Genomic DNA, 89,788 nt, shown 5'->3' on the forward strand with positions numbered 1-89,788 from the left:
CTGATCGGGAAGCCCCAGAGTGCGCGCAATGGTCACCGGTGCCACAACAGGATTCGTGACTGGAGCCAGGTCGATGTACCAAATCCCATCGGAGAACTCCGAGGCTGACTGAGAGCTGAGCTCAATGGCAAGTCGTGTCTTCCCCGCGCCGCCAGCGCCTGTCAGCGTCACCAGCCGGTTGGTTGCGACCAGTTGCCGCAATTCTTCCATCTGCTTTCGGCGCCCGACGAAGCTAGTCAACTGCGCCGGAAGGTTATGCGACACAGCGACTGTGTGCACCCGCAGGGGCGGGAACTCGTTGGCCAGGTCGGGATGGCACAGTTGGACGACCCGTTCCGGGCGCGGCAGATCGCGCAACGGATAGCTGCCCAGGTCGGCCAGCCATACGCCGTCGGGCAGCCGATCCACCACCATCGCTTCGGTCGCGCCCGACAACACCGTCTGCCCTCCGTGCGCGAGGTCGCGTAGCCGCGCCGTCCGGTTGATGGTGGGGCCTGCGTAGTTGGCGTCGTCGCGCAACCGAATCTCGCCGGTGTGGATCCCGATGCGCAGCCTGATGGGCGCCAGCGGGGCGCGCTGCACAGCCAGAGCGCACGCCACCGCGTCCGACGCGCGGGCGAACGCGGCCACGAAGCTGTCGCCCTCGCCCTGCTCGAGCGGGCGCACACCGTCGTGCGCGTCGACGGCGTCGTTCACCGTCTTGTTCAGCCGGGCCAGCGCAGCCGACATCTGCTCAGCCTGGGTCTCCCAGAGCCGCGTGGAGCCCTCGACGTCGGCCAGCAGCAACGTAACCGTGCCCGTCGGCAGCAACTCGCTCACGCCCAACTCGTTCCAGTTCAGCGACGGCATCTCCGCGTGTTGGCTCATGTTAGCCACCATCGCGGGCACGGACCACGCAAACATCGGTCAGAGCGCGTAGATCTTCCCCGAACGCGGCGCCGGAACCTACGCGGTCGACCGCGCACATTTACGCGCTGCGGCGGATGGTCTTCCTCGCCCGCCCCTCGATAGTCGACTCAACGCCGACCGAGGAGGCCGCAATGACAACCGTCCAGACCAGTGAATGCCCGAGCGTGTTCGACGCCGGGGTGCCCTTCTTCTCCTACGACCACCTCACCGATCCCGACGAGGCGCACCGCGCCATCGCCGCCGCCCGCGAGCAGTCCCCGATCGCCATGGGGCCGCGCGGGCCAGAGGCGCTGAGCTACGAACTAGTCCACCAGGTGCTGCGGGACCCTCGCTTCGTCACGGCCCACGGCCTCGGACTCGACCTGCAAGGCGTGACCTCCGGCCCATTGTGGGACAGGGCGACCGCCAACATCCTCGGACTCGACGGTGCCCAGCACCACCGGCTGCGCCGGCTGGTGTCCAAGGCGTTCGCGCCGCGTGCTGCCGAGCGGCTGCGTTCGCTGATCGTCGAGGTGATCAATGGATTGGTCGATCCGCTGACCGAGGCCGGGCACTGCGACGTCGTCCGCGACATCTCCCGCCGCTACCCCACCCCGATCATCTGCGCGCTGCTGGGTGCGCCGCCCGAGGACTGGCAGCTGTTCTCCGACTGGACCGACGACATCAAGAAGATCTTCGACTGGAACGTCGCCGAGGACGGCCCGGCGATCTTGGCGGCCTGGGACCAGCTCGACGCCTACCTCGAAGACCTGATCGCCCGCCGACGCGCATCACTGACCGACGACCTCGTCTCGGACCTCATTCGGGCCGAGGACCCGGCTTTTCCGGGCGACCGGCTCACCCACGACGAGCTACTCATGCTGTGCGGCACGCTGCTGGGAGCCGGCACCGACACCACCCGCAACCAGCTCGCGGCGGCGGTGCAGGCGCTCTGCGCGCACCCGGACCAATGGGCGTTGCTCGCCCGGCGTCCCGAGTTGGCGGCCAGCGCGGTTCACGAGCTGATGCGCTACTGGCCAATCATTTTCGGCACCATCCGGCGGGCCGCTGAAGACGTCGAGCTGGCCGGGGTCCGCGTCCCCGCGGGCACGCTCGTGCTAGCCAACACCGCCGCGGCCAACCGCGACCCGAGCGCCTACGACCGCCCGGACCACCTCGATATCACCCGCGAGGGCGCCGCGCCCATGCTCACCTTCGGCGGTGGCGTGCACTACTGTCTCGGCGCGCACCTGGCGCGCCTGGAACTGACAGAGGCGCTTCGGGTCATCACCCAACGCATGCCCAACCCCCGCGCAGCCGGCCCCGCGCAGTGGAGGGCCATCACCGGCATCACCGGGCCCACCACCGTGCCGCTGGAGTTCGACACCGGGCACTGAGCGAGCCCTATTAGGCTCACCATCCATGACCAACTGGACCGCCGCAGACCTGCCGTCGTTCGCCGGGCGCACCGTCATCGTGACCGGCGCCAACAGCGGCCTGGGCGCGGTGACGGCCCGCGAGCTGGCGCGGTGCGGTGCCACCCTGATCATGGCGGTCCGCGACGTCCGCAAGGGCGAGAAGGCCGCGCTGCAGATCCGGGGCTCGCACACCGGGCCGGTCGACGTGCGCCCGCTCGACCTGCAGAATCTGTCGTCGGTGCGCGAGTTCGCCGACGGGGTCGACGAGGTCGACGTGCTGGTCAACAACGCGGGCATCATGGCCGCCCCGTACGCGAAGACGATCGACGGCTTCGAGAGCCAGATCGGCACCAACCACCTCGGGCACTTCGCGCTCACCAACCTGTTGCTGCCCAAGCTCACCGACCGGGTGGTCACCGTGTCGTCGATGGCGCACTGGGCGGGCCGGATCAGCCTCGACGACCTGAACTGGGAGCGGCGGCGCTACTCGCCGTGGCTGGCCTACAGCCAGTCGAAGCTTGCCAACCTGCTGTTCACCAGCGAGCTGCAACGACGCCTGGATGCGGCCGGCTCCCCCCTGCGCGCCCTGGCCGCCCACCCCGGCTACTCGCACACCAACCTGCAGGGCGCCTCCGGCCGTAAGCTGGGCGACGCGATGATGTCGGCGGTCACCCGGGTGGTGGCCACCGACGCCGACTTCGGTGCCCGGCAAACGCTGTACGCGGCGTCGCGGGACCTGCCGGGCGACTCGTTCGTCGGGCCGCGGTTCGGGCAGACCGGCCGCAGCCAACCCGTGAGGCGCAGCCGGCGGGCGCGCGACCCGCAGATGGCCGCCGCGCTGTGGGAGCTGTCCGAGCGGCTCACCGGCACCAAATTTCCCCTCTGAGGTGCGCATGCAGCCGCCGGTGCTGCACCCAACGCCCGCCGGGCCGGGCACCCGCCGCCGAGCGCCCGGCCAGGCGGGCACGCGGGCACCGGGGGGCACCAAATTTCCCCTCTGAGGTGCGCATGCGCTAACCTGACGGGCGTCACGGCGAGGGTGGCTGGCCAGCCAGCACCGTTATCGACGGAGACCGACGAACTGTCGCGATCCTTGCCGTGCCCCACACTCAGGCACTGAGCACACAGGAGCGACACGATGGCCAAGTCCGCAGGCAACCAACTCACCGCCACGGTGCGAACCGAGACCGGCAAGGGCGCGTCGCGCCGGGCCCGTCGCGAGGGCAAGATTCCCGCGGTCCTCTACGGCCACGGCGCCGACCCCCAGCACCTGGAGCTGCCCGGCCACGACTTCGCGGCCGTGCTGCGCCACGCGGGCACCAACGCGGTGCTGACCCTGGACATCGACGGCAAGGAGCAGCTGGCGCTGACCAAGGCGCTCGACATCCACCCGATCCGTCGCACCATCCAGCACGCCGACCTGCTGGTCGTGCGCCGCGGCGAGAAGGTCGTCGTCGAGGTCCGGGTGGTCATCGAGGGCGACGCCGTCCCCGGCACCCTGGTCACCCAGGACACCAACACCATCGAGATCGAGGCCGACGCGATGTCGATCCCCGAACAGCTGACGGTGTCCATCGAGGACGCCGAGCCGGGCACCCAGTTCACCGCCGGGCAGATCCCCCTGCCGAAGGGCGTCAACCTCATCTCCGACCCGGAGATGCTGGTGGTGAACGTGGTCACCGCGCCGACGGCCGAGGACCTCGAGGAAGAGGGCGCCGGCGAGGGCGCCGAGGCCGCAGCGGCCCCCGCGGAAGAGGAAGCCGGCGAGGCCGAGGCCGCCGCGGACGAGTCCGAGTAGGCGGACTCCCGACGTGGCCGAGCCGCTGCTGGTCGTCGGCCTGGGCAACCCCGGAGACAACTACGCCCGCACCCGGCACAACCTCGGCTTCATGGTCGCCGACCTGCTCGCCGACCGGCTGGGCTCGAAGTTCAAGGTGCACAAGCGTTCCGGGGCCGAGGTGGTCAGCGGCCGGCTGGCCGGACATTCGGTGCTGGTGGCCAAGCCGCGTTGCTACATGAACGAGTCCGGCCGCCAGGTCGGGCCGTTGGCGAAGTTCTACTCGGTCCCCCCCACCGACATCGTCGTCGTCCACGACGACCTCGACCTCGACTTCGGCCGCATCCGGCTCAAGATCGGCGGCGGCGAGGGCGGCCACAACGGCCTGCGCTCGGTGGCATCCGCGCTGGGCACCAAGGAGTTTCAGCGGGTCCGCATCGGCATCGGCCGTCCGCCGGGACGCAAAGACCCGGCGGCGTTCGTGCTGGAGAACTTCTCCGCCGCCGAACGCGGCGAAGTCCCCACCATTTGCGAGCAGGCCGCGGACGCCACCGAGTTGCTCGTCGAGCTGGGGCTGGAGCCGGCGCAGAATCGCGTGCACGCCTGGTAGGCGCGGGCCGCTGAGGCGCGGCCTAGGTGACCCGCGCGCCGTGAGGCGCGGCCTTAAGTGACCAGGGTGGCGGAGTGCGACCGGCGCAGCTTGCCCGACGGGGTCTTCGGGATGGTGCCCGGGCCGAGCACGACCACGTTGCGCGGCCGCATGTCGACCTCGGCGACCACCTCGCGGGCGACCTGATGCTCGATGCGGCGCACCTCGGCCGGGTCCTGCCACGCGTTGGACTCCACGGCGACGGCGAACGTCTCGCGGGAGTGGCCGGCGTCGAGGCGCACCGCCACGGCGCAACCGGGCCGCACCCCCTCGACGCGACAGGCGGCGCGCTCGATGTCGGTGGGATAGATGTTGCGGCCCGCCATGATGATGACGTCCTTGACGCGTCCGCAGACCACGACGTGGCCCTCCTCGGTGAGATAGCCGAGGTCTCCGGTGTCATACCAGCCGTTCTCGTCCTGCGCCGGGATGAATCCGCCCATGGTCAGGTAGCCGGGTGTCAGCGACTCGCCGCGCAACTCGATGACGCCGACGCCGCGCGGCGGCATCATGTCGCCGTTCTCGTCGATGATGCGGGCCTCGAGGTCCCGCAGCAGCGGGCCCAGGGTGGCCAGCCTGCGGGTGTTGCCCTTGGTGGCGGGCACGGCGCGGCGCAGGGCGGCGAGCAGGTCGGCGTCGACCTCGTCGACGACCAGGCCGGCGTTGCACTCGGAGAACGACACGGCCAGCGTGGTCTCGGCCATGCCGTAGGCGGGCAAAATCGCCGAGGGCCGCAGGCCGAACGGCTTGCCGGCGTCGAGCAGGTCCTCCACGTCGGCGGGTTCGACGGGCTCGGCACCCGACAGCGCGAACCGCAGCGTGGACAGGTCGAAGTCGCCGGGCTTGGCGTTGCGGCGCAGCCGCTTCGCCAGCAGCGCGTAGGCGAAGTTGGGCGCCGCGGTCATGGTGCCCTTGTACTTGTCGATCAGCTTGGCCCACAGCAGGGTGTCGCGCAGGAAGTCCATCGGCGTGACCTTGACCAGCTCCGCGCCGAAGTACATCGGGATGGTCAGGAAGCCCACCATGCCCATGTCGTGGAAGCAGGGCAGCCAGCTCACCATGACGTCCTTGTCGACGTCGTACTGGGCGCCGATGAACATCGCCTCTGCGTTGGAGTAGATGTTGCGGTGGGTGATCTGGACGGCTTTGGGAGATCCGGTCGAGCCGCTCGTCAATTGCATCAGCGCCAGGTCGTCCTCGCCGACCTCGACGGGGTCGATCGGGTCCGACGCCAACAGGTCGGCAACGGTGAGGACCTTGATGCCCTTTTCCTCGAGGACGGGGATGGCGACGAGGAACGGCTCGGAGACGATGACCGCCTTCGCCTCGATCATGCCGATGACGTTCATGGTGTCCTCGGCCCACACGGCCAGGTCGGTGCGCGGCGTGGGCTGGTGCAGCATCGTCAGGCTGGCGCCGCGCATCCACAGGCCCTGGGCCGTCGGGGCGATCTCGACCGGGAAACCGGCGAGCACACCGACCGCGTCGCCGAGGCCTATGCCCGCGGCGGCCAGGCCGCCCGCGATGCGGCGGGCGCGCTCGTGGACCTCGCCCCACGTGTGCCGCACCGGTTCATGGGGTTCACCGGTGACCATGCCCGTTTTCGCGTTGCGGGCATTGCGGTACATCTTCTCGGTAAACCTGCTCACACATACCTCCTCGGTTCCGGCGCTTGCCCCAACGCCCGCGATCTCATATTCCGCCCACCGGGTAACACTTGGGAGCAGGCGCGCAAACACAGTCGGGCAGCGGTTAGGTCTCGAATCGGCGATGAGTCGACGACCTCGTGTCCGACCGCCCGATGAGCCGGGATCGGGGCCGCAGAACGCTGGTGGGCCCGAAGTATCAGTCGTCCGCCGGAAGCACCGGCGGACGACGATATCGAGTGGTCTTGCTCAGTGGTATCCGTCACCGCGGATTATCTTAAACTCCTCTTAGGGAACAGCCCAAACGATTGCGCAATTTGGGGTGATTTTCACACTTCGGTCGGGGCCGGAACCACCCGCGCCCCGGCCACGGGCCCGCTGGCGACCCGCACCGTCCGGCAGACGCCCGCGCCCGACACCTCGGTGCCCACGTCGACCGCCGCGCCCGCCGAGCCGCACAGGAAGGCGCACGTCGGCCCCGAGCCGGACACGATGCCGGCCAGCGCGCCGGCCTCCACGCCGGCGCGCAGGGTCCGGCGCAGCTTCGGGTTGAGACTCACCGCGGCCGCCTGCATCTCGTTGCCCAGCAGGGACGCCAGCTGTTCCGCGTCGCCCGCGGCCAGCGCGCCCAGCACCGGCCCCGGCCCGCCGAGCCGCGGCGGATCCCCCGCCGCCCGGAGCCGGTCCAACTCGCCGAACACGGCCGGAGTGAGCAGCTCGCCGTCGGCGAAGGCCAGCACCCAATGGAAGGTGTTGCGGGACAGAACGGTGGCCAGCTCCTCCCCGCGGCCGGTGCCCAGCGCGGTGCCACCGTGCAACGCGAAGGGCACGTCGCTACCCAGCCGCGCGGCCAGCATGCGCAGGTCGCGGCGGGGCACGTTGAGCTCCCACAGCGAGTTCATGGCGACCAGCACGGCCGCCGCGTCGGCGCTGCCACCGGCCATCCCGCCGGCCACCGGGATGGATTTGTCGATCATGATCGAGACGTCCGGCGCCCGGCCGACGTGTTCGGCCATCAACTCGGCGGCCTGCCAGGCCAGGTTGCGTTCGTCGGTGGGCAGCTTGTCGGCGCCCTCGCCGACCAGCTCGAGCGACAGCACGTCGGCGTTGCGGACCGTCACCTCGTCGAGCAGGGAGACGGCCTGGAACACGGTCGTCAGCTCGTGGTAGCCGTCCTCGCGGCGATCGCCGACCGCCAGATAGAGGTTGACCTTCCCGGGCACCCGGACGGTGACCGACCCGGTGGGCACCCACTGGGCGGCGGTATTGCCGTCAGACATTGTCACCCACCGCAGCAGACTATCGCTGCCCCCGGCCGACTACACGCAGCGGCGCCCCGAAGAAACCGCAGTCAGCTCGGGGAAGGCTGCTGTTCGGTCGTGGGCGGGCCGACCGGGGCCGCGGTGTCGGCCGGTTCGGTCGAACGCCGCAACAGGCGCACGAAGTCCTCGATGGACAGGGTCTCACCACGGCGGGCGGGGTCGATGCTGGCGGCCAACAGCCGGTTCGCCGACTCGTTGCCCGAGCCGGCCCACTCCACGAAGGCGTTGCGGGCCGTCTTGCGGCGCTGCGCGAACGCGATGTCGACCAACCGGAACACCTGACGGCGGAACGCGTCGTCGGTGGGCCACGGGGCGGTGGGGTAGCGATCGATGCGGACCAACCCGGAATAGACCCGGGGAATCGGCCAGAAGACCGTCGGAGACACCGTGCCACACCGCCGGACCGTCCCGAAGAATCGGACCTTGACGCTGGGCACCCCGTACTCCTTGCCGCCGGGCTCGGCGGCCAGCCGCTCGGCGACTTCCGCCTGCACCATGACGGTCACGGTTTGGATGGACGGGAAGCCGGCGAGCAGATGCAGCAGCGCGGGCACGGCCACGTTGTACGGCAGGTTGGCGACGACCGCGTTGGGTTCGGCGGCGAGCTCGTCCGGTCCAAGGGTCAAGACGTCGCGGTTCAGGACGGTGAGCCGGTGGATCTCGCTGTGCGAGTGCTCGGCGACGGTCCGCGGCAGCCGCTCGGCCAGGACGGGGTCGATCTCGACGGCGGTGACGGCCGCACCGCGGTCGAGCAGGGCCAGGGTCAGTGAGCCCAGCCCGGGACCGACCTCCAGGACGTGGTCGGAACGGCCCACCCCGGCGGTCGAAACGATCCGGCGGACCGTGTTGGCATCGTGGACGAAGTTTTGACCGAGGGATTTCCGTGGCCGAAAGTCAAGTTCTTTGGCGAGCCGCCTGATCTCGGTGCGACCGAGCAGCCGGATGGTCAGCTCGCACCAGCTCTTCCGCTGCAGACCGGCCACGCGCCCCAACCCTGACGCTCCCGGGTCACCTCGGCGACGGCGATCTGCTCTTCCCGCGTTGCCAGGTCGGCGCGCGCGGCGAACCGCAGCCCGCCGTTGCGTTCCCAGGTGCCCTGGTCGAACTGCACGCCGCCGTAGTAGCCGTTGCCGGTGTTGATCGCCCAGTTCCCGCCGGCCTCGCAGCCCGCGATGGCGTCCCAGATGGCTCCGTTGCTGACCGGTGGCACGTCGGTGCCGGGCTTGGTGCCGACCCGCACCACCGCATCCCGGGCCGGGGTGATCACCGTGTTGGCGATCGGCAACCGGCCGGTCTCGACGCCGTTTACGGTGGCGACCGCGAACGTGACGTCCTGGGTGCCCGGGCTGCCGGGGTCTTCGACCACCTGGCGGCTCATGTTCATGTCCGGGTCCTCGACCCGACGGGCGTTCGGCGGCAGGGGCATCCGCTCGGTGACACGCTGGATCCGGTTGCGGGTCACCTGGATCTCCATGCCGTCGACGACGGGCGACGCCGCGTTGGGCGTCGCCTGGTCGCCATCAAGCAGCGGCGCACCGGCGGCGCTCAGCAAGCCGGCGACGTTGGGTGCCGGCAGGTGGACCGTGCGGGTCGCGCCGCCGTCGTTGATGCGGACCGTCTTCGCGCTGACGACCGGCAGCGCCATCCCCGCCAGCGGGACCCGGCTGCCGCGGGAGGCCGCGGCCGGGGCGGTGTCGGTCATGGCGAGCTGGGCCAGCGCCTCGTCGACGGTCGACGCCGTCGTCCACACCTGCTTGGTGTCGTGGCCGTCCAGCGAGATCTGCAGCGGACGGCTGCGACGCAACACGATGTTGGTGGCGTCGTGCACCTTGACGTCTCCGGCGGGGTACAGGTCGTCACGCTCGTCGACGGCGAAGCCGTTCTCCTGAACGATGTCGATCACCCGCGACTTCATGGTCGTCACCCGCATCGCGATTCCGTCGACGGTCAGCGTCACCGTCTTGCACGCAGAAACCGCGAATCCGCCGGCGAACGCGAGAACTACCAGCAGCCCTCCGACGACAAACCGCAACATCGGGGACGGGGTCTGATGAAGTTTTGTTAATACGGTCAACGCGCGTCTATCCCGGCCACAGCAAGCACCCCAACGACCTAATCAGCACCAAGCGACAAATAAGGGCCCGGAGGCCCCACCCTTTCGATCACAAGACGGTAACGAACCGGCCAATGTTGAGCAACTCCGGCGCGAGCTTGTCGACGGAATCGACCCGTGTCCCGAGTCAACCGCGAGGCAGCCCGTAGACCCGCCGAGCGTTGCTCGTGGTGGCCTGCGCCAGCTCCTCGGCCGGGCGGCCCACCAGTTCGGCGACCGCCCGCACAGTATAAGGAAGGCAGTACGGCTCGTTGGGCGCCCCGCGGTAGGGATGCGGCGTCAAGAAGGGCGCATCGGTTTCCACGAGTAGCTGCCCGAGCGGTACCAACGGGACGGCCTCCTGCAGGTCGCGGGCATTACGGAAGCTCGCCGTTCCCGACAGGCTGAGCAACCACCCGGCGTCCACGCAGCGGCGGGCCATCGCGGCATCCGACGAGAAGCAATGGAAGATCACGGCGTCGGGAGCGCCCTCGGCCGCCAGGACGTCGAGCACCTCGGCGTCGGCCTCGCGGTTGTGGATCATCAGCGGCTTTCCGCACCGCTTGGCCAGGTCGATGTGCCAGGCGAAGGCGTCCCGCTGGGTGTCCGGCCGCGCGCAGCCGTCCAGGCGCCCGGGCCAATACAGGTCCAGGCCGGTCTCGCCGACGGCCACCACCCTGGGGTGCGCCACCAACCGCTCGATCTCGGCGCGGGCGTCGTCGTCGAGCGCGTCGGCACGGGTCGGATGCAGTGCCACCGCCGCATACACCCGGGAATCCCATTCGGCGGCCCGCGTCACCCAGCGCGCCGATTCCAGGTCGTCGGCGATGGTGACCACCGCCTCCACCCCGACGGCCGCGGCGCGGTCCACGATGGCGCGCACACCTTCGGCGTCCCGCGCTCCGCAGGCGTCGAGGTGGGTGTGGGCGTCGACCAGGGGGGCCAGCGGTTCGGGCGCGGGCGGCGCTTCTCGTTGTCGTCGGTTGGAGCTCACGCGCACACAATAAGGTGGACTCTCGATGAGGCCCTTCTACGTCACCACCGCGATCACGTATCCCAACGGCAATCCGCACGTCGGGCATGCCTATGAGTACGTCGCCACCGACGCGATCGCCCGGTTCAAGCGGCTCGACGGCTTCGACGTGCGCTTCCTGACCGGCACCGACGAGCACGGCCTGAAGATGATGGAGACGGCGGCGGCGGAAGGCATCCCGACCGCCGAGCTGGCGCGGCGCAACTCCGATGTCTTCCAACGCCTGCAGGAGAAGCTCAACATCTCCTTCGACCGGTTCATCCGGACGACTGACCCCGACCACCACGAGGCGTCCAAGGAGATCTGGCGGCGGATGGAGGCGGCGGGCGACATCTACCTGGACAGCTACTCCGGTTGGTACTCGGTGCGCGACGAGAGGTTCTTCGTCGAGTCCGAAACCGCCGTGGTCGAGGGGACCCGGGTCGCGGTCGAGACCGGCACGCCGGTGACCTGGACCGAGGAGCAGACCTATTTCTTCCGGCTGTCGGCGTATGCGGACAGACTGTTGGCCCACTACGACGCGAACCCGGAATTCATCGCCCCGGAGGTGCGGCGCAACGAGGTGGTCAGCTTCGTCTCCGGCGGATTGCGCGACCTGTCGATCTCGCGCACGTCGTTCGACTGGGGTGTGCAGGTCCCCGGCCACCCCGACCACGTCATGTACGTCTGGGTGGACGCGCTGACCAACTACCTGACCGGGGTCGGCTACCCCGACACCGATTCCGAGCTGTTCCGCCGCTACTGGCCGGCCGATCTGCACATGATCGGCAAGGACATCATCCGGTTCCACACCGTCTACTGGCCGGCATTTCTGATGTCGGCGGGGATCGACCTGCCGCGAAGGGTTTTCGCGCACGGATTCCTGCTGAACCGCGGCGAGAAGATGAGCAAGTCGGTGGGCAACATCGTCGACCCGGATGCCCTGGCCGACACGTTCGGGGTGGATCAGCTGCGCTATTTCTTGCTGCGCGAGGTGCCGTTCGGGCAGGACGGCAGCTACAGCGAAGACGCGATCATCACCCGCACGAACACCGATCTGGCCAACGAGCTGGGCAACCTGGCCCAACGGTCGTTGTCCATGGTGGCCAAGAACCTCGACGGAATCGTCCCGGCGCCCGCGGAATTCACCCCCGAGGACACCGAACTGCTCGGCATCGCTGACGGTCTGCTCGACCGCGTTCGCACCGAGTTCGACAACCAGGCAATGCATCTGGCGCTGGAAGCGATCTGGCTGATGCTGGGCGCGGCCAACAGGTATTTCTCGGCTCAGCAGCCGTGGGTGTTGCGCAAGAGCGAATCCGAGGCGGACCAGCAGCGATTCGCGACGGTGCTTTACACGACGTGCGAAGCGGTTCGCATCGCGGCGCTGTTGATCCAGCCGGTGATGCCCGAGTCGGCGGGCAGGCTGCTGGACCTGCTCGGCCAGGCGCCCGGGCAGCGCGGCTTCGACGCCGTGGCGACGCGGCTGGCGCCGGGCACGGCGCTGCCCGCGCCGACCGGCGTCTTTCCGCGCTACCAGGTCGACTAGCCGCTCGCGAGGCGCACGCGAACGGTAACGCGCCCGTCGGCGCCTCGGTGCGCGACGGCATGCCCGGCTCGCTCGACGCCGTCCAGCGTCACCGACATCGGCGCACCGTCGCCGGCGAAGTTGCGCCACCACGTCTTGGCCTCGGGCATATTCGCGGCGATCTCGATCTCGTCGCCGCGGCGACGGTAGGCCACCGGAATCGAAAACGTCCGTCCCGACCGCCGGCCCGTGTACGTGACGAGCGTGATGCTGCGCCTCATTCGCGCGCCGAGGCGCGGCGAGGCCGCTACCGCCGCGACCGGCGCGTTGAGGAGCGGTGCCGCGCGCATCAGCAGGCGCCCGATGTTCTTGCCCACGCTCATTGTCCCGTCGTCCTTTCCAGTTCAGATCAGCAGCGCCAGGCACAACGCCGCGACGGCCAGGCCCTGCAGGGTGGCCCTGATGGTGATCACCCTGTCCCAGTCGCGTTGCAGCCCACGAGCATTGATTGGCTGCCCGGGGTGGTCGGTGCCGGCTGTGAGTTGGCGGTTGATCGGCGCGCTCACGCGCAGGTAGATCAGCAGCCACACCAGCAGCAGGCCGACGGCGGCGCCGGCCGCCCCGGCTTGCGCCCAGCGGCCGGACGCCGCGGCGAGCACCGCGCTGATCGCCGCCGCCGCCAGGCCGAGCACCCCGGGTACCGGCATCCTGCGGTCTCCGTAGCGATGGATGTTCCCCGTCGCCGCGAGCAGGGCTCGATCGTCGACGCGGGCCAGTGCCGGGCGCAGCACCATCGCGCAGAACACGTCGGTGCCGTAGACGACGCCGACGCCCAGCACCGCGAGCGCCGCGAACAACGTTGCGACCATGCCGCACCTCCCGCCTCGGTAAGTGCTAGCAACGCTAACCTCTGGCCTTTCGGGTGTCAATAGCGGTGCTATATTTCGTATCGGCGCTAGAATGGCTCGGTGGCAATCGAAGATCGCCGGGCGCGCGAACGGGCGGCGCGTCGTCGGCTCATCACCGCGACGGCGCGCAAGCTGGCCGAGGACGAGGGCTGGGACGCCGTCACCACCCGCCGGCTGTCCGCCGAGATCGAATACAGCCAGCCGGTCCTCTACAAACATTTCTCGGGAATGGAAGACATCGCCGCGTCGGTCGCCGTCGAGGGATTCGCCGAGCTCGCAGAGGCGCTCGCCGCCGCGCGCGGCGGCGCCACCGACGGCCGGGACGCCTTGGCCCGGGTCGCCCACGCGTTCATCGGTTTCGCCCGCGACAATCCCGCGCTGTTCGATGCGATGTTCACCCGCGCGACCACGCTCGAATTCGCCGCCGCCGACACCCCGGCCGAGCTGACGGCGGCCTTCGCCGAACTGCGGGCGGCGGTGGGCATGGTCGCGGGCCCGCGGGACCCCGACACGCTGACCGAAGTGGTGTGGGCCGCCCTGCACGGCCTGGTCACCCTCGACCGCAGCGCCCGGTTGCGCCCGGACCATCACGCCGCCCGCCTCGACATCCTGATCGACGGATTCTGCGGCGCCACCACACCGCCGGCGTGAGGCCGTCCGCGGCGAGCAAACACCGTGCCGGCGCCGGAACGGAGGAGAAAAACAAGACGATCCGTCACTCCGGGCGGGCGCATCTGCGCGAAGATGTCGTGTATAGCCTATGTTATGCGCCATAATCGGCCGGTGGAGCGACGACGCAACCGGCAGCACGGGGACTCACCGATGACGACCTTGAAGCAACTGCCGGCGTTGGTGGTGCTGGAGCGGATCCCGATCCCGGTGCTGGCGATCGAAAAGGACGGCCGCATCCTGTTTTCCAACGCCGCGTTCGCCGAGATGATGGGTTACGAACCGGAAGAGGTCTTGTCGCTGCGGTTCGATCAGATCTTCCATCAGGCGCCCACCTCCTCCGACTCGTTGTTATCGGTGGTTCATTCCCTGGCGAACATGGTCGTCGAACTGGCGCACAAGGACGGTTCGGTGGTGCGGGCCCTGATGAGCAAGTCGGCGGCGAGGCGGGCCGACGATCAGTTCGTCCTCGCGGTCTTCCAGGACCTGACCGAGCAGTTGTGGCAGGACGACCGCTAGCCGCGGCGAAAGAGGCCCAGGCGCGGCATGCCGCCGGACACCAGTAACCGGAAGCGGCCCAAGGACGCATCGCCGGCGACCGCCAGCCGCGGCAACGCCAGCGGGTCGCTGCGCCGGTCGGCGAAGCCCGCCGACGTGGATAACGCCCAGCGGATGCCGTGGGCGCGCAGCACATCCTTGGCGCGGGCGTCGAAATCCTGTGGTCGCCCGTTGGGATAGGCGAAAATCGTTGGTGTACAGCCGATCTCACGTTCGACCGCGGCACAGGACTCGGCGATCTCCCGCTCGACCTTGCCGTCCTCGCAACGGGCAAGGACGGCGTGGGTCACCGAGTGCGGGTGCAGCGTCACCAAGCCATCGGCGGCCATTCCCCGCGCTTCGTCCCAGGAGAGCATCCGGAATGGACCGCCGTCGCCGTCGTCGCGGTAGCCCAGTGCGCCGAGGACCTTGTCCAGCAGCGTGATCCGCTCCGCGTCGGCCAGGTCTTTCATTGCCTCTACCGCCACCGCGTAGGCCTTGCCGCGGTTGGCGGCGCCGTCGAGCGGGCGAGTGCCCAGCCCCAACGCGGTCAGGTCGACCCCGGCCGCGGTGGTGCGGGCGATCGCGAGCCAGAGCCGGTCGGGCCACAAGGTCTCGCCGGTGCCCATCGGGCCGGTCGCCAGGAAGACCGCCGCGGGTAACCCCAACTCGCGCAGCACCGGGACCGCGTGCGTGGCCAGGTTGCGGGTGCCGTCGTCGAACGTGATCGCCATGGCGCGCGGCGGCAGCGTCCCCCGGGCGAGTCGATCGAGGGCCTCCTCGAGCGGAAGAACGTTGAAATGCCTACGGAGGTATTCCATTTGGCGGCGATACAGCGCCAGGGGGAGCACGTGCCGGCAGGCCGGCGACGGCGGCCGGTCTTGCACTCCGTGAAACATCAGGATGGCGAGCGCGTCGCGGTGTCGCCGCCGGGCGATCGCCGGGAGCCCGGCGGCGCAGAGCAGTGCGGCCGCGACGTTCTTGACGGCCGTGCGCGTCACCGGACCGCTGCCCCGTGGCATCCAGCGCCGAACGCTAGCGGCGCCGCCATGATTCGCGCCTGGTGCGCCACACGATCACCCCGGCGCCTACGACGGCCACGGCGACCCAGCCCGCGCCGAACCACCACAGCCAACCGAGATCCGAGTGGCCCGGCGATCCCGCCGCCGGGCCGGCCGCCGCCGGGTGCTCGACGGTCACCGGCTCCTGTCCTCCCGGTGCGGACACCAAAGCGACGCCTTTGAGGCGTTGCCAGCGCTTGTTGTCGCTGTTGAGCCATCGAAGCAGTTCGTCGAGCTGTCCGGGTGCCCCGTTGGACGTCGCCACCAACAACGACCGCCCGCGATTGAAAACCGTTTGCAGAGAAGCGAACCGGAGTCCCGGGTCCAACGTCAGCCTGGCCGGCTTGCCGTCGGATTCGACGGCGTTGACGGTGATCGGCCCGCTGGGCCCCGCTGACACCGGGAGCGCGACATTCGAGTGGTTCCAGCCGTCGGCGGCGATCAATATCGCGGGGTCCGACGAGTCGATCGCCTGCTGCACGCTGGTGACCGTGGTGAACAGCGGCACGGAACTGATCCGCTGCAGGCCCACCACCAGATTGATCGCCCGCACCGTGTCGCTCAGCGAGTGCGGCTCGATGCCCACCTGCACCCGGGGCATCAACGACTGGGGCACCGATTGAAAGCCGTCCGGTAGCGGCGGCAGGGCGGGGCTGCTCTGAATCGTGCTGTCGCCGTTGATGTTCAACGTGAGGAGCTGGTTTCCCGGGCCCACGGTGTAGAAGTCGCCGCAATGTCCGACGTTGGCCGCGACGTCCATGACCAGATCGAGGCTGGTGTATCGCTGCAGGAGGCGATCCGGCACGTCGACCCACCGGTCGACCGTGCCATGCCCGTCCGTCGGCCAGTGGTCGATGGTCTCCGGGCCGACGTTCACGGTGATCTGACCCCCGATGTTCCCCGGCGTCGGGGTGTAGGACCCCTGCAGGTGCACGCGGAGGTCGTGCACGGGTCTACCGAACTTGGTCTGGTCCAGTCCGATCGACACGCGCGGCTGCAGCGACGTGGCGTTGACGACGGGCTGGCCCAATTCGCGCAACGTGGCGGTGTCGCCGAGTTGTTGCGGTTTGGGTTTGAGCTGTTCCACCGCCGCCTTGGACGACAAAGCCAGCTGTGACACGTCGTTGAAGAGGACGGCCGTGTTCGATTCGTCGGACTGCCCGAGCGGGCCCGACATGAGTAGCCAGGGCACGCCGGCGGCTCCCTGCAGGGAAAGCCCGTTGTCGGGACCCTCTTTGACGACGATCTGGCGTTCCAGCGACTGCGGCGGTGTCGGGGGCGCGTTCTGCCCTTCGGGCAACGGGATAACGGCTATCTCGGGCGACTGCCTGCCGTAGTGCGAGGCCGCGGAGGCGGCCAGCTGGATCGCCGTGTCGGACTCGTTCGGAGACGGCGACTGCGGCAGGAAGATGGACAGCTTTCGCAGCACCGGGGGCAGGAAGTGTGCGACCGTCGTCGGCGGCAGTTCGACCCCGGTGTAGGTGATCGACCCGTTGGTCAGACGCAGCGGGCTCTCCGGGTAGAGGCAGAATCCGTCCAACGGCACGAGGTAGGAACGCAACGTCACCGACAGCCAGTTGTCGTTGACCTCCGCGCCGGCCAGCGGAATGACGATCGGCGACTGGTCGGCGGTGGGCAGGGTCAATCGCGCGATGGTGCGCTCGCCCTGCGTCACGGTGAGCAAGCCGGACCGCAGATTGATGGGCAGTTCGACGGTGGCGTTCAGTGCCGTCGGGGTCAGCCCGTGCAGTACCGGCACCGTCAATTGCTGGCTGCTCGTCAGGCCCCAGAACTCCAGCATGGGAGCCGACCCGATGTCGGTCAGCGACAGGGTCGGCGAGTCCGCCGCCGTAGCCGGCTCGCCGGGCGCGGCCCACGATGGCGGGGCACTCATCACCAAAAATCCGGCCGCAGCGGCCAGCGCCACCACTTTGCCCAGACGTTTCGGGTACATCACCGGAACAGTATGCATTGTCGAATGCGAGTCAAGCCCCACTTACCGAATCACCGTCTCGACGACGGCGAAAAAGGGTGTGGCACATCCGGCCCGGACTTCGCCCGCGTGGAACCCCGGCCGATCAGCGCCCCACGCCGCTGTCCGCCTGGGGGGCGGCGGCCGGGGCGTGTCGCATTACCTCGCGACCGAGGAATTGGCGGAAGTACGGGAGCGACGCCTCCGTGACGGTGCCGGGCAGCAGGAGTTCCAAGATCTGGCGCAGCCGTCCGGTGATGTCCACGGGGTCGCCGGCACTCGGACCGTGGCGTGCTATCGCATTGGATACCAACCGCGTTCCGAACATCGCTCCGACCAGGAACTCGGACAACCCTTCGGGGTCCACGTCGTTGCGGATGTCCCCCTCACGGATCGCTCGCCGGGCCTGGTCGGCGATCATCGCCGCCAGGTCCGCATAAAACCGCGCGGCGGCCTCGTTCAATCCGCTTAAGGCAGAGGCCAATTGCTCGGCGGTGCGAACCATCCGGTCGGAATTGAGCACTTCGACGATGGTGAAGGCGCCGTGCAGCATGTTCTCCAGCCCCGGCGACGACGACCCGCAGACGTTGCGGAAGGCGGTGAGAAGCGCGTCGGAGCCCTCCTGGAGAATGTCGGACGCCAGCGATTCCTTCGAATCAAAGTGGTGATAGAGCGCGCCCTTGGTCATCCCGGTCCGCTCGATGATCGCGCCCCACCCGGCGGCGGCATACCCGACTTCGCCGAACACCTCGATCGCGGCGTCGAGGATCTTCCGCCGAGTGGCTTCGGATCGGACCTGGCGCGGCATTGTCCCTGCACCTCCGAAGTCACGACGGATGCGCCGAGTCGTTTCTCTGCCTCACATCGACCGCCAAGACGTCAAAGATAGCAGCCGGCGTGACGGCGAGCGGACCGTCCGCTCGGCACCGCTTTCGTTACGGCGGACCCTCGTCGGCCGCGCTGGCGTTGACGGCGAGCGCCGCACGCCGCCTTAGGAATTGACGAAAGTACTCGGTCCGGTCCGGTTGCAGGATCCCACCGAGGATGAGCAGCCAGCATTTCTCCAGGTCGAGCAGGAAGCGTTCCGGATCGTCCAGATTGCTGGTCTTGCGCAGCCCCATATGCAGGGACACCATCAGGCGTCCCACGTCGGCGGGATCGCAGCGCTCGTCGATGTCGCCCTGGGCGATGGCCTGCTCGACGACCCCCGACAAGGCCTCCACCCACCCGCACAGCAGCGTGTCCTGCAGGCCCGCCGGCTGCCCGACCGACTCGATCAGATTCAGGCCGGCCCGCACCAGGTCCGTCTTGATGTCTTGGACGGCGATCAGGTACGAGAAGTCGATCAGGGTCTCCAGGCCCGAAAGCCCTCTGGTCAGCAGGTCGCCGACGGCGACGGTCGCGGCGCCGATCTGCTTGTCGATCAACTCCACCGCCAGGGCGTGCTTCGACTTGAAGTGGAAATACATCGCGCCTTTGGTCAGCTGAGCCTCGGCGAGAATGTCATCGAGACCGACGTCGTGGTAGGGCCGGCGCGCGAATTGATGCGAGGCGGCCCGCAGGATCTGTCGCCGCGTCGCATCGGCGCGTCCGTCGGTCGAATGGCTCGTCATCGGACTCGCCAGCTCAGCTCTCGTCGGCCTGGGCGCAGCCCGTGTGCGTGAACCCGTCGGGGACGTTGAGCCCTCCGACGTCGGCGTGGATAGCACGAGCGATCTCCTCGGGGTTCGCGACCCGGACCTGGTCGATCGCCGTCGGGTTGATGAGCACGGAATCCACCTCGGTTCTGCGGTCTAGAGCAACACCGACCGGCCACCCCCGGGCAGTACTTGGGCCACACCTGAGATTAGCAGCCGCGGGCGCCCGAGTTGACGCTCCTGTAAATACCTGTCGTCCAGATCACAGTGTCGTTGCAAACTATTAGTATGTTTTATACGCTATTATCACATTGTCAGTTTGTCGTTTCGGGGCGGCCCGGGCGCCGGGTTCGGGCAGTTGAACAGCCAATACGTCGAATTTCGGGCCACTTGCAGGGCGTTAGGAGAACCACATGCCGGTCGTGACCACGGGGCCACGCGCACTGGCAGCGCCAGCAGGTAGATCGCCCGGCCAGGGACCAAGTGCCCTCCCGAACGTAGGCGAAATACTCTTCGGCAGCGGGCCCGCCTCATTTCATACTTTAAGTATGTTCAGTCGCGGATTGCCGGCGTGTCGGTACGCCGCGTACGGCCTCCAGGGCTTGACGTGATCGATTTTGGCGCGTTCCCCCCGGAGTTCAACTCCGCGCGGATGTATGCCGGTCCAGGTCCGATCTCGCTGGTGGCCGCCGCGGTGGCCTGGGACAGTCTGGCCGCCGAATTGCATACCGCGGCAGCCTGTTACCGGTCGGTGGTCGCGGGGCTGACGAGCGGCCGCTGGCTGGGGCCTTCGTCGTTGACCATGGCGTCCGCGTTCGCGCCCTACATGGCCTGGACCGCCGGCGCGGCCGCACGGGCCGCCGAGGCGGCCGGCCAGGCCCGGCTCGCCGTCGAGATCTACGAGGCCGCCTTCGCGATGACCGTTCCCCCGCCGGCCGTCGCCGCGAACCGGGTCCAGCTCGCGACGCTGATCGCCACCAACTTCTTCGGCCAGAATTCGGCGGCCATCGCCGCGACCGAGGCCGAATACGGCGAGATGTGGGCGCAGGACGCCGGGGCGATGTACCAATACGCCGCCGGTTCGGCGGCCGCCTGCGAGGTGACCCCGTTCAGCCCCCCGCCGAACGTCACCGACCCGGCCGGTGTGGCCAGCCAGAGCAGCGCGGTCGCGCAGGCCGAGACCTTGACGGCGACGCATACGTCGCTGTCGAACGTGGTGTCCACGGTGCCCAACGCCCTGCACGGGCTTTCGTCGCCGATGACCGCCGGGACCGCCACCCTGACCGACGTCGCGGGAGGTGCGGGCAGCGCGGCCGGCACCGTGACCGATTCCGCCACTTCGTCGCTGATGTCGAGCCTCGTGTCCAGCGTGCCGAGCTCCATCCCCACCTACTTCATGGCCGCGGCGACGCCGCTGTACGGCATGTCCTCCATCCTCGGCATGGCTCAAACCGGGCAGGGCCTGGCGAACGGCGCGATGGCGGCCGCGAACGCCGCGGGCGCCGCCGCCTCGGGGGCCGCGAACGCGGCCGCGGGTGCGGCGAGCGCGGGCGCGGGCGCACTCGGCTCACTGGGATCCGGTGTGATCGGCAGCCTCGGCAGCGCGGCCTCCCTCGGCCCGCTTGCGGTGCCGGCCAGCTGGACCAGCGTGATCCCGGCGGCGCACAGCGCGGCCTCCGCATTGCCCACCATCAGCCTGGCCGGCGCCAACACGCCGCCCAGCATCATGGGCTCGCTGCCCCGCCTGGCCGCCGCGTCGGGCAAGAACCTCGGGCCCCGCTACGGGGTCATCCCGACCGTGATGACGCGCCCGCCGTCGGGCGGATACGCGTAGGCGAGCAGATGAACCCACACGAATCGATGGGCGCGCCCGGCGCGGAAAGGAGCGGTAGGTGAAGTACATGCCCACCCAGGTCGCCGGCGTGACGATCATCGACCTCGAACCGCAGTGCGACCACCGCGGCTTCTCTTCCCGGTCCTTCTGCGCCGACGAATTCGCCAGTCGCGGACTGGATTTCGACGTCACCCAGACGAACATCTTCTTCAACTACACCCGGGGCACGGTGCGGGGCCTGCATCACCGGGTGCCGCCCTACGGTCAGACCCAGCTGGTCCGCTGCACCCGCGGCGCCATCGCCGCCGTGGCCGTGGACATCCGCCCCGGCTCGCAGACCTACGGCGACCACGTGATGGTGGAGTTGAGCGCGGACAACCACCGGGCGCTGTTCCTGCCACCGTTCGTCGCGCACGGCTTCCAAACCCTGGTCGACAACACCGAAGTCAGCTACCAGGTCGGCGGCGCATCCGCGCCGTCCGATGAGCAGGGATTCCACTGGAACGACCCGGAATTCGGCATCGTGTGGCCGCTGCCGGTCACCGTGATCTCCGAACAGGACGCCAGTTGGCCCTCGCGAACGCCGAGCTTCACGCCGATCGAGAGGGCAGCGTCATGTCTAACCCCTTGACCACCCGGCAATTGGTGGATGTCGTGCACGCCGAACCAGGGCCGCGGAAGCGCAAGCCGGCCGCCGTGGCGTCGTTGCCGCAACACCGGCCCAGCGTTTTGCCGGTGACGCCCGTCCCTGCGCCCGCCGCCACCGGAAACGCCGGCAGGCGCTGGCAGCACCGGTATTCGCAGCACCTGCGCATCAGCGACTCGGTGATCGTGTGCGCGTCGATCGTGCTCGCGCAGTACGTCCGGTTCGGGGAAATCTCGAATACCTCGGGTTACCCGGACGTCGTGATGACCCTGTTCTCCTTCCTGTTCGCGGCGCTGTGGCTCTCGGCGCTGGCGGTCTTTCAAACGCGCTCACCGCGAGTCATCGGCGCCGGCATCGACGAGTACCGGCGGATCGGCAGCGCGTCGTTCTGGACGTTCGGCATCATCGCGATGGTGACCCTGCTGGCCAAGGTGGACCTGGCCCGTGGTTATCTCGCGATCGCCCTCCCCGTCGGGACGATGGGCCTGCTGGCGAGCCGCAGCCTGTGGCGCAAGCACATCGGCCGGCTGCGAGCGCAGGGCCAGTGCCAGACGTCGGTGTTGGCGATCGGAGACCGGCAGGCGGTTTCCCACCTCGCCCACGAGCTGGCCCGCAACCCGCTGGACGGTTACGTCGTGGTGGGCGTGTGCATCCCGGGCTACGGGCCGCCGCGGGGCAATGCCCTCACCATCGGCGGCCGCGCGGTGCCGATCCTCGGTGACGTCACCGACGCGGTAACCGCGATTCAGCGCTGCGGTGCGGACACCGTGGCGGTAACTCAGACCGATCACTTCGGGATGCATGGGATCCGAGAGCTGATGTGGCAGTTGGAGACGATGGACGTCGACGTCGTGGTGTCGCCGGGGGTGATGGACGTCGCGGAAGCCCGCCTGACTTTGCGGCCCACCGCGGGCATGCCCCTGTTGCACGTGGAGAAACCGCAATACGAAGGCACGCAACGCTTTCAGAAGCAGGTATTCGATTTCCTGTTCTCGCTGGCAGCCCTGATCGGCACGGCGCCCATCCTGATCGCGGCCGCCGTCGCCATCAAACTCACCAGCAAGGGGCCGGTGTTCTACCCGTCCGAACGGATCGGCATCGACGGCAAGCCGTTTCGGATGCTGAAGTTCCGGACCATGGTCGACGGCGCCGACACCCAGATCGACCACCTGCTGGCGCGCAACGAGGGCGCCGGCGGCGTGCTGTTCAAGATGCGCGAAGACCCGCGGGTCACTCCCGTCGGCAAGATCCTGCGCAGGTTCAGCATCGACGAACTCCCCCAGTTCATCAACGTGCTCAAGGGCGATATGAGCGTGGTGGGGCCCCGACCCCCGTTGCGCCGGGAAGTCGAAACCTACGACGGCGACGTCAAGCGGCGGCTGCTGGTGAAACCGGGCGTCAGCGGGCTGTGGCAGGTGAGCGGCCGATCAGACCTCTCGTGGGAAGAGTCGGTGCGGTTGGACCTGTCCTACGTCGACAACTGGTCGATGTCGGGCGACCTCATGATCGTCGCCAAGACGGTTAAGGCCGTTCTCACCAGTCACGGCGCATACTAGGGAGTCATGACCGAGCCGACGACGCCCGAGGCGATCGTCGGCTCGGTGCCGCTCTCCCGGATGGCGCACGCCTTCTCGATCCAACTGATCTGCCGCGCACTGGGAATGCTGGCCTCGGTGGTCTCGGTGGCGATGACCGCGCGCTACCTGGGTCCGGGGCGCTACGGCCAACTCTCCATCGCGGTGCTGTTCATCGCCATGTGGACCAGCCTCGCCGATCTCGGGATCGCCACCGTGATCGTGCGCCGCGTGACCTCGGGCCAGGGCGACCTCGAGCGCCTGGTGCGTGTGAACAGCGGCATGGCGCTGATCTACTGCGTTCCGCTCGCCCTGTTGGCGGCCGGGTCGGGCTTGCTCGTCTATCGCGACACCGACGTGCGGGTGATGCTCGTGGTGCTGTCGGGCGCGCTGCTGATGCAGACCATGACGACCCGCTTCGAGCCGGTGTTCCTTGCCACCGTGCGGTTCTCCGCGGTGGCCATCTCCGACGTCGCCGGGCGGCTGGGCGCGCTGGGCATGGTCGCCTTCCTGGTCGCCACGCGGGCGGACGTCATCTGGTTCGCTGTTGCCCAACTCATTCCGCCCGCCCTGCAGTTGCTGATCCAGGGCGCCGCGGCGATGCGGCACATCTCGGTACGCCCGGTCTTCGCACCACGCGAGGCCGCCGACCTGTTGCGGGAAAGCCTGCCGCTGATGGGGTTTCTGGTCGTCGGCCTGCTGTACTGCCGCGCCGACGGGGTGATCCTGTCCCTGCTGAGCACGCACGCCGAGGTGGGCGTCTACGGCCTGGCCTTCACGGTCGCGTTCAACACCATCGTGGTGTCACTGGTCTTCCTCAAATCGACGCTGTCGACGGCCACCGAGCTCTTCGCGCGTGACGTCGCCGCCTTCGCCGGGTTCCTGCGCCGCAGCGTGGAGTTGATGTACTTCGTGGCGGTCCCGGTCGCGGTCGTCGGTGCGCTGCTGGCCGGGCCGTTGATCGGATTGTTCGGCGACGAGGCCTTCGTGGCCCGCGGGACGCCGACGCTGGCGTTGCTGTTCGTCGCCGCCGCCCTGCGCTTCGTCAGCGGCACCCTGGGCCAGGGCTTGGTCGCCAGCCATCACCAGCGGATCCTGCTCTGGTTGACCGTGGCCACCCTGGTGCTCAACATCGCGCTCAATCTCGCCCTCGCCGGGCGCCTGGGCGCCGTCGGCCCCGGCATCGCGCTGGTGTGCACGGAGTTCTTCAACATGGTCTTCAGCAGCTGGTGGCTGCGCCGGCACTGCGGTTACCGTACGCCGGTGATGTTTGTGCTGCGGGTGCTGATACCGACCGCGGCCAGTGTTGCGGTGACGCTGCTGCTTTGGGGTCAGCACGTGGTCCTCGTTCTGGGGGTGGCCGCGGTCGCCTACCTGGCCACGAGCGCCGCGGCGGGTCCGCTGCGCTGGTCGGACCTGGCCGCCTTGCGCCGAAATCGGTTGGCGGCATGAAGCGTGAGTTGGACCGGCAATACCTGAAGGGCCCGGCCGGCGAGGCGACCGAACTGCCCTCGAGCCGACCGCTCGCGGTGCTGATCGTCTCCGACGACGGCCGCGACACGCTCGAGGTGTGCCTGGCCGGCGTCGCCGACCAGCTGCCCGGGCTGGCGGTCTACGTGTACGTCCACGACGACCATCCGAAGGTCCCCGCCGGGCACCCGGGGGTCCGGTGGGTCTGCGGAACGGCGAAAATGGGCTTCGCCGAGGCCCTTAACGCGCTGGTGGAGCACGCCCCGAGCGATGCCGACCTGCTGCTCCTCGACGTCAGGGCGCGGGTGCTGGGGCCGTTGACCCGTACCAGGGAGTTGCTGCGCCGGCCCCGCGTGGCCGCGGTCGCGCCGATGGCGCGGGACGACACGGCGCCCGGCTGGGCGCCGTGGGACACCGCGACCCGCCGCCGGACCCTGCTGCGCGAGCTGGCCACGGGTACGCCGTGCGGGCGGCGCGGCTCGCCGATCGCGCACCGCTACGCCCGCCGGCCCGCCGAATCGCGGGGCATCGACGGCGATCTGGACCCCGCCTGCCTGGCGATCAACCGCGCCGCGTGGAACGCCGTCGGGGGCCTCGACGAAGAATTCCTCCGTTTCGGCGCGGCGGCCGACTGGCAGGCGCGGGCCCGCGCGGCGGGTTGGCGGTTGCTCCTGGCCGACGAATTGGGCGTCGACCGCACCGGGCTCGACGACCGGGGCGCCACACCCGTCCGGCGCCGCCGCGAGCGCGACCTAAAGCGCGCCAATACCGCGCTGCTGCTGGAACACCAACACAGCGTGCACCATGCGGACGCCTATCTGGCCGCCACCACGCTGTTGCGCCGCGATAGGCGCGCCGGCCGGCGCGCAGACCTGCCCGCCATCGTGATCACCACCAACCGTCTGGTCTACGGCGGCGCCGAGCGGCAGAAGGCGCTGCTGGCAACGGAATTGGCTCGGCGTGGCTATCCGGTGACCGTCGTGTGCGTGCAGCGCTTCGGCCCGATGATCACCGAGATTTCGGACGATGTGCGGGTGGTGCGCCAGCCCTGGTGGGCGCCGGTCGTCGACATCCCCGACGGACCCGCGGTGCTCATCACCGCCGACACCAACACCGAGGCCGGATTCGCCACGCTGTGGCGGGCCAACGGTGCCGGCCGGCGCTGGTTGGTCGCTCCGCATGTCCCGCCCGAGGAGGACCGGCCCATCTACTCGCGGGCGCTGACCGCCGCCATGCGCCGCGCCGACGGGATCGTCGTTCTGGCGCAGCGACATTGGGACATGCTGGTCGCCCAGCACCGGCTCCGGGGGCGGCGATTCCTCGCGCCCAACGGCGTCGCGGTGGGCGGTGACCCGCCCGCCCGGGCCCGGCCACCTGGCGAGCCGGTGCATCTGGTCATGCTTTCGCGCATCGTGGAGCACAAGAACCCGCACCTGCTGATCGAGGCGCTCGGCGGCCTGCCCGATATGTCCTGGCGCTTATCGATCTTCGGCGACGGGCCGGATCGCGCGGCGCTGCAGGCGCGGACGCCCGCCGGCCTGCGCGATCGGGTGCACTGGCGGGGATGGTCGGCCGGCCCGGGACCCGCGCTGGCGGACGCGGACCTGCTCTGCGTTCCGAGCCGCTCCGAGGCCTTCCCGCTGGTGATCCTCGAGGCGATGGCCCGCGCGGTTCCCGTTGCGGCGTCGGCGATTTGCGCCGTGCCGGAGATGCTCGACTTCGGCAGGGCGGGATTTTTGGTCGAGCCCGTTTCGGTGGCGGGATGGCGGGACAGCCTGGCCGGGATCCTGGCCGACCCCGACGCACTGCCGTCGGTCGGGCGGCGCGGGTACGAGCGAATGCGCGAGCACTACACGGTGGAGGCGATGACCGACGCCTACCTCGACGCGATCAACGCGGTCTTGTGAACACGCCCCGGCGGCGGCTCTCGCGGCCGACCTACTCCGCGGAGCGCCGCAGGATCGTCGCCACCGTGCGGGGGGACGTCCTGTGCTGACCGAATCCGCCGTAGAGGAAGTACCTGGGCTCCACATAGATCCGGTCGATGTCGGTCGGCACGTCCGCGAAGTGCTCCGACAGCGCGGCGTCGATGAAGAACGCGTCGGAGCCGGAGTGGGAGTTGCAGCACACCAGGCGGTAGCCGAAGCGGTCGAACAGCGCGGCGTAACTGCTCAGCGACGCACCGAAGTAGTCGTCGGATTGCCACACATGGTCGGGGTCATAAGCGATCTGGAATTTCACCGGCGGAGGGAACTTACCGTTGTACTCGACGATGAACAGCGCGGGCCGGATGCCGTCGGACAGGAGTTTGTCCACCAGGTAGATGTCGTTGCCGTCCAGATCGAGGGAGATCACGTCGACCGTGATGGCATCGATCCGCTGCAGGCAGGACCGGCTCAGCGCAAGGACGTTCTCCGCGGTGACCCACGCCTTCTCGTACGTGAACCGCGGGTGGTCCTCGACGGCGACGGCCAGGTCCTGCCCCCCGACCCAGAAGCCCTTCCAACCCAGCGCGGCGAGGATCAGCGTGTTGTTCTCCGTGCCGTCGCCGACACCGAACTCCCCGAAAACGCCGTCGTCGAGCCGCCCGATGCGGCGCAGGATCTCCAGCGTTATCCCGTCCTCGTCGGTCGCCGAAAAGCATTTCTTGCCGGCGCGGTTGAGCGGGTTGGGATGGTTGGCCTTCAATGACTGGGAATGATCGAAAAGGACAAGATCTTTGAGTTGGTCCCGCGTGTCACTGCCGAGGATGCGCCGGATCTTCTGCCGGAGCGATTCTTTCGGCGGCGGTGTAGCGCTTCTGGGCATTGGAGCCTCAAACTATCACGGTAAGGGCCGCTCATCCCCCGCGTTGGTGAATAGCGGTGGTGCACAACGGCGGTCCGTGCCGAAATTGGGCACCGATTCGCTTGCCCGCCGCATCGGGCGTGCCGTAGGTTCTCCATTGTCCCGGTGTCTGCCTTGAGGGCGCGGGACACGCCCGGGAGGATTTGATAGGCGTGCTGTGCCGCATCTGCAGTTCCGCCACCAGTCTGGCGTTCACCCACCAGGTTCTCGCCAAATACGACTGCAAATACTACTTCTGCGACAACTGCGGCGGGCTGCAGACCGAGGAGCCGTACTGGCTGGACGAGGCGTATGCCAGCCCGATCGCGGCCGCGGACACCACCATGCTGTGGCGCAATCAGTATCTGGCGCGAGCGATGTCGGTGCTGCTGTACTTCCTCTTCGATCACCGCGGCCGGTTCCTCGACGCCGCCGGGGGCTACGGCGTCTTCACCCGGCTGATGCGGGACATCGGCTTCGACTACTACTGGACCGACAAGCACTCCCCCAACCTGACCGCGCAGGGATTCGAGGCCGACGCGGGTCCCGGACCGCCCTACACGGCCGTCACCGCCTTCGAGGTGATGGAGCATCTCACCGACCCGGTCGGGTTCGTCGCCGAGTTACTCGAGACGACGGGCAGCGACACCATCGTCTTCACGACCGAACTCTTCGACGGCGCGCCCCCTGCTCCGGGGGAATGGATGTACTACGCGTTCGCCACCGGGCAGCACATCACCTTCTATCAGAGATCGACGTTGGAGCTGGTCGGAAAGCGACTCGGCCTGGCGTTCCACACCTCCAAAACGCGGTGGTGGCAGCTCGGGGGCATGGGGCTGCACATCTGGACGCGGGCGAAGATCAATCCGCTGGTGTGGCGGTTGCTCGCCTCCCCCCGCATCACCGGACTCCTCGAGGGCGTGCCACGACGCGCGCTCGAGACCCGGATGTGGACGGACGCCGACGTCTTCCTGCAAGCCGGCAACGAACCATGAGATCGCCTCGGGTGCTGTGGCTTTCACCCTGGACGCGACCGGCGGTGCGGGTGCAGGCCGAGGGACTGCTGCGGCGCGGCGCCGACGTGTTGCTGGTGACCTCCGACCGGCACCCGGAGTCGGACGCCGCCCGTGATTACGAGTTGGTGCTCGACCCGCGGTTCAAGACCGCCGCGAGCTGGCCGCCCACCTGGAAAGCCTGGCGCCGCATCCGCCGATACCGACCCGACGTCGTGATCGCCGAGATCGTCCGTGACCCGCGCTGGATCGCACTCGCCGGGCGGGTTCCCCGCATCCAGGTGGTGCACGACGACCGGCCGCACGACCCCGGCGAACAGGTGCCCCCCTACGAACGCGCGGTCTTCGACCGGTGGGGCGCCCGGTCCGCGGCCACCATCACCTACAGCCGGTACGTCGCCGCGGCCGTCGCGAACCGCCGCGACGTCGCAGGCACGCCCGTGCATGTCGTGCCGCTTGCCAGTGACATTGACCCACAACGGGTCCCACCGTTCGTCGGTCCCGGCGGGCGCCACGACTTCGTGATGTTCGGCCGGCTCAACCCCTACAAGAACGTCGAGGTCGTCCTCGAGGCGTGGCAGCGCCACATCGTGGGCGGCGGCTGGCGCGGCGACAACCTGGTCCTCATCGGCGACGGGCCGCTGGACGCGGCCGCCCTGCCCAAACACACCCGCTGGCGCACCGGCAGCTACCGCTACGCCGACGTCATCCCGACCTTGGCCGCGGCGAAAGGCTCGATCTCCCACTACCGGCGGGCGTCCCAAAGCGGCGTTCAGGTGCTCTCGATGCAGCTGGGGGTGATGCCGATCGTGTCCACCGCGGGCGGCCTGCCCGAGTACCAGCCACCGGGTTGCCCCCCGATCGGCGTCGACGACGTCGCCGGGCTCGCCGCCGCCTTCGACGTGCTGGCGGACCCGTCCGTCGCGGCGCGGCGCGGCGCCGAGGCCGCACGCCACTACGCGCAGCACTGCGATGTCGACATCGTCGCGCAGCGCTTCCTGGAAGTGATCGCCGAGGTGCTGGCCGGCCGGCGCTGATCCGGTCACGCGATCCTGGAATCGCCCTGGCCGCAAGGCTTTCGGGCCCGCGCCAGGCGTTCGGCGAGCCGGACGCCGAGCGCGATGCCCACCAGGGTCGGGTTGGCCTGGCTCGACGTCGGCAGCACCGACGTGCTGGCGACGTACAGTGCGCGCACGCCGTGGACCTGTAGGTCCGCGTCCACGACACCGCCGTCCGGCGTGCGCGACATGCGCGTCGTTCCGGCCTGGTGATAGCCCGCGTGGCCGGCCAGGAACTCGCGTACCGCGCCCTCGACGTCGTCGGTCAGCCATTCCACGCTGCCCGCACCGTGGCGGCGGAGGTGCTCGTCGATCGCGGCGATGGCCGTCCGCACGCTCTCGTAGTCGGCGTCGGAGAAGTGGATGTGGGTGCGGATCCGGCGCATGCCCAGGGCGTCGCGGTCGTCGGCGAGCTCCACCCGGCTTTCCCAGTGCGGGAGGTGCTCGCCGTGGTAGTGCAGCAGGTACCGATTGTCGGCGCTGCGCACGAAAAAGCCCGGCGCCTTGCGGCCCCTGCGGAAGAACCGGGCATAGGAGAAGGTGAGCGCGAACCGCAGCGACGGAAACAGGTCCCGCACGATGTTGCGCAGGTGCGCAAGGATTTGCGGCCGGCCGTCCGTCTGGGTGTGCTTCAAGCGGATGGCCTCGGCGAGCAGGAAGCGGCCGACCGGGGAGATCAGCGTCAGGTAGACGCCGGACAGGATCCCGCTGCCGTGGCGCGGGTCGCTGATCGGCGGATTGACCAGCCACACAGCGGCATTCGGCATTCCCGCCGCGCGCTGCAGGCGCGGGTCGAAGGTGAATCGCCGCCGTACGTACACCCCGTCGTCGTCGCGCTCGTAGCCGTAGATGACCTGATCGGTGCCGAACCGCACCCGCGCGACCCGGCCTTCGACGTGGGACATGTACCAGCGTCCGAGGTGACCGCCCGCGTTTCCCAGGCCCGCCGGATGGTGGCGGTCGGACGCGAGCAGCAGGCGGGTCGCCTCCAAACCTCCGGTCGCGACGACGTAGTCCGTCGCGACCACGCTGCCCCCGCGGCCGTCGAGTGTCTTGACGACCAGGCGGTCGACGGCGTCACCGGCGGGCGTCGTCACGATTTCGGTGCAGGTGAGGCCGGTCCACAGGGTGAGCGAGGGGGCGTCGCGCAGCGCGGCCCGATACTCGCTCCCGAAGCGAGTCGGCAGGGCCCAGCGCTCGAGATCGGTTGTGCGCACGTCGCCGTCGGGGAGCCCGGCCACCATCTCTCCGTGAGCAAGCTCCGGGATGTCGCCGGCGTTGAACGCCGCCCGCCCGCACGCCGCCCATGCGCAGGCCCGTTGCAGGTACGGCTCGACGTCCGCGTAGCCGATCGGCCAGGGCGCCTGCGCGGTGAGCGGGCGGTCCTCGAAGTCGATCGGGTCGAATGGGACGCAGCGGCCGCCCCAGAGCGCCGTGGTCCCGCCCACCTGGCGGCGGATCATCAGCTCACCGCTCGCATGGAGATCGTCGTCCTGCCGTGCGCTCAGCGTCGACAGCCGCTGGGCCGCGAGGTCTTCGCGCTGCGAGCCGCTTTCGATCAGCGCCACCCGGACGCCGGATCGGGCGAGTTCGAGCGCCGTCGCGATGCCGATCGCGCCGGCCCCGACGACCGCGACGTCGGTCCGGATCGTCGCGTTGGGGGCGAAGTCGCGCGGCCCGCGGATCACGCGGCGGCACCCCCGCGCAGCTCCGCCGCCAGGGCCAGGAACCGCGCCAGGGTCCCCGGCTCGGGCGGCGCCGACACGGCGGCGGCGGCTTCGGCGACCCGCCGCGGGTCGGTGCTGCTGTAAAGGATTGCGCGGCAGCCGGTTGCGGCGGCGGAAGCCGAGAGGATCAGCCTGGGCAGCAGCCCGGGCGCGAGCGGATCACACTGCAGTGCCTCGCGCCAGCGATCCGCCAAGCCCGCGTCCGCCCGCAGCGCCGCGGTGAGTATGGCGCAGGGTCGTTGCAGCACGCCGAACGCGAGGTCCGCGGGGCGCGGGGCAGGGCTGAGCAGGTCGGCGCGCACCTGGCTCACGCCCTCGGGGGCGAACGCCGCGGCGAAATCCACTTCGAGCCCCTCGTCCTGCGATACGCCCCAGGCGCGAATCTTGCCCTGCCGGCGGGCGCTTTCGAAGAATTGGCGCAGTTCACCGCTCGCCACGGTGTCCCCCGGGCGCGGGCCGTGCACGAACAGGATGTCGACGTAGTCGACGCCCAGCGCCGTGAGGCTCTCGTCGAGGCTGCGGGCCGCACCCGCCGCGTCGTACACGCGGGCGGCCTCGGGTGCCGCCTGCCGACGCTTGACGGTGCGCCGCAACGCCGGCGCCCTGCGCAGCAGGGCCCGCGCCGGGGCCTGAAACCGGCCGAGGCGCCGGGCCACGCCGCCGACGTCGATGCCGAACTTGGTTGCGACGGTGACGGTGTCGCGCGGGACGGTCCGCAGGAACGCGCCCAGCTCCGCCTCCGCCATGCCGAGGCCGTACATCCGTGCGGTGTCGAAGTGCGTGATGCCGTTGTCCACGGCCGCGCCCAGCACGGCCATCCGTTCCCGGCGGGACGGCGACTGCATCAGGCCGCCGCATCCGAAGCCGACCGCGCTCACCCGCAGCCGCGGTCCCGCGAGCTCAACGCGCTCCAACACCGCAGCCCTCGTAGATCCGGCGCAGCTCGGCGTCGATGACGTGCGGGCTGCGCGTCGCCGCGATGTGTTCCTGACCCCGCCGCCCGTCGCGCTCGGCGAGGTCGGCGTCGCGCAGGTAGCGCCCGATCGCCGCCGCCAGCGCGGGCGCGTCACCGACGGGGACGAGCATGCCGGGGCCCGAAGCGATCTCGGCCGTTCCTCCGACCGGGGTCGCCACGAACGGTCGCCCGCCGGCGAGGGCCTCGGTCAGGATCATCGGCATTCCCTCGGCGAACGACGGCAGCGTCACCACCCGGACCGAGCGCAGCAGGTCACGGACCGCGTCCGGATGGACCGGCGGCTCGACGGTCATCCGCTCCGTCGGCGGCGGGGTGTAGTCGTCGACGACACCGACTATGCGGCAACGCCCTTCGATCCCCTCGGCGAGGAGCAGCCGCCACGCCGCGACGAGCGTGTCGACGCCCTTGCGGCGACCGATGGTGCCCGCGAACAGCACGACCGGCGGTGTCGAGCCGGCTCCCGGCGCGTCCCGGTCGATGGCGACCGGGTTGGCCACCACCGACGCCGGCACCGCCGGCGCCACCCACTTCACGGCGGCGCGGGCCTCCTCGGACAGGACGATGACGTGGTCCGCCTGCGCCAGGATTTCGCCGACGAAACGGGGGTGCGACCGGGAGAACTTGGGAAAGTCGGAGCCGTGGATGGTGACGACGACCCGGAAGCCGCGCGCCCGCGCGAACCGGATCAGCGGTCCTTCCCGCAACCAGGCGCCGCCGTTCGACATGTGGAAGTGCACGATGTTCGTGCGCGGGGCACGGGCCAGCGCCGCCGCCGCGCGCGCCGTGAGCCAGAGGTTCTTGGCGTGGTGACGCCCGTTCCACGTCGACAGGACGCGGACCTCGTCGGCGCCGATGCGGTTGTCGCGGATCACCCGGATGACCGTTTGCGTTCCGCCGAAGCTGTACATGTCGGGCCCGACGTGAATGACCGAGATCATCCGCCGGCCACGGCGGCCGGTGCCCGCGCACCGTCGGCGCCCGCGTGGCCCGCTTCGGAGTTCCTGCGCCGCAGGCCGGCGAAGCCCATCGCCGTTCCGAGCGCCAACCCCAACGCCAGTGCGTCCATGGGCATTTCGGGCAGCGGCCAGACGGCGGAGATCGCCAGCAGGCCGGCGCAGACCGCGGCGCTGATCTTCGCGGGCGCCGTGGCGCAGCGCAGCGCCGCGACGATCGGCGTCAGCGCGATCCACGCGAACGCCGCCATGCCCACGGCCCCGGCCTTGGCCAGCCACCATTGGTAGAACAGGTGAGAGTAGGTGGGGCCCAGCGTCCAGGCGAAGGCCTTCGGATCGTTGCCGGAGGGCAGCTGATAGGCGTAGCCCAGGCCGTGGCCGAACACCGGTGCCTGCTCGATCGCGGCGTTGAGTCGGGCGACTTCCCGCAGCCTGTCCAGGGTCGATTCGTCGGTCTCGAGCGCGCTCACCGAGACCCCACCGAACACCCGCCGGTTGAAGGCGGTGAACTGATCGCTGAGCCACGATCCCGCCTCCGAATGCTGCAGCAGGAACAGCGATGCCGGCAGGATCAGCACGGCCACGCCCGCGCTGACCGCGGCGACCATGGCCGAACGGCGCAGCGCGCGCCAGCTGACGTTGGCGAAGAAGGCGACGGTCGCGCCCACCGCAACGGCGATCAGGGTGTTGCGGGAGAAGGCCAGCAGCGAGATGACCAATGCGGGCGGGCCGAACGCGAGATACGTCGCGGGCCGGACCCGGCCGATGATCGAGGCGGCGACCAGTGCGGTCAACGCGGCGGTGGCCGGCGTCTGGGTGGACAGCACGATCCGCAGGGCCTGACCGGCGCCGGTCGCCCCTCGCAGGCTCTCGGCCCGGCCGGCCAGCCGGATGGCATGCAACGAACTGAAAATCGCCATGCCCGCCGAAAACCACAGCGTCACGACCATCACGCGCATGCAGAACTTCAGGTAGCCGCCGTACACGATCAGCAACGCCAGCACGAACCCGACGACCATCTCGATCAAGGTCGTCGCTTCATGCAGGATCATCGTCGCGTCGTGGCCCATCTGGAACCCGACGACGGTGAAGTACAGGACCGTGAGCGCGAACATGGCCGGCAGCAGGAAGTCCTTCGACCGCGGCCGCACGATCGGGATCAGGTAACAGATCGCCAGCACGGCGACCACCTGGTACGCGTAGATCGCCACCGGCCCAATCACTTTGCCGACGTGCAGACCTGCGGGGAGCGCGGCGAACGCCAGGAACAGCGTTACCCCCGCCAACCCCTCGCGCTTCACCCAGTAGACAACCAGGCAGAAGGTCGCGGCGATCAGCAACGCCCCCTCGGTGGTCCGCCGCACCGCCAGCACGCCAAAGATGAAGCAGCCGAACAGGAATAGCGCCAGCAGGACACCATCCACCGCCAGGCGGGGGCGACCGGGCAGGTAGGGAATCACGCCGGGCCGCCGACCTTTGCCCGGTAGGTCTTGGCGGCGGCCCTGATGTGCAGCGACGGCCGGGCGTCGGTCAGGACGGTGCCGACGACGTCAGCGCCGGCCGAGCGCAGGGCGGCCAGCGCGTCGTTGAGCTCGTCGACGGTGGTCCGGCGCGCCCGCACCACCAACACCGTGGCCGACACCGCGCCGGCCAGCAGGCCGCTGTCGGCCGTTGCCAGAACCGGCGGCCCGTCCACCACGATCCGATCGAAACGGGACGACAGGTCCAGCATCACCCTGTCGATCACCTCGGGCAGAAACGCGCTGCAGGGCGGGGTTTCGCGGCGCGCGGACCGCGACGCCAGGACGAACAGCTTGGCGATCGGGGTGGGCTTGACGGCTTCCGCGGCGATGTCGGGGTTGGCCAGCGCGTTGGCCAGTCCCTCCCCCGACTCGACCCGCAGCAGGCCGGCGATCACGTGCCGGCGCGTATCGCCCTCGACCAGGAGCACGTCCTCACCGATTTCGGCCAGCGCCAACGACAGGTTCAGCGCCGTGGTCGTGGTCCCCTCCCCGCCGAACGGCGCCGTCACCAGCACCCGGCGCGCCTCGGGGCCCACCGCCCTGAGCAGCCGGGCGCGCAAGCCCCGCACGGCGTCGTCGAGGGCGGAGTCGACGCCGAACCTCGGGGTGTTGCCGCGCCTGCCGGGCAACTCCGCCAAAGTGGGCAGGCCCGAAAGCTGTTCCAGCTTCTCCCGGGAGCGCACCGTGCGGTCGTTGGCCTCGCGGGCCACCGCCACCGCGATGGCCAGCAGGATCCCGGCGATGAAGCCCATCGCCATGTTGCGCACGGGCACCGGGGTCACGGCGTGATCGGGCACCCGCGGGGCCTCCACCACCCTCGCCCTGGCCACCGGCATGGGTTTGGCCGCCGGCTGGCCGGGCGTCTCCGAGGGTTGGGGGCCGGGCGGATTCGGCTCGCCGGTGTCGGGCCGCACGCCGGGCGTCACCGGCACGGGCCGGCCGTTCGGGCCCGTCGTCGCGCCGAGGGTCGGCACCAGCGCGGCGAACTGATCGGCCATCGCGCCCGCCAGCGCCGCGGCGCGGTTCGGGTCGGTGTCCTTGACGGAGATCGTGAAAAGCTGGGATTTGGCCGTGTATTTCACCTGGGTCTGGGTCACCAGCGCGTCGGCGCTCATCGGGACCTGCAGCTGATTGACCGCGCGCTCCGCCACCGTCCGGCCGCCGGCTATCTGCGCGTAGGAGGACAACCGTTCCTGCGCGGTCAGCGTGCCGTTGTACAACTCGGTGAGGTCGGTGGCACCGGGGAAGGAGATCAGGATGGTCGCCGACGATTGGTAGTGCTTGGTCTGCAATGCCGTGACCGCCGCGGCACCGATCGTGCACGCCAGCAACGCCCCCAGGGCCAGTTTCCAATGCGTGAGCAGAGTCCGGACGAAGGTGCGGAAATCCATCCACTAACCTCTCTGGGCCGACGCCATGCCAATGGCGCCGAATTGATTTGCTTTGCACCGGCCGCGCAAAGCTCGGTGCAGCACATTATGCAGCATCTCCGTGCAGCACAGTCCCAATCGCAATGAGTTGCCGGGTGCCCGATCAAGGCGTTTGCTGGCGCGCACGATCACTGGCCGGGTGCGGTGGTCAGCGCGTCGCGCCCGATGTCGAGCGCGGCCAGCGGGTACCCCCCCGATTCGTCGCGTCCGGAGCGGGCCAGCCGCATGGGGGGATAGTCCACCACGTGCGAGGCGGTCGGCTTGTGCTGCTGCCACTCGACGCGGGCGCGCAGCGTGTAGTGCCCCGGCGCCAGCCCCGCCAGGTCGACGGCCACGGATTCGGTGAACGACGCCGGGGCCGGCTGGTTACCGGAGCTGTCGGGGGACGGCACGAGCTTGTCGAGGGCCACGGCCGTCGGCAAGGTCCGGACCACCGCGCCCGAGAAATCCACCAGTTGATAGCCGGGCGCCCACTTCTCGATTGCGGCGGCGGCGCCGTAGTTGGTCCAGACCACCGATAGTGTCGCCACGCGATCGCGAAACGATGGCGACCCCGGCCGCGCTTCCACGGAGTAGCGGTAGCCGGCCGCGACGTTGGCCTGCGCCCACACCAGGTATAGGGCCGGGTCCATCGGGGTGGCCGAATCCACGGCGGGGAAGTTGAAACTCGACGTCATCGACACGTGATATTTGACGACGTCGCGCAGGCCCTTTTCGTAGTAGGACCGCGGGCTGGTTCCCTCCGGCAACTGGCACCATTCGGTGATCACCAGGGCCGAGGCCAGCCGCTCTTTCAGCTGGGCCACCAGCGGGTCTTTGGTGTGCACGTAGTACGAGCCGTCCGATTCCGCCCAGACGGGCAGCGGCGCGTAGACGCCGAGGCAGTCCGAACGGATGCCCACGGGCGCGGACAGCTTCTTGGTGACGTCGTCGGCGAGCAGCTCGCGCACGATTTCCGGGTTCAGCGCGGTGGTCACCAGCCGGGTGTGGCCGAAGGCACTCACGTTCGCCGCGACGAGCTGACCGATGGAGGCTTTCGTGATGCTCTGATCGCGAAACTGACTGTAGTAACCCAGCTTTGCGATGCTCTGCTCGGGTGAGGGGCCCGGGGCGCCCAACGTGTCCCGGAGATAGGCGATGTGGTTCTCGCTGAAGTCCCCGTAGCCGGAGAACTCGAAAACGCTGAGCCGCTCGTCGCCGTCGTAGCGGCGGCCCAGCGCGGCGAGCAGCTGCCCGAAGGCGCTCAGGTAGGCGGGGTCGTTCCAGTTCGGCACCACGTGCGTCAGCCCGGGCGTCCACCAGTATCGTTGCGGCCCCGTGTAGCTGGTGGACGCGAAGCGCATCCAGTCGGGAATGGCGATGTTCGTGTTGTTCGCATAGGTGGTGTCGCAGCAGGAGTTGTAGGCGAACACGCGAAGCGTGAGCCGCATGTTGCGACCGGCCAGCTTGGCCAGCGCGTCGTCGATGACGCTGAAGTCGAATCTGCGGTCGTCGGGGGCGTCGGGGGGCAGGGTGGTCGGATCGGTGGGCTGCAGTTGCCGCCACGACACGCGCAAGCTGGCGTCGTAGGACCCCGGCCACGCCGGGTACCGCCGCTGGGCCGGATTGCCTTGCGGGAAAAGCGGCATCATCAGGTCTTCGTATTGGCCGCGCAGCGGATTCGCGATCTCCTGCACGTTCGGCGGTATGGCGGGGCTGGCCACGGTGGACAACGGATCGGGGCCGCCGGGCCCGCCGCATCCGCTCACCACCAACGCCGCGCACGCGACGATCACCGCCACGCTTGTGCTCAATGTTCGGGCCATCGGTGCGATGCTAGATGGAGCCCGTCGGCAGCGCCTTGCGGTCGGCCAAAAACGGCATCGGCAGCCAGCGCGTGGACAGCAAGGCTTCCATGGCATCGGCGGGGACGGGGCGCGACAACAGGAAGCCCTGCGCCCGGCGACACCCGTGCTGGATCAAAGTCATTGCGGCGTCAGGCGTTTCGACACCCTCGGCGACGACTTCCAGGCCGAATGCCTCGGCCAGCCCGATGATGGCGCGCACGATCGCCAAATCACCGGCGTTGTTGCCCAAGTCGCGGACGAACCCGGTGTCGATCTTGAGCATGTCGACCGGCAGGGATTTCAGGTGCGACAACACCGCATACCCGGTGCCGAAGTCGTCGATGGCCAGTTGAACGCCGACTTCCTTGAGCTCCGCCAAGGTCTTTCGGGTGGTGTCGATGTCATGCACCACGGCGCGCTCGGTGATCTCCAGGCACACCGAACCGGCGTCGAGGCCGAACTCCTCGATGGTGCCGGCGACGTCGCGCACGAACCCCCGCGTGATGAGCTGGATGGGCGACACGTTGATCCGCATGACCGCTCCCCGCCCGACGCCGTCGGCCTGCCAGCGACTGAAATCGGCGCACGCGCTGCGCATCACCCACCGGCCCAACTCCATCGCCAGGTTGGTCGATTCGGCGATCCCGATGAACGAGTCGGGCAGCAGCAGCCCCCAGATCGGGTGTCGCCAACGCACCAGTGCCTCGGCGCCCACGATGGCGCCGGTCGAGAGGTCGACCTCGGGCAGGTAGTGCAGCATCAAGGCTTCGCTGTCGATGTCGCCTTGCAGGTGCAGTTCGATGTCGTTGCGGAACGCGCGTTTGAGGGACATGTCGTCGGTGGACACCGCGATCTGGTTACCGCCGGAACGTTTCGCCGTCAGCACCGCCTCGTCGGCGCGACGGAGCAGGTCGGTGCAGTTGTCCCGCCCCGGGACACCCACCGCCAGCCCGATGCTGACGGTGCGGCTGATCACGTGGCCGCCGATGGCCAGCCGCTCGCACAGCATCGCGGAGAGGCGGCGGGCGAGCGACTCCGCCGCCTCCGGCGACATCGGCTGGTCGGGGACGACGACGAACTCGTCACCGCCCAGCCGGGCGATCGTGCAGTTGGGTGCGCAGATCCGGATGCGTTGTGCGAAGACGCGGATGAACCAGTCGCCGGCGGTGTGGCCGAGGTAGTCGTTGATCGGCTTGAGCCGGTCGAGGTCGAGGTACATCACGGCGACCGGACCGGGTTGCCCGGTCACGAGCCGTTCGGTCAGGTGCGCGACCAGGGCGCGACGGTTGTAGAGGCCGGTCAGATCGTCGTGCTCGGCCAGGTAGCGCAGCTTCTCCTCGGCCGCGATGCGGGCCTGCACCTGCGCGAACAGCGCGGCGACCGCCTCGAGCGTGTTGATCTCGTCTTGCTCCCACTTGCGGGCGCCGAACTTGACGAAGCCGAGGAGCCCGGTGGTGGTCTCGCCCGAGACCAGCGGGGCGGCGGCCACCGAGGGGGAGGCGGCCCCTTTGGTTGCGCCCACCCTGCGCCGGAAATAGCGTTTGGACTGCGCGGGCCGGATCACCACGGGTTTCCGGCCGTGCCCGCACTGCGCGAGGACCGACTCGGCGATGTCCAGCTGGGCGAACGCGGTCGGATCCGGGTCCGCGGCGTCCGTCCGGGCCGGCCACTCGGCGACCAGCGCGGAAGCGCGGGTGTGCGGGTCGAGGTGCCGCAGGAAGCTGGCGTCCACGTCGAACTGCTCGACGAGCTGCGCCAGCACCTTTTCACTGACCCGGCCGGCCGAGGCCGCCGTCGCCTCCATCAGCTGTGTCGCAACGGAGGTGACGACCAGGTCCAGACTGCGCGGCACGGTCTCCTCCGACAAGGGCATCCGTCTCATCCGGACGGTCAGCGCGCTGACGGCTGGCCGCTCGGGCGACGGTCTGGATGGCGAATCGCGGGTTCATGCGGACCCGGGCAGGTCACGGTGGGTATGGCCAGCAAAAGGTATCACGCACGACCCGTCCGATCAGGGCGAACGAACAACATCTGGCGCCGGCCGGCCGCTCCTCATCGGGGCGTCACTGACCGTTGGCCGACGCCGCGTCGCTCGCGATGTCGAGGGTGGCTATCGGATACAGCCCCGAGCCGTCGCGACCGTCGCGGGCCAGTGCCATCGGCGCGTAGTTCACCACATGGGAGGCGCCCGGCTTGTGTTGCTGCCAGTCCACCGACGCGCGCAGCGTGTAGTGCCCCGGCGCCAGGCCCGTCACGTCGACGTGCACCGACTCGGTGGACGACTCCGGGACCGCCTCCTCGCGCGACTGGCTGGAGTCGTCGTGCACCAGCGTCTTGAGATTGACCGTAGCCGGGATGGTCCGGACCACCGCGCCCGAGAAGTCGACCAGCTTGTAGCCGGGCGCCCAGTGCTCGGAGGCCGCCGCGGAACCGTAGTTCGTCCAGACGACGGAGATGGAAGCCACCTTGCCCTGAATGGACTGCGAGCCGGGCTTGGCCTCGACCGAATACCGATAGCCCGCGGAGGTGTTCGCCTTCGCCCAGACGAGGTACAGCTTGTGATCCATCGCCGACGTCGAGTCCCGGTCGGGGAAGTTGGCGCTCGACGTCATCGACACGTGGTACCTCACGACGTCGTGCAGGGCCTTCTCGTAGTAAGACCGCGGGTCCGTCCCGTTCGGCAACCGGCACCACTGGCTGATCACCAGCGCCGAGGTGAACCGCTGCTTGACCGTGTTGACGACGGCGTCGTTGAACCGCACGTAATGCGAGTCGCCGGACTCGGCCCATTCCGGCATGGGCGACTGCACGCCAAGGCAATCCGCCCGGATGCCGACCGGCGCGGGCAGCTTCTTCGTCACGTCGTCGGCGAACAACTCGCGGACGATTTCCGGGTTGTCGGCGGTGACCACCAATTGCGTGTGGCCGAACGCGGCGACGTTGGCGGCGACCAGCTGCCCGATGGACCCTTTGGTGATGCTCTGGTCGCGGAACTGGCTGTAGTACCCCAACTTCGCGACGCTGTCGTCCGGCGTGGGTCCCGGCGCACCGAGTGCGTCGCGCACGTAGGCGAGGCTGGTCTTGCCGAAATCGCCGTAGCCGGAGAACTCGAAAACGCTGAGGCGCTCGTCCCCGTCGTAGCGGCGCCCGAGCGCGGCGAGCAGCTGCCCGAAGGCGTTCAGGTACGCGGGGTCGTTCCAGTTCGGCACCACCTGCGAGGCCCCCGGCGCCGATCCGTTCGGCGCCGCGGGATAACCGGTGGCCGCGGGCCGGACCCAGTCCGGGATCGCGATGTTGGTGTTGTCCGGGTAGGAATCGCCGCAACAGGACTTGTAGGCGTACACGCCGAGGACCAGCCGCATGTTGCGGCTGCCGACCTTCGCCAGCGCGTCGTCGATCACGCCGAAGTCGAACTTGCGGTCGTCGGGAGCGTCGGGCGGCAGCGTGCGCGGGTCGACGGGCTGCAACTGCCGCCACGAGACCCGCAGGCTGGCGTCGTAGGACGCGGGCCAGGCGGCGTACCGCTGTTGTGCGGGATTGCCTTGCGGGAAAAGCGGGTTCAAGCCTTCCTCGTACTGGCCGCGCAGCGGGTTTCCGATCTCCTGGGCGGTGGGCGGGATGGCCGGGCTGACCATCGCGGACAGCGGCCCCGGGTCGCCGTTGCCGCCGCATCCACTCAGCACGAGCGCCGTGCACAAGACAGCGGCCAGCGCGCTCTTCTTCGTCCTCACGGTTGCTTCTCCCAACACACACCGATGAACACTGAAGTGGCCCCATACTGCCTGGGTTGTCTGGTGCGTGTATCCGACGCGGGGCAGATCACGAATTGGCGTAGCGCAGCCTAGCACGCACGGCGCGGCCGGCCCCCGGCTCGACGACGTGCGCTCATCGGGGCGGGCGGCAGCCTTGGTGAGACGGGTCACAATGTGGGCGGGCCTGTCACGCGCGACGAGTCCGCGGTGTCTCGAGGGCATCAGGCCCGTGAGAACAGGAGACAGCAATGACCGAGGTGGCCCCGCAGAAAACTCATGTCGTCGTCGTCGGAGGCGGATACGCCGGCACCCTGGCCGCCAACCGCCTACGGCAGCGTCCGGACATCGACATCACCCTGGTGAACCCTCGCCCCGTGTTCGTCGAGCGGATCCGCCTGCACCAGTTGGTCGCCGACACCGGCGCCGCGACCGCCGACTACGCGACGCTGCTCGGCGACGGTATCCGGTTGGTCGTCGACGCCGTCGACCGCATCGAGGCCACCGCCCGGCGCGTGCTGCTGTCCTCGGGCGCAGAGCTCGACTACGACTACCTGATCTATGCGGTGGGCAGCACCGGCGCCACACCGGCGGCCGTGCCCGGGTTCGCGGACTTCGCCTACGCGATAGCCGACCTGGAAAGCGCGCAGCGGTTGCGCTACGCGCTGGCCGACCTGCCGATGACCGCGCCGGTCACCGTCGTCGGCGGCGGGCTGACCGGCATCGAGACGGCTGCCGAACTGGCCGAGCGGGGCCGCCAGGTGACCCTGGTGTGCGGCGCCGCGCTGGGCCCGTCCCTGAGCAGGCGGGGCCGCCGCTCGGTCGCCAAGCGGCTGCGCGGCTTCGGCGTCAACGTGCTGGAGTCCGCGACGGTGACCGAGGTGCGCTGGGACGCGGTGGTGCTGGACGACGGCGCCGTGCTGCCGAGCGCGGCGACCATCTGGACGGCCGGGTTCGCCGTGCCCGACCTGGCCGCGCGCAGCGGCCTGAGCACCGACGCGCTGGGCCGGCTACTCACCGACGAGACGCTGACCAGCGTCGACAACCCCTACGTCGTCGCGGCGGGTGACGCCGCCGCGCCGTCGGGGCAGCCCCTGCGGATGAGCTGCCAGGCCGCCGGGCCGCTGGGTGTGCAAGCCGCCAACACCGTGCTGAGCCGCATCGCCGGGACCGCCCCGGCCCTGCTCGACCAGGCCTTCGTCGGTCAATGCATCAGCCTGGGCCGCACCTACGGCACGGTCCAGCTGTCGCGCACCGACGACACCCCGGTGAACCTGGCGCTGGGCGGCCGGACCGGCGCGTCCATCAAGGAGGCCATCTGCAAGGGAACGGTGTGGGCCATCCGGCGCGAGGCCGCCAAGCCCGGCTCCTACCTCTGGCTCAAGGGCGGCAAGCGGCCCGCGCAGGCGCGGACCGAGGGCGCGCTGCGATGACGCGCCCGCCGGCCGGCGGCGAGCACGCCGAACGGTTCACCGTGCTGCGGCCGCTGCTGTTCACCATCGCCTACGAGATGCTCGGCTCGGCCACCGAGGCCGACGACGTGCTGCAGGACAGCTACCTGCGGTGGGCGGCGGTGGACATGTCGACGGTGCGCGACACCAAGTCGTATCTGGCCCAGCTGGTGACCCGGCAGGCCCTCAACGCGCTGCGCGCCGGCGCGCGCCGGCGCGAGGATTACGTGGGGCCGTGGCTGCCCGAGCCGCTCCTGCTCGACGAGCACGACGCCTCGACGGATGTGGTTCTGGCCGAATCGATTTCGATGGCGATGCTGGTCCTGCTGGAGACGCTGAGCCCCGACGAGCGGGCGGTGTTCGTGTTGCGCGAGGTGTTCGGATTCGACTACGGCGAGATCGCCGAGGCGGTCGGCAAACCGGCGCCGACCGTGCGGCAGGTGGCCCACCGGGCGCGCGAACACGTCCGGGCGCGGCGCAAGAGGTTCGACGCGACCGACCCGCAGCGCAACGCGCGGATCACCGCCCAGTTCCTCGAGACGGCCGCCGGCGGTGACGTGGAGACGCTGGTGACCATGCTCGCCCCCGACGCCACCTGGACGGCGGACAGCGGCGGCAAGGTGTCCGCGGCGCGCCGGCCGGTGGTGGGCGCCGAGCGGGTGGCGCGGGCCATCGTCGGCCTGATCCGCAAGGCGTCGGAGCTCGCCGAGTTCCGCGTCGACCCGGTGACCTGCAACGGCGCCCCCGCCGTGCTGCTCTACCTTGCCGATCACCTCGAGGGGGTGATCACGCTGGAGATCGCCGACGACAAGATCACCAACTTCTACGTGACGCGCAACCCGGACAAGCTGGTGGCCCTGGCGACCTCCCGCGACGTCAGCCGCGGCTAGCCGACCGCGCTTCTGTCAAGCTGGGGCGGTGCGTATCGACCGGATCGGCGACCTCGGCGCCGCCCCCGCGGTGCTGCGTGCCGTCGGTGACGCGACGGCACGCCTCGGCCTGCCCCCGCCGGCCGCGCTGACCGGCGACTGGTTCGGCGCGCTCGCGGTGATCGCCCCGAGCGTGCCGGCGCAACCGGTCGATCCCGGCGCCGCCTTCGCGGTCCCACTGGGCGCGCAACCGGACGACTCGCCGGCGGTGGGCGGCGGCTGGATCGGTTACCTCTCCTACCCGGACGCCGGCGCCGACGGCCGGCCCAACCGGATCCCCGAAGCCGCGGGCGGGTGGACGGACTGCGTCTTGCGCCGCGACCGGGACGGCCACTGGTGGTACGAAAGCCTGTCCGGCGCGCCGATGCCGGGCTGGCTGGCCACCGCGCTGGCCACGGCGCCGCCGGAGCGCGACTGCCGGATCGACTGGGGCACCGCCGACCGGGCGGCGCACCGCGCCGGGGTGCTGGACTGCCTCGAGGCCATCCGCGCCGGCGAGGTCTACCAGGCGTGCGTCTGCACGCACTTCACCGGGGCGGTCACGGGTGCCCCGCTGGATTTCTTCGCCGACGGCATCGCCCGCACCTCCCCGGCGCGCGCGGCCTACCTCGCCGGGCCGTGGGGCGCGGTGGCGTCGCTGTCCCCCGAGCTGTTCCTGCGCCGGCGCGGCACGCTGGTGACGTCCAGCCCGATCAAGGGCACCCTGCCCCTGGACGCGTGGCCGTCGGCGTTGCGGGCGTCGGCCAAAGAAGTGGCCGAGAACATCATGATCGTCGACCTGGTCCGCAACGACCTCGGCCGGGTGGCGACCGTCGGCACCGTCACGGTGCCCGAGCTCCTGGTGGTGCGGCGCGCCCCCGGCGTGTGGCACCTGGTGTCCACCGTGTCGGCGCGGGTTCCCGTCGAACTGCCGACGTCGGCGCTGCTGGACGCCGCCTTCCCGCCCGCGTCCGTCACCGGGACACCCAAACACCGTGCCCGCCAACTGCTTTCGCAGTGGGAGCCGCACCGTCGCGGAATATACTGCGGCACAATCGGTCTGGCTTCCCCCGTGGCGGGATGCGAACTGAACGTCGCCATCCGCACGGTCGAATTCGACGCCGCGGGTGGCGCCGTGCTGGGTGTCGGCGGAGGGATCACGGCCGATTCCGACCCCGACGCCGAATGGGCCGAATGCCTGCACAAGGCGTCTCCCATCGTGGGACAGCCACGCATCGCGGCCGCGTTCTCGGGCCGCTGACCGTCAGCGGCGCGACCGCAGCACCGCGTCGTAGAGCTGACGCGACCGCACCCCCGGATTCGCGTCGGCCACCTCGCCGCAGGCGTCCTTGACGCGCGCACCGTCGGCGACCAGCTCCTCGACCCGCGCCACCAGCGACGGCAGGTCCGCGCGCGGGGTCGCGCCGGCCAGCACGACGGTGATCTCGCCGAGCACCCCGTCGTCCGCCCACGCCGCCAGCTCGTCCAGCGACCCGCGCACCACCTCCTCGTGCACCTTGGTCAGTTCCCGGCAGACCGCCGCCCGGCGGGCGCCGCCGAGCTGGTCGACGGCGTCGTGCAGGCAGGCGGCCAACCGGCGCGGCGACTCGAAGAACACGCAGGTGCGCCGCTCGTCGGCCAGCGAATCCAGCCAGGCCCGCCGCGCCGCCTTCTTGCGCGGGGCGAAACCCTCGAAGCAGAACTTTTCCGCCGGCAGGCCGGCCACCGCCAGCGCGGTCATCACCGCCGACGGGCCGGGCAGGCAGGTCAGCGGGAGGCCGGCCGCCACGCAGGCCGCGACCAGCCGGTAGCCCGGGTCGCTGATCAGGGGCATCCCGGCGTCGCTGACCACCAGCACCGTCGCGCCGGCTTCCAGCGCGGTGATCAGCGGGTCGACCCGGGCCGCCTCCACCCGGTCGAACAGGCTGATCACCCGGCCGGTGATGGCCACGTCCAGCGCCTTCGCCAGCGTCCGTACCCGTCGGGTGTCCTCGGCCGCCACCACGTCGGCGTGGGCGAGGGCGTCGATCAGGCGGGGCGAGGCGTCCGACGGCTGGCCCAACGGAGTCGCGCCCAGCAACAGGCGGCCACTGGTCATGACGGACAGCCTACGATCGACACCGATGTCCGCCCCGCCCCGCGAAGCCCCGGTCGCCGGCCAGGGGCGCGTCGTGCCCGTCGTCAGCCCGGGACCGATGGTTCCGGTGGCCGACTTCGGGCCGACCGACCAGATTCGCGGCTGGGTCGTGACGGGCGTGATCGCGGTGCTGGCGACCATCACCCGATTCCTCAACCTGGGCTCCCCCACCGACGCCGGCACCCCGGTGTTCGACGAGAAGCATTACGCGCCCCAGGCCTGGCAGGCGCTGCACAACCACGGGGTGGAAGACAACCCCGGGTTCGGCCTGGTGGTCCATCCGCCGGTCGGCAAGCAGCTGATCGCGATCGGCGAGGCGATCTTCGGCTACAACGGCGTCGGCTGGCGGTTCACCGGCGCGCTGCTGGGCGTCGTGCTCGTGGTGCTGGTGATGCGGACCGTCCGGCGGATCAGCCGCTCCACCCTGGTCGGCGCCATCGCCGGGGTGCTGGTGATCTGCGACGGCGTCAGCTTCGTCACCGCCCGGACCGCGTTGCTCGACGGCATCCTCACCTTCTTCGTGGTCGCGGCGTTCGGCGCGCTCGTCGTCGACCGGGATCAGGTGCGCCGGCGCATGCACGTCGCACTGCTCGAGGGGCGCGCCGCCGAGACGGTGTGGGGTCCGCGGCTCGGGGTGCGCTGGTGGCGCTTCCTGGCGGGCGTCCTGCTCGGATTGGCTTGCGGGACAAAGTGGTCCGGGCTGTATTTCGTGGTGTTCTTCGGCGTGATGTCGTTGGCCTTCGACGTCGCGGCCCGGCGCCAATACCAGGTGCCCCGGCCCTTTGCCGGGGTCTTCCGGCGTGACCTGATCCCCACCGCCTACGCCCTGGCGCTCATTCCGTGCGCGGTGTACCTGGCCAGTTACGCGCCGTGGTTCGCGTCCGAGACGGCGATCGACCGACACGAGGTCGGCCAGTCGATCGGCCCGCGTTCGGTGGTCCCGCTGCCCGACGCCATTCGCTCGCTGTGGCACTACACCGTGAAGGCTTTCGACTTCCACAAGAGCCTGACGAATGCCGCCGGCAACCACCACCCGTGGGAGTCCAAGCCGTGGAGCTGGCCGATGTCGTTGCGGCCGGTGCTGTACGCGATCGATCAGCAGAACGTCTCCGGGTGCGGCGCGCAGTCGTGCGTCAAGGCCGAGATGCTGGTGGGCACGCCGGCCATGTGGTGGCTTGCGGTGCCGGTGCTGGTCTACGCCTGCTGGCGTGCGTTCGTCCGCCGCGACTGGCGTTACGCGGTGGTGCTGACCGGTTACTGTGCGGGGTGGCTGCCCTGGTTCGCCGACATCGACCGGCAGATGTATTTCTTCTACGCGGCCACGATGGCGCCGTTCTTGGTGATGGGGCTGGCGCTCATCTGCGGGGACATCCTCTACCCGCCGGACCGCGCCCCCGGCCTCGGCCTCGGCGCGGAACGGCGCACCGTGGGGCTGATCGCGGTGTGCTGCTACGTCGCTTTGGTGGTGACCAATTTCGCCTGGCTGTTCCCGGTGCTGACCGGCCTGCCCATCTCGCAGCAGACCTGGGACATGGAGATCTGGTTACCCAGCTGGCGCTAGCCTCGTGTCGCCGAGATTGCCGTGAGGGTCCTGGTTCGCGCGCTGTCCACAGCCCTGGCGGCAATGTGGACGCGCCATCGGTGGTCACGTTCATGATGAGCGCGTGGCGGGGGCCTTTATCGGAAGCGAAGCGGTAGCGGGCGGTTCACTGACGCGCGGTCAATTGCGTTGGCGCTACCGGCGAATCCATCACGACGTGTACGTATCGAAGAACGCGGCCCGGTCGCTTCGTGACAACATCTGGGCGGCCTGGCTGTGGTCGGGCAGGCGGGCGATCATCGCCGGGCGGGCGGCCGCCGCGCTGCACGGGGCGAAATGGGTCGACGAGTTCGCGCCCGTCGAGATCATCGGACCCTTCAACCATCCACCACCCGGGATCATCATTCGCCGCGAGCGCGTCGCCACCGAGGATGTCGTCGAACTCGATGGGCTACCGGTCACCAATTCGGTGCGCACGGCGTTCGATCTGGGGCGCCATTTGCCGCGCGGCCTCGCGGTCACCCACCTTGACGCGCTGTCGGCCGCGACCGGCCTGCGCCCGGCCGACGTGGCACCGCTCTTCGCCCGCGACAAGGGGGTCCGGCACGTCCGGCGATGCCGAACCGCCCTGTCCCTGATGGACGGAGGTGCGCAGTCGCCGAAGGAAAGCTGGCTGCGCCTCGTGCTGATCGACGCCGGTTTGCCGCGACCCACCACACAGATCAGGGTGACCGACGGGCGCCTCGTCGCCTACCTGGACATGGGATGGGAAGAGCCGATGGTGGCGCTGGAGTACGACGGCGAACAGCATCGCACCGATCGCAGGCAGTACGTGAAAGACATTCGCCGGGCCGAGACCGTCGGAGGCCTCGGCTGGATCGTGATCAGGGTCATCAACGAGGACCGCCCCAGCGTCATCGTTCAACGGGCCCGCGACGCGCTGGCCCTCCGTTCGTCGCCGAGATTGCCGTGAGGGTTGTGGTTCGGCCTGCCGCCACGACCATGGCGGCAATCTCGGCGCAACGGCTAGAGGGGATCTCGGGCAACGGCTAGAGGGTGTCGCGGGCGACCGGACACGACATGCAGCGGGGGCCGCCGCGGCCGGTGCCCAGTTCGGATCCCGCGATGGTCAGCACCTCGATGCCCGCGTCCTGCAGGCGGGCGTTGGTCTGGGCGTTGCGCTCGTAGGCGACGACGACGCCGGGCGCCAGCGCCAGCGTGTTGTTGCCGTCGTCCCACTGCTCGCGTTCGGCGATGACGGGGTCCAGCCCGGTATCGATGACGCGCAGCCGGTCGATCTCCATCGCCTTGGCGGCGGCCTCCAAAAACGGCGCCTCGTCGCTGATGGCCACGCCGTCGGGTGTGCGCTCGATCGTGAACGCCGAGAGCGTGTCGACGACGTTGGCGTACATCACCACCGTGTCGGTGTCGACCATCGTGCACACCGTGTCCAGGTGCATCTGCGCGCGCCGCTGGGCGATCGGCACGGCCAGCACCCTGTGCGCGAGGCCGTCGTCAAACAGGCTGCGGGCCAAGGCTTCCGCACCCGCCGGGGTGGTTCGCTCCCCCACCCCGACCGCGACCACGCCGGGGGCGAGCAGCAGCACGTCGCCGCCCTCGACGGGGGCGGTGCGCGACTCGTAGGCGCGCCGCACCCCGGTGAACCGTGGGTGGTGAGCGTAGATGAGATCGGTCAGCGACGCCTCGCGCGCCCGGGCGCGCAGCGCCAGCGTGGGGATGACCACCCGCGGGCCGATCCATATCGACGAGTCCCGGGTGAAGACCAGGTTGGGCAGCGGCTCGATGACGAAGTCGGCCCCGTGGTGCATGCGCAGCACCAGCGACACGTCGGTCCGGATGTCGGCGGGCAGCTCGTTGAACGTCATGCCGGCCATCAGCACCTGGGCCAGCCTGCCCGCGTCCAGCCCGCGCAGGTGGGCCGAAAGCGCCTGCGCCAGCGGCAAACCGAGCCGGCGCGCGTCGACGGCGGCGGCGACGCCCTGCATCCGCGCGGCCCCGCTGTGGGTCAGCGCCTCGGCCAGCAGGTCCGCCAGGAGAAGCACCTCTACGCCGCGGGACCGCAGCAGCTCGGCGAACTGGTCGTGTTCGTCCTGCGCGCGCGCCACCCAGGGCAACCCGTCGAACAGCAATTGGTCCATGTTGCGCGGGTTGAGCCGCCGCAACTCGCCGCCGGGGCGGTGCAGGATCACCACCCGCAGCGTGCCCACCTCGGAATCGGTCCCCAACTCAACCGCAGCCACAGGAAAACGGTAGCCGCTCGCCCGCCCGGCCCCCGCGTCATCGAACGGATGTGCGATAGACTGGCCGCCGTGGAGATGGCGGTACAAGGCTCCCTGTTCGAGCACACCGAGCGCAGGCAACTCGGTGCGGGGGCCTTTATCGAAATCCGGGCGGGCTGGCTCACGGCCGCCGACGACCTGCTCGACGCCCTCCTGTCGGCCGTTCCCTGGCGCGAGGAGCGCCGCCAGATGTATGACCGGGTGGTCGACGTGCCCCGGCTGGTGAGCTTTCACGACCTCACCGTCGACGAGCCGCCCCATCCGCTGCTGGGACGGCTGCGGCGCCGGCTCAACGACATCTACGCGGGCGAGCTCGGCGAGCCGTTCACCACGGTCGGACTGTGCTGTTACCGCGACGGCTCCGACAGCGTCGCCTGGCACGGCGACACCATCGGCCGCAGCAGCTCCGAGGACACCATGGTGGCGATCGTCAGCCTGGGCGCCACCCGTACTTTCGCCATGCGGCGGCGCGGCGGGGGGCCGTCGTTGCGGCTGCCGCAGGCCCACGGCGACCTGCTGGTGATGGGCGGCTCGTGCCAACGCACCTGGGAGCACGCCGTCCCCAAGACGTCGGCACCGGTGGGCCCGCGGGTCAGCATCCAGTTCCGGCCGCGCGGCGTCCGCTAGCTACGGACCGCCTTGACCGCGCTGACGAGCAAGTCGCGGGCGCGCTGCGTATCGACCGGCGCGACCGGCTGCCCGGGAATCACCAGCGGATTGGCGGTGACGATCACCTGGTAATCCCCGAATTGGGCGGAGTAGTCGTAGAGTTCGCCGGTGCGCGGGCCACCCGCGACCAGCGCCTGCAGGACGCGGTGCACCCCCAGCGTGCGGGTACCGTCGATCTGCGGCGCGTCGACCACCTCGATGCCGCCGCGCAACTGCGGTCCGGAGAACGCCACCTTGGCGCAGTCCTTGCCGGGGTCGTTGAACGGCAAGGCTTTTGAGGTCTCCACGGCGATGACGACGAATCGGTTGCCCTTGCCCTCGGCCGAGACGGCGGCCATGTTGCCCCGCAGGTCCGGCGGCATCTCGGGACCCGTCGCCGATTTCGCGCAGTGGGCGGGGTCGAACGTCAGCCCCTCGGGGAGCTTGCGGCCGGAAAGCACCTTCGGGTCGATCCCCCGCTCACCGATGTCGGTGACCTTGAAGTCGGGGCCGAAGCTCGACTTCACCTCGGCGACCTTCTTGATGTCGACCTTCGCGGAGTCGCCCGCCCCCGACGAGCAGCCGGCGAGCACACCGACCGTCGCGACCGTGACCGCCACCTTGAACATCGTGGCCAATCTACCCAAGGCCGATGCGTCAGCCGCGCAACGTGGACACCGTTTTGACCAGCAGGTCGGCGGCGAACTGCGGGGGCAGTGCGGGCACCACCGAACCGGGATCGGTGGTCAGCGTGGTGAACGCGTAGTAATCGCCCAGGTAGGCGACGAAGGTGTATGTGCGGGAATCAATCTCGGTGCCCGACTCGACGGACGACGTGATGTCGGCCACCATGCCGACGGTGGGGGCGCCGTCGATGTGCGGGGCGTCGGTGAGGTGCACGCGCGCGGTGGCGTGTCCGGCGGTCATGGTCCAGTTGCCGCAGGCGGCGACGACGTCGCCGGGCAGGTCCACCGGCCCGGGCAACGCCACCACGACCGCGTCGACGATGCCGCCGCTGCCCGACCCGGACACGCCCTGCGCCGACTGGCCGCGTCCGTTGCCGGGGTCGGCGAGCGTCGCGCATTGCGGCGGCCTGGCCTTGCTGCCCGACGCGTCGGGCCCGAGGCTCCAGATCACCCTCGGCGATGCCGCATCGGGGATGCCGGTGCTCGCCTCGTAACCCGGCGGCAGCTCGCGGACCACCCGCTTGATGTTGGCCGGGTTGATCGCCGTCGGCGGGAGCGCCTTGGTCGTCGCCGGCGCGGGCGCGGGTGCGGGCGCATGCGCGCACCCCGCCACCAGCAGGGCCAGCGCGGTTGCTGTCACGGGACCAATCCGCAACGGCGGCATGCCCGTTCGTGGCACGGCGTGCGGGCTCAGCCGACCACCTCGATCATCTGGCGGGCGACGTGCTCGATCTGGGCGGCGACGTCGCGCCGGAAGCCGTGCTCGCGCCGATGCGGGACGTCGATGACGGTGGTGATGACCCCGACGTCTTCGCGCTGCCAGATCGCCCCGTGGTGGTCCAGGATCGTGCGCATCGGCAGGTTGTCGGAAAGCATTCGCGCCGAGAACCTTTCGATCCCGGCGACCCGGGCGGCGATGGACAGCGCGCTGATCAGGAAGCTGCCGATGCCGCGGCCCTGGTAGGCGTCGGCGACGGTGAACGCGATCTCGGCGACGCTGCGGTCGCCTTCGTCGCGGACGAAGCGCGCGTCAGCCACCGGGTCCCTGCCGTCGATCACCACCCAGACGAAGTGGTCGACGTAGTCGACCTCGGAGAGGTAATGCATCAGCGCCGGGGTGGGAAGGCGCGGTGTCATGAAACGCCGGTAGAGCGTCTCGCTGGAGAATTGGATGTGGCCGTGCACGGTGCGTTCGCTGTCCCCGGGCAGCACCGGCCTCAGCAGGAGGTGCGTTCCGTCGCGAACCCGGATCGGGATGGGGGTGATGAACGCGGCGAGACGCTGGCGCACCGTGCGCAGCAGCCGCTCCATGACCCCGGGGATGTGGACCATGTGGGCGAAGGCGTCGTTGTCGCCGATCCAGCCGGTCAGCGGTCCGGCGGTGGTGACCGTCGCGGTCCGCGGGATGTGCCGCAGCAGGGCGATCTCCCCGATGAGCATGCCCGGGAACGCGTGCTCGACGATGACCACGCCGTCGTCGCCGACGTGGGTGATCTCGACGATGCCCGAGGAGATCAGCAGGAACGACACCGCCTGCTCGCCCTGCCGCATCAGCACCCGGCCGGCCGCGGCGCGCAGCGGTTGCAGCGACGCGGCCAGTGGCGCGAGGTCGGAGGTGGGACATCCCTCGAAGATGTCCATCGTCGCCAGCTCGTCCGCCCGCGCGCCGGTCAAGGCCACTGCGATAGCCCGCCCATCACGCCATCGCGGTGTCGGTCTGCGCGCCGCGGTGACCGCTGTGCCATGACCTGCCCGCCTGCGTTGCCGTCGTCTACCGCGCGGGGCCCGACATTCCCGGTCGCGGTCGGATGTTGCCCAGGTTATGGGCTGGGTTCGCGACGCGGCAAGGAGGGCGCGTCGCCCCCATCGCTCGGCGGCGCCGCGGGGCATGATGATCCGATGAGCGCAGGCCCGCAGAAGGTCCAGGTGGGCGGACTCTGGTTCGATTCCCTGACCGAAGGGCAGGTCGTCGAGGCCGTGCGCGCGGCGTGGTCGGCCGGCCGGGGCGGCTCGATCGTGCCGGTGAACATCGATGTGGCCCGGGCGGCCGCCCGCGCACCCGAACTGGCCGACCTGATCGCCCGGGCATCCCTCGTCGTCGCCGACGGGATGCCGCTGGTCTGGGCGGCGCGGGCCGGGGGCGACCGGCTGCCGGAGCGCGTCGCCGGCTCGTCGTTGATCTTTCCGTTGTGCGCCGCGGCGGCCGCCGATTCCAAGTCGGTGTTCCTCCTCGGCGGCGCCGAGGGGGTCCCCGAGCGGGCGGCCGACGCGCTGGTGGCGCGCTCGGGCGCCTTGAGGATCGCCGGCACCTTGTCGCCGCCGTTCGGCTTCGATCGGACCGAGGAGGGGGCGCGCCGGGCGGTGGCCGCCGTCGCGGCCGCCGCGCCCGACCTGGTGTTCGTGGGGTTGGGCTTCCCCCGGCAGGAACGCCTGATCGAACTGGTGCGCCAAGAACTGCCCGCCGCCTGGTGCCTGGCCTGCGGCGGGGGCATCGCGATGACGGCCGGCGTCGTCCGGCGGGCGTCGCCCGTGCTGCAACGGCTGGGACTGGAGTGGGTGCACCGGCTGGCGCTCGAGCCGCGGCGCCTTGCCCGCAGGTACCTGCGCGACGACCTGCCGTTCGCGCTGGCCTTGGTGATCCGCTCGCTGTGGCAGCGGTTCAGGCGGACCCGGATTCCTTCGCCTTCAGGATGAGCCGCACGGCGGCGGCGAGGTCGTCGGCCACCGCGTCGGCGCCGGCGGCCTCCCCGTCACCGGCGCGCAGCAGGATGGTCGCCGCACCGGCCGCCCGGCCCGCCTGCACGTCGGCATCGCTGTCGCCGATCATCACCGCCTCGGCCAGAGCGAAACCCAGCTCGCGCGCCGCCAGCACCAGCATGCCCGCCCCGGGTTTGCGACAGTCGCAACTCGCCGCCGCGTGCGGGCAGTGGTACGCGGCGTCCAGGCGGGCGCCTTCGCCCGCCAGGAGTTCGGCGAGGCGGTCCTGGACGGCGGCGAACCGCGCCGGGTCCGCGGCCCGCTCGGACAGCCAACGCTGGTTGGTCACCAGCACGGTGCGCAGCCCGGCAGCGTTCAGGGCGGCGATCGCCCGCGCCGCGCCCGGCAGCAGGACCACTTCTTCGGGCGACCTGACGTACTCGCCGTCGGCCGCCTTGACGTTGATGGTCCCGTCGCGGTCCAGGAAGACGGTGCGGACGTTCCGCAACTCGGGCATCGGCGGCGACGGCCTCACGAGGGCCGGGCGAACAGCGCCGCTTCGACCATCTCGCAGACCGAGTGCCCCAGATGCAGGCACGCCTCCTGGACCCGGCCGGTGTTGTCGCTGGGCACCCGGATGCAGAACTCGGCGACGTCGGCCACCTTCCCGCCGCGCGCGCCGGTGAGCGCCACGGTCTTCATCCCGGCACCGGCGGCCGCCTCGAGCGCGCGGACGACGTTCGGTGAGTTGCCCGACGTGGTGAGGCCGACCACGACATCGCCCGCACGACCGGCGGCGAGCACCTGGCGGGCGAACACCTCGTCGTAGGAATAGTCGTTGCCGATCGCCGTCATGGCCGCCGTGGCGTCCGGCAGGCTGATGGCGGCCAGGCCCGGGCGGTCGAAGGCGAAGCGGCCCATCAGCTCCGCGGCCAGATGCCCCGCGTCCTGCGCCGATCCGCCGTTGCCGAAGAAGATCACCTTGCCGCCGGAGCGCAACGACTCGATCATCAGTCGCGCGACCTCGACGGTCTGCTCGGCGATCTCCCCCGACAGCATCTGTTGCTTGACCGCGATGGTGTCCGCCAATCGCTCCCGGACCAGCTCGGCGCTCGGCGCGACGACGTCCGAGGTGCTCATGCCTGCCATGTGGTCAATCCCTTGCTCTCGAAGGCGAATTCGGTGATGGAAGCCCCGGCCGCCTCCAGGCTTTCGATGAGCCGGTGCTTCTTCGCGAAGTCGCAGAACAGCAGGATGTAGCCGCCGCCGCCCGCGCCGGTGATCTTGCCGCCGAGCGCACCGTTTTTCAGGGCCAGGTCGTAGAGCTCGTCGATGCGCTCGTTGGTGATGTAGGGCGACATGCGTTTCTTCTGCGTCCAGGCCTCGCCCAGCAGCGCACCGAAATCGTTGAGCTTGTTGGTCAGCAGGGCGGCCTTCATGGCAACCGCCAGCTCCTTCTGCGCGCGCAGTCCCGCGAGCGTGTCGTCCGCGCCCGTGGTGGCGCGCCGGGTCTGGTCCTCGATCACTCGGGCGGAGTCCCGGGTGATGCCCGTAAAGCACAGCAGCAGGCTCAGTTCCAGTTCGAAGGCGGTCTCGTCGCGGATGCGCAGCGGGTTGACGATCACGCGGTCGGTGAACTCGATGAAGTTGAATCCCCCGAACGTCGCGGCGTAGAGGTCCTGCATGCCACCGGTGATGCCCAGGTCCTCGCGCTCGATGGCGCACGCCAGTTGCGCGGTCTCGTACTCCCCCATCGGCACGCCGTAGTGCTCGGCGAGCAGGCCGGTGAGCGCCACCATCATCGTCGATGACGAGCCCAGCCCCGAGCCCGGAGGTGCGCTCGAACGCAGCACCAGGTCGTAGCCGTCCGTGCCCTCCCTGCCGAAGCGGCGCACGGCGGCCTTGATCAGGTCCAGACTGCCGTCGTAGAGGATCTCGCTGTCCAGCGTCATCTCGTGGGTGGTCTTGAAGTCCACCGACTCGATCGTGACCCTACGATCGGTGCGTGGGGTGAGCGATCCCTGCGCGTAGCGGTCGATGGTCGCGGACAGGACGCAGCCGCCTTCGGTGGCCGGGAACGGAGGTACGTCGGTGCCGCCCCCCGCGAACGAGATCCGCAGCGGCGCGCGTGCACGGATTCGGGGCCGGGGCAGGGAATTCACTGTCGAGACAATCCGCTCAACCGGCCGACGCGCGTCCCGCGATCGTCAGCGAAAGGTGCGCCATGTGCCGACCCCATCCGTTGCCTGCGGGAGGCCCATTGCATCGCCTCGCGCGAAGAGCCCTAGCGTAGCAGCAGGATCGGCGGAAAAATTGCGATTCACCTGCGGATTACGCCCACCCACCCACGCCTCGAGGAAAGCGGTGAGATGAGCCAGGATGCAGTCGAATTGACCCGTGGTCTGCTCACCGAGGACGCCGCGCTGCGGCACGGTTTCCTCGACGTGCTGGGCGAATCGACGGCGTCTCCGGCCCCCACGGTCGCACAGCGCGCCATGAACAGCCCGCTGGTCGCGACGGTCTACGAGCGACTGTGGCGCCCCGCCGCGTTCTACGTCGCCAGCGGTGTCACGACCGGGGCCGAGCAGCGGCGGGCGGCTTCGGCGCTGCGGCTGTGCACGGCGGGTCTATTGCTCGATGTCGCTTGCGGCCCAGGGAATTTCACCGCATCGCTGGCGGAGCAACTACCGGGCGGCGGCCTCGCCGTCGGTTTCGACATCTCCGAGCCGATGCTGACCCGCGCCGTGCTGGACAACCACACCCCGCGCACCGCCTACGTCCGCGGCGACGCCCGCGCGCTGCCGTTCGCCGACGCGACATTCGACGCGGTGTGCTGCTTCGGCGCGTTGTACCTGATGCCCGAGCCGTTCCGCGTGGCACGCGAAATGCTGCGGGTGCTCAAGCCCGGGGGCCGCGTCGCGGTCCTGACCAGCTACGTCCCGGACCTGCCCCCGATCCGCCATGCGATGACCGCCGGTGCCCGCCTCATCGGGCTCACCATGTTCGACCGGCACTCCTTCGTCGACCTGTTCGCGTCGGCCGGCCTGGTGGATATCGAGCAACAGACGCAACGCGCGCTGCAGTTCGTCGCCGCGGCGAAGCCGGGCCGAGGAGCCTAGGAGGCGGCCTTGCAGACGCCGAGGACCCGGACGACCGGCGCGCCCGCCTCACACTCCAGGACCCAGGGCTCGCCACCACCGGACGGCCCCGAGCCTGGCTCGGCCGTGAGCGTGAACATCACCGGCTGACCGCTGCGCTGCGTCATCTGCGTGCACTCGACCCGGAACAGCCGGAAATCACCGCCGTCGTCGATGGCGAGCGAGAACCCGGGCCGCACCGACTCAACCGGCACCCTCTGCAGGTAGTAGTCAACGTTCATCCGTCGACCGTATGGCCGGATTCGCGGCGCGCCGGACGCCGCCACGCGCCTCTTAGCCAATGTTCAGGGGAATTTTGGCGGGGTATTAACCTTCGCCGCGCGCGTGTGCGCCGGGCTGCAGCACGAACTCGACGACGACCGATGCCATGTCGTCGATGGCGCTGCGGGGGATGACTTCGTAGCCGTGGGTGCTCAGCGTGGGCACGCACAGCAGACCCGCACGCGGCGTCAGCCCGGCGGCCTTCGAGTGCGACGCGTCGGATTCGAAGGCGCCCAGCACGGCCGCCTGGGGCGACAGGCCGAGCTTGGTGGCGATGCCCATCAGCCGGTCGGCGACGTCCTTGTCGTAGACGCAGAGGGCGTCGCTGTAGCCGACGATCGGGCCGCCGGCGACGCTGGTGCTGTACTCGCGTTCAGTGGGGCCGACCTCCAGCGCGAGGGTGAGCGTCCCCGGCAGCGACCCGCTGGCGTATGTGCCCCCGACCCCGCCGATCTCCTCGTTCGTGGTGAACACGAAATACACGTCGTCGACTGGTCGTTCGCCACGCTCGCGCAGCATGCGAGCCGCGCGCAGCAGGGCGGTCGCCGCGGCGCGGTCGTCGAGGAAGTAGGAACCCAGGTAGCCGCCGATCTCGACCACCGTCCTCTTGCCGCGTTCCACGCACACGCGCGTGCCGGGCCGAACGCCCGCGACCTCCAGCTCGTCGGTGCTCAAACCGGTGAAGACGTAGACGTGGTGCCAGTCCAGCGCGCGGTCACCCTTGTCGGGCTTGGTCTCCCAGATCCGGTGGCTCTCCAGGGTGGTGTGCTCGGAGCCGAGCGTGAGCACCGCGGTCAGCGTCTCGTGCTCGCCGAGCACCGCGACCGGCCCCAGACCGAAGTTGCCGGGATACATCGTCCCCAGCTGCGTCACATGCAGCGCGCCGTCCGGCTCCACCCGTTTGACCAGCATGGACAGCTCGTCCATGTGCGCCATGACCCGCGTCGCGACGCCCGGTTCGGCCGCCGAGGACACCCGGTGCCGGTGGCTGCGGCCGTCGTCGCCGGCCGGCGGGTTCGCGCCGACGTAGCCGATCAGGTTGCCCGCGTCGTCGGTCCACATATCGTCGACGACGGACCGCAGCTCGCGGGCGCATACCGCCCTGACCTGGTCTTCCTGGCCGCACGGGCCGTATGCCCACAGGAGTTCTTGCAGCAGGTGGGTGGCGTTGTCCTCGCGCGTCGCCATCAGGTCCTTTCGGGGGTCGCGGCTCGTCCGAAGGGATCAGTACCCGCGCCGGGTGGTGGGCAATCGCGCGGTGCGCTCTTTCGCCGATCGTCTCGGTTCGGCGACTACGCGTACGCGAGCCGCAGGCGCTCGAGGCGCCGCACCAGGAGACTGGGGAGCCAGTTCCCGACGTCCGCGGCCGTGATGTCCGAAGTCCGCGCGAGGAGCCGGCCCAGGACGATGTTCGCCTCCAACCGCGCCAGTGCGGCCCCGACGCAGAAGTGGATTCCCTTCCCAAAACTGATGTGGCCCTTCCCCGCAGGCCGGTCGAGCCGAAATTCGTCGGGATTGTCGAAGTGCGACGGATCCCTGTTGGCCGCTCCCCACAACAGAAGTAGCCGCGAACCCGCCGGCAACTCGGCACCGCAGAGTTCGGTGTCGTTGACGACGTGGCGATAGTGACCCCGGAAAGGCGGTTCGTAGCGCAGCACCTCCTCCAGGAACGCGCCGAGCAGCTCGGGCCGATCGCGCACCTGCCGCTGGATATCGGGCCGCGTCGCCAAAACCCAAGCGGCGGAACCGATCAGGGAGGCCGTCGACTCACCGCCCGCGCTGAACAGGGTGATCATCATCGCGAGCGCCGCCAGGTCGTCCAGTTCGCCGGACGCGCAGGCCGCAGCAAGATCACCGAGCAGATTGTCGCGTGGGTTGCTCGCCGCGTTGTGGAACTGTCCGGTGATGTAACCGCTGAGCTCCATCACGGCTACGCCGGCGGCGTCCATCTGATCCTGGGTGACCAGGCCTTCCACGACCTGGGTGGCGGCGTAGCCCCACCGGATGATCTTGTCGATGTCGGCGTCGGGGACGCCGATGATCCTCCCGACGATCATCATGGGTAGCCGGTTGGCCATCGCGCTCATCCATTCGATGCGCCCGCCTTGCGCGTGGGCATCCCAGAGGTGGGCGGCGGTCTCGGCGATGAAGGGCTCGAACGCGCGGATGCGTTTCGCCGCGAGCTGCGGCAGCAGCATCTTTCGATGCGCCGAGTGGACCGGTTCGTCCGCGGTCGCCAACGCTTGAGTGGGCCCGCCGAGTTCTCCGACGGGGAAGGCGGTGACGGCGCCCCCGGGCTGATACATCATCGTCGCCGTCAGGTTGGACGAGAAGTCCGCGCAGCGTGCGACCGCCTCGTTGACGCCCGTCCAGCTGCTCACCGCGTAAAAGCGCGAATCACCGATGCGATGGACATGCCCGGCCCGGTGCATCCGCGCGTAGAGCAACTGCGGGTCCTGGATGAACCGCTCGTCGAACAGCGCGAGCCCGAGGCCGCCGGCATTCGAATCCATGACTCAACGCTGGGTCGCCCGGACATCCGCCGTCAATGGACGTGCCAAAAGTTGCGATCCGGGCCACCAAGGTGGCGCGACGCCTGTCTCACCGGCCTTGAGGTAGCTGCGCCCATGTTGGAACATGTGGCTGGTGTCGTCTCAGTTCTGAGAACGCACCGACCCGACGACTCAAGGGAGTGCACGCCCATGGCCGGTCACGACTGGGTCATTGGTGGCGACCGCCGGTCCGCCGCGGCCGACCGCATCTACGCCGCCGCGACCGACCTCGTGGTCCGCGAGGGACTGGACGCGTTCGACATCGACACCCTGGCGGCGCGGGTGCACTGCTCGAGGGCCACCATCTATCGCTACGCGGGCGGCAAGGCCCAGATCCGCGACGCGGTGCTGATCCGCCTGTCGGCCGGGATCATCGAGACGGTTCGGCGCGCCGTGGCGGGGCGAAGTGGGCCCGACCGCGTCGTCACCGCCGTCACCGTCGCACTCGAACAGATCAGGTCGGACCCGCTGCGGCGGCTGATGCTCACCCCGGGCAGCACCCCGGACCTGGGCGAGCTGCATGCCTCGCCGGTGCTCAGTCACCTTGCCGCCGAGCTCACGGGCATCACCGACGACCCGGACGCGGCGCAGTGGATCGTGCGCGTGGTGTTGTCCCTGGCCTACTGGCCGCTCGCGAACAGTCGCGTCGAACGAACCGTGCTGGAGCGGTTCCTGGCCCCCGGTTTTGCCCGGGGCGAATCGGCCGGCGGAATTCGCTGACGATCGTCATTGACGGCCGTCAGTCATTGGCAGTACCGTGCCCCCATGGAGTCGACGCACGCCCCCGCCACAGCCGGGGGCGTCCGCGAGGCCCGCCGACTGGAAACCCGGGCGCGCCTGTTCGACGCCGCGTTGACCGAAATCGGGCAGCGTGGGCTGGCCGCCGCCGACGTGAGTGCCATCGCCGCCGCGGCGGGCGTGGTGCGCGGGACGTTCTATTTCCACTTCCCCACCAAGGAGCACGTTCTCGCCGAGTTGGAGCGCAACGAGGAGACCCGGATCATCAGCGAACTGGGTGACGCCACGGGCGATCTGGCGACGGTTCTCGCACAGCTCGTCACTCACGTGCTCGACGCCGAACGTCGTTTGGGCGCAGCGGTTTTCCGCGACATGCTCGGGCTGCACTTCTCGTCGTCCCGCCCGGTCGAAGACGAGCTGGCCCAACACCCGCTCGCGGGGTTTCTGGTGGGCGTGATCGGCCGCGCGCAAGCCGCGGGGCAGGTGTCCTCGGGTGCGGACGCCACGGAACTGGCGATGTTCTTTCTCACCGGACTCTTTGCCCTCCTGGCCACCGGAACACACGACCCCGCGCAGTTGAAGCGTTACGTGACAACGATTGTCAAGGGAATGGAGAAACGATGAACGCCAACGGCATCGAGGGATACCGGAAATTCTTGGCCCAGCGCGATGGCGAAGCCGACCTGCTGAACCGGCGATTGGCGAACCGCGAGCGGTTCTTCGACGAGCTCGAAGCGAACCCCGTCCGGTCCGCCCACCCCGCCGACCGAGACGTCTTCCTGCGTAACCTGCGCCGCCGGCGTCCGGAGGCCGGGCTGGATCCGAAGATGCTGTTCCTGCTGGCGACGGCCAAACTCAACCAGGCCGAGAGGTTCGGCGTCGGACTCGGCGAAACCTACGGCCGCAACAGCGATCAGAACCTGCCGCCCGAAAACGTCTACCTCGAACTCGAAGAGCACTACCACACCCGGCTGTTGGCCTACGCGCTCGACATCTTCGACCTGACATTCCAAGTCGTTCCGCCACCGTTCGTGATGCGCCAATTCGTCAAGACCGGCGTCTTCCTGCCGCAGCGACTGAGCTTTGCGTTCGTCGGCGCCGCCGAAATGGCGGGCTGCATCATGTTCGACGAACTTCGCCGGGCCGGCATCAAGTTGTTCGCGGACGAACCGGAAGTCTCCGCGCGAATCGAACTGCTCTACAGCGAGATCCTGACCGACGAGATCGGGCACGTCGGCTACTGCGCATCGCGGTGCACCGCCGGCGAGCGGGTGATCATGCGCCGCATCTACCCCCTCATCGGGCGGATGTTCGCCCGCCAGACCGCCGAGATCAGCCTGCTGATCGACCCGAAGGCGCTGCACGCCCGACTCGACCGGCCGTTCGACGTGGACGAACTCACCGCCGACCTGGACAACGAAACGTATCTCGTCGCCCACCCGTGACGGGGGACCCGTTCAGCCGCTTGAACACGGGATCCCCTCGCGCGGAGTAACGTCATCAGCCGGTCCGGGGAACTGATGGCGAACCTTCTGGCGGTGCGATGCAACTGGTCTGGCTCAACGTTGCCGATCTGATCGCCCAGGCCGGGGGGGATCCGTGGGCGATCGACCGAAGCCTGCAGGCCGGGAACCCGTTCCAGATTTCCCAGCTGGCCGAGGCCTTTCACTCCGCGGGCCGATGCACCGCCGAGGCGGACCACGCGTTCGAGCAGGCCCGCAAGCGTTTCGATGCGGCATGGAACCACCAGAACGGCGACCACCCGATCAACGACTCCGCCGAAGTGCAGCGGACGGTCGAATCGCTTGGGGCGCAGTCCCTGCAGCTGCCCAAGATCGGGGCCGAGCTGGAGAACATCGCCGCCGCCCTGGCCGAGGCGCAGAAGGCGGGCGCCGCGGCGATCGCCGCGTTGGAACGGCAGCTGCAGCTGCTCGACAAGCTCATCGGCGCGGCGATGAAGGATCTCGAAGACCCCCATCTCGACCCGAACAGCCGGTCCCAGCTGCAGTCGCTGATCAGGGACGCCCGGGCCGACGCCGCCGACGAGACCCGGGACGCGCTGCACCAGCTGCAGTCGATCCGCGACGGCTACTCCAACACGCTGCAGAAATCACTGGGCGCCCTGCGCGGCGACGGCTACGACGCGTCGGGCCTCCAGGCGGTCGAGGGCCCGCTGTCGCCGGTGCCGGAACTGCCGGATGACCCCAAGGAATTCACGCAGGTCTGGAACTCGCTGACGCCCGCGCAGAAAGACCGCGAGTACCAGCGAAACCCCATGATCGGCAACCACAATGGCATGCCCACGGTGGACCGGGATCATTACAACCGGCTCAACCTCGCCGACGAGCTGGGCCGCGCCCAGGCTGCCGCCGCGCAGGCCGACGCTTTACGCGCCCAGCACCCCGATTGGGCGGCGGGCAAGAACATTCCGCACCCCAACGAGCCGGGGGCCATCTTCGACGACCGCCTCGCCTACGAGGCGTGGCAACGCCAGTACGACGCCGCCCGGAACGGGGCCAAGTACCTACCCGACCTGCAAGCCGTCGACAAGACCGTCAAGGCGAGCCCGGACCGCAAACTGATGCTGCTCGACACCAAGACCGGCAAGCAGGCCCGCGCCGCGATCGCGGTCGGAGACCCCGACACCGCCACCCACGTGTCGGTGACCGCGCCCGGCCTGAACACCACCGTCCACGGCGCCATCGGCGGCATGGTGTCGGAGGCGACCAACGCCAGGACGGAAGCCCTGCGCCAGCTGGGCCTGACCCCCGGCCATGAGCACGACACCGTCTCGGCGATCGCGTGGATCGGCTACGACCCGCCGCAGGTGCCGGGCTTCGACGACATCGGCAAGTCGCTCACCGGCGGGTGGGACGTCAGCCACGACGCCGTCGCGAGAGCCGGCGCCCACGACCTGGCCGGCTTCTACGACGGCATACAGGCCGCCCACCACGGCGGCCCCGCCGACCTCACGGCGATAGGGCACTCCTACGGGTCGCTGACCACCGGCCTGGCCCTGCAGGAACCCGGCGACCACGGGGTGTCCCGGGCGCTGTTCTACGGCTCCCCCGGCATCGAGGCCTCCACGCCGCAACAACTCCACCTGCAGCCCGGCCACGTGTTCACCATGGAAACGCCCGACGACCCGATCCAGTGGACCTACGACGGCCCCGCCATCGCCCACGACGTGGCCCCGTTCCTCCCGCCGCCCTTCCGCGACCTCGCGGAAAGCGTTCTGGGCGCGGCGGACGCCTCCGGCGCGGGCCACTTCGGCCCGAACCCGGCCACCAACCCCGACTTCACCCACCTGGCCACCGGTGCGGCCTCCGTGCCCGACGGCCACGGAGGCACCCTCAACCTTCAAGACGCGCACGGCCACAGCGACTACCCCCGCTTCCCCGACGGCGGGGGGATGAGAACGACCAACTACAACATCGCCGCCGTCCTCGCCGGACTCGGAGACAAGGCAGTTCCCACGAAGTGAGCACCAACGAGATCAGCCCCCGGAACCTGCAACGCCACGGGATTCTGTGCGCCGCCGTGGCCGCCATCGCACTAGCCGCAGGAGGATGCCACGTGTCCCAGCCCTACGCGCCCACCCCGCCCAACGACGCCGCCAAGGCCCTGCAGGTGCTCAAATCCCTGCCCTCGTTCGAGGACACCCAGACTCAGGTGCAGGCCGCGATGAACGAGATCACCGCCGCGGCAAGCAAAGTGATCCCGTCGGTCACCTGGGAGACCCCGCACGAGGGCTCCGGCGACAACTGCGAGCGGCCGTACGAACAAACCGACGGCAAACGCTACTTCCTCCCCGACGCCGTCGCCGCGAACGTGGCGGTCTCCGAGCAACAGTGGGCGGCGATCCAGGAAGCCGCCAAACAGGCGGCCGCCAAGGTCGGCGCCACCGAGATGCAGGTGATGCAGAACAACCCGGGAAACCACGACGTGGGCTTCTACGGCCCGACCGGGATCTTCATCAAGGTCGGCTACCGCGGGAATCTGGTGGTCTCCGGCTACACCGGGTGCCGGCTGCCGCGCGACACGAAATAGGCTGCGCTACAGCGAGACCTCGACTGCCAGGTGGAGTAGCGTCCAAAACCCCATCCCTATCGGAAGGTCGCGTCTTCTCCGTGGATCGACAACGACGTCATTCGTGGATGGAGGATTGCCGGGCCCAGCCATTGAGCAACGAAGCGGCGCAGTGCGAGTCCTGCGCGTGGCGTCTGCCCAGGGTCGGTCAGGAGGGATTGCACTGTGCGCAGGGTCATTTCGGCAAGCCGCCGCAGCGCGGTGTTGTCGAAGCCGTGAAGTTTCCAGTCGACATCGAGGCGCTGGAAGGCCGACAGGCAAAAAGTGATCGCCGTGTCGGAGGTGAGCGAGGTGGCAGCTTCCCCCCCGGGTGGCTGGGTAAGCAGGCTCTCCAATTGTGGATCGCCGGTGAGGTTCTCGACAGCGAACGAGACGATCTCGACGACCGCCGTGACCGGGTCGTTGAGGCCGCTGACGTGGTCGAGGACTTGGTCGATGAACCCGTTGACCGAACGCATTGCGCTGGCGATCAGGAGCGCGTCGGCGTTGGGAAAGTAGCGGTACACCGTCTGACGAGTGACCCCGAGCCTGCGGGCGACGTCGGCCAGGCGGATTGCCGGTCCGTGCTCAGCGATCACTTCGTCCACCGCGTCCAGAATGCGGACGATTGCCTCTTCGTCCGAGGCGGGCATGGCACCCGCCCAGCCGCGACTACGCATCCGCTCGCACCAGCAATTCGCTGTCGAACTCGATCTCGAGTGCCGTGGGGCCGGTCATTCCCAGCAGGGATTTCCACGGCGCGGGGGCGAGGCGATTGGGTGCGGACAACCGTCGGGTGAGGATCGCGAGTGCCTCCGCCAACTCCCGGCGTGCGAGGTTGGCCCCGAGGCAGTAGTGCGCACCGCCGCCGAAGGTCAGGATGGCGGGCAAGTCCTTACGCGAGATGTCGAAGCGATCAGCATCGTCATAGATCGCTGGATCACGGTTGGCCGCAAAGGTATTCACGACGACGAAGGTCCCCGCCGGGAACGTGTACCCCCCGAATTCGGCATCCTCGGTGGCGGCACGCGGCGCGATGCAGACCGCCGGCGAGTGGCGCATGCTCTCCTCGACCGCCTGCATCGCAAGCTCCGGTTGCTCGCCCAGCTTCGCCCATTGGTCCGGGTGCTCGCAGAGCACCTGCACGGACGCGGCGAGCTGGTGGCGCGTCGTATCGGTGCCCGCCATCAGGAAGCCGGCGACCAGCATGCGGAGTTCGTCGAGATTCAGTCGGTCGCCGTCGCTTTCGGCACGAATGAGCTCCGACAGCAGATCATCGGTCAGATTGTCTCGGCGTGCGGCGACCATGTCGTCGACGTAGGCGTCCAGTTCGCTCCACGACCGCATGATCGCGGCTTCATCGAAGGTGACGTCGGGCTGAAAGTTGAAGGCCTTGAAGATCTCGTCGGTCCACCGGGAGAACTTCTGCCAGTCTTCCCGGGGCGCACCGATCAGCGCGCACATGATGGGGGTGGGATAGGGCCGTGCGATGTCGGCCACGACGTCGCACTGACCTGCTTCCACCACTTGATCGATCAGCCCGTTCACCACCTCATGGATCGTGTCCTGAAGGCCTGACGTCGCGCGGGGAGTGAACGCCCTCGACACGAGCTTGCGCAAGCGAGTATGTGGCGGGCCGTCCAGACCGAGAAGACTGCTCATCATCTTGTCGTACAGCGGACCCGAGGTGATGCCCTGCGCCGCCAGCGTGATGCCGGGCGGCATCCTGAATCTGCTGTCGCGCAGCATCTCTCGCGCCAACTCGTAACTCAGTATTTCCGGACCGAGGGGCCCGATGGCGATGGGCGCACGCGATTGCGCAGCCCGGACATCCTCGAGGACGTCATGGGGGGTGGCGGTCAGGTCGTAGCTGAGCGTGGGGAGTCCAGCGTCGAAGACGCTGGGGGCTGCGCTGTTCACTTTCATCGCTGTCTCGACTTCCGATAGGCCTGCGCGGACATCGTATGGACATCCTCACTGCAAGCGTATGACCATCCTCCCGAGCTAGTCAATTAGCTGCCGCATTAATCCAGTCGAATCGTCGTTGGCCTGCGGTGGTCATACGGTTTCGCGATATATGTCGATCGATGGCTTCCGGCAGCACCGGCGCAGGATCCGCGTCGGAAGCCGAGTGCGACCACTGCCCGCGCCAATGCGGAGCCCGTTTAGCCAATGCCGGGTCACGCGAAGGCGTCGATGAGGGTATGTGGTTTCAGGGGATTCGACCCCCACTTCTCAGCGGAAATGCCGCGGAATGCTGGTCAGGAATCGTTCGGGTGCGGGATGGTTCAGACGGGTCTCACCCCGGCACCTTGATGCTCTTGGGAACCATGCACGCCACGGTCTTGTCGCCGCTGGTCCACCGGCCGATCCGGCAGTCGAGGACCATGGTGGCGAGGTGGTAGGCGTCGTTGCGGGTGATGCCGAGGTTGCTCGACATCTTGTCCAGCGCCGCCCCCGCGGCCGTTTTCATGGCGTCGATCAACTTGGACGCGGTCCCCGTGGAGACCCATTCCGTTGCGGTGTCGTCGAGAGGGAGGTTCGGCGCGGGCGGCGCGTCGGGGTTCTTTCCGACCACGCAGTAGGTGCCGAGGACCTCGTCGACCACTTCGGAGATGCGGCAGTCCCAGGTCTTGAACACCGCGCTCGTCGCGTCGGCCTGGGAGAGGTGTTGCTTGTCCATGATCAGCTTGACCGTCTCGGACTTGTTGATGTCGAGCGCCTTGTCGAGGTCCTCGTCGTAGCCGACCGCGACCCAGCTCGCCGGGGTTTCAACCGTCGGCCAGGCCTGCGACTGGTGCTTGATGACGTTCACGGTGATGTTGAGCTCCGGGTACCACGTCTCGAGTGCGTCGAGGTCGATCTCGCCGTTGCCCTGCTTGGCATGTGAATCGCCGGTCCAGATCAGCCCGCCGTTGACCTGCACGGGAAGGTACGTGGTGGTGCCGGTCTGCATCGCCGGAAGGTCCATGTTGCCGCCGTAGGGCCCGGGCTGCTCGGTGCTGCACTTGCCGTCGGTGCAGGAGGAGCCGGTGGTGTCGGAGCGCCCGACGGCGAGGATGCCGGGGAACGGCTCGAGCGGCACCAGGACATTGGGCGAAAAGCGCATCTGCATCCTGTCGGTGTCCAGGTAATAGCTCGTGACCTGCTCGGGGAACTCGCCGGGGAAAAGCCCCTTGTCCTTGGCGGTGTTGTTCGTCGCGTAGTTGGCCAGCCGGATCCGGTTGATGTGGATCGCCAGGACGTCGCCGGGCTCGGCGCCGTTGACGTAGATCGGTCCGGTGACCGTGTGCGGTCCGCGGTTGGTCACCGCGCCGTTGATCTTCTCGATCTGACCCTCGTTGATGCCGGGAGCGACCTGCCCGCCACCCGCGGGCATCGTCTGGATCGCGACCGTGTCACCGGAGTCGATGTGCAGGACGGGCGGGATTTTGTTGTCGTAGACGCCCCATTGGGTCGTTTGCGGGGTCGCCGGGAGCATCCAGAATCGGTGCCCGTCCTTGGAGAGCTGCTTGGCCTCCATGTCGGCCTGGTTCGGCGGGCCTTGGAGGTAGGTGACGGCGTAGTCGGGGTAGGGGCTGTCCGGATTCGCCTTGCCGCCCCGTTCGGTCGCGGCGCCGTTGGGACCGGAACCGCACGCGGCCAGCAGCGCGGAAATTGCCAACACCGTCGCCGCGGTCGGTGGGGCCTTGCGGGCTTTGCTCGTCACTGGTTCTCGCTCCTCACGGCATCTCGGGTCGATCGGCGATCGAGCGACGTGGGCCTACGACCTGGCGATGGTCCTCGCGGGACTGGGCGCGGTTACCGCAGTCGCTGCGAGGACCGTTGACCCTCCGCGCAGCAACCGTGCAACGCTACTTTGTCAGAACCCTCAGGACCCCGGGTCGAATTGCGCACAGCGATGCGTGAATCGGTGGATCTTCGCGGGAAGGGCCACGGGAGAACCGGCCACCACGTCCTGAGCAACCACCACATCGACGCCACCGAAAACGACTGGCGCAACCAAAGCGAAAACCCCGGCCGATGGCCGGGGAATCTGTAACCGATGGCGCGACTCACGTGTCACCCATGACCCGACTCATCACACTGTGGAGCTAATGAATTCTGTGGAGCTAAGGGGATTCGAACCCCTGACCTACTCGATGCGAACGAGTCGCGCTACCAACTGCGCCATAGCCCCTGACCGCTAGCAGGCTACCAGCCGCGGCGCGAACCGCCGAACCGCCGGCACTACTCGCCGACGGCCCGCGGCAGGTCCCGGGGCCAGCCGAAGGTCCGCATCGGCATCGCGTAATCCAGATGCTCGAAGATCGGGTCCTCGTCGTCGATCTCCAGGACCACCGCGCCGGGGCGCCGCAATCGCGAGGGGACCACCTCGTAGTCGCGGTCGTAGGCGTTCTCCACGCCCATGCGCGCCCGCGCCATCCGCTGCATGCGGCGGCGGCGCACCTTCTCCTCGATGCGGGTCTGGCGCCGCAGGTAACCCAGGTAGAGCAGCGTCACGGCGGTGGCGGTCCCGCACACCCACCAGGCGCTCGGCGAAATCTTGAACGCGGCCGTGGCCGAGCCGACCAGGACGACCGCCATCGCCATCAACATCCGCTTGCGGAATTGGTACTTGCGGGCGCTGACCGCGGCCGCGGTCTTCGCGTCGAAGCGCCGCCGCCGCGAGGCGTTCCGCGGGATCGGCGCCGGCATCTCCTCGTCGTCGTCGGCGTCGGCTTCGGGCTCCAGGCCCGACGAGTCCTCGACGTACTCGAAGCCCTCGTCGTCCTCATCGGTGCCGGCGTGGGCGACCACGTCGGTGTCGGAATCCTCGTCCTCGTCGTCTTCTTCCTCAACCACCTCGGCGACCCCCGCCGGCAGGGCCTGCGAATCCTCGACAACGTCGACGTCGAGGTAGTCGGGCCCGGTGCGCTCGGGGGTCGCGAACTTCATGACGACGGGGTGGGCTGCCCGCAGCTCCTCGGTGTCGTGCTCTTCGTCCTCGTGTTCGGAAAGGTCGAGCTCGCTTTCGGCCGACTCTTCCGGCGGCGTCCAGTCGGGGTCGCTGCGATGCCCGGCCGCCGGACCGCTGCGCTTGATCAGCCGGGAGTTCGCGCCGCCGTTGAGGACCCGGGTCGCCAGGGCCACGTCGCTGGTGCGGCGCACGGCATCCCGCTTGCTGACGAGCATGGGCACCAAGACGAACAGCCAGAGCACCACGAGCGAGATCCACAACAGTGACTGCGGAATGCTTGGCATGACGACCTGCTCTCTTCGGTTCCGATCCGCGAAGCCCCTCGGAGGCCGGCGCGGCCGGGTCTTGGTGACCAGGACAATTACACACCTGTAATTTGTCTCTCACAAGCACCACGAGTCACTCGTGTCGCGGTAGCCACACCGCGGGCAAGCTACCGGCGCCGGGCCGAAGGCCTGATGGGTCGGCGCGCGGTCAGGCCCAGCTGGCGTGCCCGCCGCGGACCAGCGTCGATGCCACCGATCCGGACACCTCTTCGGCCGTGATGGCCATCAACAGGTGATCCCGCCACGCCTTGTCGACCTCGAGGTAGCGCTGCAACAGCCCCTCCTGCCGGAACCCCACTTTGGCCAGCACGGCGCGGCTCGCGGCGTTCTCGGGCCGCACGGTGGCCTCCACCCGATGCAGCATCACCGGTCCGAAGCAGTGGTCGAGGCCCAGCGCCAACGCCGCCGTGGCCACCCCGCCGCCGGTCGCCGCCCGCGGCACCCAGTAGCCGATCCACGCCGACCGCAACGCCCCGTGGGTGACGTTGCCGATGGTCAGCTGGCCGCAGAAGTGCCCGTCGAGCTCGATGACATACGGCAACATGCGGCCGGCGCGGGCCTCCGCGCGCAGGCCGGAACACAGCACCGGCCACGCGGCGACGGTGTGCCGGCTGGTCCAATCGCCCTCCGCGCTGGGCTCCCAGGGCTCGAGGTGCGCACGGTCGGCCAGCCGGATCCGGCTCCACTGGGCGCCATCGCGCATCCGCACCGCCCGCAGCCGGACGACCCCCGCCGGGACCCGCAACGGCCCGACGTCCAGCGGCCAACCCGGATGCCGGGCACTGGTGCGCAACAGGTTCACGAGCGTGCGGAGTCGTTGCACTTAGCCGCGCTGAGCCAGGAAGGCGACGTCGACGATCTCGCCGGTGCGTATCTGTTCGGCGCCGCTGGGGACGACCACGAGGCAGTTCGCTTCGGCGAGGGTCGCCAGGAGATGCGAGGACGCGCCCGGGGCCCCGCCCAGCGCCTGCACCAGGTATTCGCCGGTCTCCTGGTCGCGCATCAACTGGCCGCGCAGGTAGCCCTTGCGCCCGGCGACCGACGTGATCGGCGACAGCGTGCGGGCCTGCACGATCCGGCGCATCGGCTGACGCTTGCCCAGCGAGAGGCGGATCAGCGGCCGCACCATCACCTCGAAAACCACCAGGGCGCTGACCGGGTTCGCCGGCAGCAGAAACGTCGGGACGCCATCGCGGCCGAGCTGCCCGAACCCCTGGACGGACCCGGGATGCATCGCGACGCGGACGACTTCCATCTCCCCGAGCTCGGACAGGACCGACCGCACCGCTTCCGCCGCGGCTCCCCCGACACCGCCGGCGATCACCACCACCTCGGCCCGATTGATCTGGCCCTCGACGGTTTCGCGGAATTCCCTGGGGTCGTTGCTCACGATGCCGATGCGGTTGACCTCCGCGCCGGCGTCCCGGGCCGCGGCCGCCAGGGCGTAGGAGTTGACGTCGTACACCTGACCATTGCCGGGGGTCCGCGAGATGTCGACCAGTTCGCCGCCGACGGTCATCACGGTCACCCGGGGCCGCGGATGCACCAGCACCCGTTCGCGGCCAACCGCCGCCAGCAGGCCGACCTGGGCCGCGCCGATGACCGTGCCGGCACGCACCGCGACGTCGCCGGGCTGCACGTCGTCGCCGGTGCGGCGCACGTACGCGCCGGACGGCGCACCCCGCAGGATCCGCACCCGCGTGCTCCCGCCGTCGGTCCAGCGCAACGGGATGACGGCGTCGGCCAGCGTGGGCAGCGGCGCGCCGGTGTGCACCCGGGCGGCCTGCCGGGGCTGCAGGCGGCTCGGGGTGCGCGCCCCGGCCTCGACCGTTCCCATCACGGGCAGGACCAGGCCCTCGCGCCGGTCTTCGTCGAGCTCGGCGTCGCCGGGCGGCTCACCCAGGGCGTCCACGCCCACTTCCCCGACCCCCAGCACGTCGACGCTGCGCACCGCGTAGCCGTCGATCGCGGCCTGATCGAAACCGGGCATGGGTCGCTCGGTGACGACTTCCTCGGCGCACATCAATCCCTGCGCCTCGGCGATGGCCACCTTGATGGGCCGCGGAGCCACCGCGGCGGCCGTTATCCGGGCCTGCTGCTCCTCCACAGAACGCACAGCGCGCCTTCCTGCCCTCTAGGCCCTGACGGGCTCTGCCCTCGTGGCCCGCCGGGCGCCGCCGCGGGCCGGGCGCACCGGCCGGCTACTTCTCGGCCAGGCCTAACCGCGCCACCAACCACCGGCGCAACTCGGGGCCGTAGTCGTCACGATCCAATGCAAAGTCAACCGCAGCCTTGAGGTAGCCGCCGGGATTTCCCAAGTCGTGTCGAGATCCGCGATGCACGACGACGTGCACGGGGTGGCCCTCGGCGATGAGCAACGCGATCGCGTCGGTGAGCTGCACCTCGCCGCCGACCCCGCGGTCGACGCGGCGCAGCGCGTCGAAGACGGCGCGGTCGAGCACGTAGCGGCCCGCTGCGGCGAACATCGAGGGGGCGTCCTCGGGCTTGGGCTTCTCGACCATGCCCTTGACCTTGAGCACGTCGGGATCGTCGCCGGGCACCGGCTCGACGTCGAAAACGCCGTAGGCGCTGATCTCTTCGGGCGTTACCTCGATGGCGCACAACACCGTGCCGCCGTGCTGCGCGCGCACCTTCGACATGGTCTCCAGGACGCCGGTGGGCAGGACCAGGTCGTCGGGCAGCAGCACCATCACGGCGTCGTCGTCGGGCGTCAGCGTGGGCTCCACGCAGCTGATGGCGTGTCCCAGGCCGAGCGGCTCGGCCTGCACGACGGACTCGACCTTGATCAGCTGCGGCGCGCGCCGCACCTTGTCGAGCATCGCCTTCTTGCCGCGGGCCTCCAGCGTGCCCTCGAGGACCAGGTCCTCGACGAAGTGCGCGACGACGCCGTCCTTGCCCTCGGAGGTGATGATCACCAGGCGGTCGGCGCCCGCTTCGGCCGCCTCGGCGGCGACCAGCTCGATGCCCGGAGTATCGACGACCGGCAGCAGCTCCTTGGGCACCGTTTTCGTCGCGGGCAGGAAGCGGGTACCAAGACCGGCGGCGGGCACGATCGCCGTGTGTGGGACCACCACTTTAGGGCTTGACATTGTTCACACGATAACCCGAACGCGGTTTGCCGAGGCGATGTGGCGCGGGCAAAGACGCGGCTGCCATCGTTGTCCCATGGCGATCACCAGCAAGGCCGCGTTGCGCGAGCGGCTGCAGGCCGCCCGGTGCCGCGTTGCCGACGAGGTTCGAGCCGACGAGGCGCGGAGGCTGCGCGCGCACCTGGAAGCCGCGGAAAGCATTGTGAGCAGCGGCAGCACGGTGTGCGCGTACGTGCCGGTGGGCGCCGAACCCGGGTCGATCGAGATGGTGGACGTGTTGCTCCGGCGTGCCGGACGCGTGCTGCTGCCGGTTGCGCGCACCGGCGCCGATAACGCGGCCCAGCCGCTGCGCTGGGGCGAATACCGTCCCGGCACACTGACATCCGCGCGGTGGGGACTGCTGGAGCCGCCGCAGCCGTGGCTGCCGGCCTCAGCGATCGCCGAGGCGAGCCTGATCCTGGTGCCGTCGCTGGCCGTCGACCGCCACGGGGTGCGGCTGGGCCGCGGCCGCGGCTTCTACGATCGCTCGCTGGGCCGCCGCGACCCCGGCGCGCGGCTGCTCGCGGTAGTGCGGGACGCGGAGTTGGTCAACCAATTGCCCGCCGAACCGCACGACATCCCGATGACCCATGCGCTCACGCCGCGGGTGGGACTAATCCCACTCAATCCGGGGTAACAGATCGGGAATGAGTGGCGTCACGTGGCGGTTCTAGCACTTGAGACGCTAGAGTGCTAACCAGTCTTTGCAATCATCCGGAGGTTTTTGTGCCGACTTACAGCTATCAGTGCACCGAGTGCGACGATCGCTTCGACATCGTGCAGGCCTTCACCGACGACGCGCTGACCACGTGCAAGCGCTGCTCCGGGCGGCTGCGCAAGCGCTTCAACTCCGTCGGCGTGGTGTTCAAGGGCAGCGGTTTCTACCGCACCGACAGCCGCGAGTCCGGCAAGAAGTCCACGACTTCGACCAACGGGTCCTCGTCGAGCGACTCGGGCTCCAACGGCGCGTCGAGCGAAAAGTCCGGGTCGAGCGACAAGCCGGCGTCCAGCGAGAAGTCGAGCAGCGCCTCCACGGCGCCCGCCGCGGCCGCCTCGAGCTAGCGGGTTATCCACAAACGCAGCCGCCGCCGGCATTCGCCGGTGACCGCGTTGCGCCTACGTTTGCGGCGTGGGCGAATCGTCGCTGAATCCCAGCCTGTTCAGCCGCCTGGTGATGCTGCGCCCGGACTGGACGCGGACCGTGCTCGCGCGCCGCGTCGCCGTGGGCGGGCTGGTCGTATTGGCCGGCCTGGCCGCGCTGCGCTCCCACCCGGCCGGTGACTATGCCGACGTGGTGATCGCCGATCACGACCTGCGGCCCGGCGCCGCGTTGACCCGCGCCGACGTTCGTCTCGAAAAACATTTGACCACAACCCTTCCCGACGGCGCGCTGGCCGACGTCAGCGCCGTGGCCGGTTCGACGCTGGCCGGCCCGGCGCGGCGCGGCGAAGTGCTCACCGACGTCCGATTACTGGGCAGCCGGCTGGCCGAGGCCGCGATCGCGTCGAAGGCGGGACCCGGCGCCCGCATCGTGCCGCTCCGGCTGGCCGACAGTGCCCTGATCGACCTGGTCCGCGTCGGCGACGTCGTCGACGTGCTGGCCGCACCGGCATCGGGGGCGCCGGACACGCCCCAGGCCCTCCCCAAGGTGGTGGCCACCGACGCCGTCGTGGTGCTCGTGTCGGCCAGGCCAAAAGCCCAGGCCGCGGACGGTGACCGCGTAGTGTTGGTGGCGCTGCCGGCTCGCGTGGCGAACACGGTGGCGGGCTCGGCGTTGGGTCAGGCGGTGACCCTCACCCTGCACTGAGCGCCTCGCCGTGTTGGCCACGCAGCCGACAGCAAACTCTGTCCAATCCCAGGAAGGACATCTGGAATGTTCAAAGGGTTCAAGGAGTTTCTCTCGCGGGGCAACATCGTCGACCTGGCCGTCGCGGTGGTCATCGGTACCGCGTTCACCGCGCTGGTCACCAAGTTCACCGACAGCATCATCACCCCGCTGATCAACCGGATCGGCGTCAAGCAGCAGTCCGACGTGGGCATCTTGAAGATCGGCATCGGCGGCGGTCAGACCATCGACCTGAACATCCTGCTGTCGGCGGCGATCAACTTCGTGCTGATCGCCGCGGTCGTCTACTTCTTCGTCGTGCTGCCCTACAACACGCTGCGCAAGCGGGGTGAGGTCGAGCAGGCCGACGACGCCCAGATCGTGCTGCTCACCGAGATCCGCGACCTTTTGGCACAGTCCGACGGCGACTCGTCGGGCAAGCACGGCGGGGCGACGACCACGACTCCCCCACCCGAGCACGGACCACGCGCGGACGCCGAGTCACAGACCTGAAGCGGTCAGATCTCCAGGCTCGACAGTTGCCCGATGATTTGAGCGGCCAGCGGGTTCAGCGTCGCCATCCCGTCGCGCACCGCGTACCGGGAACCGGCCAGGTTCACCACCAACGTGCTTCCGGACACCCCGGCCAGGCCGCGTGACAGCCCGGCGTCGATGATCCCCGCGGACAGCCCGGAGCCCCGAATGGCCTCGGCGATGCCCAGGATTTCCCGGTCCAGGATGTCGCGGGTGGCCTCGGGGGTGACGTCGCGCGGCGTGACGCCCGTCCCCCCGACGGACACCACCAGGTCCACCCCGCCGATCACCGCGGTGTTGAGCGCATTGCGGATCTCCACCTCGTCCGCCGCGACCGCGACCACGCCGTCGACGACGAAGCCCGCCTCGGTCAGCAGCTCGGTCACCAGCGGCCCGCTGTGGTCCTCGTCCCCGTGTGCGGTGCGATCGTCCACGACCACGACCAACGCCCGGCCGACGACCAACTCCGCACCCGTTTCCATGGGTGCCACCGTATAGCCGAGCTCCGACAGTCCCGCCGCGGAGGGTTCTTCCACTCGCATCACTGATCCGCCTTCCCCAGGGTCACCGGCACGGTACGGCTGCCACCAGCGGGATCCTGGAAGGTCAGCGAAATCTTGTCGCCGGGCGCCTTGGACCGCACGGCGGCAACCAGGGCGTCGGCGCTGTTGATCGGGCGGTCGTCGACCTTCGTGACGATCACGTTCTTGGGCACCCCGGCCGTAGAGGCCGCACCACCGGGCACCACGTCGACGATCTTGGCGCCGGGGGAGCCCTTGTCGTTGGTCACCTGCACGCCGAGCGAGGCGTGGGACGCCTTGCCGGTGCTGATCAGCTCGTCGGCGATCCGCTTGGCCTGGTCGACCGGGATCGCGAACCCGAGGCCGATCGATCCGCTCTGGGCGTCCGGCGAGTCCGCGCCCAGCGTGGCGATGGCCGAGTTCACGCCCACCAGTTGGCCGTTCATGTTGACCAACGCGCCGCCGGAGTTACCCGGGTTGATGGCCGCGTCGGTCTGAATCGCGTCCAGCACCGTGTTCTGGTTGCCCGACTCACCGGTGGTGGACACCGGCCGATTCAGCGCGCTGACGATCCCGGTGGTCACGGTGCCGGACAGGCCGAGCGGCGAGCCGATGGCCACCACGGGTTGTCCGACCCGCAGATCCGACGAGGAACCCAGGGAGATCGGCGTCAGGCCGGACACGCCCTGCACGCGGATCACGGCGATGTCACTGGTCGGGTCGGCGCCGACGACGGTGAACGGCGCGGTGCGGCCGTCGGCGAAGGTCACCGTCGTCTTGGGGGCCGGACCGCCAAGTCCGCCACCGGGACCTCCGGGCGGACCGCCGGGGGGCGCACCGGGGGCGCCGGTCGCCTTCGGCGGGCCGGCGGCCGCCGCGACCACGTGGTTGTTGGTCAGGATGAGCCCGTCGGCGGAAAGGACGATGCCCGAGCCCTCTTCGGACTGACGGCCGAGATCGGTCTCCAGCATGACGACACTCGGCACCACCTTGGAGGCCACCTGCTCGACGCTGCCCGGCGGCATGTTCGCCGCCGGGACGCTGGGCGCGCCTCCGCCGATGACGCTGTGCCCGTTGCCGTTGGTGGTGTGCGTGCCCAATTCGACCGCCGTCGCCGCGGCTCCGCCGATGCCGGCCGAGACCACCGCGACGGCCAACGCGCCAACCGTCAACAGCCCTGCGCGGGAACGTTTTTGGGGCCCCGGCGGTGGCATCGGCGGCAGCATGCCGGGAATCGGGCCGGTCCCGGAGCCACCCGCGATGGGGCCGGCCCCCGTCCCGCCCGGTATCCGGCCCGGACCCGTGCCGCTGTACGGGTCATACGGCTGCCGGAATTGCGCCGTCTGCGATGGGTGCCGCCAGTCGAACGGCTGGCTATACGGTTGCTGGTGCCCCTGGCCGTAAGCAGAGGTCCCCGCATGGCTCGGGGCGGACGCAGGCTGATTCGGGACGGGACGGTATCCCGGCTGCTGCGGCGGTGGCGAATACCTCGGGTCATTCGTCATGGCTCTAGGTCGCTCTTCCTCTATCTCACTAATCGGCCCGTCGGCTCGACTGGGCTCTCCAACAGTAGCTGCAGACCTACCTTGCCCGCGCGGACTGAGAGTCCACTGAGATAACGTTCGACGGTTCCCGAGAGTTCGAGTGATCGGTGACCACCGGGCCGGTGGCCACCGATTCTTCTTCGGTGGTCCCGGCGGGGGGCGCCGGGTACGCCGAGGGCGGCATCGGCCGGCCGGGCAGCAGGACGAAAAACGAGGTCCCCGGCGGCTGGCCGCCGGGCACGGTGTCCTCGACGCGAAGCAACCCGCCGTGATTGAGCACGACCTTCTTGACGATCGCCAGCCCGAGGCCGGAGCCCGGCATGGCGCGCGCCGTCGCCGAACGATAGAACCGCTCGAACACCAGGCGGCGTTCGTGCGGCGGGATGCCGGGGCCGTGGTCGGACACCACCAACTCGGCGTGCGACGGGTCGAGCTGCCGCATGGTGACGCCGACGCGGCCGCCCGGCGGACTCCACTTGGCCGCGTTGTCCAACAAGTTCAGCACCGCGCGGGACAGGCCGGCGGCGTCGCCGAACATCTGCCACGGGGTCACGTCGACATCGAAGTGAATGTCGTTGCGGCGCCGCCGAACTCGCTCCAGGCTGCGGTCGACCACCTCGGACATGTCGACCGGTTCGTGCACCACCTGGCCGGCGTCGTCGCGGGTGAGGTCCACCAGATCGCCCACCAGCGTGGACAGTTCCTCGATCTGCGCCAGCACGTCGGCGCGCAGCTCGACCATCTCCTGCTCCGGCAGCCGCGGCGCCCCCGGCGCCATCGAAGCCATCAGCAGCTCGACGTTGGTGCGCAGCGACGTCAGCGGGGTGCGCAATTCGTGTCCGGCGTCGGTGACCAGCCGCGCCTGCCGCTCGCGCGATTCGGCCAGGGCCCGCAGCATCAGGTTGAAAGCCTCGGTGAGCCGGGCCAATTCGTCGCTGCCGAACACCGGGATGGGCCGCAGGTCGTCGGTCCGCGCCACCCGCTCGGCCGCCTCGGTCAGCCGCGCCACCGGGCGCAGCCCGGCCCTGGTGACCATGCCGCCCGCCACCGCGGCGACCGCGACGCCGATGCCGCCGACGATCAGCAGCACCCAGCGCAGCTTGGTCATCACCGCCTCGGTCGGTTTGAGGCTCTTGGAGATCAACAGCGAACAGCCGTTGGGCAGGTGGATCGCCAGGACGCGTTGATCCAACGCGGTGCGCCGGGACATGAACAGGTCACCACGGATCACCGCCTTCTCCGGGGCGCCGACCGGCAGCGTCTGGCCCGGCTGCTGCGCGGTGTAGATGGAGTGGCCCGGGTTCACCAGCATCGCGTTGACGTCCGAATAGGCGGTGCCCTCGATCGCCTTCCCGGGGTCGGCGGCCAGTGAACCGCTGGCGATCAGCAACTGCGCCCGGCTTTGCAGCTGGTTGTCGATATCGCTATACAGCGCAGCCGAAATCACCGCGTAGACGGCGAAGGCCATCAGCACGACCACCATCGCCACCATCGACATCGCCAGCAGCATGACCCGCCACCGCAGGGACAGCGAGCTCGTGGCGCGCAACGGGACGCGTTGGGGCCGTTGATACCGGATCATCGTTGCGGGCGACTCGTCACGGTGGCGTCTCCCGAAGGACGTAGCCCACCCCGCGCACGGTGTGTATCAGCCGCGGCTCACCGTCGGCCTCGGTCTTGCGGCGCAAGTAGCCGACGTAGACCTCCAGCGCGTTGCCGGAGGTGGGGAAGTCGAATCCCCAGACCTCCTCCAGGATCCGGCTGCGGGTCAACACCCGGCGCGGATTGGCGATCAGCATTTCCAGCAACGCGAATTCGGTGCGGGTGAGGCTGATTTGGCGCTGTCCGCGGGTGACCTCGCGGGTCACCGGGTCCAGCGTCAGGTCGGAGAACGCCATCGCCACCGATTCGGCGTCATCGTCGTCCGGCTTGGTGCGGCGCAGCAGCGCCCGCATCCGGGCCAGCAGCTCTTCAAGCGCGAACGGCTTCGGCAGGTAGTCGTCCGCGCCGGCGTCCAGCCCGGCGACCCGCTCGGAGACCGAATCGCGGGCGGTGAGCACCAGGATCGGCAGGTCGTCGCCGGTGCTGCGGAGCTGACGGCACACCTCGAGCCCGTCCAGCCGCGGCATCATCACGTCGAGGACGAGCGCGTCGGGCCGGTCGCTGGCGATCATCTCGAGCGCCTCCAGCCCGTCGTGGGCCAACTCGACCGAGTAACCATTGAAGGAAAGCGACCGCCGCAGCGACTCACGCACTGCGCGATCGTCGTCGACGACCAGTATCCGCACGGGCCTAGTGTCGTCCCGACGCCTGAGAGCGGCCTGAGAGGCGCGCCGGGTGTTTGCCGAGATTAACTAACGCCGGTCCAGGTCGATGAGACCGAGGCGGGCGGCCTTGAGCAGCCGGCGGGGCACCTTGTGCTTCTGCCCTGCGACCGTCACACCGACGAGCTCCGTCTTGGTGGCCTTCCACTGCGCGCGACGGCTACGGGTGTTCGCGCGCGACATCCTGCGCTTGGGTACGGCCATGGTCGGGCCTAACTCCTCGTCTCGGTTCGGGGGCTTGTCGCACAGCGTGGCCGATGCGGCCGAACGTGCGACGATTGCAATCAGGATAGTCGGTGGCCTGCTGCTCACCAAAACGGCGCCCGTTGACGCCGAGATTGCCGTGACGGCCGTGATCGGCGCCCGGTCCACGACCGTGGCGGCAAACTCGGCGCGGCGAGGCGAGGGACGTCTCCTTGACGGGGGACCGGCGCGACCCGCTAACCTACCGGTTGGTTGGTTGGTTTGCGCTCACCGGTGACTCGCAGATTGGAGGACCGCATGGCCTCTGCCCCTGGTCGCGGCGCCGTCCGGATCGCGAACTGCTCCGGGTTCTACGGCGACCGGCTGTCGGCAATGCGCGAGATGCTCACCGGCGGGGATGTCGACTACCTCACCGGTGACTACCTGGCCGAACTGACCATGCTGATCCTGGGCCGCGACCGCATGAAGCATCCCGAGCGCGGTTACGCCAAGACCTTCCTGACCCAGCTGGAGGGCTGCCTGGGCGAGGCCCGCGACCGGGGCGTCCGGATCGTCGCCAACGCCGGCGGCCTCAACCCCGCCGGGCTGGCCGAGGCGATCCGCGCCCTGGCCGAGCGCCTCGGCATCCCGGCGCGCGTCGCCCACGTCGAGGGCGACGACCTGCTGCCGCGCGCCGCCGAACTCGGGCTCGGCACGCCCCTGACGGCGAACGCGTATCTGGGCGCCTGGGGCATCGTCGACTGCCTGGGCGACGGCGCCGACGTCGTCGTCACCGGCCGGGTCACCGACGCCTCGGTGATCGTCGGGGCGGCCGCGGCGCACTTCGGCTGGGGCCGCACCGACTACGACCGGCTCGCCGGCGCCGTGGTCGCCGGCCACGTCATCGAGTGTGGCGTGCAGGCGACCGGCGGCAACTACTCCTTCTTCACCGAAATACCCGACCTGACCCACGCCGGCTTCCCGCTGGCCGAGGTGCACGCCGACGGGTCCTCGGTCATCACCAAACACCCCGGCACCGGCGGCCTGGTGAGCGTGGACACCGTCACCGCGCAGCTGCTCTACGAGATCAGCGGCGCGCGCTACGCCAATCCCGACGTCACCGCCCGGATGGACAGCGTCGAGTTGTCCGCGGACGGCACCGACCGGGTGCGCATCGCCGGCGTGCGCGGCGAGCCGCCGCCGCCCACCTACAAGGTCTCGCTGAACAGCATCGGCGGATTCCGCAACTCCATGACCTTCGTGCTGACCGGTCTCGACATCGAGGCCAAGGCCGCCCTGGTGCGCCGGCAGCTCGAGGCCGCGCTGACCGTCAAGCCCGCGGAGTTGCAGTGGTCGCTGGCCCGCACCGACCACCCCGACGCCGACACCGAGGAAGCCGCCAGCGCGCTGCTGCACTGCGTGGTCCGCGACCCCGACCCCGCCAATGTCGGGCGCCAATTCTCCTCTGCGGCAGTGGAATTGGCGCTGGCCAGCTATCCGGGCTTTCATGTCACCGCCCCGCCGGGCGACGGTCAGGTCTACGGCGTGTTCACCGCCGGCTACGTCGACGCCACCGAGGTGCCCCACGTCGCGGTGCACGCCGACGGCACCCGGGCCGAGATCCCTTGCGCCACTGAGACTTTGGAAATGGCACCCGCCGAGCCCGCAGCCCTGCCGGAGCCGCTTCCCGACGGTCCGACCCGCCGCGTTCCGCTGGGCCGCATCGCCGGGGCGCGCAGCGGCGACAAGGGTGGCTCGGCCAACGTCGGGGTCTGGGTGCGCACCGACGACCAATGGCGCTGGCTGGCCAACACGCTGACCGTCGAGCTGCTCGAGGAGCTGCTGCCCGAAGCGGCGGAGTTCGACGTCACCCGACACGTGTTGCCGAACCTGCGCGCGGTGAACTTCGTCATCGACGGCATCCTGGGTCAGGGCGTCGCCTACCAGGCGCGGTTCGACCCACAGGCCAAAGGGCTGGGCGAATGGCTGCGCGGCAGGCACGTTGACATCCCCGAAAGGCTGTTATGAATCTGTGGACCACGCCGGAGCGAGAGCAGTTGCGAAAGACGGTGCGCTCCTTCACCGAACGCGAGATCCTGCCGCACGCCGACGAGTGGGAGCGCGTCGGCGAGTTGCCGCGCGAGCTGCACCGCCGCGCCGGGGAGGCCGGCCTGCTGGGCGCGGGCTTCCCCGAGGCGGTCGGCGGGGGCGGCGGTGACGGCGCCGACGCGGTGATCATCTGCGAAGAGGTGCATCAGGCCGGCGCCCCCGGTGGGGTCTTCGCGTCGCTGTTCACCTGCGGTATCGCGGTGCCGCACATGATCGCATCCGGCGACCCGCGGCTGATCGAGGAGTTCGTCCGGCCGACGCTGGCCGGCGACAAGATCGGCGCGCTGGCCATCACCGAGCCCGGCGGCGGGTCGGACGTCGGGCACCTGCGCACCACGGCGGTCCTGGACGGGGATCACTACGTGGTCAACGGCGCCAAGACCTACATCACCTCGGGGGTCCGCGCCGACTACGTCGTCACCGCGGTGCGCACCGGCGGTCGAGGGGCGGCGGGCGTGTCCTTGCTGGTGGTCGAGAAGGGCACCCCGGGCTTCGAGGTGAGCCGCAAGCTGGCCAAGATGGGCTGGCGGTCCTCGGACACCGCCGAGCTGTCCTTCGTCGACGCGCGCGTGCCGGCGGCCAACCTCGTCGGCCCCGAGAACAGTGGTTTCCTGCAGATCGCCCAGGCCTTCGTGTCCGAGCGCATCGGCCTTGCCGCGCAGGCCTATGCGAGCGCCCAGCGCTGTCTGGACCTGACGGTGCAGTGGTGCCGCGACCGGGAGACCTTCGGCCGGCCGCTGATCTCGCGGCAGTCGGTACAGAACACGCTGGCCGAGATGGCCCGGCGCATCGACGTCGCCCGCGTCTACTCGCGCACTGTGGTCGAGCGCCAGCTGGCCGGCGAGACCAACCTGATCGCCGAGGTGTGCTTCGCCAAGAACACTGCCGTCGAGGCCGGCGAATGGGTGGCCAACCAGGCCGTCCAGCTGTTCGGCGGGATGGGCTACATGGCCGAGTCTGAAGTCGAACGCCAGTATCGCGACATGCGGATCCTGGGCATCGGCGGCGGCACCACCGAAATCCTGACCTCGCTCGCGGCCAAGACGCTGGGATTCCAATCATGACCGCGCCGACGACGATGCAGAGCGCAGCGATGAGGAGGAGTGGCGCCATATGACCGCGCTGCGATCCACGCTGGACCCGAGCTCCCCCGCCTTCGCCGACGCGGCGTCGACGGCGACCTCGCGGCTCGAGGAGATCGACACCGAACTCGCCAAAGCGCTCGCGGGCGGCGGCCCCAAGTACGTCGAGCGCCACCACGGCCGCGGCAAGCTGACCGCCCGGGAACGCATCGAACTGCTCGTCGATCCCGACTCGCCGTTCCTGGAACTGAGTCCCCTGGCCGCCTATGGCAGCGCCTTCACCGTGGGCGCCAGCACGGTCACCGGGATCGGCGTCGTATCGGGTGTGGAATGCCTCATCGTCGCCAACGACCCGACGGTCAAGGGCGGCACCAGCAACCCGTGGACGCTGAAAAAGATATTGCGGGCCAACCAGATCGCGTTCGAGAACCGGCTGCCCGTCATTTCGCTGGTGGAATCCGGCGGCGCCGACCTGCCCACCCAGAAAGAGATCTTCATCCCCGGCGGGCGGATGTTCCGCGACCTGACCCGCCTGTCGGCGGCCGGGATCCCGACCATTGCCCTGGTATTCGGCAACTCCACCGCCGGCGGCGCCTACATACCGGGCATGTCCGACCACGTGGTGATGATCAAGGAACGCTCGAAGGTGTTTCTCGCCGGTCCCCCGCTGGTCAAGATGGCCACCGGCGAGGAGTCCGACGACGAGTCGCTCGGTGGTGCCGAAATGCACGCCCGCATCTCGGGTCTGGCCGACTACTTCGCCGTCGACGAGCTCGACGCCATCCGCATCGGACGGCGCATCGTCGCCCGGCTGAACTGGCGCAAAGAGGGTCCCGCGCCCGGCCCGGTCGTCGATCCGGTCTTCGACGTCGAGGAGCTCATCGGCATCGTGCCGGCGGACCTGCGCATCCCGTTCGACCCGCGCGAGGTGATCGCGCGCATCGTCGACGGCTCCGAATTCGACGAATTCAAAGGCATGTACGGGTCGTCGCTGGTGACCGGGTGGGCCCGGCTGCACGGCTACCCGCTGGGCATCCTGGCCAACGCGCGCGGGGTGCTGTTCAGCGAGGAGTCGCAGAAGGCCACCCAGTTCATTCAGCTGGCCAATCGGTCCGACACCCCACTGTTGTTCCTGCACAACACCACCGGCTACATGGTGGGCAAGGACTACGAAGAGGGCGGGATGATCAAGCACGGCTCGATGATGATCAACGCCGTCTCCAACTCGACCGTTCCGCACATCTCGCTGTTGATCGGCGCCTCCTACGGAGCCGGGCATTACGGCATGTGCGGGCGGGCCTACGACCCCAGGTTCCTGTTCGCCTGGCCCAGCGCCAAATCCGCGGTGATGGGTGGCGCCCAGCTCTCGGGTGTGCTGTCGATCGTGGCGCGGGCCGCCGCCGAGGCCCGCGGCCAGCAGGTCGACGAAGAGGCCGACGCCGCGATGCGGGCCGCCGTCGAGGGGCAGATCGAGGCCGAGTCGTTGCCGCTGGTCCTGTCCGGGATGCTCTACGACGACGGGGTGATCGACCCGCGTGACACCCGCACCGTGTTGGGAATCTGCCTGTCCGCCATCGCCAATGGCCCGATCAAGGGGACGTCGAACTTCGGCGTCTTCCGGATGTGAGCGGAGATGATTACTCGAGTGCTGGTCGCCAACCGCGGCGAGATCGCCCGGCGGGTCTTCGCCACCTGCCGCCGGCTGGGTCTGGGGACGGTCGCGGTCTACACCGACCCGGACGCCGGCGCGCCACACGTCGCCGAGGCCGACGCGCGGGTGCGGCTGGAAAGGACCAACGACTACCTGAACGCCGAGGCCATCATCGCCGCCGCCCGCGCCGCGGGCGCCGACGCGGTCCATCCCGGGTACGGGTTCCTCTCGGAGAACGCCGATTTCGCCGCCGCCGTGCAGGGCGCGGGCCTGAGCTGGATCGGACCGCCGGCGGACGCGGTCCGGGCGATGGGCTCCAAGATCGAGTCCAAGAAGCTGATGGCCGCCGCCGGGGTCCCGGTACTCGACGAGCTCGACCCGGACACGGTCACCCAGGCCCAGCTTCCCGTGCTGGTCAAGGCCTCCGCAGGAGGCGGCGGCCGCGGCATGCGCGTGGTGCGGGAATTGTCCGCTCTCGCGAGCGAAGTCGAGGCGGCCCGGCGTGAGGCCCAATCCGCGTTCGGCGACCCGACGGTGTTCTGCGAACGCTACCTGCCCACCGGGCACCACATCGAGGTTCAGGTGATGGCCGACACCCACGGCACCGTGTGGGCCGTGGGTGAACGCGAATGCTCCATTCAGCGCCGCCACCAAAAGATCATCGAGGAGGCCCCCTCCCCCTTGGTCGGGCGCGTACCGGGCATGCGGGACAAGCTGTTCGACGCGGCCCGGCTCGCCGCCGGGGCGATCGGCTACACGGGCGCCGGGACGGTCGAGTTCCTCGCCGACGATGACGGGGAGTTCTATTTTCTCGAGATGAACACCCGGCTGCAGGTCGAGCACCCGGTGACCGAGGAGACCACCGGGCTCGACCTCGTCGAACTCCAGATCGCCGTCGCCGACGGCGGCCGGCTCGACCCCGAACCCACAGCGGCCCGGGGCCATTCGATCGAGGCCCGCCTCTACGCGGAGGATCCCGCACAGGGCTGGCAGCCGCAGGCCGGCCGCGTGCACACCGTCGAGGTGCCCGGCGTCGGTGCGCGGTTCGCCACGCTGGGGCACCGGACCGGCATCCGGCTCGATTCGGGCATCGCCGCGGGTTCCACGGTGTCCATCCATTACGACCCGATGCTGGCCAAGGTCATCTCGTATGCGCCGACGCGCCGCCAAGCGGCGCTGGTACTCGCCGACACGCTCGCCCGCACCCGGCTGCACGGGCTGCGCACCAACCGTGAACTGCTGGTCAACGTGCTGCGCCACCCGGCATTCCTCGACGGCGCCACCGACACCGCCTTCTTCGACACGCACGGCCTGCAGCAGCTGGCCGCCCCTCTCGCCGACGACGCCACCGTCCGGTTGTCCGCGATCGCCGCCGCGCTCGCCGACGCCGCCCACAACCGCGCGAGCGCCCCCGCCCTGGGTTCGTTACCGAGCGGCTGGCGCAACCTGGCGTCCGGCTACCAGACGAAGACCTACCTCGACGCCGACGGCGGCGCGCACCGGGTCGAATATCGTTTCACCAGAGAGGGATTGCGGTTCGCCGGCGGCGACCCGGTCCGGCAGGTCTCGGCCACGCCGGACGAGGTTGTGCTGGCCGACGGCTCCGAGGTGGCGTGCGGCTTCGCGGTCGCGCGATACGGTGACGACGTCTACGTGGACTCGGCCCGCGGGCCCGTGCACCTGGTCGCGCTGCCACGGTTCCCGGAGCCGGGGTCGGCCGTCGAGCGGGGTTCGCTGGTGGCGCCCATGCCGGGCAACGTGATCCGGGTCGGCGCCGCGGTCGGCGAGACCGTCGAAGCGGGCCAGGCGTTGATCTGGCTCGAGGCGATGAAGATGGAGCACACCATCACCGCGCCGACCGACGGGGTGCTCGCCGAACTCAACGTCCAAACCGGTCAGCAAGTCGAAGTGGGCGCCGTTCTGGCACGAGTGGAAGAACCCCAACCAGAAGGAGATTCCTGAATGACCGACACGAGCTTCATCGAGAGCGAGGAGCGGCGGGCCCTGCGCAAGTCGGTGGCCGCGTGGGCCGCCAACTACGGCAGCGAGTACTACCTCGAGAAGGCGCGCGCACACGAGCACACCGACGAATTGTGGTCGGAGGCGGGCAAGCTGGGCTTCCTCGGGGTGAACCTGCCCGAGGAGTACGGCGGCGGCGGCGCCGGCATGTACGAGCTGTCGCTGGTGATGGAGGAGATGGCTGCGGCCGGCAGCGCGCTGCTGCTGATGGTGGTGTCGCCGGCGATCAACGGCACCATCATCAGCAAGTTCGGCACCGAAGAGCAGAAGAAGCGGTGGATCCCCGGCATCGCCGACGGCACCCTCACGATGGCCTTCGCCATCACCGAGCCGGACGCCGGCTCCAACTCGCACAAGATCACCACCACCGCCCGGCGCGACGGCAGCGACTGGGTCCTCAAGGGCCAGAAGGTCTACATCTCCGGTATCGACCAGGCGCAGGCCGTCCTGGTGGTGGGCCGCACCGAAGAGGCCAAGACCGGCAAGCTGCGGCCTGCGCTGTTCGTGGTGCCCACCGACTCCCCCGGATTCACCTACACGCCAATCGAAATGGAGCTGGTCAGCCCCGAACGGCAATTCCAGGTCTTCCTCGACGACGTCCGGCTGCCGGCCGACGCGCTGGTCGGGTCCGAGGACGCCGCGATCGCGCAGCTGTTCGCCGGCCTGAACCCCGAGCGGATCATGGGCGCCGCGAGCTCGGTGGGGATGGGGCGGTTCGCTCTGCAGAAGGCGGCCGACTACGTCAAGACCCGCCAGGTATGGGGCACGCCGATCGGCGCACATCAAGGGCTGTCACATCCGTTGGCACAGTGCCACATCGAGGTGCAGCTGGCGAAACTGATGATGCAGAAGGCCGCCACGCTTTACGACAGCGGTGACGACGCGGGCGCGGCCGAGGCGGCAAACATGGCGAAATACGCTGCGGCAGAGGCCGCTACCCGCTCGGTGGACCAGGCCGTGCAATCGATGGGCGGCAACGGGTTGACCAAGGAGTACGGGGTGGCCGCCATGCTCGCGTCGGCCAGGCTGGGGCGGATCGCCCCGGTCAGCCGGGAGATGGTGCTCAACTTCGTGGCGCAGACGTCGCTGGGCCTGCCGCGAAGCTACTGAATCCCCGCCGATGGAAACGCTTGTCGATTACGCCGGGCCGGCCGAGACCGGCGGCCCGTTCGCGCGCCTGACGCTGAACTCGCCGCACAACCGCAACGCGCTCTCGACCGCGCTCGTCGAGCAGTTGCACCGGGGGCTGCGCGGCGCCGCGGCCGACGGCGCCGTGCGCGCGGTGGTGCTGGGGCATACCGGCAACACCTTCTGCGCCGGCGCGGACCTGAGCGAGGCCGGCGGCGGGTCGCCACCATCCGCATACGACATGGCCGTCGCCCGGGCGCGCGAATTGACGGCGGTCTTGCGGGACATCGTCTCGTCGCCGCTGCCGGTGGTCGCGGCCATCGATGGGCATGTCCGGGCGGGCGGGTTCGGATTGGTCGGTGCCTGCGACATCGCGGTCGCCGGCCCGCGCAGCACCTTCGCCCTGACCGAGGCCCGGATCGGCGTGGCCCCCGCGATCATCTCGCTGACGCTGCTGCCGAAACTGTCGCCGCGGGCCGCGGCGCGCTACTACCTGACCGGCGAGACGTTCGACGCCGGCGTAGCGGCGGAGATCGGACTGATCACGATGGCGGCCGAGGACGTCGACGCCGCGGTGGCCAACCTGCTCGCCGATGTGGGCCGCGGTTCACCCCAGGGGCTGGCGGCCGCCAAGGCGCTGACCACGGCGGCGGTGCTGGAAGGGTTCGACCGGGACGCCGAGCGGCTCGTCGAGGAATCGGCCCGGCTCTTCGTCTCCGACGAAGCCCGCGAGGGCATGATGGCGTTCCTGCAGAAGCGCGCCCCGAGCTGGACGAGTTAGCCAGGTGTCAAACAAACCCCGCCGGCCGCACCGCCCGGCGGGGGCCAAGGTTGCAGTTTGACCAATCCTCTTGCAGCAATAGCCGGACGTCGTAGGCTCGTGGGTGATGAGCAACTCTGCGCAACGCGACGCGAAGGACACGCGTGACGGGTCGTCGCGCGCGGCCGACACCGATCGCATCCAGGTCGCGCAGTTGCTGGCGTACGCGGCCGAGCAGGGCCGGCTGCAGATGAAGGACTACGAAGACCGGTTGACCAAAGCCTATGCGGCGACCACATACGAGGAACTGGATCAACTGCGGGCGGACCTGCCGGGATCACAGATCAATCTGCGCCGCGGCGCCAAGCCGAACCCGGCGCCGTCCACGCTGCTGCTGGCGCTGTTGAGCGGCTTCGAGCGGCGGGGCCGCTGGAACGTGCCCAAGAAGCTGACCACCTTCGCCTTCTGGGGCAACGGGGTGGTGGATCTGCGCTACGCCGACTTCACCTCCACCGAGGTCGACATCCATGCGATGTCGATCATGGGTGCGACGAAAATCTTGCTGCCGCCCGAAGTCAACGTCGAGATTCACGGCCGCGGGGTCATGGGCAACTTCGACCGTAGCGTCCTCGGCCACGGCACCCCCGGCGCACCGAAGGTGAACATTCGCGGCTTCTCGCTGTGGGGCGGGGTCGGCATCATCCGCAAAGCCCGCCGGCCGCGCGGCTAGGTGTACTGACCTGAGAGGTTAGGTACGCGGGTGGCGGGTGGTTGGCCGCCGAGTGCGGTGTGGCCGCGGTGGTGATTG

The 89,788-nt window shown here is 69.6% G+C and carries 83 protein-coding genes and 1 tRNA gene (1 of these 84 running past the window's edge); 38 read left to right on the top strand and 46 right to left on the bottom strand.

What is annotated here, in order from left to right; all coding sequences use genetic code 11:
- Positions 1-867, bottom strand: partial view of a helix-turn-helix transcriptional regulator gene (locus BST44_RS09025; RefSeq protein WP_244184761.1) — the start only. It extends 2,427 nt beyond the left edge of the window; 867 of the gene's 3,294 nt are visible here — the first part of the coding sequence; its start codon is at positions 865-867; the stop codon falls past the left edge of the window.
- Between the two features lie 173 nt (positions 868-1,040).
- Between BST44_RS09025 and BST44_RS09030 the strand changes: the two genes are divergently transcribed.
- The 4 genes from BST44_RS09030 to pth all read left to right on the top strand — a co-directional run bounded on the left by BST44_RS09030 (position 1,041) and on the right by pth (position 4,693).
- Entirely contained in the window at positions 1,041-2,285 is a 1,245-nt protein-coding gene (locus BST44_RS09030) for a cytochrome P450 (protein ID WP_083176854.1), read from the top strand.
- A gap of 25 nt (positions 2,286-2,310) precedes the next feature.
- Positions 2,311-3,192: an oxidoreductase gene (locus tag BST44_RS09035; protein ID WP_083176723.1), complete on the top strand. Its 882-nt coding sequence runs from the start codon at positions 2,311-2,313 to the stop codon at positions 3,190-3,192.
- Positions 3,193-3,444: 252 nt separating this feature from the next.
- On the top strand, positions 3,445-4,104 hold the full coding sequence (locus BST44_RS09040) for a 50S ribosomal protein L25/general stress protein Ctc (protein ID WP_083176724.1): 660 nt from the start codon (positions 3,445-3,447) through the stop codon (positions 4,102-4,104).
- Positions 4,105-4,117: 13 nt separating this feature from the next.
- The gene (pth, locus tag BST44_RS09045; RefSeq protein WP_083176725.1) at positions 4,118-4,693 is read left to right on the top strand and encodes an aminoacyl-tRNA hydrolase; all 576 of its coding nucleotides are present in this window, start codon (positions 4,118-4,120) and stop codon (positions 4,691-4,693) included.
- 53 nt (positions 4,694-4,746) lie between these two features.
- On the opposite strand, the gene BST44_RS09050 is transcribed toward pth, so the two are convergent.
- From BST44_RS09050 to BST44_RS09075, 5 genes are all read right to left on the bottom strand, one after another.
- A complete protein-coding gene (locus BST44_RS09050; RefSeq protein WP_083176726.1) occupies positions 4,747-6,381 on the bottom strand; it encodes a fatty acyl-AMP ligase in 1,635 nt (544 codons plus the stop codon).
- 326 nt (positions 6,382-6,707) lie between these two features.
- Positions 6,708-7,664, bottom strand: a complete 957-nt coding sequence (locus tag BST44_RS09060) for a 4-(cytidine 5'-diphospho)-2-C-methyl-D-erythritol kinase (RefSeq protein ID WP_208619757.1) — start codon at positions 7,662-7,664, stop codon at positions 6,708-6,710.
- A gap of 65 nt (positions 7,665-7,729) precedes the next feature.
- Positions 7,730-8,683 (bottom strand): 16S rRNA (adenine(1518)-N(6)/adenine(1519)-N(6))-dimethyltransferase RsmA, encoded by a 954-nt coding sequence (gene rsmA / locus BST44_RS09065; protein WP_083176729.1) that lies wholly within the window; start codon positions 8,681-8,683, stop codon positions 7,730-7,732.
- A complete protein-coding gene (locus BST44_RS09070; protein ID WP_208619758.1) occupies positions 8,647-9,774 on the bottom strand; it encodes a resuscitation-promoting factor in 1,128 nt (375 codons plus the stop codon). Before BST44_RS09070 ends, rsmA begins: the two co-directional genes overlap by 37 nt.
- Before the next feature lie 166 nt (positions 9,775-9,940).
- Entirely contained in the window at positions 9,941-10,792 is an 852-nt protein-coding gene (locus BST44_RS09075) for a TatD family hydrolase (RefSeq protein ID WP_083176733.1), read from the bottom strand.
- A 19-nt stretch (positions 10,793-10,811) separates the two neighbouring features.
- Here BST44_RS09075 and metG point away from each other — a divergent pair, with 19 nt between their 5' ends.
- Positions 10,812-12,353 (top strand): methionine--tRNA ligase, encoded by a 1,542-nt coding sequence (metG, locus tag BST44_RS09080; RefSeq protein WP_083176735.1) that lies wholly within the window; start codon positions 10,812-10,814, stop codon positions 12,351-12,353.
- Here the strand turns inward: metG and BST44_RS09085 are convergent.
- Both BST44_RS09085 and BST44_RS09090 read right to left on the bottom strand, forming a co-directional pair.
- The gene (locus BST44_RS09085) at positions 12,350-12,715 is read right to left on the bottom strand and encodes a nitroreductase/quinone reductase family protein (RefSeq protein ID WP_083176737.1); all 366 of its coding nucleotides are present in this window, start codon (positions 12,713-12,715) and stop codon (positions 12,350-12,352) included. The two genes, metG and BST44_RS09085, sit on opposite strands and share 4 nt — an antisense overlap.
- Before the next feature lie 21 nt (positions 12,716-12,736).
- Positions 12,737-13,201, bottom strand: a complete 465-nt coding sequence (locus BST44_RS09090; protein ID WP_083176739.1) for a DUF1772 domain-containing protein — start codon at positions 13,199-13,201, stop codon at positions 12,737-12,739.
- Positions 13,202-13,300: 99 nt separating this feature from the next.
- Between BST44_RS09090 and BST44_RS09095 the strand changes: the two genes are divergently transcribed.
- Both BST44_RS09095 and BST44_RS09100 read left to right on the top strand, forming a co-directional pair.
- Positions 13,301-13,891 carry a TetR/AcrR family transcriptional regulator gene (locus BST44_RS09095; protein ID WP_083176741.1) on the top strand — a complete coding sequence of 197 codons (591 nt, stop codon included), beginning with the start codon at positions 13,301-13,303 and terminating at the stop codon, positions 13,889-13,891.
- A gap of 171 nt (positions 13,892-14,062) precedes the next feature.
- Positions 14,063-14,428 (top strand): PAS domain S-box protein, encoded by a 366-nt coding sequence (locus tag BST44_RS09100; RefSeq protein WP_083176743.1) that lies wholly within the window; start codon positions 14,063-14,065, stop codon positions 14,426-14,428.
- Here BST44_RS09100 and BST44_RS09105 read toward each other — a convergent pair.
- The 5 genes from BST44_RS09105 to BST44_RS30065 all read right to left on the bottom strand — a co-directional run bounded on the left by BST44_RS09105 (position 14,425) and on the right by BST44_RS30065 (position 19,249).
- Positions 14,425-15,468 (bottom strand): polysaccharide deacetylase family protein, encoded by a 1,044-nt coding sequence (locus BST44_RS09105; RefSeq protein WP_083176745.1) that lies wholly within the window; start codon positions 15,466-15,468, stop codon positions 14,425-14,427. The genes BST44_RS09100 and BST44_RS09105 overlap by 4 nt on opposite strands.
- 13 nt (positions 15,469-15,481) lie before the next feature.
- Positions 15,482-17,479 (bottom strand): hypothetical protein, encoded by a 1,998-nt coding sequence (locus BST44_RS09110; protein ID WP_083176747.1) that lies wholly within the window; start codon positions 17,477-17,479, stop codon positions 15,482-15,484.
- Positions 17,480-17,585: 106 nt separating this feature from the next.
- Positions 17,586-18,287, bottom strand: a complete 702-nt coding sequence (locus tag BST44_RS09115; protein WP_083176749.1) for a TetR family transcriptional regulator — start codon at positions 18,285-18,287, stop codon at positions 17,586-17,588.
- 127 nt (positions 18,288-18,414) lie between these two features.
- Entirely contained in the window at positions 18,415-19,092 is a 678-nt protein-coding gene (locus BST44_RS09120; protein ID WP_083176751.1) for a TetR family transcriptional regulator, read from the bottom strand.
- Between the two features lie 13 nt (positions 19,093-19,105).
- A complete protein-coding gene (locus BST44_RS30065) occupies positions 19,106-19,249 on the bottom strand; it encodes a hypothetical protein (RefSeq protein ID WP_158086646.1) in 144 nt (47 codons plus the stop codon).
- 474 nt (positions 19,250-19,723) lie between these two features.
- On the opposite strand from BST44_RS30065, the gene BST44_RS09125 reads away from it, so the two are divergent.
- From BST44_RS09125 to BST44_RS09145, 5 genes are read left to right on the top strand one after another with little or no spacing between them, the layout of a single operon-like run.
- Complete coding sequence (locus BST44_RS09125; protein WP_083176753.1) at positions 19,724-20,950, top strand: PPE family protein; 1,227 nt, start codon at positions 19,724-19,726, stop codon at positions 20,948-20,950.
- A 58-nt stretch (positions 20,951-21,008) separates the two neighbouring features.
- Complete coding sequence (locus BST44_RS09130; RefSeq protein WP_083176755.1) at positions 21,009-21,581, top strand: dTDP-4-dehydrorhamnose 3,5-epimerase family protein; 573 nt, start codon at positions 21,009-21,011, stop codon at positions 21,579-21,581.
- Entirely contained in the window at positions 21,566-23,152 is a 1,587-nt protein-coding gene (locus BST44_RS09135; RefSeq protein WP_142274425.1) for a sugar transferase, read from the top strand. Before BST44_RS09130 ends, BST44_RS09135 begins: the two co-directional genes overlap by 16 nt.
- 6 nt (positions 23,153-23,158) lie before the next feature.
- On the top strand, positions 23,159-24,622 hold the full coding sequence (locus BST44_RS09140) for an oligosaccharide flippase family protein (RefSeq protein ID WP_083176756.1): 1,464 nt from the start codon (positions 23,159-23,161) through the stop codon (positions 24,620-24,622).
- Positions 24,619-26,547, top strand: a complete 1,929-nt coding sequence (locus BST44_RS09145; RefSeq protein WP_083176758.1) for a glycosyltransferase — start codon at positions 24,619-24,621, stop codon at positions 26,545-26,547. Before BST44_RS09140 ends, BST44_RS09145 begins: the two co-directional genes overlap by 4 nt.
- Positions 26,548-26,578: 31 nt before the next feature.
- On the opposite strand, the gene BST44_RS09150 is transcribed toward BST44_RS09145, so the two are convergent.
- Positions 26,579-27,328: a hypothetical protein gene (locus BST44_RS09150; protein ID WP_244184762.1), complete on the bottom strand. Its 750-nt coding sequence runs from the start codon at positions 27,326-27,328 to the stop codon at positions 26,579-26,581.
- 311 nt (positions 27,329-27,639) lie between these two features.
- Here BST44_RS09150 and BST44_RS09155 point away from each other — a divergent pair, with 311 nt between their 5' ends.
- Positions 27,640-28,461, top strand: a complete 822-nt coding sequence (locus tag BST44_RS09155) for a class I SAM-dependent methyltransferase (protein ID WP_083176762.1) — start codon at positions 27,640-27,642, stop codon at positions 28,459-28,461.
- Complete coding sequence (locus BST44_RS09160) at positions 28,458-29,516, top strand: glycosyltransferase family 4 protein (RefSeq protein WP_083176764.1); 1,059 nt, start codon at positions 28,458-28,460, stop codon at positions 29,514-29,516. Before BST44_RS09155 ends, BST44_RS09160 begins: the two co-directional genes overlap by 4 nt.
- Before the next feature lie 5 nt (positions 29,517-29,521).
- Here the strand turns inward: BST44_RS09160 and BST44_RS09165 are convergent, their stop codons facing one another.
- From BST44_RS09165 to BST44_RS09200, 8 genes are all read right to left on the bottom strand, one after another.
- The gene (locus BST44_RS09165; protein ID WP_083176766.1) at positions 29,522-31,225 is read right to left on the bottom strand and encodes a GMC oxidoreductase; all 1,704 of its coding nucleotides are present in this window, start codon (positions 31,223-31,225) and stop codon (positions 29,522-29,524) included.
- Positions 31,222-32,148 carry an aldo/keto reductase gene (locus BST44_RS09170; protein WP_083176857.1) on the bottom strand — a complete coding sequence of 309 codons (927 nt, stop codon included), beginning with the start codon at positions 32,146-32,148 and terminating at the stop codon, positions 31,222-31,224. Before BST44_RS09170 ends, BST44_RS09165 begins: the two co-directional genes overlap by 4 nt.
- 16 nt (positions 32,149-32,164) lie before the next feature.
- On the bottom strand, positions 32,165-33,178 hold the full coding sequence (locus tag BST44_RS09175) for a glycosyltransferase family 4 protein (RefSeq protein ID WP_083176769.1): 1,014 nt from the start codon (positions 33,176-33,178) through the stop codon (positions 32,165-32,167).
- Positions 33,175-34,653 (bottom strand): O-antigen ligase family protein, encoded by a 1,479-nt coding sequence (locus tag BST44_RS09180; RefSeq protein WP_083176771.1) that lies wholly within the window; start codon positions 34,651-34,653, stop codon positions 33,175-33,177. The genes BST44_RS09175 and BST44_RS09180 overlap by 4 nt, the downstream gene beginning before the upstream one ends.
- Positions 34,650-36,107 carry a tyrosine-protein kinase domain-containing protein gene (locus BST44_RS09185; protein ID WP_083176773.1) on the bottom strand — a complete coding sequence of 486 codons (1,458 nt, stop codon included), beginning with the start codon at positions 36,105-36,107 and terminating at the stop codon, positions 34,650-34,652. Before BST44_RS09185 ends, BST44_RS09180 begins: the two co-directional genes overlap by 4 nt.
- Positions 36,108-36,274: 167 nt before the next feature.
- Complete coding sequence (locus tag BST44_RS09190; protein WP_083176775.1) at positions 36,275-37,951, bottom strand: hypothetical protein; 1,677 nt, start codon at positions 37,949-37,951, stop codon at positions 36,275-36,277.
- 10 nt (positions 37,952-37,961) lie between these two features.
- The gene (locus BST44_RS09195) at positions 37,962-39,824 is read right to left on the bottom strand and encodes a putative bifunctional diguanylate cyclase/phosphodiesterase (protein ID WP_083176858.1); all 1,863 of its coding nucleotides are present in this window, start codon (positions 39,822-39,824) and stop codon (positions 37,962-37,964) included.
- Between the two features lie 211 nt (positions 39,825-40,035).
- Positions 40,036-41,670, bottom strand: coding sequence for a hypothetical protein (locus BST44_RS09200; protein ID WP_083176859.1), 1,635 nt, complete (start codon positions 41,668-41,670; stop codon positions 40,036-40,038).
- A gap of 302 nt (positions 41,671-41,972) precedes the next feature.
- On the opposite strand from BST44_RS09200, the gene BST44_RS09205 reads away from it, so the two are divergent.
- Genes BST44_RS09205 through BST44_RS09215 form a run of 3 tightly spaced genes read left to right on the top strand, consistent with a single transcriptional unit; the run spans position 41,973 to position 45,341 of the window.
- On the top strand, positions 41,973-43,154 hold the full coding sequence (locus BST44_RS09205) for an NAD(P)/FAD-dependent oxidoreductase (RefSeq protein WP_083176777.1): 1,182 nt from the start codon (positions 41,973-41,975) through the stop codon (positions 43,152-43,154).
- Positions 43,151-44,062, top strand: a complete 912-nt coding sequence (locus BST44_RS09210; protein WP_083176779.1) for an RNA polymerase sigma-70 factor — start codon at positions 43,151-43,153, stop codon at positions 44,060-44,062. Before BST44_RS09205 ends, BST44_RS09210 begins: the two co-directional genes overlap by 4 nt.
- Positions 44,063-44,090: 28 nt before the next feature.
- A complete protein-coding gene (locus BST44_RS09215; RefSeq protein WP_083176780.1) occupies positions 44,091-45,341 on the top strand; it encodes an aminodeoxychorismate synthase component I in 1,251 nt (416 codons plus the stop codon).
- A gap of 3 nt (positions 45,342-45,344) precedes the next feature.
- On the opposite strand, the gene rsmI is transcribed toward BST44_RS09215, so the two are convergent.
- Positions 45,345-46,178, bottom strand: a complete 834-nt coding sequence (gene rsmI / locus BST44_RS09220; RefSeq protein ID WP_083176860.1) for a 16S rRNA (cytidine(1402)-2'-O)-methyltransferase — start codon at positions 46,176-46,178, stop codon at positions 45,345-45,347.
- Positions 46,179-46,203: 25 nt separating this feature from the next.
- Between rsmI and BST44_RS09225 the strand changes: the two genes are divergently transcribed.
- Both BST44_RS09225 and BST44_RS09230 read left to right on the top strand, forming a co-directional pair.
- Positions 46,204-47,778 (top strand): dolichyl-phosphate-mannose--protein mannosyltransferase, encoded by a 1,575-nt coding sequence (locus BST44_RS09225; RefSeq protein ID WP_083176781.1) that lies wholly within the window; start codon positions 46,204-46,206, stop codon positions 47,776-47,778.
- Between the two features lie 103 nt (positions 47,779-47,881).
- On the top strand, positions 47,882-48,730 hold the full coding sequence (locus BST44_RS09230) for a putative endonuclease domain-containing protein (RefSeq protein WP_083176783.1): 849 nt from the start codon (positions 47,882-47,884) through the stop codon (positions 48,728-48,730).
- A gap of 76 nt (positions 48,731-48,806) precedes the next feature.
- On the opposite strand, the gene arcA is transcribed toward BST44_RS09230, so the two are convergent.
- Complete coding sequence (gene arcA, locus BST44_RS09235; protein WP_083176785.1) at positions 48,807-50,018, bottom strand: arginine deiminase; 1,212 nt, start codon at positions 50,016-50,018, stop codon at positions 48,807-48,809.
- A 69-nt stretch (positions 50,019-50,087) separates the two neighbouring features.
- Here arcA and BST44_RS09240 point away from each other — a divergent pair, with 69 nt between their 5' ends.
- On the top strand, positions 50,088-50,684 hold the full coding sequence (locus BST44_RS09240; RefSeq protein WP_208619759.1) for an alpha-ketoglutarate-dependent dioxygenase AlkB: 597 nt from the start codon (positions 50,088-50,090) through the stop codon (positions 50,682-50,684).
- Here BST44_RS09240 and BST44_RS09245 read toward each other — a convergent pair.
- From BST44_RS09245 to pat, 3 genes are read right to left on the bottom strand one after another with little or no spacing between them, the layout of a single operon-like run.
- Positions 50,681-51,334: a DUF5642 family protein gene (locus BST44_RS09245; RefSeq protein WP_083176789.1), complete on the bottom strand. Its 654-nt coding sequence runs from the start codon at positions 51,332-51,334 to the stop codon at positions 50,681-50,683. The two genes, BST44_RS09240 and BST44_RS09245, sit on opposite strands and share 4 nt — an antisense overlap.
- Before the next feature lie 28 nt (positions 51,335-51,362).
- Complete coding sequence (locus BST44_RS09250) at positions 51,363-52,055, bottom strand: DUF5642 family protein (RefSeq protein WP_083176791.1); 693 nt, start codon at positions 52,053-52,055, stop codon at positions 51,363-51,365.
- Between the two features lie 26 nt (positions 52,056-52,081).
- Positions 52,082-53,032, bottom strand: coding sequence for an acetyltransferase Pat (pat, locus tag BST44_RS09255; protein ID WP_083176861.1), 951 nt, complete (start codon positions 53,030-53,032; stop codon positions 52,082-52,084).
- A 258-nt stretch (positions 53,033-53,290) separates the two neighbouring features.
- Between pat and BST44_RS09260 the strand changes: the two genes are divergently transcribed.
- Complete coding sequence (locus tag BST44_RS09260; protein ID WP_083176793.1) at positions 53,291-54,085, top strand: WecB/TagA/CpsF family glycosyltransferase; 795 nt, start codon at positions 53,291-53,293, stop codon at positions 54,083-54,085.
- On the opposite strand, the gene BST44_RS09265 is transcribed toward BST44_RS09260, so the two are convergent.
- The 3 genes from BST44_RS09265 to BST44_RS09275 are packed head-to-tail and all read right to left on the bottom strand — an operon-like array spanning position 54,051 to position 56,241.
- Entirely contained in the window at positions 54,051-54,605 is a 555-nt protein-coding gene (locus tag BST44_RS09265) for a D-glycero-alpha-D-manno-heptose-1,7-bisphosphate 7-phosphatase (protein WP_083176795.1), read from the bottom strand. The genes BST44_RS09260 and BST44_RS09265 overlap by 35 nt on opposite strands.
- 14 nt (positions 54,606-54,619) lie before the next feature.
- Positions 54,620-55,237 (bottom strand): D-sedoheptulose-7-phosphate isomerase, encoded by a 618-nt coding sequence (locus BST44_RS09270; RefSeq protein WP_208619760.1) that lies wholly within the window; start codon positions 55,235-55,237, stop codon positions 54,620-54,622.
- On the bottom strand, positions 55,225-56,241 hold the full coding sequence (locus tag BST44_RS09275) for a GHMP family kinase ATP-binding protein (protein WP_083176862.1): 1,017 nt from the start codon (positions 56,239-56,241) through the stop codon (positions 55,225-55,227). The genes BST44_RS09270 and BST44_RS09275 overlap by 13 nt, the downstream gene beginning before the upstream one ends.
- A gap of 216 nt (positions 56,242-56,457) precedes the next feature.
- On the opposite strand from BST44_RS09275, the gene BST44_RS09280 reads away from it, so the two are divergent.
- Positions 56,458-57,207, top strand: a complete 750-nt coding sequence (locus BST44_RS09280; RefSeq protein WP_083176798.1) for a class I SAM-dependent methyltransferase — start codon at positions 56,458-56,460, stop codon at positions 57,205-57,207.
- Here the strand turns inward: BST44_RS09280 and BST44_RS09285 are convergent.
- From BST44_RS09285 to BST44_RS09295, 3 genes are all read right to left on the bottom strand, one after another.
- A complete protein-coding gene (locus BST44_RS09285; protein ID WP_083176800.1) occupies positions 57,204-57,467 on the bottom strand; it encodes a hypothetical protein in 264 nt (87 codons plus the stop codon). The genes BST44_RS09280 and BST44_RS09285 overlap by 4 nt on opposite strands.
- 85 nt (positions 57,468-57,552) lie before the next feature.
- Complete coding sequence (locus BST44_RS09290) at positions 57,553-58,695, bottom strand: M20/M25/M40 family metallo-hydrolase (RefSeq protein ID WP_083176802.1); 1,143 nt, start codon at positions 58,693-58,695, stop codon at positions 57,553-57,555.
- A gap of 104 nt (positions 58,696-58,799) precedes the next feature.
- Positions 58,800-60,020: a cytochrome P450 gene (locus tag BST44_RS09295; protein ID WP_083176804.1), complete on the bottom strand. Its 1,221-nt coding sequence runs from the start codon at positions 60,018-60,020 to the stop codon at positions 58,800-58,802.
- A gap of 189 nt (positions 60,021-60,209) precedes the next feature.
- Here BST44_RS09295 and BST44_RS09300 point away from each other — a divergent pair, with 189 nt between their 5' ends.
- The 5 genes from BST44_RS09300 (at position 60,210) to BST44_RS09320 (ending at position 64,847) form a co-directional block, all read left to right on the top strand.
- Entirely contained in the window at positions 60,210-60,779 is a 570-nt protein-coding gene (locus BST44_RS09300) for a TetR/AcrR family transcriptional regulator (RefSeq protein ID WP_083176806.1), read from the top strand.
- A 45-nt stretch (positions 60,780-60,824) separates the two neighbouring features.
- Positions 60,825-61,421, top strand: coding sequence for a TetR/AcrR family transcriptional regulator (locus tag BST44_RS09305; protein ID WP_083176808.1), 597 nt, complete (start codon positions 60,825-60,827; stop codon positions 61,419-61,421).
- The gene (locus BST44_RS09310; protein ID WP_083176809.1) at positions 61,418-62,242 is read left to right on the top strand and encodes a hypothetical protein; all 825 of its coding nucleotides are present in this window, start codon (positions 61,418-61,420) and stop codon (positions 62,240-62,242) included. Before BST44_RS09305 ends, BST44_RS09310 begins: the two co-directional genes overlap by 4 nt.
- Positions 62,243-62,340: 98 nt before the next feature.
- Positions 62,341-64,281, top strand: coding sequence for a putative alpha/beta hydrolase (locus BST44_RS09315; RefSeq protein ID WP_083176810.1), 1,941 nt, complete (start codon positions 62,341-62,343; stop codon positions 64,279-64,281).
- Positions 64,278-64,847, top strand: coding sequence for an LppA family lipoprotein (locus tag BST44_RS09320; RefSeq protein WP_244184763.1), 570 nt, complete (start codon positions 64,278-64,280; stop codon positions 64,845-64,847). The genes BST44_RS09315 and BST44_RS09320 overlap by 4 nt, the downstream gene beginning before the upstream one ends.
- Before the next feature lie 56 nt (positions 64,848-64,903).
- Here BST44_RS09320 and BST44_RS09325 read toward each other — a convergent pair whose 3' ends face one another.
- From BST44_RS09325 to BST44_RS09360, 8 genes are all read right to left on the bottom strand, one after another.
- Complete coding sequence (locus BST44_RS09325; protein ID WP_083176811.1) at positions 64,904-65,545, bottom strand: TetR/AcrR family transcriptional regulator; 642 nt, start codon at positions 65,543-65,545, stop codon at positions 64,904-64,906.
- A complete protein-coding gene (locus BST44_RS09330; protein WP_083176812.1) occupies positions 65,538-66,791 on the bottom strand; it encodes a cytochrome P450 in 1,254 nt (417 codons plus the stop codon). Before BST44_RS09330 ends, BST44_RS09325 begins: the two co-directional genes overlap by 8 nt.
- Before the next feature lie 373 nt (positions 66,792-67,164).
- Complete coding sequence (locus BST44_RS09335) at positions 67,165-68,574, bottom strand: acetamidase/formamidase family protein (RefSeq protein ID WP_083176814.1); 1,410 nt, start codon at positions 68,572-68,574, stop codon at positions 67,165-67,167.
- Positions 68,575-68,972: 398 nt separating this feature from the next.
- Positions 68,973-69,045 (bottom strand) — tRNA-Ala (locus tag BST44_RS09340).
- A gap of 50 nt (positions 69,046-69,095) precedes the next feature.
- Positions 69,096-70,109, bottom strand: coding sequence for a divisome protein SepX/GlpR (gene sepX, locus BST44_RS09345; protein ID WP_083176815.1), 1,014 nt, complete (start codon positions 70,107-70,109; stop codon positions 69,096-69,098).
- Positions 70,110-70,299: 190 nt separating this feature from the next.
- The gene (locus BST44_RS09350) at positions 70,300-70,953 is read right to left on the bottom strand and encodes a GNAT family N-acetyltransferase (protein ID WP_208619762.1); all 654 of its coding nucleotides are present in this window, start codon (positions 70,951-70,953) and stop codon (positions 70,300-70,302) included.
- Positions 70,954-70,974: 21 nt separating this feature from the next.
- Entirely contained in the window at positions 70,975-72,267 is a 1,293-nt protein-coding gene (gene glp / locus BST44_RS09355; RefSeq protein WP_083176816.1) for a molybdotransferase-like divisome protein Glp, read from the bottom strand.
- Positions 72,268-72,352: 85 nt separating this feature from the next.
- Entirely contained in the window at positions 72,353-73,261 is a 909-nt protein-coding gene (locus tag BST44_RS09360) for a UTP--glucose-1-phosphate uridylyltransferase (RefSeq protein ID WP_083176817.1), read from the bottom strand.
- A gap of 76 nt (positions 73,262-73,337) precedes the next feature.
- Between BST44_RS09360 and BST44_RS09365 the strand changes: the two genes are divergently transcribed.
- The 4 genes from BST44_RS09365 to mscL all read left to right on the top strand — a co-directional run bounded on the left by BST44_RS09365 (position 73,338) and on the right by mscL (position 75,638).
- Positions 73,338-73,937 (top strand): 5-formyltetrahydrofolate cyclo-ligase, encoded by a 600-nt coding sequence (locus BST44_RS09365; RefSeq protein ID WP_083176819.1) that lies wholly within the window; start codon positions 73,338-73,340, stop codon positions 73,935-73,937.
- A gap of 89 nt (positions 73,938-74,026) precedes the next feature.
- Positions 74,027-74,362: an FmdB family zinc ribbon protein gene (locus tag BST44_RS09370; RefSeq protein WP_083176821.1), complete on the top strand. Its 336-nt coding sequence runs from the start codon at positions 74,027-74,029 to the stop codon at positions 74,360-74,362.
- Positions 74,363-74,429: 67 nt separating this feature from the next.
- Positions 74,430-75,107 (top strand): SAF domain-containing protein, encoded by a 678-nt coding sequence (locus tag BST44_RS09375; RefSeq protein ID WP_083176823.1) that lies wholly within the window; start codon positions 74,430-74,432, stop codon positions 75,105-75,107.
- A 66-nt stretch (positions 75,108-75,173) separates the two neighbouring features.
- A complete protein-coding gene (gene mscL / locus BST44_RS09380; RefSeq protein ID WP_083176825.1) occupies positions 75,174-75,638 on the top strand; it encodes a large-conductance mechanosensitive channel protein MscL in 465 nt (154 codons plus the stop codon).
- A 5-nt stretch (positions 75,639-75,643) separates the two neighbouring features.
- Here the strand turns inward: mscL and BST44_RS09385 are convergent, their stop codons facing one another.
- The 5 genes from BST44_RS09385 to rpmF all read right to left on the bottom strand — a co-directional run bounded on the left by BST44_RS09385 (position 75,644) and on the right by rpmF (position 80,252).
- Positions 75,644-76,201, bottom strand: coding sequence for a MogA/MoaB family molybdenum cofactor biosynthesis protein (locus BST44_RS09385; protein ID WP_083176827.1), 558 nt, complete (start codon positions 76,199-76,201; stop codon positions 75,644-75,646).
- Positions 76,201-77,685: a S1C family serine protease gene (locus BST44_RS09390; RefSeq protein ID WP_083176829.1), complete on the bottom strand. Its 1,485-nt coding sequence runs from the start codon at positions 77,683-77,685 to the stop codon at positions 76,201-76,203. Before BST44_RS09390 ends, BST44_RS09385 begins: the two co-directional genes overlap by 1 nt.
- 76 nt (positions 77,686-77,761) lie before the next feature.
- Positions 77,762-79,306: a HAMP domain-containing sensor histidine kinase gene (locus BST44_RS09400; protein WP_083176830.1), complete on the bottom strand. Its 1,545-nt coding sequence runs from the start codon at positions 79,304-79,306 to the stop codon at positions 77,762-77,764.
- 16 nt (positions 79,307-79,322) lie between these two features.
- Positions 79,323-80,012, bottom strand: a complete 690-nt coding sequence (gene mprA / locus BST44_RS09405; RefSeq protein ID WP_083176832.1) for a two-component system response regulator MprA — start codon at positions 80,010-80,012, stop codon at positions 79,323-79,325.
- A gap of 66 nt (positions 80,013-80,078) precedes the next feature.
- On the bottom strand, positions 80,079-80,252 hold the full coding sequence (gene rpmF, locus BST44_RS09410) for a 50S ribosomal protein L32 (protein ID WP_007168835.1): 174 nt from the start codon (positions 80,250-80,252) through the stop codon (positions 80,079-80,081).
- 297 nt (positions 80,253-80,549) lie between these two features.
- Between rpmF and BST44_RS09415 the strand changes: the two genes are divergently transcribed.
- From BST44_RS09415 to BST44_RS09445, 7 genes are all read left to right on the top strand, one after another.
- Positions 80,550-82,259, top strand: coding sequence for an acyclic terpene utilization AtuA family protein (locus tag BST44_RS09415; RefSeq protein WP_083176833.1), 1,710 nt, complete (start codon positions 80,550-80,552; stop codon positions 82,257-82,259).
- Positions 82,256-83,404 (top strand): acyl-CoA dehydrogenase family protein, encoded by a 1,149-nt coding sequence (locus tag BST44_RS09420; protein ID WP_083176835.1) that lies wholly within the window; start codon positions 82,256-82,258, stop codon positions 83,402-83,404. Before BST44_RS09415 ends, BST44_RS09420 begins: the two co-directional genes overlap by 4 nt.
- A 49-nt stretch (positions 83,405-83,453) precedes the next feature.
- Positions 83,454-85,049, top strand: a complete 1,596-nt coding sequence (locus BST44_RS09425) for an acyl-CoA carboxylase subunit beta (protein ID WP_083176837.1) — start codon at positions 83,454-83,456, stop codon at positions 85,047-85,049.
- Positions 85,050-85,055: 6 nt separating this feature from the next.
- Positions 85,056-87,035 carry an acetyl/propionyl/methylcrotonyl-CoA carboxylase subunit alpha gene (locus BST44_RS09430; RefSeq protein WP_083176838.1) on the top strand — a complete coding sequence of 660 codons (1,980 nt, stop codon included), beginning with the start codon at positions 85,056-85,058 and terminating at the stop codon, positions 87,033-87,035.
- The gene (locus BST44_RS09435; RefSeq protein ID WP_083176840.1) at positions 87,036-88,202 is read left to right on the top strand and encodes an acyl-CoA dehydrogenase family protein; all 1,167 of its coding nucleotides are present in this window, start codon (positions 87,036-87,038) and stop codon (positions 88,200-88,202) included.
- Between the two features lie 10 nt (positions 88,203-88,212).
- On the top strand, positions 88,213-89,001 hold the full coding sequence (locus BST44_RS09440) for an enoyl-CoA hydratase family protein (protein WP_083176842.1): 789 nt from the start codon (positions 88,213-88,215) through the stop codon (positions 88,999-89,001).
- Positions 89,002-89,107: 106 nt separating this feature from the next.
- Positions 89,108-89,710, top strand: a complete 603-nt coding sequence (locus BST44_RS09445; protein ID WP_083176844.1) for a DUF1707 domain-containing protein — start codon at positions 89,108-89,110, stop codon at positions 89,708-89,710.
- The last annotated feature ends 78 nt before the right edge of the window (positions 89,711-89,788 follow it).

The sequence above is a fragment of the Mycobacterium scrofulaceum genome (assembly GCF_002086735.1).
Classification (GTDB): domain Bacteria; phylum Actinomycetota; class Actinomycetes; order Mycobacteriales; family Mycobacteriaceae; genus Mycobacterium; species Mycobacterium scrofulaceum.

Coding starts and splice junctions, on each gene's coding strand:
- BST44_RS09250 (WP_083176791.1), bottom strand. CDS start 52,055: ATGCCGCCGTTGCGGATTGGTCCCGTGACAGCAACCGCGCTGGCCCTG.
- BST44_RS09330 (WP_083176812.1), bottom strand. CDS start 66,791: ATGAAAGTGAACAGCGCAGCCCCCAGCGTCTTCGACGCTGGACTCCCC.
- BST44_RS09440 (WP_083176842.1), top strand. CDS start 88,213: ATGGAAACGCTTGTCGATTACGCCGGGCCGGCCGAGACCGGCGGCCCG.
- BST44_RS09145 (WP_083176758.1), top strand. CDS start 24,619: ATGAAGCGTGAGTTGGACCGGCAATACCTGAAGGGCCCGGCCGGCGAG.
- BST44_RS09035 (WP_083176723.1), top strand. CDS start 2,311: ATGACCAACTGGACCGCCGCAGACCTGCCGTCGTTCGCCGGGCGCACC.
- BST44_RS09110 (WP_083176747.1), bottom strand. CDS start 17,479: ATGCATACTGTTCCGGTGATGTACCCGAAACGTCTGGGCAAAGTGGTG.
- BST44_RS09325 (WP_083176811.1), bottom strand. CDS start 65,545: ATGCGTAGTCGCGGCTGGGCGGGTGCCATGCCCGCCTCGGACGAAGAG.
- sepX (WP_083176815.1), bottom strand. CDS start 70,109: ATGCCAAGCATTCCGCAGTCACTGTTGTGGATCTCGCTCGTGGTGCTC.
- pat (WP_083176861.1), bottom strand. CDS start 53,032: ATGGACATCTTCGAGGGATGTCCCACCTCCGACCTCGCGCCACTGGCC.
- BST44_RS09385 (WP_083176827.1), bottom strand. CDS start 76,201: ATGCGAGTGGAAGAACCCTCCGCGGCGGGACTGTCGGAGCTCGGCTAT.
- BST44_RS09030 (WP_083176854.1), top strand. CDS start 1,041: ATGACAACCGTCCAGACCAGTGAATGCCCGAGCGTGTTCGACGCCGGG.
- BST44_RS09100 (WP_083176743.1), top strand. CDS start 14,063: ATGACGACCTTGAAGCAACTGCCGGCGTTGGTGGTGCTGGAGCGGATC.
- BST44_RS09090 (WP_083176739.1), bottom strand. CDS start 13,201: ATGGTCGCAACGTTGTTCGCGGCGCTCGCGGTGCTGGGCGTCGGCGTC.
- BST44_RS09205 (WP_083176777.1), top strand. CDS start 41,973: ATGACCGAGGTGGCCCCGCAGAAAACTCATGTCGTCGTCGTCGGAGGC.
- BST44_RS09285 (WP_083176800.1), bottom strand. CDS start 57,467: ATGAACGTTGACTACTACCTGCAGAGGGTGCCGGTTGAGTCGGTGCGG.
- BST44_RS09190 (WP_083176775.1), bottom strand. CDS start 37,951: ATGGCCCGAACATTGAGCACAAGCGTGGCGGTGATCGTCGCGTGCGCG.
- BST44_RS09445 (WP_083176844.1), top strand. CDS start 89,108: ATGAGCAACTCTGCGCAACGCGACGCGAAGGACACGCGTGACGGGTCG.
- BST44_RS09390 (WP_083176829.1), bottom strand. CDS start 77,685: ATGACGAATGACCCGAGGTATTCGCCACCGCCGCAGCAGCCGGGATAC.
- BST44_RS09140 (WP_083176756.1), top strand. CDS start 23,159: ATGACCGAGCCGACGACGCCCGAGGCGATCGTCGGCTCGGTGCCGCTC.
- BST44_RS09430 (WP_083176838.1), top strand. CDS start 85,056: ATGATTACTCGAGTGCTGGTCGCCAACCGCGGCGAGATCGCCCGGCGG.
- BST44_RS09160 (WP_083176764.1), top strand. CDS start 28,458: ATGAGATCGCCTCGGGTGCTGTGGCTTTCACCCTGGACGCGACCGGCG.
- mscL (WP_083176825.1), top strand. CDS start 75,174: ATGTTCAAAGGGTTCAAGGAGTTTCTCTCGCGGGGCAACATCGTCGAC.
- BST44_RS09265 (WP_083176795.1), bottom strand. CDS start 54,605: ATGCCCGAGTTGCGGAACGTCCGCACCGTCTTCCTGGACCGCGACGGG.
- BST44_RS09425 (WP_083176837.1), top strand. CDS start 83,454: ATGACCGCGCTGCGATCCACGCTGGACCCGAGCTCCCCCGCCTTCGCC.
- BST44_RS09420 (WP_083176835.1), top strand. CDS start 82,256: ATGAATCTGTGGACCACGCCGGAGCGAGAGCAGTTGCGAAAGACGGTG.
- BST44_RS09360 (WP_083176817.1), bottom strand. CDS start 73,261: ATGTCAAGCCCTAAAGTGGTGGTCCCACACACGGCGATCGTGCCCGCC.
- BST44_RS09400 (WP_083176830.1), bottom strand. CDS start 79,306: ATGATCCGGTATCAACGGCCCCAACGCGTCCCGTTGCGCGCCACGAGC.
- rpmF (WP_007168835.1), bottom strand. CDS start 80,252: ATGGCCGTACCCAAGCGCAGGATGTCGCGCGCGAACACCCGTAGCCGT.
- BST44_RS09290 (WP_083176802.1), bottom strand. CDS start 58,695: ATGGCGACGCGCGAGGACAACGCCACCCACCTGCTGCAAGAACTCCTG.
- BST44_RS09225 (WP_083176781.1), top strand. CDS start 46,204: ATGTCCGCCCCGCCCCGCGAAGCCCCGGTCGCCGGCCAGGGGCGCGTC.
- BST44_RS09085 (WP_083176737.1), bottom strand. CDS start 12,715: ATGAGCGTGGGCAAGAACATCGGGCGCCTGCTGATGCGCGCGGCACCG.
- BST44_RS09175 (WP_083176769.1), bottom strand. CDS start 33,178: ATGATCTCGGTCATTCACGTCGGGCCCGACATGTACAGCTTCGGCGGA.
- BST44_RS09105 (WP_083176745.1), bottom strand. CDS start 15,468: ATGCCACGGGGCAGCGGTCCGGTGACGCGCACGGCCGTCAAGAACGTC.
- metG (WP_083176735.1), top strand. CDS start 10,812: ATGAGGCCCTTCTACGTCACCACCGCGATCACGTATCCCAACGGCAAT.
- BST44_RS09040 (WP_083176724.1), top strand. CDS start 3,445: ATGGCCAAGTCCGCAGGCAACCAACTCACCGCCACGGTGCGAACCGAG.
- BST44_RS09245 (WP_083176789.1), bottom strand. CDS start 51,334: ATGTTCAAGGTGGCGGTCACGGTCGCGACGGTCGGTGTGCTCGCCGGC.
- BST44_RS09280 (WP_083176798.1), top strand. CDS start 56,458: ATGAGCCAGGATGCAGTCGAATTGACCCGTGGTCTGCTCACCGAGGAC.
- BST44_RS09115 (WP_083176749.1), bottom strand. CDS start 18,287: ATGCCGCGCCAGGTCCGATCCGAAGCCACTCGGCGGAAGATCCTCGAC.
- BST44_RS09365 (WP_083176819.1), top strand. CDS start 73,338: ATGGCGATCACCAGCAAGGCCGCGTTGCGCGAGCGGCTGCAGGCCGCC.
- BST44_RS09260 (WP_083176793.1), top strand. CDS start 53,291: ATGAGCGCAGGCCCGCAGAAGGTCCAGGTGGGCGGACTCTGGTTCGAT.
- rsmI (WP_083176860.1), bottom strand. CDS start 46,178: ATGACCAGTGGCCGCCTGTTGCTGGGCGCGACTCCGTTGGGCCAGCCG.
- BST44_RS09415 (WP_083176833.1), top strand. CDS start 80,550: ATGGCCTCTGCCCCTGGTCGCGGCGCCGTCCGGATCGCGAACTGCTCC.
- BST44_RS09210 (WP_083176779.1), top strand. CDS start 43,151: ATGACGCGCCCGCCGGCCGGCGGCGAGCACGCCGAACGGTTCACCGTG.
- BST44_RS09135 (WP_142274425.1), top strand. CDS start 21,566: ATGTCTAACCCCTTGACCACCCGGCAATTGGTGGATGTCGTGCACGCC.
- BST44_RS09310 (WP_083176809.1), top strand. CDS start 61,418: ATGAACGCCAACGGCATCGAGGGATACCGGAAATTCTTGGCCCAGCGC.
- BST44_RS09295 (WP_083176804.1), bottom strand. CDS start 60,020: ATGGATTCGAATGCCGGCGGCCTCGGGCTCGCGCTGTTCGACGAGCGG.
- BST44_RS09270 (WP_208619760.1), bottom strand. CDS start 55,237: ATGGCAGGCATGAGCACCTCGGACGTCGTCGCGCCGAGCGCCGAGCTG.
- BST44_RS09305 (WP_083176808.1), top strand. CDS start 60,825: ATGGAGTCGACGCACGCCCCCGCCACAGCCGGGGGCGTCCGCGAGGCC.
- BST44_RS09185 (WP_083176773.1), bottom strand. CDS start 36,107: ATGGATTTCCGCACCTTCGTCCGGACTCTGCTCACGCATTGGAAACTG.
- BST44_RS09120 (WP_083176751.1), bottom strand. CDS start 19,092: ATGACGAGCCATTCGACCGACGGACGCGCCGATGCGACGCGGCGACAG.
- BST44_RS09435 (WP_083176840.1), top strand. CDS start 87,036: ATGACCGACACGAGCTTCATCGAGAGCGAGGAGCGGCGGGCCCTGCGC.
- BST44_RS09300 (WP_083176806.1), top strand. CDS start 60,210: ATGGCCGGTCACGACTGGGTCATTGGTGGCGACCGCCGGTCCGCCGCG.
- BST44_RS09315 (WP_083176810.1), top strand. CDS start 62,341: ATGCAACTGGTCTGGCTCAACGTTGCCGATCTGATCGCCCAGGCCGGG.